Below are 112,437 nucleotides of genomic sequence, written 5' to 3' on the forward strand. Positions count from 1 at the left end.
AACGTCCGTCGTGAAAAGGGAAACAACCCAGACCGTCAGCTAAGGTCCCAAAGTTATGGTTAAGTGGGAAACGATGTGGGAAGGCTTAGACAGCTAGGAGGTTGGCTTAGAAGCAGCCACCCTTTAAAGAAAGCGTAATAGCTCACTAGTCGAGTCGGCCTGCGCGGAAGATGTAACGGGGCTCAAACCATACACCGAAGCTACGGGTATCATCTTCGGATGATGCGGTAGAGGAGCGTTCTGTAAGCCTGTGAAGGTGAGTTGAGAAGCTTGCTGGAGGTATCAGAAGTGCGAATGCTGACATGAGTAACGACAATGGGTGTGAAAAACACCCACGCCGAAAGACCAAGGTTTCCTGCGCAACGTTAATCGACGCAGGGTTAGTCGGTCCCTAAGGCGAGGCTGAAAAGCGTAGTCGATGGAAAACAGGTTAATATTCCTGTACTTCTGGTTATTGCGATGGAGGGACGGAGAAGGCTAGGCCAGCTTGGCGTTGGTTGTCCAAGTTTAAGGTGGTAGGCTGAGATCTTAGGTAAATCCGGGATCTTAAGGCCGAGAGCTGATGACGAGTGTTCTTTTAGAACACGAAGTGGTTGATGCCATGCTTCCAAGAAAAGCTTCTAAGCTTCAGGTAACCAGGAACCGTACCCCAAACCGACACAGGTGGTTGGGTAGAGAATACCAAGGCGCTTGAGAGAACTCGGGTGAAGGAACTAGGCAAAATGGCACCGTAACTTCGGGAGAAGGTGCGCCGGTGAGGGTGAAGGACTTGCTCCGTAAGCTCATGCCGGTCGAAGATACCAGGCCGCTGCGACTGTTTATTAAAAACACAGCACTCTGCAAACACGAAAGTGGACGTATAGGGTGTGACGCCTGCCCGGTGCCGGAAGGTTAATTGATGGGGTTAGCTAACGCGAAGCTCTTGATCGAAGCCCCGGTAAACGGCGGCCGTAACTATAACGGTCCTAAGGTAGCGAAATTCCTTGTCGGGTAAGTTCCGACCTGCACGAATGGCGTAACGATGGCGGCGCTGTCTCCACCCGAGACTCAGTGAAATTGAAATCGCTGTGAAGATGCAGTGTATCCGCGGCTAGACGGAAAGACCCCGTGAACCTTTACTATAGCTTTGCACTGGACTTTGAATTTGCTTGTGTAGGATAGGTGGGAGGCTTTGAAGCGTGGACGCCAGTTCGCGTGGAGCCAACCTTGAAATACCACCCTGGCAACTTTGAGGTTCTAACTCAGGTCCGTTATCCGGATCGAGGACAGTGTATGGTGGGTAGTTTGACTGGGGCGGTCTCCTCCTAAAGAGTAACGGAGGAGTACGAAGGTGCGCTCAGACCGGTCGGAAATCGGTCGTAGAGTATAAAGGCAAAAGCGCGCTTGACTGCGAGACAGACACGTCGAGCAGGTACGAAAGTAGGTCTTAGTGATCCGGTGGTTCTGTATGGAAGGGCCATCGCTCAACGGATAAAAGGTACTCCGGGGATAACAGGCTGATACCGCCCAAGAGTTCATATCGACGGCGGTGTTTGGCACCTCGATGTCGGCTCATCACATCCTGGGGCTGAAGCCGGTCCCAAGGGTATGGCTGTTCGCCATTTAAAGTGGTACGCGAGCTGGGTTTAGAACGTCGTGAGACAGTTCGGTCCCTATCTGCCGTGGACGTTTGAGATTTGAGAGGGGCTGCTCCTAGTACGAGAGGACCGGAGTGGACGAACCTCTGGTGTTCCGGTTGTCACGCCAGTGGCATTGCCGGGTAGCTATGTTCGGAATAGATAACCGCTGAAAGCATCTAAGCGGGAAACTAGCCTCAAGATGAGATCTCACTGGAACCTTGAGTTCCCTGAAGGGCCGTCGAAGACTACGACGTTGATAGGTTGGGTGTGTAAGCGCTGTGAGGCGTTGAGCTAACCAATACTAATTGCCCGTGAGGCTTGACCATATAACACCCAAGCAATTTGCTTGCTTCGAAGCTGAAAAGCGAAAGAGCACCAGATTGCGGTGTGTGAAGACGAAACGAACCGAAAGTTCGATGTTCACAAACACCGAAAGCTGTCACATACCCAATTTGCTGAAGCGAGGCCATCTGGCCACGACTCAGTACCCGAATTTCTTGACGACCATAGAGCGTTGGAACCACCTGATCCCATCCCGAACTCAGCAGTGAAACGATGCATCGCCGATGGTAGTGTGGGGTTTCCCCATGTGAGAGTAGGTCATCGTCAAGATTAAATTCCGAAACCCCAATTGCGAAAGCAGTTGGGGTTTTGTTTTGCCCGCAGGAAAGTCACCGAAAGAGTTTTTAACAAGACAATGGACAGCCGCCACCCAGCACGACGCAACCTGACAGGACGAAGTGAGCCAGCAGCGAGGGAATTAACAGGTGAGTGTCTTTCTCGCAGGCATTAAAAAGCCGGCTTGTGGCCGGCTTCTCGGGGACTGGCTTGGTTCATTTTTGGTAAACCGCGCCAGCCTTCAAAACGTACACCCGGATCTTGCGTCCGGCTGTGGGACTTGGTCAGAGGTTGGTCTGCCGCGTCGGGCGCTATCAGAACCGCAGGGCGGGTCGATGCGCAAATGTGGGGCGAAGGATACTGATTTTTACCGCAGATTCCCAGCCCGAAGTGCGGATTAGAGCTGTCAAAGCATCAGAAATAGCGTTGTGCACTGACGATCATTAGAGAAACGGCACCACCGGCCGACGCTTGCTCAGTGTCGACCACCAGAACACCCAGCCCAGAATATGAATCCGCTGCTCGTCCAGTTGCGCTGCACGGAAGATCTCGTCCGGGTACTCGGCACTGTTGTGGCTACGCAGGCGTAAGCCATTGCCCGGCATGCGATGCAAATACTTGATGCGCAACATCCCGTCGTGTTCGATCGCATAGATCTCGCCATCGACGACCTGAGTCAGTCCTCGATCAATGGCAACGATGGATCCGTCTTCGATTCGCTCGGCCATGCTGTTGCCGATCATGCGTGCACAGATAGCGTCAGAGTGTTTTATTTCAAGTTGATCCAGCTGCGCGCGAAGCAGGCGGATGGATTGATCCGTATCTTCGATGACGTGTGTTTTGCCGGTATCGGTGAGAGGTTTCTCATTGAAAAACACCAGGTCGATGTCGTTGGGATCAATGACCGTATAGACGCCGCGCACAGATTGGGCGTCGAAGGTGTCGCCATTGCTGGCAGGGGCATGGAGGCGCGGCGACTCCTTGTGGCCCTCTCCAGTTTTCAGCCATTCGCTGTTCACGGACAGCAGGCGTGAGACCTCTTCCATGCGATACGCCGGAACGCCCCGGGTGTACCAGTTGTGGACATTTTGGGCTTCCGTGCCCCAGAACTTTGCGAATCCCGTGGTGGAGATGTTCGCTGCTTCCAGGAGTGCCTTGAATCTTGGACCGCTCGTGTTCTTTCTCATAAACACGGAGTCTACGGCCGTGCCAGAGCGGTTTGAATAAACCGAGCGTTCAAAAGCAGGCTGAATTTTACGACGGGATGTAAGACGTTCTTGTGGGAAATTAAACAGGTCACAACAATATCAAGAGAGCGATAAACAGCCTGTTTAAGCGGCTGGCTCACGTCGATAAAAAAACCCCGGATATCCGGGGTTTTCTTCAAGCATCACGCGAGTCGAAGCGTCTTAGCCTTTGTAGGCTGCAACCGACTTTGTGATTGCTTCGCGGGCGGCGTCTGCACCGGCCCAGCCTTCGATCTTGACCCATTTGCCTTTTTCGAGATCTTTGTAGTTCGCGAAGAAGTGCTCGATCTGCTGGATCAGCAGAGGCGGCAGGTCGGTGTATTCCTTAACGTCCACGTACAGCTGGGACAGCTTGTCGTGTGGCACTGCGATGACTTTGGCATCGCCGCCGCCGTCGTCGGTCATGTTCAGGATGCCAACCGGACGTGCACGGATAACCGAGCCTGGCGCAACCGGGTAAGGGGTTACAACCAGCACGTCGAGGGGATCACCGTCGTCAGCCAGGGTGTTCGGGATGTAACCGTAGTTGGCCGGGTAGAACATTGGGGTGGCCATGAAACGGTCAACGAACAGGCAATCGCTGTCTTTGTCGATTTCGTATTTGATCGGCGCGTGGTTGGCCGGAATCTCGATCGCGACGTAGATGTCGTTCGGCAGGTCTTTGCCAGCCGGAATCTTGCTGTAGCTCATTGGGCGTTGCCCCCGTAGTTGACCAAAAACACTTGGCCGGATTGACCAAAAAGTGGCGGCGATTATAGGCATATTCTGCCGTCGACGCCATTCACCGAAAGTCCTGAAGGTCGTGCAGACCTTAGTCGTGAGCCTGATAGACCGGGTCGCTGGCCTGAAGTTGCCGCAACCTGCTCAATGGATCCTGACGATAGAAAAGTCGCAACTGCTCATAGACCTGTGGATAAGTCTCATGGAGCAGATCGGGTGCGCTGAAGAAGTACTCACTGGTGACGGCAAAGAACTCTGCCGGATTCTCAGCCGCGTAAGGATCGATCGCGGTCTCGGCGTCGGGATTACGCTCTAGCTGACCATCAAGATCATCGTAAGCGGCCTGCATCACCTCGGCCCAGTCGCTGACGCGCATGTCCGCGTGCAGCGGTGGCAGGCCATTGGCGTCGCCATTGAGCATGTCGAGTTTGTGCGCCAGCTCGTGGATCACCAGGTTATAACCTTCCCAGCCACCACTGGCCATCACCCCAGGCCAGGCGAGAATAATCGGCCCCTGCTGCCAGGCTTCGCCGCTGTGTTCGCCATCCCATTCGTGCTCGACGCCGCTGGCATCGCGGTGTCGTTGCGGGCTGACAAAGTCATCGGGATAAAGGACGATTTCGTGGAAGCCTTGATACCAATTCAGATCACCAAGATTGAGCAGCGGCAATTGCGCCTGCGCGGCAAGCAGCAGGCGTTGTTCCTGATGCAGTTCGACGCCGGGCAGGGCGGTCAGGTGTTTTTCTTCGAGGAACAGAACGCAGGCTTCGCGCAGCCACTGATCTTCGGCAGCAGTAATGCCGTCAAGAAAACTCAGGTGGTGGCGCACCCGTTGCCACATGTCGTCGGCAATCGGGTGCTTGGCGAGGATGCGTCGACGCCGCCAGGCGCTTAGCGACCACATCGCTTAGTGCGATTGGGCTTTGGTGCCGCCGAAACGGCTGCGCACCACGCCGATGATCATCGGAATGAGAGACAGCAAGATGATCGCAACAACCAGCAACGACAGGTTCTTCTTGATGAACGGAACGTTGCCGAAGAAGTAGCCCAGCGTCACGAGGCCGCCCACCCAGAGGATCGTGCCCAGAACACTGAAACCGAAGAAGCGCGGATACGGCATACGCGCAACGCCTGCCACGAACGGAGCGAAGGTACGGATGATCGGCAGAAAGCGCGCCAGTGTTACGGTTTTGCCGCCGTGCTTGTCGTAGAAATCATGGGTCTTTTGCAGATAGTCACGACGGAAGATTTTCGATTTCGGATTGCTGAACAGCTTCTCGCCGGCCGTTCGTCCGATCACGTAATTGGTACTGTCGCCGAGAATCGCCGCGAGCATCAGCAAACCGCCCAGCAGTACTGGATCCATGCCGCCGCCGGCCGCTACAGCGCCGGCGATGAATAGCAGTGAATCACCCGGCAGGAATGGCATCACCACCAGACCGGTTTCGCAGAAAATCACCAGAAACAGGATGGCGTAGATCCACGGCCCGTAGTTGTTAACCAGCAAATCGAGATAAACGTCGAGATGCAGGATCAGGTCGAGCGGGTTGAAATCCATGGAGGCACCTGTATGGCGGCCCGACTCGGCAGGCCTGTGCGGATAACTTCGTGTAAGCCTACAGCGAGGTGTAGTTTTTCTTACAAGCTGGGAAGCTCGAGATTATACGGCCTGAAACATCAAAAGCGCGTTGGTTTTGTAGCGAGGGATGTCGGTGTGTGAGTAATTGTCAGGAAGTGGATCGCAGCCCCGTAGGAGCTGCCGAAGGCTGCGATCTTTTGACTTCAGAGCTCGTCGCTGATCGGCAACACGTAGTTCTTGAACTCAGTGTCTTCCTTGAACCCAATCGATTCGTAGGTTTTCTGCGCCACTTCGTTGTTGCTGCTGGTGGACACGCGCATGCGCACAGCCTGGGTTTCCTTGGCCATCTTCTTCGCAGTGCGGATCAGGTTGTCGGCGACCAGTTGTCGGCGGGCGTCTTCGGCGACGTAGATGTCGTTGAGGATCCATACGCGCTTCAGTGACAGCGACGAGAAGCTCGGATAGAGCTGACAGAAACCCATGAGTTTCTTGTCGTCATCATCGGCCAGCGCCAGATAAATCACCGATTCCTTGCGGCGCAGGCGTTTTTCGAGGAAGGCGCGGGACGAGTCGGGATAAGGCAGGGAGCCGTAAAACTCGCGGTATTTGACGAACAACGGCGTGAGCAAATCGAGGTGTTCAAGGGTCGCTTGGATAATCCGCATGTCAGGTCTCGTCCTTCAAGTGGCTGTCTTCACGTGTTGTGACGGCGACGGTAAACCCTGGCGGCCGTGCATCGATCCTGCCTCAAACAGGATCAGAAACGCAATGCAGAAACGGTTCAGTTTGGCGGCGGATCCAGTAGGAAGTTTCCTTTCATGTCCTTATCAGCGTCCGACGCCAGCGTCTGAACTTGTGCTTCATCCTTCAGGTTGACCCCCGACAGCTGCCGCCGGCACGCCTCGCGCATCAGGTACAGCAAGCGATGCGCCGCCATGCCGTAGCTCAAACCCTCCAGCCGGACATTGGAAATGCAGTTGCGATAGGCATCGGTCAGACCAACTTTTGGGTTGTAGGTGAAATACAGCCCCAAGCTGTCCGGCGAACTGAGCCCCGGGCGCTCACCAATCAGCATCACCACCATTTTCGCGCCGAGCAATTGCCCGATTTCATCGCCGATGGCGACGCGGCCCTGTTCCACCAAGACCACCGGGGCGATTGACCAGCCATCGCCGCCCATTTGTTCTTCCAGCCGGGTGAGAAACGGCAGTGTGTGGCGATGCACTGCCAGTGCCGACAAGCCATCTGCGACGACAATGACCAGATCGACCCCGCCGGGGTGCGCGGCCAAGTAGTCGCGAAGACTTTGCGCCGAGTCATCGCTGAGTTTGCGTCCCAGATCCGGGCGTTGCAGGTAGCTGTTGCGATCCAGCGCCGCACTGTGAAGCAGCAAACTCTCACGCCCTCGTTCACTTAATTGCGCACTGAGCCCCGCGTGATCAAACGGCAAATGCACCGCATCCCGCGCCTGAGCGTGAGCAAACTGAAAATCCAGTTGCGCGCTGGTCGGCAGACTGGTGCCGGTGCGGCCAAGGGCAATCCGCGCCGGGGTCAGGCGGCGCAGTTGCAGCCAAGGGTTTTGCGGATCGACGGGCGGTTTATCCATGCGACTCATCCCAGTTGCGCCAGCGCTTGGCGGAAGGCCGGCGGCAGGTTGTTACCGAAGCGAACCTTGCCGTCCGCCTGCGTGAAGATGCCCATGTTGGCCAGCCATTGTTCAAATTCCGGGGCTGGTTTCAGGCCTAGTGTCTGGCGAGCGTAGAGCGCGTCATGAAACGAAGTGGTCTGGTAATTGAGCATGATGTCGTCGGAGCCGGGGATGCCCATGATGAAATTGATCCCGGCGACACCGAGCAGAGTCAGCAGGGTGTCCATGTCGTCCTGGTCGGCTTCGGCGTGGTTGGTGTAGCAGATGTCGCAACCCATCGGCACGCCGAGGAGCTTGCCGCAGAAGTGGTCTTCGAGGCCGGCGCGGATGATCTGTTTGCCGTTGTAGAGGTATTCCGGGCCGATAAATCCTACGACGGTGTTCACCAGAAACGGTTTGAAATGCCGTGCCACGGCATAGGCTCGGGTTTCGCAGGTCTGTTGATCGACACCGTGGTGAGCGTTGGCCGACAGCGCGCTGCCTTGACCGGTTTCGAAATACATCAGGTTTTGCCCGAGGGTGCCGCGATTAAGGCTCAGGCCGGCGTCATAACCCTCCTGCAAGACATTCAGGTTGATACCGAAACTGGCGTTGGCCGCTTCGGTGCCGGCAATCGACTGGAACACCAGATCCAGCGGCACGCCCCGGTTGATCGCCTCGATCGAGGTGGTGACGTGGGTGAGCACGCAGGCTTGAGTCGGAATGTCGTAGCGCTGGATGATCGCATCGAGCATTTCCAGCATCGCGCAAATCGAGGCAATGCTGTCGGTGGCCGGGTTGATGCCGATCATCGCGTCGCCATTGCCGTAGAGCAGACCGTCGAGAATGCTCGCGGCGATGCCGGACGGTTCGTCGGTCGGGTGGTTCGGTTGCAGACGCGTGGACAGGCGCCCGCGCAGGCCGAGAGTGCCGCGAAATTTCGTCACCACGCGGATCTTCTGCGCGACCAATACCAAATCCTGCACGCGCATGATTTTCGACACGGCGGCGACCATTTCCGGCGTCAGGCCGGGGGCGAGGTTGCGCAGGCTGGTTTCATCGGCGGCGTCGCTGAGCAGCCAGTCGCGGAAGCCGCCGACGGTGAGGTGGCTGACCACGGCGAAGGCCTGTTTGTCGTGGGTGTCGATGATCAGTCGGGTGACTTCATCGGATTCGTAGGGGATCAGCGCTTCTTGCAGGAAATGCGTGAGCGGGATGTCGGCCAGCGCCATTTGTGCTGCTACGCGTTCGCCATCATTGAGCGCGGCGACACCGGCGAGGAAATCCCCGGAGCGCGCCGGGCTGGCCTTGGCCATGACGTCCTTGAGGCTGTCGAAGCGATAGGTCTGGGCGCCGACGGAATGGGCGAATGCGGCCACGATATCCTCCTGTAATCGATAATCCCCTGTAGGAGCTGCCGCAGGCTGCGATCTTTTGATCTGGCTTTTAAAAGATCAAAAGATCGCAGCCTGCGGCAGCTCCTACAGGGTTCCAGCACAGTGCCTGAATGGGCGCTGTGCACTTTTATATGTCAGCTAGATACCTTCGAGCATAGCGTCTGTCGGGGCATCGGCGCGTTGCTTGGCGGTCAACTGGAAATACAGATAGCCAGCGGCCATAAAGCCAAGGAACACACAGCCGATCAGCGTGTTGAACCACGCCATCGCTACCAGACACACCACCGCCAGAAACAGTGCAATCGCCGGCACCACCGGATAACCCGGCGCGCGGAAGGTGCGTTCCAGGTTCGGCTCGGTTTTGCGCAGTTTGAACAGGCTGAGCATGCTGATGATGTACATCACGATCGCGCCGAACACCGACATGGTGATCATCGCGGCGGTCAGGGTCATGCCTTGCAGGTTAACCAAACCATCGCTGTAGATTGCCGCAATGCCGATCACGCCACCGGCCAGAATCGCCCGGTGCGGGGTCTGGAAGCGCGAGAGTTTGGCCAGCCCTTTAGGCAGATAACCGGCGCGGGCAAGAGCGAAGAACTGCCGCGAGTAACCGAGGATGATCCCGTGGAAACTCGCCACCAGCCCGAACAGGCCGATCCACACCAGCATGTGCATCCGCGTCGAGTTATTGCCAACTACGGCTTTCATCGCCTGCGGCAGCGGATCGTTGATATTCGACAGCTGACGCCAGTCGCCAACGCCGCCAGCCATGACCATCACGCCGATGGCCAGAAATACCAAGGTCAGAATGCCGCTGACGTAAGCCTTGGGAATCGTCCGTTTCGGGTCTTTCGCCTCTTCGGCGGCCATCGCCGCGCCTTCGATGGCGAGGAAGAACCAGATCGCGAACGGTATCGCCGCGAAGATCCCGGGGATCGAGGCCATGGTGAATTCGTTGGAACCCGACCAGCCATTCAATACAAAATTACTGAAGCTGAAGCCCGGCGCCACCACGCCCATGAATACTAAAAGCTCGGCAACGGCCAGCACTGTGACCACCAGTTCGAAGGTCGCGGCGATGCTGACGCCGAGTATATTCAGGGTCATGAACACGAAATACGCGCCGACCGCTGCAATCTTCGGATCAAGTTCCGGATATTGCACATTCAGGTAGGCGCCGATGGCCATGGCAATCGCCGGTGGCGCGAAGACAAACTCGATCAGCGTGGCGATGCCGGCGATCAGTCCGCCTTTCTCGCCGAACGCCCGACGGCTGTAGGCAAACGGCCCGCCGGCGTGTGGGATAGCGGTGGTCAATTCGGTGAAGCTGAAGATGAAGCAGGTGTACATGGTCGCGACCATCAACGCCGTGACCAGAAAACCCAGGGTGCCGGCGGTACCCCAGCCGTAACTCCAGCCGAAGTACTCGCCGGAAATCACCAGACCGACGGCAATGCCCCAGAGGTGCAGGGTGCCGAGTGTGGGTTTGAGCTGTGTGGTTGAAGTCATAAGTCCTCGCTGTCTTTTTATTGTTCGATTTTTTGGACTTTCGGGTGATGCGGTTGGGGTGGATGGGGCTGTTCACGCAGCGGCAGTTTTTCTGCAAATCCTGAATGACGGGTACGCAAGGGCCGTGCCAGAGCGGCCAAGGATGTTGTGGGTGTTGTTATTGAGGACGCCTTCGCTGGCAAGCCATGCTCCTACAGATCCTGCGTAACCCTGTAGGAGCAAAGCTTGCTCGCGAACGCCGTTACACGATCAAAAGTCAGGTTTAGAAGAAACCCAACGGATTGATGTCGTAGCTCACCAGCAGGTTTTTCGTTTGCTGATAGTGATCGAGCATCATCTTGTGCGTCTCACGCCCCACGCCGGATTTCTTGTACCCGCCAAACGCGGCATGCGCCGGATACAGGTGGTAGCAATTGGTCCACACACGACCGGCCTTGATCGCGCGGCCCATGCGGTAGGCGCGGTTTATGTCGCGAGTCCACAGACCGGCACCGAGGCCGAACTCGGTGTCGTTGGCGATCGCCAGCGCTTCTGCTTCGTCCTTGAACGTGGTGATGCTCACCACTGGCCCGAAGATTTCTTCCTGGAACACGCGCATCTTGTTGGTGCCCTTGAGCAGGGTCGGCTGGATGTAATAGCCGGTCGACAGATTGCCCTCGAGTTTTTCCACCTTGCCGCCGGTCAACAGCTCGGCGCCTTCGCCCTTGGCAATTTCCAGGTACGAAAGAATCTTGTCGAATTGTTGCTCGGAGGCCTGCGCGCCGACCATGGTGTCGGTGTCCAGTGGATCGCCACGTTTGATTTGCAGGACTTTCTTCATCACGACGGCCATGAACTCGTCGTAGATCGATTCCTGTACCAGTGCGCGCGATGGGCAGGTGCAGACTTCGCCCTGGTTGAAGAACGCCAGTACCAGACCTTCAGCGGCTTTCTCAATGAACGTCGGCTCGGCCTGCATGATGTCTTCGAAGAAGATGTTCGGCGATTTGCCGCCCAGTTCCACGGTCGACGGAATGATGTTCTCGGCCGCGCATTTCATGATGTGCGAGCCAACCGGGGTCGAGCCGGTGAAGGCAATCTTGGCGATGCGTTTGCTGGTGGCCAGTGCTTCGCCGGCCTCTTTGCCATAGCCCTGAACAATGTTCAGTACGCCCGGCGGCAGCAGATCGCCGATCAGTTCCAGTAACACGGTGATGCCCAGCGGTGTTTGCTCGGCAGGCTTGAGTACCACGCAGTTACCGGCGGCCAGCGCTGGTGCGAGTTTCCACGCGGCCATCAGGATCGGGAAGTTCCACGGGATGATCTGCCCGACCACGCCCAGCGGTTCATGAATGTGATACGCCACGGTGTTGCCGTCGATTTCGGCAGCGCTGCCTTCCTGGGCGCGCAGGCAGCCAGCGAAGTAGCGGAAATGGTCGGCGGCCAGCGGGATGTCGGCGTTGAGGGTTTCGCGGATGGCTTTGCCGTTGTCCCAGGTTTCGGTGATCGCCAGCAATTCGAGGTTCTGTTCGATGCGGTCGGCGATTTTCAGCAGGATCAGCGAGCGTGCCTGCACGGAAGTGGAGCCCCACGCATCGGCAGCGGCGTGAGCGGCGTCCAGTGCCTTGTCGATGTCTTCGGCAGTGGAGCGCGGGAATTCGGCAATCGGTTGGCCATTCACTGGTGAGGTGTTGGTGAAGTACTGACCTTTGACAGGCGCGACGAACTCGCCGCCGATGTAGTTACCGTACTTGCTCTTGAACGAGACTTTGGCGCCTTCAGTACCGGGGTGAGCGTAACGCATGATGATGTTCTCCTTGGCTTTGTACTTATTAGAGAAACGCGCAAGTGCGCTTGCTATTAGCGTAGAGCAAGGGTCGGGCCACCGCCGTGCGGAGCCGTGGAATCAAGGGGTTGGCAGGTTTTTGTCGGACGAGCGGAATGGCGCTGTGACGCTATCGGTACAGGTGGGGTGACAGTTTGTACCGCTTTTGGCACAGCCTGTGACCGGGCAGTCTTGCCAGCATTGCAATGGTGCTTGAGCTGGAGGATGCTCAGCCAACAGCAACCCTTGTAGGAGCTGCCGAAGGCTGCGATCTTTTGATTTTTTGCAGATCAAGATCAAAAGATCGCAGCCTTCGGCAGCTCCTACACGGGGAATATGGAGAACAATAAGAAATGCACGACAACCATTTGAGTCGCCATGCCCAGCAGGTTCTCACCGTCAGTCAGGGCAAACCGCACCTGCACGGGCCCGGTGCTGATCCGTCGATCGCCCGCTCGTGGCTGCGCTGTCTTGAGGACTATCACCTCGACCCGGCGCTAAGCATCGCGCCGACCGTGCTTGAACACGGGCGCGTCCTCGAAAGCCGCGAACGTCTGCAGCAAGTCCTGCAAATCGCCGGCAATGAAATGAGCAGTCTCCATCAACAGCTTTCGGGCGCAGGCCACGCGGTGTTGCTGACCGACGCGCGCGGGGTGATCCTCAATTGCGTCACCGCACCCGCTGAACGGAAAATTTTCGAACGTGCCGGCCTCTGGCTCGGTGCCGACTGGAGCGAAGCCTGCGAAGGCACCAATGGCATCGGCACTTGCCTGGTCGAACGTCAGGCGCTGACCATTCATCAGGACGAACACTTTCGCGGTCGCCACACCGGCCTGACCTGTTCGGCGAGCCCGGTGTTTGATCCGCATGGCGAACTGCTGGCGGTGCTCGACGTGTCCTCGGCCCGTCACGATGTCTCGCGGCAGAGCCAGTTCCACACCATGGCGCTGGTCAACCTGTCGGCGAAGATGATCGAGAGTTGCTACTTCCTGCGTTGTTTCGATAACCAATGGTTGCTGCGTTTCCACTTGCAGGCCGAGTCGGTCGGGCTGTTCAGCGAAGGTTTGCTGGCGTTTGACGGCGAAGGGCGGATCAGCGCGGTTAATCAGAGTGCGCTGAACCTGCTCGGGCATATTCGCGGCGGGCTATTGGGGAAACCGGTCGAGGCGTTTTTCGATTGTTCGCTGGATGAGTTGCTTGGCCGCGCCAGCGCGAATGCCAGCGCCAGTTGGCCGCTGCGCACCCGTGACGGGCGCCATCTGTTTGCTGTGTTGCGCGGTGAATCGCGTAAACCCGCGCCGCCCATGCCGCTGGCAAAAATCATCGAAGCGCCGCGCCTGTCCGGGATCTGTCTGGGTGACGCCGCGCTGCAAGCGGACTTTCGCAAAGCACTGCGCGTGTTCGAGCGGGATGTGCCGCTGCTGATCAATGGCGAAACCGGCTCGGGTAAAGAAGCCTTTGCCAAAGCTGTACATCAAGCCAGTCAGCGCTCGGACAAAGCTTTTGTCGCGCTCAACTGTGCGGCGATTCCTGAAAGTCTGATTGAAAGCGAGCTGTTCGGTTATCGCGGCGGCAGCTTTACCGGCGCAAGAAAGGATGGCATGCGCGGCAAGTTGCAGCAGGCCGATGGCGGCACGTTGTTCCTCGATGAGATTGGCGATATGCCGCTGGCTTTGCAGACGCGATTGTTGCGGGTGCTGGAGGATCGGCAGGTGGTGCCGATCGGTGGCGAACCGGAATCGGTCAACGTGCGCATCATCAGCGCGACGCACCGCAATTTGTTGGCGCGGGTTGAGGACGGCAGCTTTCGCGAGGATTTGTATTACCGCTTGAACGGGCTGGAAGTGGTGCTGCCGGCGCTGCGTGAACGCAGTGATAAATCGCAGCTGCTGGATTTTCTGCTGGCCGAAGAGGCGGGCGGCGAAACGATCCTGATCGAAGAGCCGGCGCGACAGGCGTTGCTGGCGTTCAACTGGCCGGGGAATGTGCGGCAGTTGCGTAATGTGTTGCGCACGTTGGCGGCGTTGTGTGATGAGGGGCGGATCGGGGTGGACGATTTGCCGGCGATGATTCGGCAGGTGCGCCCACCAGTGGTGGAGTCCGCTCTGTCCGAGCAACCACTTGAAGATGCCGAACGATTGGCGTTGCTCAGTACACTGGAGCGCACGCGCTGGCATATGACCCACACCGCCGAGCAACTCGGCGTGAGTCGCAACACCCTCTACAGAAAGCTGCGCAAACACGGCATCGTCCGAACTGCATAAATCCCCCTGTAGGAGCTGCCGAAGGCTGCGATCTTTTGATCTTGTTATTTTCAAGATCAAAAGATCGCAGCCTCGTTGCACTCGTCAGCTCCTACAGGTGGGGTAGTGATCGTGGTGGTGGGTGATGGTGATCACCTAAAGAGTGCGATTTCCCCCTCCCTACGCTAACCTGCGGCCATGTTTTACGAGGTCGACTATGCACATTCATATTCTGGGTATCTGTGGGACTTTCATGGGCTCGATGGCGGTTCTGGCCAAAGAGCTGGGCCATCACGTGACCGGCTCCGACGCCAACGTCTATCCGCCGATGAGCACGCAGCTTGAAGCCCAAGGCATTCAACTGACGCAAGGTTACGACCCGGCGCAACTCGATCCGGCACCGGATCTGGTGGTTATCGGCAATGCCATGTCGCGCGGCAATCCGGCGGTGGAATATGTGCTGAACAAAGGGCTGCCGTACGTTTCCGGCCCGCAGTGGCTGGCTGATCACGTGCTGCAAGGTCGCTGGGTGCTGGCGGTTGCCGGCACGCATGGCAAAACCACCACCAGCAGCATGCTCGCCTGGGTGCTGGAACACGCCGGCATGAGCCCGGGTTTCCTCATCGGTGGCGTGCCGCAGAATTTCTCGGTATCGGCGCGACTGGGCGGCACGCCGTTCTTCGTGATCGAAGCCGACGAGTACGACAGCGCGTTCTTCGACAAACGCTCGAAATTCGTTCACTACCGTCCGCGCACCGCGATCCTCAATAACCTTGAGTTCGATCACGCCGACATCTTCCCGGATCTGCCGGCGATCGAGCGGCAATTCCATCACTTGGTGCGCACCATTCCGAGTGAAGGCCTGGTCATCCATCCGACCACCGAGCCTGCCTTGCAGCGGGTGATCGACATGGGTTGCTGGACGCCGGTGCAGACCACCGGTGCTGGCGGGCAGTGGCAGGTCAAACTGTTGAGCGAAGACGGTTCGGCATTTGAGGTGATGTTTGAAGGCGTGTCGCAAGGCACTGTCGAGTGGGAACTGACCGGCCAGCACAACGTTGCCAACGCCTTGGCGGCTTTGGCAGCGGCGCGGCATGTTGGCGTGGTGCCATCGATGGGCATCGCCGGTTTGAGCGCGTTCAAAAACGTCAAACGTCGTATGGAGAAAGTCGCCGAAGTGCGCGGCATCACCATTTACGACGACTTCGCTCACCACCCGACCGCCATCGCCACGACCCTCGACGGCCTGCGCAAACGCATCGGCGATGCTCCACTGATCGCGATCATCGAACCGCGCTCCAACTCGATGAAGCTCGGCGCCCACCGTGACGGCTTGCCGGCCAGCGTGGTCGATGCCGACCAAGTGATCTGGTACGCCCCGGCCAACCTCGGCTGGGATCTGGCTGGCACCGCCGCGTTGTGCACCGTGCCGTCGATTGTCAGCGATTCGCTGGAAGGCATCATCGAGCGCGTGAAGAGTCAGGCCCAGCCCGGCACGCACGTGGTGATCATGAGCAACGGCGGCTTCGGCGGCCTGCACGGCAAACTCGCCGAGGCGCTGCAATGAACACTTTTTCGCAGGGCAACGGCCCGGAGCGCATCACGCTGGCGATGACCGGCGCCTCGGGCGCGCAGTACGGTTTGCGCCTGCTCGATTGTCTGGTGCGCGAAGATCGCGAAGTGCACTTTTTGATCTCCAAGGCTGCGCAACTGGTCATGGCCACCGAGACTGATGTCACGCTGCCGCCGAAACCGCAGATGATGCAGGCGTTCCTCACCGAATACACAGGGGCGGCCGCCGGGCAGATTCGCGTGTACGGCAAGGAAGACTGGATGTCGCCGGTGGCTTCGGGCTCTGGCGCACCGGCAGCGATGGTCGTGGTGCCGTGCTCGACGGGCACGTTGTCGGCGATTGCCACGGGCGCCTGCAACAATTTGATCGAACGCGCTGCGGATGTGACGTTGAAGGAGCGTCGCCAGTTGATTCTGGTGCCGCGTGAAGCGCCGTATTCGAGCATTCATCTGGAGCACATGCTCAAACTGTCGAACATGGGCGTAACCATTCTGCCGGCGTCGCCGGGTTTTTATCACCAGCCGCAGACGATTGATGATTTGATCGATTTCGTTGTGGCGCGGATTCTCAATCTGCTCGGTATTCCGCAGGACATGCTGCCGCGTTGGGGTGAGCATCATTTGAGCAGCGATGAATAAGCTGCTGCTGATCGGGCTGGTGGTGTTGCTGACCGGGTGCGCCACGGCGCGCACCTTGGATGCGGCGAAACCGGGCGCGCCGGTGGTGTACTCCGGGACGCGGCTGGATTTGTACGCGATGAATGGCGGATGCTGCGCGATGGATCGGTTCGGGGCTGAAGCGCCGAGCTATCCGGGAGTGGATCTGCCGGGGAGTGCGTTGCTCGATACGTTGTTGTTGCCGTTGTCATTGCTGACGGTGATCGGCGTGAGTTTTCAGGCGACTGGCGGGTTGTAAACGTCAAAAGATCGCAGCCTGCGGCAGCTCCTACAGGGGGTTCGACTTGAACTTGTAGGAGCTGCCGAAGGCTGCGATCTTTTGCTTTATTTGCCTAACTTGCGCAAATCATCCGACTCAATCACCCGAACCCCGTCCTGTTCTTCCAGCGCCAATCGCCACATCGCCCGCGCCAGTTGGCACGCCTCGATGCCGCGATATTTACCCGGAATCAGCTTCGACAACGGCCCGGCCAATTGCTCGGCCAGACGCGGCTCCGTGCGTTCGCCCAACAACAGCGAAGGCCGGCAAATGGTCAGTTGCGGCCAGTCCTGCGCGCGCAGTGCCTGCTCCATTTCGCCTTTGACCCGGTTATAGAAAACCGACGATTTCGGATCCGCGCCAATCGCGCTGATCACGATCAGATGCCGCGCGCCCATCTCCCGCGCGCGCTTGGCAAACGCCACGACCATGTCCAGATCGACCGCGCGAAACGCCGCTTCGGAACCGGCCTGCTTGATCGTCGTACCGAGGCAGCAATAGGCGATATCGACGCGGCCGCTGAGCTGCGGCAGAAACGCCTGTGGATCGCCGACCGGGTTTTCCAGGTGCGGATGTTCCGCCAATGGCCGACGCGACGGGGCGAGCACGCGTGAAATCGTTGGCTCGTTGAGCAAACGGTCGAGTAGATGTTCCCCGGTCAAACCGGTGGCTCCGGCAAGCAATACGTGCTGAGGCGTCAAGTACATAGTGTCTCTCCCTTGATACTGTTCAGCTTAGTTGCTCTTTGTCGCTCCGTCGTTCAATGCAGCACTTTGCAAAGCTTTTCTTGCTTGTTGTTTGCGCAGCGTTTGCCAGTGCGACAGCACGGTTTTCGGCGCCCAGATCTGCGGCTCCGAGGCTTCGAAATTGTCCGCCAGTTCACGTTCGGCGACGGTGGCCTTGGCCAGTTTGAAGGCTTGCTCCAGATCATCGGTCTGGTTCAGCGCCTGGGCGAACAGTGCATCGCCGAAGTAGGTGAAATTGGCCTCTTCCGAGCAACCGAAGGACACCCGATCGGCGCGCGAGGCGGTCATGATCAGCGTGCGTTCGTCTTTCAGCGCCGGGATGAAACCGCCGGAGTAGCACGAGGAAATCACGATGATTTTGTCGCGGTTTTTCAGCGGCGCGAGCACAGCGGCGAGTTCGTCAGCGGGCAAGTCGGCCAGTTCCATGCGCGGCTGGTCGAGCACCAGTTCATGTTCGGCGGTGCCGTGGCTGGTCAGGTAGATAAACAGCAAATCTTCCGGGCCAGTACGTTCAGCGAGGGTTTGCGCGGCACGACGCAGGTTTTCGCGGGTGGCCATCGGTCGGTCGGCGAGGTGGTCGCGATGGTTGACCAGACGGATCTGGCCATAAGCACCGAAGCGCGTGCGGAGCATATTGGCGACGAAGTCCGATTCGCGCAGGAACACGCTTTGTTTGCCGTCGCCGCCAAGAGTCAGTGTGTACAACTCGACTGCCGGGGTTGACGCCGGGATGGCGGCCAACGCTTCATCGAGCAAACGGCCCTGAGCGAGCAAACCGAGTTCGAGGGTGTCGGGCAACAGCTTGCCATCGGCGTCACGCACGCGCTGGCCGTTGATCCAGGTGCCGCTCATGACGCTGCCATCGGTCAGCACCAGAGTGCCGCGCCCTGCGTAGCTGTCGTTGTCGAAACCACCGATGTAGAAACTGCCATCAGACAGATTCAAACGGCCCGGCCCGCTGAAGCGCCAATCGCTGAACGAGCCGATGTAATGGCTGCCGTCGGCGCCGATCAGTTCGCCCTTGCCGGTCAGCGCGCCTTCTTTGAACTGGCCGAGCCAGACATCGCCGTCAGCGTTTTCGTAGCGGCCCTTGCCGTGCAATTGATTGTTCTTGAAGCCGCCGACGTAGATGTCGCCGTCAGCGCTGTTGAACGTGCCGTTGCCTTCCAGCTGACCGTTGACGAAATGCCCGCTGAACGTGTTGCCGCTGGAGTCGCCGCGCTGGCCTTCGCCGTTGGGTTTGCCGTGGGCGAACTGGCCTTGATAGGAGCTGCCGTCGTCCATTTCCAGACGACCGAGTCCGGAATACTGGTCAGCCTTGAACTCGCCACGGTAGGTCATGGCGTTTTCTTTCAGAGTGCCTTCACCGTCGCGTCGGCCCTGTTTGAAACCACCGGTGTAGCTGCTGGCGTTGGTGGTCAGGCTGCCCTGACCGTCGAACAGCCCTTGCTGAAACTGGCCGCGATAGACCTCGCCATTGCTGCCGTGCCATTCGCCCTGACCATGCCACTGACCTTTGTCGAATTGCCCGGCGTACCAACTGCCATTGGGATAATCGACGCGCCCCTGACCTTGCAGCAAGCCATCGACCAGTTCGCCACGATAGCGTCCGCCGTCCGGCAGACGCGCATCCGGGGGCAACAGCGATTCGCCGTCGCCGCACGCGGTGAGCATCAGGGTCAAGGCAATGGGTGCGAGGGAAGCGAGTGAGCGCATAGCGGGATCCGGGCAATTAGGCGACCGAGTATGCCGCAGCTATGCGTCGCATATATAGAGACGTGACGCGAAACAGCGTGCGCTGCTTCGCATCCGGAACGCTTAGACGAAGCAGAGCGACAGTGGCTCAGCGATATAGGCCGGTTTGTCCGAGCCTTCTATCTCCAGCGTTGCGGTGGCTTTGAGCAGCCACTGGCCGGGTTTTTTCTCGGTCACTTCGCCCAGATCGACCTTGAGACGAACTTTCGAATTGACCTTCACTGGCTGGATGAAACGCACGCTGTCCAGACCGTAGTTGACGACCATCTTCACGCCTTGCGGCAGGATGAGGATGTCTTCCATCAATTTCGGGATCAGCGACAACGACAGGAAACCGTGGGCAATGGTGCTGCCAAATGGCGTTTGCGCGGCTTTGACCGGGTCGACGTGAATGAACTGAAAATCCCCGGTGGCTTCGGCGAACAGGTTGATGCGCTCCTGATCGATGGTGAGCCATTCGGAACGTCCGAGTTCCTTGCCGACATAATCTTTGAGCTCTGCAACTGGAACGTAGGGCATTGAGACTCTCCTTGGGTTCATCGGTTTTATAGTTTTTCAGGTGGGGGATTTGACCGCCCTGCGAACCACTGTAGATCAACATGGCAATTTGCTCCGGTCAACTGACCATGCTTTTGGCGAATGCCGACCCATAGCGCAGGCGTGCTTATAATGCCGGCGATGAACGGGAGAGAGACGGGGAGAGAAGTCGGATGTTGTTACGTGGCCTGACCATGCTGGTGCTGTTTCAATTGCTCGGCACGGCACTCAATCATTTGCTGTTGCCGGTGCTGCCGGGGCCGATTATCGGCCTGCTGCTGTTGCTGATCTTCCTGATCATTCGCGGTGAAGTCGGCGAACCGCTGAACCTCGCGGCCGGCAGTCTGCTGCGTTATCTGCCGTTGCTGCTGGTGCCGCCAGCGGTGGGGGTGATGGTATATGCGAGCGACATTGCCGCTGATTTTTGGGCAATCGCCGGTGCGCTGGTGTTGTCGCTGGTCTTGTCGATGGCCTTCGCCGGCGTGCTGATGCAGCGCATGGTCAAGCGTCACGCGCCGCCGTCGGAGGAGTCCTGATGCTCTTCGATTGGCAAGGTGCCTGGGCCTCCGTAATCCATCATCCATTGTTCGGCATCGGCATCACCCTCGGCGCCTATCAACTGGTGCTGGCGGCGTTCGAGAAAACCCGCTGGATCTTTCTGCAACCGGTGCTGGTCTCCATGCTGTTGGTGATCGGCGTATTGGTCGGCTGCGGGCTGACCTACGCCGAGTACCGCAAGAGCACCGAGATCCTCAGCATTCTGCTCGGCCCGGCGACCGTGGCACTGGCGGTGCCGCTGTATCTCAACCTGCGGCGCATTCGCCAATTGTTCTGGCCGATTTTTACTACGCTGGTGATAGGCGGGGTGGTCGCTACGGGGATGGGCGTGCTGTTGGGCTGGTGGTTCGGCGCTGAGCACATGATCTTGATGACCATGGCGCCGAAGTCGGTGACCTCGCCGATCGCCATGCTGGTCGCCGAACAGATCGGCGGCGTCGCGGCGCTGGCGGCGGTGTTTGTGTTGATCACCGGGGTGATCGGCGCGATTTTCGGCCCGGCGCTGTTGACCCGTCTGGGCGTACACAGCCCCGAAGCGCGCGGCATGGCGCTGGGCATGACCGCCCACGCGGTCGGCACCTCGGTGGCGTTGCAGGAAAGTGATGAGTGCGGCGCGTTTGCGGCGCTGGCGATGAGTCTGATGGGCGTGGCTACGGCGGTGTTCCTGCCGTTGGCGGTGTCGATGGTGGTGTAAGGAAATGTCTATGAGTCTGCCGCTTTTTCCGCTGAACACAGTGCTGTTTCCCGGCTGCAACCTCGACTTGCAGATCTTCGAGGCGCGCTACCTCGACATGATCGGCCGCTGCATGAAGCAGGGCGTCGGTTTCGGCGTGGTGTGCATTCTGCAGGGCAGCGAAGTCGGGCTGGCGCCGGAGGGCTATGCGCTGGTCGGTTGCGAGGCGCGCATTACCGATTTCCAGCAGCAGGACAACGGTTTGCTGGGGATTCGCGTGCAGGGCGGGCGGCGTTTCAACGTGTTGCGCACCGAAGTGCAACGCGATCAGCTGATCCTCGCCGACGTCGAATGGCTCGACGATGAACCCGAGCAACCGCTGCAGGACGAGGACGCCGATCTGGTCGCGCTGCTCAAAGCGCTGGCCGAACACCCGATGGTCGAAGCGCTGAACATGGGCACTGACGCGCTCGGTCAGCAGTCGTTGGCCAATCAATTGGCGTATCTGCTGCCGTTCGCCGAAGAAGACAAGATCGATCTGCTGCAACTCGATGATCCGCAGCAGCGACTGGATGCGATCCAGGCGCTGCTTGATGAGTTGCAGGGCGAGTTGTTTGCCTGACCCATCGCAAAAGATCGCAGCCTGCGGCAGCTCCTACACGGTTTGATTCCACATGCGCGCGATGTATCGGGCGTGAAATGAAATCCCATGTAGGAGCTGCCGAAGGCTGCGATCTTTTGATCTTCAATACGCGTAACGCAACATCGTGTTCGGCAAATGCCTAAACACAAACAAACTGAACAACACCAGCAGCGCCGGCAAAATCAGCCACCAGACCTTGAACGGCATGGCATTAAGCGGCTCTTTGCGCTGGCTCAACCACAACCCCGCCGCACACACGCACGCCGCGAGCATCGCGCCGGCGAGAATGTCCGCCGGCCAATGCGCCCCCAGATACACCCGCGACAAGGCAATCGACAGAGCCGGAATGCAACCGACAAAGAGCCAGGTCAGGCGCATGCGTGGCGGTTGGCCGCGACCAGCCAACACCGCGAGTACCAGAAACAGCGCGAACGACCCCGACGCGTGGCCGCTCGGCATGCTGTAACTGGTCAGCGGATCACTCAGTACTTCCGGACGCACCCGCGCGAAAAACATCTTGGTGCCGGTATTGAGCATCGCTGTGCAGAGCAACACGCCGCCGGCAAAGATTGCCTGGCGCCATTGCCGGCACAGCAGCAACAGACCGGTGAGCAGGGCGCTGAACATCAGCATGTTGCGGAATTCGCCGATCAGGGTGAACGTCACCGCGATCTCATCGAGCAGCGGCTGGCGGTGTTCCTGCACCAGCGTCATCACGCCTTGGTCGAGCGCCGTCAGGTACGGGTAACCAATGAACAGGCCAATCAGAATCAACAGGCTCATGCTGCTGATCCAGATCGTCGCGCGGCGATGGCGGCGCAGGCTGCTGTTGACGCTGAGGCCGACCATGACCGCAATGCTCGCGGCGACAATCCCGGCCTGTAGCCAGAAACCTTCCGGCAGCGGCAGACGAATCGCCGCGCCAGTGGCCCAGCCTGGCAGCAGATAGGCGACGCTCCAGCCGGCGGCGGCCAGCAGACTGACGGCGGCAAAACGCGGGAACGGCATGTCGCACATGCCGGCGACCATTGGCAGCATTGGTCGCAACGGGCCGATAAAACGACCGACCAGCAAACTGGCGATGCCGTAACGCTGGAAATAGCTTTCTGCGCCGGCCATCCATTCCGGGTGATGGCGCAAGCCCGGTAGACGGCGGATGTTCTGGTGGAAGTGGCGACCGAGGAAATACGAAATCGCATCGCCGAGAATCCCGCCGAGGAAACCCAGCAGCAAGGTTTCGCTCAACGACAGCGCACCGCTGCCGGCCAACACGGCCACGGCAAACAACAACACCGTGCCGGGCACGATCAATCCGGCAATCGCCAGGCATTCCACGCAGGCAACAATGAACACCGCTACGGCCAGCCACTGCGGATTGGCCGCCAGCCAACCGGTCACGCTATCGAGCCATGGGCCCATACCAAAAAACTCCAAACCATTGATGATCCCCTGTAGGAACTGCCGAAGGCTGCGATCTTTTGATCCTGATCCTTGAAACAAGATCAAAAGATCGCAGCCTTCGGCAGCTCCTACAGGGGTTTGTGTTTACAGCAAAAAATAATCCCGGCCTTCGACCTGACCGCGGCGCAGCGGGTTCCGCGTGCACCATTGCGCATAAGCGGCGTCGACAAAGCGGTACATCAGGTGTTCGTCACGGCCATGGGGGATGCCCAGTCGCGTGGTTTGAATAATCTGCGAGGGCGCCGGGCCGGTGTCTTCGACCAGAATCAATTCATGATCGAAACGCTTGGCGTCCCACATCGGCACCTTCAACCCCAGCGCCTTGCACAGCAAAGTCTGCCCGGCACAGAGCTTCTGCGACGGTCGCGCACGCCCTTGAGCGTCAGGATTGTTCAGCAGCATCTGCGCCAGACTCGCCGGCCCGCTGACTTCATCGACCCACGGATAGGCCGATTTGATCAGCACCGCATTGCCCGGCCCTTGCGCACTGAAGTTCAGCGAATCGCCACCACGGGCGTAATACATATAGATGTGTCCGCCATCCAGAAACAAAGCCTTACGCTTTTCCGTGTAACCGAGCGAGGCATGGCTGCCTTTTTCCGCGCAGTAATAGGCTTCGGTTTCGATGATCCGCGCGCTCAGCCACAGACCGCCAACGCGATGGCGAATGACTTTGCCGAGCAGATCCTTGGCGAGGACTTGTGCGTCACGGTCGAAAAAAGCGTCGGCAAGCCCCGCAGGCTGGCGCTCGGCGCTGGCGCGAACAGTCAGGTTGGACATGGCAAGCGATGTTTATCCGGGCTGATGAGGTCGTGATGATAACAATTCAATGCTTAATTACGGCTGAACGTCGGCAAATTGCAGTCCATTTCGACCATCCGCCTGTCACCGCTGTTAGTCCCGGGACGCGACAGCTATAATCTGCCGCTTTCCTCTTTGCCAAGACCCCAGCAGACCATGACTGAGTCCGTTCTTGACTACATGACCCGATTGGGTCGCGCCGCCCGCGAAGCTTCCCGGGTCATCGGCCGTGCCAGCACCGCGCAGAAAAACCGCGCCCTGCAGGCTGCTGCCAATGCCTTGGATGCCGCTCGCGCCGAGCTTGCTGCAGCCAATGAGCAGGATCTGGCCGCCGGTCGCGCCAATGGTCTGGAACCGGCACTGCTGGAACGTCTGGAACTGACCCCGGCGCGCATCGACGGCATGATCGTCGGTCTGCGTCAGGTGGCAGCGCTGCCGGATCCGGTCGGCGCGATCCGTGACATGAGTTTCCGTCCGTCGGGCATTCAAGTCGGCAAGATGCGCGTGCCGCTGGGCGTGATCGGGATCATCTACGAGTCCCGGCCGAACGTGACCATCGATGCCGCCAGTCTGTGCCTGAAGTCCGGGAATGCGACGATTCTGCGTGGTGGCTCCGAAGCGATTCACTCCAACCGGGCGATTGCCGCGTGCATTCAGCGCGGTCTGGCCGAGGCCGAACTGCCCGCCGCCGTGGTGCAAGTGGTCGAAACCACCGACCGTGCCGCCGTTGGCGCGATGATCACCATGCCTGAGTACGTCGACGTGATCGTGCCGCGCGGTGGCCGTGGCCTGATCGAACGCATCAGCCGCGATGCCCGTGTGCCGGTGATCAAACACCTGGACGGCATCTGCCATGTTTACGTGAGTGCCCACGCCGATCTGGCGAAAGCCCAGCGCATTGCCTTCAACGCCAAGACTTATCGTTACGGTATTTGCGGTGCGATGGAGACGTTGCTGGTCGATCACACTGTTGCCAAGGATTTCCTGCCGGCGATGGCCGCCCAGTTCCGCGAAAAAGGCGTCGAACTGCGTGGCTGCGAGCGCACCCGGGCAATCATCGAAGCGGTCGCGGCCAGCGAAGAAGACTGGAACACTGAATATCTGGCGCCGATTTTGTCGATCCGCGTGGTCGACGGGCTGGATCAGGCAATTGAACACATCAACCATTACGGCTCGCATCACACCGACTCGATCGTCAGCGAAAACCTCGCTGACACCCGCCGGTTTGTGGCGGAAGTCGACTCGGCGTCGGTGATGATCAACACCCCGACGTGCTTCGCCGATGGATTTGAATACGGATTGGGTGCCGAGATCGGCATTTCTACTGATAAGCTGCACGCCCGCGGCCCGGTGGGCCTCGAAGGACTGACCTGCGAGAAGTACATCGTGGTCGGTGATGGCCAGTTGCGCGGCCAGGCGACGGTCTGAGTTGACCGACCTCGACCTGACCACGGTGCCCGCCGGCAGCGACGTTCGACCTCAACGCATTGGCGTTCTGGGTGGTACGTTCGACCCGGTGCACATCGGCCATTTGCGCGGTGGGCTGGAAGTTGCTGAAGCGCTGGCGCTCGACGAGTTGCGCTTGATGCCGAACGCGCGGCCACCGCATCGCGGCATGCCGCAGGTGTCGGCGCAGGATCGGCTGGCGATGGTTGAATGCGCAGTGGCCGGCGTGCCGCCACTGGTGGTGGACGCCCGTGAGTTACAGCGGGACAAGCCGTCCTGGACTATTGATACCCTGGAGTTGATGCGCGCCGAAATGGCCGCCGAGACCCAGGTTTTTCTGCTTTTGGGCTGGGACGCATTTTGCGGCCTGCCCACTTGGCATCGCTGGGAAGAGTTGCTCCAGCATTGCCACATCCTGGTGCTACAGCGCCCGGACGCCGACAGCGAACCGCCGGATGCCTTGCGCAACCTGCTGGCAGCGCGTTCGGTGAGCGACCCGCTGGCCCTGAAAGGGCCGAGCGGACAGATTGCATTCGTCTGGCAGACACCGCTCGCGGTTTCCGCCACCCAGATCCGTCAACTGCTGGCCAGCGGTAAGTCGGTACGTTTCCTGGTGCCCGACGCGGTCCTGGCCTACATCGATGCGCACGGTCTATACCGTGCGTCGAACTGAACAAGGCGTGCTTCACTGATACGAATCACCGTGTCCCCAAGCCGCCGAATACACGAGCAAAACGAGTTTTATATGACTGACAAAGACGTAAGCAAAGTTAAGCGCAAAGGCACGTTCAAGAGCGCACCGCTGCCGGTCGAAGTAAAAACCGGCCCAGAGCTGGCTGGCGAAGAGCTGGTCAAAGTCGCTGTCGCTGCCCTTGAAGACGTCAAGGCGCAAGACATCCAGATCCTGGATGTTCGCGACAAGCAAAGCATCACCGACTTCATGATCATCGCCACCGGTACCTCCAACCGCCAGATCGGCGCGATGCTGGACAAGGTTCGCGAAGCGGTCAAAGCCCAGGGCGTCAAGCCATTGGGTGAAGAAGGCAAGGGCGACAGCGACTGGGTTCTGCTGGATATGGACGACGTGATCGTGCACATGATGACCGCCTCGGCGCGTCAGTTCTACGACCTGGAGCGTCTGTGGGCCGGCGCCGAGCAAAGCCGTGCGGCGGATGCCAAGCACCACAGCCCGGAAAACACCCACGAGCATTTCACCAAGCTCAACAAAGACCAGCTGTAAGGGATTGCTGTGCGACTGCGCCTGATCGCCGTCGGTTCACGCATGCCCAAATGGGTGGAAGAAGGCTGGCATGAATATGCCAAGCGTCTTCCTTCCGAGCTGGCGCTGGAACTGGTGGAAATTCCGCTCAACACCCGTGGCAAGAATGCCGACGTGGCCCGCTTCATCCGTCAGGAAGGCGAAGCCATGCTGGCCAAGGTCGGGCCGAATGAGCGAATTGTGACCCTCGAAGTCCATGGCAAGCCCTGGAGCACCGAGCAGCTTGCGGTCGAACTCGATCGTTGGCGGCTGGATTCGCGCACGGTCAATTTCATGGTCGGTGGCCCGGAAGGGCTGGCGCCGGAAGTCTGTGCCCGCGCTGATCAACGCTGGTCGTTGTCGCCGCTGACGTTGCCGCACCCGCTGGTGCGGATTCTGATCGGCGAACAGTTGTACCGTGCCTGGACCGTGCTGTCCGGTCACCCTTACCACAAGTAATCCTGCCCTCATGTCTCAGCCGATCCGCATCAAGGACCACGAAAAGGACGCACGCCTGGTGCGTAGCCGCGTCGTGTTCGGGGCCGTGGCGATTGTGCTGTTGATTGGCGTGTTGATCGCGCGGCTGTATTACTTGCAGGTGATCCAGTACGACTATCACTCGACGCTCTCGGAAAACAACCGCGTCCATGTGCAGCCCATTCCGCCTACGCGCGGGTTGATTTTCGACCGCAACGGCGTGGTGGTGGCGGACAACCGTCCGAGCTTCAGCCTGAGCATGACCCGCGAGCGTTCCGGCGACTGGCAGCAGGTGCTCGACGTCATCGTCGAAGTGCTTGAGCTGACGCCGGAAGACCGGGTGATTTTCGAGAAGCGCATGCGTCAGGGGCGCCGGCCGTTCGAGCCAGTGCCGATCCTGTTCGAGCTGAGCGAAGAACAGATCGCCCGTATCGCGGTGAATCAGTTCCGTCTGCCCGGCGTCGAAGTGGTGGCGCAATTGGTCCGTCACTATCCGCAGGGCGCGCATTTTGCGCACTCGGTGGGTTACATGGGGCGGATCAACGAGAAAGAGCTGAAGAGCCTCGATCCGGTCAACTACAGCGGCACCCACCACATCGGCAAAACCGGCATCGAGCGTTTCTACGAGCCGGAATTGCACGGTCAGGTCGGTTACGAAGAAGTGGAAACCAACGCCCGTGGCCGCGTGTTGCGCGTGCTCAAGCGTACCGATCCGATTCCCGGCAAAGACATCGTTCTGAGCCTGGACATCAAACTGCAGGAAGCCGCCGAAGCTGCACTGGGCGGTCGTCGTGGCGCGGTGGTTGCGCTCGATCCGAAGACCGGCGAAGTGCTGGCGATGGTCAGTCAGCCGAGCTTCGACCCGAACCTGTTCGTCACCGGCATCAGCTTCAAGGCTTACGCCGAGTTGCGCGATTCCATCGACCGGCCGCTGTTCAACCGTGTACTGCGTGGTCTGTACCCGCCGGGCTCGACGATCAAGCCTGCGGTGGCGATTGCCGGCCTCGATTCCGGTGTGATTACGGCGTCGAGCCGAGTGTTCGATCCGGGCTACTACATGCTGCCCAACTACGATCACAAATACCGTAACTGGAACCGCACCGGTGACGGCTTCGTCGACCTCGACACGGCGATCATGCGTTCCAACGACACCTATTTCTATGACCTGGCGCACAAGCTCGGCATCGATCGGTTGTCGGCTTACATGAACAAGTTCGGCATTGGCCAGAAGGTCTCGCTGGACATGTTCGAAGAATCCCCCGGCCTGATGCCATCGCGCGAATGGAAGCGAGCGACGCGCAAGCAGGCCTGGTTCCCGGGCGAAACCCTGATTCTCGGGATCGGCCAGGGCTACATGCAATCGACCCCGCTGCAATTGGCGCAGGCCACCGCGCTGGTCGCCAACAAAGGTATCTGGAATCGTCCGCACCTGGCCAAGTCCCTCGAAGGGCAGAAGCCAGTGGACGAGAACCCGATGCCGGACATTGTTCTGCGCGATCCGTCGGACTGGAACAAGGTCAACCACGGCATGCAGCAAGTGATGCACGGCGCGCGGGGGACTGCGCGTAAAGCTGCGATCGGCGCGCAATACCGCATTGCCGGCAAGTCCGGTACCGCGCAAGTTGTGGCGATCAAGCAGGGTGAGAAGTACGACCGCTCCAAGGTTCAGGAGCGCCACCGCGACCACGCCTTGTTCGTCGGTTTCGCCCCGGCTGACGATCCGCGAATCGTTGTTTCGGTGATGGTGGAGAACGGTGAGTCCGGTTCCGGCGTTGCCGCGCCCGTAGTGCGTCAGGTCATGGACGCCTGGCTGCTCGATCCCGAAGGTCGATTGAAGGCCGAATACGCCAGCCCAATCAGTGCGGAGGCTACGGCCCGTGATGAATAATTTTGATCGCATGCTCTCTAGCGAGGATGTGATGCGTCGTCGTGCGACGTTGCTGCAACGTCTGCACATCGATGGCCCGTTGTTGATTCTGTTGCTGATCCTCGCCGCCGGCAGCCTGTTCGTGCTGTATTCAGCGAGTGGCAAGAGCTGGGATCTGCTGGCCAAACAAGCCACGTCGTTCGGTATCGGTCTGGTCTCGATGATCGTCATCGCCCAGCTCGAACCGAGGTTCATGGCGCGTTGGGTGCCGCTCGGTTATGTGGTCGGGGTGGTGCTGCTAATGGTCGTGGACATCATGGGCCACAACGCCATGGGCGCGACGCGCTGGATCAACATTCCCGGGGTGATCCGCTTCCAGCCCTCGGAGTTCATGAAGATCCTGATGCCGGCGACCATTGCCTGGTACCTGTCCAAACGCACCTTGCCGCCGCAACTCAAGCACGTCGGTATCAGTTTGATGCTGATCGGTGTGCCGTTTGTGCTGATCGTCCGTCAGCCTGACCTGGGGACTTCGCTGCTGATTCTCGCCGGCGGCGCTTTCGTATTGTTTATGGGTGGCTTGCGCTGGCGCTGGATTCTCAGCGTGCTGGCGGCGGCGATTCCAGTGTCGGTGGCGATGTGGTTTTTCATCATGCACGACTACCAGAAGCAGCGGATCCTGACGTTCCTCGATCCGGAAAGCGATCCGTTGGGCACCGGCTGGAACATCATTCAGTCGAAAGCAGCCATCGGTTCCGGTGGCGTGTTCGGCAAAGGCTGGCTGCTCGGTACTCAGTCTCACTTGGATTTTCTGCCGGAAAGCCACACCGACTTCATCATTGCCGTACTGGGCGAAGAGTTCGGCCTGGTGGGCATCTGCGCGTTGTTGCTGATCTATTTATTGCTGATTGGCCGGGGGCTGGTGATCACCGCTCAGGCGCAAACGCTGTTCGGTAAATTGCTTGCCGGTTCGTTGACCATGACGTTTTTTGTTTACGTTTTCGTCAACATCGGTATGGTCAGTGGCCTGTTGCCGGTTGTAGGGGTGCCGTTGCCGTTCATTAGCTACGGAGGAACTTCGCTGGTGACGCTGCTGTCAGCGTTTGGGGTTTTGATGTCGATCCATACCCATCGCAAGTGGATCGCACAGGTTTGAATAAGGTGAAGAGTTCAATGCAAGTAATGCGTGGCTGGGCGACTCGATGCGCGCCGTGGGTTGGCCTGGTTGGCCTCCTTGGGAGCGTGCAGGAAGCGCTGGCCGGCGAATACGAAGGCTCACCTCAGGTGGCCGAGTTCGTCGGTGAAATGACCCGCGATTATGGTTTCGCCGGTGAACAACTGATGGGTGTGTTCCGCGAGGCGCAGCGCAAACAGTCGATTCTCGACGCCATCTCCCGACCTGCCGAGCGGGTCAAACAGTGGAAAGAATATCGCCCGATGTTCATCACCGACGCGCGCATCGCCCGTGGTGTGGACTTCTGGCGTCAGCACGAGGCTACGCTGGCCCGTGCCGAGCAGGAATACGGCGTGCCGGCACAAGTCATCGTGTCGATCATCGGCGTCGAGACCTTTTTCGGACGTAATACCGGTAATTTCCGGGTGATCGATGCCTTGTCGACGCTCGGTTTCGACTATCCTCCCCGTGCCGAATTTTTCCGCAAGGAACTGCGTGAATTCCTGCTGCTGGCGCGTGAGGAACAGGTCGATCCATTGACCCTCAAAGGTTCCTACGCCGGGGCGATGGGTCTGCCGCAGTTCATGCCGAGCAGCTTCCGCGCCTACGCGGTGGATTTTGACGGTGACGGCCACATCAATATCTGGAACAACCCGGACGATGCGATCGGCAGCGTTGCCAGCTATTTCAAGCGTCACGGCTGGGTCGCGGGTGAGCCCGTGGTCAGCCGCGCCGATGTCCGTGGCGAGCAGGTCGATGAAGGCCTGACCACCGGCATCGAGCCGACAAAAACGGTCGGAGAGTTGCGGGCGCTGGGCTGGTCAAGTCATGATGCGCTGCGCGATGATATGCCGGTTACTGCATTTCGCCTCGAAGGCGAGAGCGGCCCTGAATACTGGATGGGCCTGAAGAATTTCTACGCGATCACGCGTTATAACCGCAGCGTGATGTACGCCATGGCCGTACATCAACTGTCTGAACAGCTGGTACAAGCACGGGGCGTCAAGTAATGCAGGCATTGCCTAACAATAAACCCCTGAAGCTGGTGGCCTTCGCTGCGTTGGCAGTACTGGTCGCCAGTTGCACGACCAGCCGTTCGCCGACGCCGAAAACAACCTCATCCACTGCTGTGCGTGCGCAGCCGGGTCTGGACATCAACCGTGCGCACAAAGACGGCGCACCGTGGTGGGACGTCGATGTCTCGCGTATTCCCGATGCCACACCGACCCTGCACACCGGCCCGTACAAGGCCAACCCGTACACGGTACTGGGCAAAACCTACTTCCCGTTGCAGGAATCCAAGACCTACGTCGCGTCCGGCACGGCGTCCTGGTACGGCACCAAGTTTCACGGTCAGAACACCGCCAACGGCGAGGTCTACGACCTGTACGGCATGAGTGCCGCCCACAAGACATTGCCGCTGCCAAGTTACGTTCGGGTGACCAACCTGGACAATAACCGCACGGTGATTCTGCGCGTCAATGACCGTGGGCCGTTCTATTCCGATCGCATCATCGACTTGTCCTACGCCGCCGCGAAAAAACTCGGTTACGCCGAAACCGGCACTGCGCGCGTCAAGGTCGAAGGCATCGATCCGCAGCAATACTGGGCCGCCAAGGGCCGTCCGGCACCGCTGATGCTCAACGAGCCGCAGGTCGCGCAGAACAGCGCGCCGGTGATCACGGCCTCGGCCGGCACCGTCGAGCAATGGACGCCGCCACCGCAGCAACATGCCTCCGACACCGTCCCCGTGCCGATGAGTGCAAAAAAAAACGCTTCTGCAACAGCAACTGGCCAGTATCTGCAGGTGGGCGCGTTCGCCAACCCGGACGCTGCAGAACTCCTGAGGTCGAAGCTCAGCGGGATGGTGAGCGCTCCGGTGTTTATCAGCTCGATCGTGCGCAATCAGCAGACCCTGCATCGGGTTCGCCTGGGGCCGATCGGCTCGCCGGGTGAAATTGCCCAGGTGCAGAACAGCGTGCGCCTGGCCAACCTTGGTTCGCCAAGTGTGGTCACTGAATAAGTAGCAACGTAGAACTTGATTGACGGTTCACCAGCGATTGGGGGGTGAACCAGGTTGTTGGCTCGTCGAAGAACAAAAGCCCGGCAAGGGTGACTGGAGTGAGCAACTGAACCCGCGATGGCCCGTTAGAAAGCCATCTGATTAAATTTTGTCCGCAAGGGCAGTTTCCATTAGCGATTTCGAGAGACGGATGAACATCACCACCTTTGCCAAACGCCTGTGTCTGCTAGTCCCGCTGCTCCTCTCGCCAGCCGCCTTCGCGGCCGAGATGATGCCGTCGCCACCACAACTGGCCGCCAAAGCCTACGTTCTGATGGACGCCAGCAGCGGCAACGTGCTGGTAGAGAACAATGGTGACCAGCGTCTGCCACCGGCCAGCCTGACCAAACTGATGACCGCGTACATCGCGACCCTGGAAATCCGTCGCGGCCAGATCGGTGAAAACGATCCGGTGACCGTCAGCGAAAACGCCTGGCGCACCGGCGGTTCGCGGATGTTCATCAAGGTTGGCTCGCAGGTGACTGTCAGCGACCTGCTGCACGGCATCATCATCCAGTCCGGCAACGACGCTAGCGTCGCGTTGTCCGAGCACATCGCCGGCAGCGAAGACGCATTCGCCGACCTGATGAACAAGACGGTCACCGATCTGGGCATGACCAATACCCACTTCATGAACCCGACCGGTCTGCCAAACCCTGAGCACTATTCGTCGGCTCACGACATGGCGATTCTGGCCCGCGCGATCATCCACGAAGACCCGGCTCACTACGCGATCTACTCGCAGAAAGAGTTCTTCTGGAACGGCATCAAGCAGCCTAACCGCAACCTGCTGCTGTGGCGCGACAAGACCGTTGACGGTCTGAAAACCGGTCACACCGACGAAGCCGGCTACTGCATGGTGTCCTCGGCTGTACGTGACGGCCAGCGTCTGATCGCCGTGGTGTTCGGCACCAACAGTGAAGTGGCCCGCGCCGCTGAAACCCAGAAACTGCTGACTTACGGTTTCCGCTTCTTCGAAACCCAGACCTTCTATCAGAAGGGCACCGAACTGGCTCAAGCCCCGGTGTGGAAAGGCACCACCAATCAAGTCAAGGCCGGCCTGGCTGAAGACCTGACCATGACCCTGCCAAAAGGCCAGCTGAAGAAGCTCGCTGCGAGCATGACCATGAACCCGCAACTGATCGCGCCAATCGCCAAGGGCGACGTGATCGGTAAAGTCGAAGTCAAACTGGAAGACAAGGTCGTGCACAGCGCTGACCTGATCGCTCTGGATGGCGTCGAGGAGGGTGGTATCTTCCGCCGCATGTGGGATAGCATCCGTCTATTCTTCTTCGGCTTGTTCAACTGATTTGTGTTGACCTGCATGGCCCCGCCCCGATCCGGTGCGGGGCCATGCGCGTTAACACGGCTTGCGCTCTAGAGGCCGTTACGCCATGACCGATACCGAAGTAAAGGCGCCAAAGATCGAATTCCCTGTAACGGATTATCCCGTTAAGGTGATCAGCGATACCGGTGTGGGCAACAAAGACAAGATCATCGACATCGTCAAAAAACACGCGACCATCAATGATGAGCGCATCGACGAGCGTCAAAGCACCAACGGCAAATACACCACCATCCAGTTGCACATCGTGGCGACCGATCAGGATCAGCTGTACAACATCAACAGCGAACTGCGGGCAACCGGTTTCGTGCACATGGTGCTGTGATGTCCGGCACGCTGGGCTTTCGTGAGCTCGGCCAGATGGCGTACGAGCCGGTCTGGCATGCCATGCAACGCTTTACCAATGAACGCGGCAGTGATGCCGCCGACGAAATCTGGCTCGTCGAACACCCGCCGGTGTTCACTCAGGGCCAGGCTGGCAAGGCCGAACACTTGTTGCTGCCGGGTGATATCCCGGTGGTGCAGGTCGATCGCGGCGGGCAAGTGACTTATCATGGCCCCGGCCAATTGGTCGCTTATCTGTTGCTGGATGTACGCAAGCTGGGTTTCGGCGTGCGTGATCTGGTCAGCCGCATGGAGCTTTGCCTGATCGAACTGCTGGCCAGCTACGGGGTAACCGCAGCGGCCAAGCCAGATGCTCCCGGCGTCTACGTCGACGGAGCGAAAATCGCTTCTCTGGGTTTGCGGATTCGCCACGGTTGTTCCTTTCATGGCCTGGCCCTGAACGTGGATATGAACCTGGAACCGTTTCGACGGATTAATCCCTGCGGCTATGCCGGGCTGGCGATGACCCAGCTGAGCGACCACGCAGGATCGATTGAATTTGCCGAGGTAAGTGCCCGGCTGCGCGCGCAGCTCGTCAAACACCTCGACTATGCTGAGCAGACGACCCTGACGGGCGGAATCGACTGATATGACTACTGATGCAGTGCAAACCATGATCCCGACGCTCGACGTGACCGAGCGCCCGGCCCCGCGTCCCAAGGTAGAAGCGGGCGTCAAGCTGCGCGGCGCCGAAAAGGTTGCACGCATCCCGGTAAAGATCATTCCGACCACCGAACTGCCGAAGAAACCTGACTGGATTCGTGTGCGCATCCCGGTTTCGCCGGAAGTCGACCGGATCAAGAGCCTGCTGCGCAAACACAAGCTGCACAGCGTTTGCGAAGAAGCGTCCTGCCCGAACCTCGGCGAGTGTTTCTCCGGCGGCACCGCGACCTTCATGATCATGGGCGACATCTGCACCCGTCGCTGCCCGTTCTGCGACGTCGGCCACGGTCGTCCGAAGCCACTGGACATCAACGAGCCGGAAAGCCTGGCCATCGCCATCGCCGACCTCAAGCTCAAGTACGTGGTGATCACCTCGGTTGACCGCGACGACCTGCGTGACGGCGGTGCCCAGCACTTTGCCGACTGCATCCGCGAAATCCGCAAGCTGTCGCCGAACGTGCAACTCGAGACTCTGGTCCCGGATTATCGTGGCCGCATGGACGTCGCGCTGGAAATCACCGCCGCCGAGCCGCCAGATGTGTTCAACCACAACCTGGAAACCGTGCCGCGCCTGTACAAGGCTGCGCGTCCGGGTTCGGATTACCAGTGGTCGCTGACCCTGCTGCAACGCTTCAAGCAGATGATGCCGCACATCCCGACCAAATCCGGCCTGATGCTGGGTCTGGGCGAGACCGACGAAGAAGTCATCGAAGTCATGAAGCGCATGCGCGAACACGACATCGACATGCTGACCCTCGGCCAGTACCTGCAACCGTCGCGCAGCCACCTGCCGGTGCAGCGTTTCGTGCACCCGGACACCTTCGCCTGGTTCGCCGAAGAAGGTTACAAGATGGGCTTCAAAAACGTTGCCTCGGGCCCGCTGGTACGTTCGTCGTATCACGCCGACGAGCAAGCGAAGCTGGTCAAGGCTGAGTTGATGGGTTCCTGATTCAGCACTGAATAAAATGCCCGCCGTGGCTTTAAGTCCGGCGGGCTTTTTTTTGCCTGCTTTCCTGACTACTGTGTGCGCATGACTTCACACTGGGAGCCCCATGGATGACCGTTCGACCGACCCACAGCCTATTTCCGCATAAACCCGTGCCGGCGCTGCCGTCAGAGGGCGTGATCGGCGTTATCGCGCCTGCCGGGCCGGGTGCGCTGGACACCGACAAGGCTGTGCAGTGGATGCGCGCTCGCGGTTATGCGCTGAAGGTGTTTCCCGGCGTCTATGAAAAGGATGGCTATCTGGCTGGCAGCGATGAGGTGCGGCTTAACGATCTGCACGCAGCGTTCGCAGATGCCGAGGTCGATGCAATCATTTGCCTGCGCGGCGGCTACGGTACGCCGCGCCTGCTGGATCGGATCGACTACGACCTGCTCAGCCGTAACGCCAAACCCTTTGTCGGTTACAGCGACATCACCGCGCTGCACCTCGCGATCAGTCGTTACGCCGGGTTTGTGACCTTTCACGGGCCGCTGCTCAACGCTGACCTGCTTGGTGACAAAGAACCACCGACCGTGACGTCATTCTTCGCCATGCTGCGCGGTCAGTTGAAAGCGGGGAGTGTGCTCAGCCACCCGGTGGCTTACCCCTTGACCACCGTTGAGCCCGGCGTTGCCCATGGGCGTTTGCTCGGTGGCAATCTGGCGATGATCGCTTCGACATTGGGCACGCCTTACGAAATTGATGTCGAAGGGGTGATTCTGCTGATCGAAGACATCAACGAGCCGCTGTATCGCATCGATCGATTGCTGACGCAGATGCGCCTGGCCGGGAAGCTGGCCAGGTTGCGCGGGGTGTTGGTCGGGGATGTCGCGGGGGTGGATATTGATGCGTTGAACCGTTTGCTCAAGCAGACGTTCGAGCCGTTACGGATTCCGGTGTTGTCGGGGTGGCGCAGCGGGCATTGTGATCCGAACCTGACGCTGCCGATGGGCGCGCTGGTGCGGCTGGATGCCGGGAAGAAGGAATTGATGCTGGAGCAGGATGTGGTGACCCGATAAAGCAAAAGATCGCAGCCTACGGCAGCTCCTACAGGGCACGCATTCCAATGTAGGAGCTGCCGAAGGCTGCGATCTTTTGATCTTGCTTTACTGGGTACGCAAGCTCTCAAGCAGCTTATGCGTCGGATACCCATCCGCCGGCCAGCCAAACGATTGCTGCGCACTGCGGATCGCCTTACGCGTGTTAGCGCCGATAATCCCGTCCGCCGTGCCCGCATCAAAGTTGCGCGCGCTCAACAGGTTCTGCAGTTCAATGCGCTCGCTGCGGCTGAGCGGCATGTCATCTTTCGGCCAGGTGCCGTTAATCAGACCACCGCCACTGAAGCGCTCAGACAACAAACCGACCGCCAACGCATACGACGAAGAGTTGTTGTATTTGAGGATCGCGCGGAAGTTATCCAGCACCAGGAACGCCGGGCCACGATAACCGGCCGGCAGCAGCAGTGCGGCGGACAATTGCTCGGAGCCCGCCGGAGCCTGACCGCCATTCGGCAGAATCACACCCAGTTGGCGCCATTCAGCGACGGTTTTACGCATCGCACCGTCAGCCAGTGTGTAGTTGAAACCGTTCGGCAGTTGCACCTCGAAACCCCACGGCTGACCCCGCTGCCAGCCGGAGCTTTGCAGGTAGTGCGCGGTCGAGGCCAGCGCATCGGCCGGGCTGCCCCAGATGTCGCGGCGACCATCACCGTCAAAATCCACGGCGTGCGTGTTGTAGGTGGTCGGAATGAACTGGGTCTGACCCATCGCGCCAGCCCAGGAGCCAAGCATCTTCTCCGGCGTGATGTCGCCCTGTTGCAGGATCTGCAGCGCGGCAATCAATTGCGCATGGGCAAAGCCAGGACGGCGACCTTCGTAGGCGAGGGTGGCCAGCGAATTGATCACTGACTTTGTGCCCTGGAACTGGCCGAAGTTACTCTCCATGCCCCACACCGACACCAGTGCCTGACGGTCGACGCCGTAACGCTGTTCGATGCTTTGCAGAATGTCGGCGTACTGATTGATCAGCGCCTGACCTTTACGTACGCGCAACGGCGACAGCGCGCCATCGAGGTATTCCCACACCGGGCGGGAGAACTCAGGCTGGCTGCGGTCAGCGCGGATGATGCTTGCGTCGAAGCTGACGTTGGCAAATGCGCGATCAAACAGCTCAGGGCTGATGCCGGCGGCCAAGGCATCCTTACGGAAGCCTGCTTGCCATTCGGCAAAGGTCTGGGTCGGCTGAAGATCGAGAGGGTCGGCGGACGGCACTACCGGCGGGATGATCGCTGGGGCCGTGGCGACAGGGGCAGCTTGAAGAGGTTGCGCATCGGCGGCGGTGGGTTTTTCCGCGCAGGCGACAAGCAGGATGAAGCTGGAGGCAGCGATCAATTGGCGAACAGGCCAACGATGGGAAAGACTTAGGGGCATGCACAGTTCCAGGGGAAACGAGTCAAGTGCAGACCTTAACATGAGCGGGGGGTACTGCGCTTTAAGCAGCCAGAAAGTAAGAAGCCTCCCAGCTGTCAGACTGGAAGGCTTCGCGGCGGTAGCTGCCTTTACCCTTGGTTGGTCGTTCCTGGCGACTGCGGAACAGGGGCTGGGCGACGATGGATTTGGCCTTGTTGGGGCCATGCTTTGCTGGCTTTTTGCTCATGAGGGTTCTCTCATTGGGGTGGGTTTTGCGGAGGAAATAATCTGCCGATGTTGGGCGTCTGTCTATAGGGCAAATGTGGGCGCGCATTGTAGGAAACAAGAGCAAAAGATCGCAGCGTGCCGCAGTTCCTACAAGGATCGGTGTAGGAGCTGCCGAAGGCTGCGATCTTTTGCTCTTATTCAGCAGGCAGTGTCAGACGCTGGCCAGCCATCAACAATGCCAATCGGCTCAGGCTCATCCACGGCGAACCCGCCGCCTGGCCCTTGATCTGCGCATCAATGCGCTGAGCTTCCAGCAGCAACTGCGCCCAGCGTTGCGCCGTGTAGCGTTGCAGGGCTTTGCTCATCAGCGGTTTGCGCTTATCCCAGACCGGCGGTTTCGCCTGGCTGAAGCACTTGTCCAGCGGCGTGCCCTGGCTGTACTGCAGCGAGATATTGGCCAGCAGGCGCAATTCCCGCGCCAGTGCCCAGAGAATCACCGGCGGCTCGACACCTTCACCGCGCAAGCCTTCGAGCATGCGCAGCGCATGTGCCGGTTCGCCGTTGAGCACAGCGTCGGTCAGGCCGAACACGTCAAACCGCGCACTGTCGGCCACAGCGGCCTGCACGGTTTCAACGGTGATCTGTCCGCCTTCCGCCATCAGCTTGAGCTTTTCGATTTCCTGCGCGGCGGCGAGCAAGTTGCCCTCGACACGCGCGGCAATCAATTCGACCGCGTCCTGACTGGCCGACAACCCGGCCTGCGACAGACGCTGACGAATCCAGCTCGGCAACTGACTGGCATCCACCGGCCAGATCTGAATGAACTGGGTCTGCTGGCCTTCGACCAGCGCCTTGCCCCACTTGGTTTTCTGCGCGCTGCCATCGAGCTTGGGCAAGCTGATCAGCAGCACCGTGTCTTCAGCGGGGCGCGAGCAATATTCGATGAAAGCGGCAGCGCCTTTGTCACCGGGTTTGCCCGACGGCAGACGCAGTTCCAGCAGGCGTTTTTCCGCGAACAACGACATGCTGGCACCGGCCTGCAGCAACGTACCCCAATCGAAATTGGCGTCGGCGGCAAAGACCTGGCGTTCGTCGAAACCTTGCTCGCGGGCAGCACGGCGGATGGCGTCGGCAGCTTCCTGACACAGCAGCGGGTCATCGCCGCTGATGATGTAGACCGGCGCGAGGGCGCCTTGCAGGTGTTTACCGAGTTGGGCGGGGGCGAGCTTCATAAGAAAGGTCGAACGGGGCGCCTGAGCGCCCCGAACATCTTACTGCTGCGGTACTTCGAGCGGCGACTGACGCGGGGTTTCCGCTTCAGCTTTCTGCGCCGCTTCCAGGGCCTGGGCTTCTGCCTTGGCGCGGGCATCGGCGGTCGCCTGCAGTTGATCCAGTTGCGCCGGAGTCAGCTGTTGCAGGCGCAGCATCATGCGCTGTACCAGTTCGCGACGGGTTTCGCGACGGGCGTCGTTGGCTTCCTGATCGGAACCGACGAGGTTGTTGCCGTCGTGAATGAACACCTTCTGCACTTCAAGCTTGTCGCTCAGCAGGTTCAGGTTGTTGGCGCCGAGAATGTCGTAGCTGAGCACGGTGCTCACCTGATATTCGCCGGTGGTGCCGTTACCCGAGTAGCTGAGGATGCGCTGGTTTTCCTGCTCGTTGGACAGGAACAGCTTGTACGGCGCGCCGGAAACAACCTTCACGCCGCTGGATTCCAGCACTTGGCGCAGTTGGGTCACGGTCTCGCCGTAAGCGTTACGGGCGCTCAGATCGAGTTCCTTGATCGCCAGTTCGTTGGTGCCGGTGCCGCGCAGCTGGAAACCGCAGGCGCTCAACAGAACGGCGAGGCCCATCACCAGCAGATTGCGTTTGATCATTGTGTTGCTCCCCTTGAAACCAGGTGGGCCGACCGTGCGGCCCGAAAGGTTTTACTTGGCGTCAGGCGAACCTGACGCCCGATCCAATTAGCTGGCGACGATGTTGACCAGTTTCCCCGGCACAACGATCACTTTACGAATAGTCAGACCGTCGACGAAACGCAGAACGTTTTCGTTGCCACGGGCTGCCGCTTCAACTTCTTCACGGGTGGCGCTGGCCGGCATTTCGATCTGGCCGCGCAGCTTGCCGTTGACCTGGATCACCAGGGTCAGGCTGTCCTGCACCAGCGCGCTTTCGTCCACGGCTGGCCAACCGGCGTCGATCACTGCATCGGCGTGACCCAGTTGATTCCACAGTTCGTGGCTGATGTGCGGGGTGATTGGCGCCAGCAACAGCGTTACGGCTTCCAGACCTTCGTGAACCAGAGCGCGATCCTGTTCGGTGCCTTGGGCGGCTTTTTCCAGCACGTTCATCAGCGTCATCACCTGAGCGATGGCGGTGTTGAATTTGTGGTTCTGGCCGACGTCGTGGCTGGCTTGTTTGATGGCCACATGGATCGAACGGCGAACGGCTTTCTGCTCGTCATTCAGGCTGGCGATGTCGAGCTTGCCCGGCAGGCCCTGACCAACGTGGGCTTGCGCCAGACGCCAGACGCGCTTGAGGAAACGGTGCGAACCTTCGACGCCGGAGTCCGACCATTCGGCGCTCATGTCAGGCGGCGAGGCGAACATCATGAACAGACGGCAAGTGTCAGCGCCGAACTGATCGATCATCGACTGTGGGTCGACGCCGTTGTTTTTCGACTTGGCCATTTTCTCGGTGCCACCGATTTCCACCGGCAGACCGTCGGATTTCAACTTGGCGCTGATGACCTTGGCTTTGCTGTCACGCTCGAGTTCTACGTCCGCCGGGTTGAACCAGGTGTAAGCACCGTTGGCTTCGCGACGATAGTAGGTTTCGGCGATCACCATGCCTTGGGTCAGCAGGTTCTTGAACGGCTCATTGGAACTCACCAGACCTTCGTCGCGCATCAGCTTGTGGAAGAAGCGCGCGTAGAGCAGGTGAAGAATCGCGTGTTCGATACCGCCGATGTACTGATCGACCGGCAGCCAGTGATCAGCTGCGGATTTCTCCACCAGACCGCCTTCAAAGTGCGGCGAGGCGTAACGGGCGTAGTACCACGACGACTCGACGAAGGTGTCCATGGTGTCGGTTTCACGCTTGGCAGGCTGGCCGCATTTCGGGCAGCTGCACTCGTAAAACTCTGGCATGCGCGCCAGCGGCGAACCAGCGCCGTCCGGCACCACGTCTTCCGGCAGAACGACAGGCAGTTGATCTTCCGGCACCGGCACGTCACCGCACGCATCGCAGTGGATGATCGGGATCGGGCAGCCCCAGTAGCGCTGACGGCTGATGCCCCAGTCGCGCAGGCGGAACTGAGTACGCGAGGCGCCCAGTTCTTTCTTGATCAGGGCGACTTCCATGGCGTCGAACGCGCCAGCGAAGTCGAGACCGTCGAACTCGCCGGAGTTGATCAGTGTGCCGTGCTCGCCGTAGGCGTCTTGCCACGGTGCCGGGTTGCTGTCGCCAGAGCTGGTACGCACGACCGATTTAACCGGCAGGTTGTACTTGTGAGCGAATTCGAAATCGCGCTCGTCGTGCGCTGGTACCGCCATCACAGCACCGTCGCCGTAGTGCATCAGCACATAGTTGGCGACCCACACCGGCAGTTTTTCGCCAGTCAGCGGGTGCTCGACGAACAGGCCGGTCGGCAGGCCTTTCTTCTCTTGCGTGGCGACGTCGGCTTCAGCGACGCTGCCGCCCTTGCATTCAGCGATGAACGCTTGCAGCTCAGGGTTGTTTTTCGCGGCCAGGGTGGCCAGTGGGTGCTCGGCAGCCACGGCGACATAGGTTGCGCCCATCAGGGTGTCCGGACGGGTAGTGAAGACTTTGAGGGTGCCGGCTTCGCCGATCGAATCGACGTTGTACGGGAACTGCACTTCCATGCCGCGGGATTTGCCGATCCAGTTGCGCTGCATGGTCTTGACCTGTTCAGGCCAGCCAGTCAGTTCGTCGAGGCTCTCCAGCAGCTCATCCGCGTAGGCGGTGATCTTGAAGTAGTACATCGGGATTTCGCGCTTTTCGATCAGCGCGCCGGAACGCCAGCCGCGACCGTCGATCACCTGCTCGTTAGCGAGAACGGTCTGGTCGATCGGATCCCAGTTCACTGTGCCGTTTTTACGGTAGATCACACCTTTTTCGAACAGGCGAGTGAACAGCCATTGTTCCCAACGGTAGTAATCCGGCTTGCAGGTGGTGACTTCGCGCGACCAGTCGACCGCCAGACCCAGGCTGCGCAGCTGGGTTTTCATGTAGGCGATGTTTTCGTAGGTCCACTTGGCCGGGGCTACGTTGTTCTTCATTGCGGCGTTTTCTGCCGGCATGCCGAAAGCGTCCCAACCCATCGGTTGCAGAACGTTCTTGCCGAGCATGCGCTGGTAGCGGGAGATCACGTCGCCGATGGTGTAGTTGCGCACGTGCCCCATGTGTAGCTTGCCGCTGGGGTAAGGGAACATCGACAGGCAGTAGAAAGTCTCCTTGCCTGGCTGTTCACTGACTTCAAAGGACTTTTGCTCATCCCAGAACGACTGGGCGGCGGCTTCAATTTCACGGGGCTGATATTGTTCGTGCATGGCTACTTTTGTACTGGATAGGGGTGGCCTAATCCTCTTCAACGCAGGTTCCGGGGTTGGCCCGGACGAGCTGGAAGTGGAATTACAGGAAGCGCCGTAGCATACATGACCGCGCTTGGCCTAGGGAAACCCTGATTACAGCTACATGTCCCGCAATACTTGCGTCGGGGCCGTTGGTCGCGGCGTACAGCCGGTTTGTGCAGCGAAGCTAAGCTCTAATTGGGGAGTGAGTCTTATCTTCAATGAGGTGAGGGATGGTGGAGCAACGGCAAAAAAACGTGAATAAACCCGAGTTGTACGAGAGGTTGATCGACCGTCTGGGTATGGCCCTGGACGCAGTAAAAACCGCTGACCGGCTGCGCGACGAGCGCCCCCTGGAACTGGAATTGCGTGGCTTGAGCCCCGCTGAGTTCAAACTGGTCAAGGCCTATCTGGATCGCAGTGAGCGTGAAACGCACGGCTGCCTGTCACAAGCAGTGAAGCAGCTCGATGCAGCACATTCGGCCAAGGTCATCTGGCTCAAGGACAAGGCGCCCGGCAGAGACACCGTCAAAGTACGGGCTATGCAGGCCAAGTAAGCGCATGGCAGGTCAAGAAACGGATCTTTTTCAACGGGATCCCACCTACTGGTTGTAACGCGTTATTAACACTCTTAGGCTTCGGGCATCTTTGGAGATGCCCGATGCCCTTTCGCTATTTCATCAAACAACTTCTATTGCCGCCCGGCATTCTTTTGCTGCTGTTGCTGGCTGCGTGGTGGCTGCGCCGCTCGCGACCGCGATTGGCTGGATTGTGTTTTGCCATTGGTTTTGGCGGGTTCTGGCTGATGAGCCTGCCGGTGGTAGTGCAATGGGGCGCCAAAGCGCTGGAGCGTGAGCCGCCGCTGGCGCGTGAGGAATGGGCGACGCTGGCGCAACGGGCTGACGCGATTGTGGTGTTGGGCTCCGGACGTGAGCGTGGCGATCTGGCCTGGGGTGAAGACCAGCCGACCGGCGTCGGGCTTGAACGTCAGCGTTATGCGGCGCGCCTGGCCAAGGCCTCGGGCTTGCCGATTTTGACTTCAGGCGGCCTGCATTACGGCACTCCTCCGGCCGAGGCGAAGTTGATGGCCGATTCACTGCGTGATGACTTCGGCGTCACCGTGCGTTGGCAGGAAGGGGAAAGCCGTACGACGTGGGAGAACGCCAAATTCAGCGCCGACATTCTATTGCCGCAAGGGATCAAACGCGTGGTTGTAGTGACGCAGGCGTGGCACATGCCGCGCTCGGTATGGAGTTTTGAACAGGCAGGATTTGAAGTGGTGCCGGCGCCGGTGGGCTTTTTGGGCACTGATAACGCGAGGCCGTTTGGTGGCTGGTTGCCGGAATTCAAATCGATCTGGCAGAGCGGGCAGTTGCTGAATGAAGCGGTGGGGCAGGTGGGGTATTCGCTGTTTTACCGTTGAAGATCAAAAGATCGCAGCCTGCGGCAGCTCCTACATGGGATTTGTGTTTTTCCCTGTAGGAGCTGCCGAAGGCTGCGATCTTTTGCTTTAAAGGGTTTTTGAGATCCGGCTAGCCATCAGTGCCCAGCCAAACAGCAGCAAACACAAAATCATCAGCGGCCACGAGCGGTATTGCAGATACGGCGTCAGGTTGTGCATCGGCACCACTTCGCCGTACAGCACACCCTGTTCAAACTGCGGAATCTGCTCGGTGATCTGCCCGAACGGGTTGATCAAACCGGTCACGCCATTGTTGGTCGCGCGGATCATCCAGCGACCCGCTTCCAGTGCGCGCATCTGCGCCATCTGCAAATGTTGCAGCGGGCCGATCGAGGTGCCGAACCAAGTGTCGTTGCTGATCGTCAGCAGCAAATCACTGCGCGCCGACAGGCCGGCAGCGAAGTCCGGGTACACCACTTCGTAGCAGATAAACGGCGCAATCTGATACCCCTTGGCTTGCAGCAGCGCCTGATCGGCCGGGCCACGGGCGAAGTCAGACATCGGCAAATCAAAGAACGCGATCAAGCCACGCAGGACGTCCTGCAACGGCACGTACTCGCCGAACGGCACCAGTTTCTGCTTCAGGTAAGTGCCATCGCCTTCGCCGACCACGGTGATGCCGTTGAAGAAGCGTTTTTCGTGACGAACCATCTCGCGGATCGGCACGCCGGTAATCAATGCGGATTTACGCTCGGCGGCGAAGTTGCCCATCATGCTCAGGTAGCCTTCGGCAGATTCCTTGAGCACCGGCACAGCGGTTTCCGGCCAGATCAGCAGATCCACCGGTTTCGAGCGGAAACTCAGATCACGGTACAACGCCAACTGTGCGTTGAGTTCAGCCGGATCCCATTTCATGCTTTGCGCGACGTTGCCCTGAATCGCAGCAACGCTCAAAGGCGCGCCCGACGGACTCGTCCAGGCATGACCCTTAAGCGCGAAACCCGCCACCCAAGGCCCGACCAACAGCACCAGACCGGCGACAACAAAAGCTTTGCGGCGGCTTTGCAGCAAACGCGGTGCGTTGTAGATCAGCGCAGCAGTCAGCGCCAGCACAAACCCTACAAGCCACATGCCACCGACCGGCGCGAGCCCCGCTAGCGGGCCGTCGAGCTGGCTGTAACCCGAGTACAACCACGGGAAACCGGTGAGGAACCAGCCACGAAACATTTCCTGACCAACCCACAGCGCAGCAAACGCGAGGGCATCGGCCAGCGGCGCTTCGTTGCGACGCAACCAGCGCGCCCAAATCCAGGCGGGCAGGGCGAAGAACCAGGCAATCGCGGCGGTAAACAGCAGCATCAGGAACCCGGCCAGCAGCACCGAAGCGCCGCCGAAATGGTGGATGCTGTAATAGATCCAGCTGGTGCCGGCGCCGAACAGGCCGAAACCGAAGCACCAGCCACGGCCCAGCGCCTGACGCGGGCTTAGCTCGCGCAGACCGGCGTAGAACAAGCCGACTGCGAGCAAGGCCAGCGGCCAGATGTTGAAAGGCGCCAGAGCGAAGGTGGTGATTGCACCGGCCGCCACGGCCAGCAGGTTACCGGGCCAGCCGGGGCGGGTTGTCCAGCGCATTTCAATCCTTAGAGGTATTACCGGGCGATTGGCGTGAGTCGCAGCAAATGAATCCGACGGCTGTCGGCGTTCAGGATGCGGAAACGATAGGCGCCGATTTCAGTGATTTCGTTGCGTTTTGGCAAGTGCCCGAACGCGCTCATCACCAGACCGCCGACGGTGTCGAACTCGTCGTCGGAGAATTCGCTGTCGAAGAACTCGTTGAAGTTCTCGATCGGCGTCAGGGCCTTGATCAGGAAATCACCACTTGGCAGCGGCTTGATGTAGCTGTCTTCTTCGACGTCGTGCTCGTCTTCGATGTCGCCGACGATCTGTTCCAGCACGTCTTCGATGGTCACCAGACCGGCCACGCCGCCGTATTCGTCGATGACGATGGCCATGTGGTTGTGGTTGGCGCGGAATTCACGCAGCAACACATTCAGACGCTTGGACTCCGGCACGAACGTGGCCGGGCGCAGCAGATCCTTGATGTTGAAGCTGTCGCCGTTTTCCTTGAGGATCAGCGGCAGCAGATCCTTGGCCAGCAGCACGCCCATCACGTCGTCATGGCTTTCGCCGATGACCGGATAGCGCGAGTGGGCCGAGTCGACCACGGCCGGGAGGAATTCACGGGGTGTCTGGGTCGCCTTGATGCTGATCATCTGCGAGCGCGGCACCATGATGTCGCGTACTTGCAGGTCAGCCACCTGAATGGCGCCTTCGACGATGGCCAGCGCTTCGCTGTCCAGCAGTTTGTTCTGATGTGCATCACGCAGCAGCTCGAGGAGCTCCTGACGGTTCTTCGGCTCGTGGGCAAAAGCCTGGGTGAGTTTACCCAGCCATGACTTCTGCCCGTTGCTCGATCGATCTTCGCTCATAGCGATTACTCTGAATCCTTTGTTGTAACGATAGGGAATGTTTCGGTTTCGTCGTCCGCGTACGGATCGGGATAGCCCAATTCGGCAAGCAACTCGCGTTCCAGTGCTTCCATTTCTTCGGCTTCGTCGTCATCTATATGGTCGTAACCAAGCAGATGCAAGCAGCCGTGAATGACCAGATGCGCCCAGTGGGCCTTTAGTTCCTTGCCTTGCTCGGCGGCTTCGCGCTCGACCACGGCCACGCAGATCACCAGATCGCCGAGCAACGGGATGTCGAGAAACTCGTCGGGCACGTCAGCAGGGAACGACAGGACGTTGGTCGCGTAATCCTTTTGGCGCCAGGTGTGGTTGAGCTCGCGGCCTTCTTCCTCGTCGACCAGACGAATGGTCATTTCCGAGTCAGCGGTGCGCTGGCGCAGGGCCAGTTCGCACCACAGACGGAAGTCGGCTTCACTCGGCGCGTTCGCTTCAGTCGCGATTTGCAGGTCTAGTTCAAGCATTTCGCGAGGTGTCCTTGGGTGCTTCGTCACGGTTTTCGAAGCGCTCGTAGGCTTCGACAATCCGCTGTACCAAAGGATGGCGCACGACGTCTTTCGGCTGGAAGTGGGTGAAACTGATGCCCGGCACGTCTTTGAGCACTTCGATCACATGGTGCAGACCCGATTTGGTGCCTTTCGGCAGGTCGACCTGGGTGATGTCACCGGTGATGACCGCTGTAGAACCAAAGCCAATCCGCGTGAGGAACATTTTCATCTGTTCAACGGTGGTGTTCTGGCTCTCGTCGAGAATGATGAAGCTGTTGTTCAGCGTACGACCGCGCATGTAGGCCAGCGGCGCAACTTCGATCACCTGGCGTTCGATCAGCTTGGCGACGTATTCGAAGCCGAGCATCTCGTAGAGCGCGTCGTAGAGCGGGCGCAAATACGGGTCGATCTTCTGCGACAGGTCGCCGGGCAGGAAGCCGAGTTTTTCACCCGCTTCAACCGCCGGACGCACCAGCAGGATGCGGCGGATCTGCTCACGTTCCAGTGCATCGACAGCGCAAGCCACGGCCAGATAGGTCTTGCCGGTACCGGCTGGGCCAATGCCGAAGTTGATGTCGTTACCGAGGATTTCCTTCACGTAGCGCAGCTGATTCAAGCCGCGCGGGCGAATCATGCCTTTCTTGGTGCGCAGGGCAACGGAAGCTTCGGCGGGGGCGTGGTTGTCTAGCTCGACCACGGCCGATTCCTGCAGGAACAGGTGCACCGTATCTGGCGACAGCTCTGAACCTTTGGTTTCCCGGTACAGGCGACGAATCAGATTTTCCGCAGACGTGGTGTGTTTGGGGTCGCCGATCAGCTCGAACTGGTTTCCGCGGTTGCGGATCTCGATCGTCAGGCGCTGTTCGATCAAGCGCAAATGCTCGTCGAATTGCCCGCACAGATTGGCGAAGCGGCGAGCCTCAAAGGGCTCGAGGATAAAACGATGTGGTTCTATGGGTGCGTTCAAGGTCGTATTTAGCCGCCCTGGGGCAATTAAGATGAAATCAAGGATAACGCCAGAGGCTTGGGTGCGAAAGCTCTTAAATATTCCAACACCAAACACCGGCCTGTAGGAGCAAAGCTTGCTCGCGATGAACGGTCGCGCGGTCTGTCAGACAGATCGCGGCGCGGCCATCGCGGGCAAGCCTTGCTCCTACGGTTTTGTGTTGATTATTGGATCAACGAGCCGCGCAGCGAGTGCGGTTGGGCCGCGTCGATGTGCACATCAGCAAACTGGCCGATCAGGGTTGGATTGTCGCAGCGGAAGTTGACGATACGATTATTCTCGGTGCGCCCTTGCAGCTCGCCCGGGTCTTTCTTCGAATAATCGGTCACCAGAATCCGTTGCGTCGAGCCGACCATTTGTCGGCTGATCTCGAAACCTTGCTGATTCAGGCGATGTTGCAGCGCGTTCAAGCGCTCCTTTTTCAACTCTTCCGGCGTATCGTCAGCCAGATCGGCGGCCGGGGTGCCCGGGCGTTGGCTGTAAACGAACGAGTAGGAAAAGTCGAAACCGACGTCGGCAATCAGCTTCATGGTCTGTTCGAAATCTTTCTCGGTCTCGCCGGGGAAACCAACGATGAAGTCCGAGCTGATGCAGATCCCCGGCACCGCCGCACGCAATTTGCGCAGCTTGGATTTGTACTCCAGCGCGGTGTGGTTGCGCTTCATCGCCGCGAGAATCCGGTCGGAGCCCGATTGCACCGGCAAGTGCAGATGCTTCACCAATTCCGGCACGTCGGCGTGGGCCTGAATCAGGCTGTCGGAGAATTCCAGCGGGTGCGAAGTGGTGTAGCGAATGCGGTCGATGCCATCAATCGCGGCGACGACGCGAATCAGTTCAGCAAGATCAGCCAGACGACCGTCATGGGTCGTACCGCGATAACCGTTAACGTTCTGCCCCAGCAGCGTCACTTCACGCACGCCGTTTTCAGCGAGGTGAATCACTTCGGCGATCACGTCATCGAACGGCCGGCTGACTTCTTCGCCACGGGTGTACGGCACCACGCAGAACGTGCAGTACTTGCTGCAGCCTTCCATCACCGACACATAAGCACTCGGGCCATCGATGCGCGGCTCGGGCAAGTGGTCGAATTTCTCGATTTCCGGAAACGACACGTCGACCTGCGGCAGCTTGGTGATGCGCGCGGCGTCGATCATCTCCGGCAGGCGGTGCAGGGTCTGTGGGCCGAAGACCACATCAACGTACGGCGCGCGATCGCGGATCGCCGCGCCTTCCTGGCTGGCCACGCAACCGCCGACGGCGATCACCATGTCCGGGTTGGCCAGTTTCAGTTCGCGCCAGCGGCCGAGCTGCGAGTACACGCGATCTTGCGCGCGCTCGCGGATCGAGCAGGTGTTGAGCAGAATCACGTCGGCGTCTTCCGCACGCGCGGTGACTTCCAGGGCCTGATGTTCACCCAGCAGATCGACCATGCGCGAGCTGTCGTACTCGTTCATCTGGCAACCGTGGGTTTCGATGTAAAGCTTCTTGGCCATGGATTAGTGTCGTCACGTGATTCAAAGAACCCGGCATTATAGGGAACAAGCCCTCAGGTTCCTACCGCTGTGCGTCCGGAGGCTATGCTATAGTTTGCGCCCTCATTTTTATCCCCGATGTTATCCCCCCGCCATGACCAAACGCGAAGCTCCAATCTATAAGGTGATTTTCCTCAACCAGGGCCAGGTGTTCGAAATGTACGCCAAGCAGATCTATCAAAGTGATCTGTGGGGTTTTCTGGAAGTGGAAGAGTTCGTCTTTGGCGAGCGCACGCAAGTGGTCGTCGACCCGAGCGAAGAAAAGCTCAAGGCGCAGTTCGAAGGCGTGGTACGCAGCTTTGTGCCGATGCATTCGATTGTGCGCATCGACGAAGTGGAACGTCTGGGCACCCCGAAAATCAGCGAAGCCCGCGGCGCGGTCGGCAACGTGATGCCGTTCCCGATGCCGATGCCTGAGAAGTAAGCCGTAAGATCGAGTCGCCTCATTCGCGAGCAGGCTCGCTCCCACAGTAGATCTCCAGTGTTCAGAAGATCCCTGTGGGAGCGAGCCTGCTCGCGAAGAGGCCAGAAAAATCTATAGAGAAATCAGGGAAGAGGTGAGAAAGGCGTACGCCCATCGGCGCTTTGCAATTCCATCAGGTATTTACGGAAAATTTGCCCAAGCACCTGCGTGGCCGTCTCAAGGTCTTCGCGGGACATTTTTTCGGACACTTCGTCAGCCGTATCCAGCGCATCTTCCGCGCCGTTGACCGCGGCCATCTTCAAAACGATATACGCCTGAATGTTGTTGGCCTGCACGCCTTCACCGTGGAAGAACATCGTGCCGAGTTTGAACTGCGCCTGAGCGTGGCCTTGCAACGAGGCTTTTTCGAAGTAGCTCAGGGCTTGATTGAGGTCGCGCGGCGCATTTTTGCCGTCGTAGTAGAACTCACCCAACTCGTATTGCGCTTGCGCATCCCCTTCGTCCGCCGCTTTCTGGCAGGCGGCCAGTGCCTGCGTGACGTCTTGCGGCTGAGTATTGAGGGTGCAACGACCCATCGCCGGGATCAACAACGAGTTGCCGCCTGCTTGTGCATGCGCGAGCAGGGGCTGAAGGAGCAACAGGCAGCCCAAGGCAAGGGTGCGGCCGGTGCGGTTCATGGGAATCGACTTACCTCTGAAGGGCACGCGGACCCATCGAGGGATCCAATAAGCGCGCATTATGAAATAAGCAGGGCCAACCTTACAAAGTCTTTACTCGTTTTTCTGCTGCGCGGGGAATATATCGCCCACTTTAGGGGAGATTTTTAGCAGGAGCATCGGAAAAACAGCGCGGATGTAGGTGAATGCTGACGCTGGCGATAGCCAACGTCAGCGGTACGGCGATTATTTCAGTGCGGCGAAGGCGCGTTCGGCAGCGTCCAGCGTCAGTTGCAACTCGGCTTCGCCGTGAGCGATCGAGGTGAAACCGGCTTCGAAGGCACTCGGTGCGAGGTACACGCCACCTTCCAGCATCAGGTGGAAGAAGCGACCGAACAGGGCAGCGTCGCTGGCCATCACGTCTTCAAAAGTGACGATGTCGTCGGCGCCGCTGAAGTACAGACCGAACATGCCGCCGGCCTGGGTGGTCACGAACGGAATACCCGCAGCATCGGCACGCTGTTGCAGACCGTCGAGCAGACGCGTGGTGTAGTCGTTCAACTCGGCGTGGAAACCCGGACGGCTGATCAAACGCAGGGTGGTCAAACCGGCGGCCATGGCCAGCGGGTTACCCGACAGCGTGCCGGCCTGATACACCGGGCCCAGCGGCGCGATGCGTTCCATGATTTCGCGCTTACCGCCGAAGCAACCGACCGGCATGCCGCCACCGATGATCTTGCCGAAAGTAGTCAGGTCAGGGTTTACGCCGTAGTAAGCCTGAGCACCGCCGAGGGCAACGCGGAAACCGGTCATCACTTCGTCGAAAATCAGCACCACGCCATGTTTGTCGCACAGCGAACGCAAGCCTTCGAGGAAGCCCGGCGCTGGCGGCACGCAGTTCATGTTGCCGGCTACCGGCTCAACGATGATGCATGCCACTTCGTCGCCCACTTCCGCCAACATCTTTTCAACCGCGTCGATGTCGTTGAACGGCAGGGTCAGGGTGTGTTTGGCGAACGCCGCCGGCACGCCGGCCGAGCTCGGTACGCCTTGGGTCAGTGCACCAGAACCAGCCTTGACCAGCAGGCTGTCGGAGTGACCGTGGTAGCAGCCTTCGAACTTGATGATGCTGTCGCGGCCGGTGTAACCACGGGCCAGACGGATTGCGCTCATGGTCGCTTCGGTGCCGGAGCTGACCATGCGCACCATGTCCATCGATGGCACCAGCGAGCAGACCAGGTCGGCCATCTCGGTTTCCATCGCGGTCGGCGCGCCGTACGACAAGCCGTGTTGCAGCTGATTGCGCACCGCGTCGAGCACGTCCGGGTGGCTATGGCCGAGGATCATCGGGCCCCACGAACCGACGTAATCGACATAACGCTTGTCGTCTTCGTCAGTGACGTAAGCGCCTTCAGCGTGTTTGAAGAACAGCGGGGTGCCGCCAACGCTCTTGAACGCACGAACGGGCGAATTCACGCCACCGGGAATGTGTTTCTGGGCGTTGGCAAACAGGGTTTCGGAACGAGACATGATCGGGCTCTCAATCTTCAGGATTTGAACAATTCGTTGAATGCGCGGGCGCGGCGGGTCACTTCGGCGGTGCTCTCGGCACCGAACAAACCGTGAACCACGGCGAGCAGGTCGACCCCGTGGGCCACCAGCGGCGCTGCTTTGTCGAGGCTGATGCCGCCAATCGCGCAGATCGGCAGGTGCAGCGTGCGTTTGGCTTCGTCGAGCAGATCGAGGCTGCAGGTCGGCGCGCCGGGTTTGGTATTGGAATTGAAGAAGCGGCCGAAGGCGACGTAACTCGCACCTTCTTTGGCGGCTTGTTCGGCCAGCGCGATTTGCGCGTGGCAGGTCGAGCCGATGATCGCTTTTGAACCGAGCAGGGCGCGGGTCGGCGACAGCGGGCCGTCGGTTTGTCCGAGGTGCACGCCGACGTTGAGGCGCGCGGCCAGTTCGGCGTCATCGTTGATGATCAGTTGCGTTTTGTAGCGCTCGCACAGATCGCGCAACGCTTCGGCCTCGCGCAGACGGCGGGCCTCGTCGTTGCTCTTGTCGCGGTATTGCAGCAGGGTGACGCCGCCTTCCAGCGCCGCCTCCACATAAGAGAGAAACTTGCCGGCCAGCAATTCGCTGTCGGTAATGGCATACAGGCCACGTAGTTTCATCGGGCAGACCTCACGACGTTACGAGCAGAAATCCAGCGGCAGGCGACGCGGGACGAACTGGCCTTTGCCCAGTTGTTCGGCATCGCGCAGGGTGCGCCAGGTGTAATCGAGTGCACTGCGCACAGCGCTGGCGAGGTGTTCGCCTTGCGCCAGTCGGCCGGCCAATGCGCTGGCCAATGTGCAACCGGAACCGTGATAGCTGCCCGGCAGACGCTGGCAGATAAAGGTTTCACGCAGACCGTCGCGGCTGTACACGCGGTTATGGATTTCAGTTTCGTCGCCATGGCCGCCGGTGATCAGCAGGTTTTTGACGAACGGCAGGAGTTTTTCAGCGCACTCGTCCGCGGTGCCTTCGGGCAGTTCGGCGAGGATGCGCGCTTCAGGAAGGTTAGGCGTGGCAATGATCGACAGCGGCAGCAGACGCTCGCGCATCGCATAGCCGACCTCGTCCTTGCCCAGGCGTCCGCCGCCACCGGCGCGCAGCACCGGGTCGCAGACCACCGGCAAGTGCGGGTGCGCCGAGAGCAGTTCGACAACGGTGTCGACCATCTCCAGCGAACCGAGCATGCCCAGTTTCACTGCAGCGACTTCGGAGTCGTTGAGCACGGCATTGGCCTGGGCCAACACCCACTCACGGTCGAGGACGCGGAAGTCAGTGACGTTGACGGTGTCTTGCACGGTCAGGGCGGTGACGGCCGGAGCCGCATGGCAACCCTGCGCGAGCAGGGCTTCGATATCTGCCTGCAAGCCGGCGCCACCACTTGGGTCGTGGCCGGAGAGACAGAGGACAACGGGGCGGGAGCTGTAGATATTCATGGTGCGCGAGCTTACCACCAAAGCTGATTTACGGGTGTGGCTGGCGGAGCAAGATCAAAAGATCGCAGCCTTCGGCAGCTCTACAGGAAAATCCAGATCAATGTAGGAGCTGCCGCAGGCTGCGATCTTTTGATCTACCTGACCAACCCAACAGCTCTAGTCCGCTGCTTTGCTCTGAAACGCCCGTTCTAGAGCCTTTGTAGGAAAAATTTCGATGGTGCTCAATGGCCAGCAGCGGCTATGCTAGTCTGGATCCAAACCAATAACAGGTAATACCGGTTTTACGTCTACTCAAGGAATGGGGGGGCTTCCTGACATAACCGGACGAGCCACGCTGGGGCTTCAATGCGCTATTTGCTGATGTTGCTGTTTTGCTTGCCCCTCATGGCGAGCGCCGTCGAATTCGACGAATTCACCCAGAACCTGCCTTTGGGCCGGTCGCTGCAAGTGTTCGAAGACCCAAGTGGTCAGGCGAGCATTGCCGACGTCCGCGCGCAGGCCGCTGCCGGCAATTTCAAAGCCCATGACAAAGCCACGCTCAATGCCGGTTATTCGCGCTCGGCGTTCTGGCTGAAAATCGATCTGCATTACCGCCCGAGCAACCCCGCCGCCCAGCGCACCTGGTTGCTAGAGCTGGCTTATCCGCCGCTCGACCATCTTGATCTGTACTTGCCCGACGCCAATGGCGACTATCAGCTGATCCGTCAGACTGGCGACGCCTTGCCGTTTGCCAGCCGCGAAATCCGTCAGAACAACTACCTGTTCGATCTCGCCTTCGAACCCGACCAACAACAAACCGTGTACCTGCGACTGGCCAGCCAAGGCTCGATCCAGGCACCGGTAACGTTGTGGTCGAGCACTGCGTACCTCGAAGACCAACCCGTGCGCCTGTATGTGCTGGGCATCATTTATGGCGTGCTGCTGGGGATGGTGGTTTACAACCTGTTCATCTATCTCAGCGTGCGCGACACCAGCTACCTCTATTACATCTTCTACATTGCCTCGTTTGGCCTCTATCAGCTGTCGGTCAACGGCGCGGCGGTCGAGTACTTCTGGCCGAACAATCCGTGGTGGGCTAACGCCGCGACACCGTTCTTCATCGGATGCGCCGGCCTGTTCGGCAGCCAGTTCGCCCGAAGTTTCCTGCAGACCAAAACCCACAGCCGTGGACTCGATTGCGTCTTGATCGGCCTGATCGCGTTCGGTGCGCTGGTCATCGGACTGTCCTTGATGACCAGTTACGCGCTGGCTCTGCGCCTGGCGACGACGCTGGCGCTGACCTTCACCGTGGTGATTTTTGCCGCCGGGATTCTGGCCTGGTGGCGCGGTTTGCGCGTGGCGCGGTATTTCATCATTGCCTGGTCGGCATTTCTGCTCGGCGGTATCGTCAACACGCTGATGGTGCTGGGCCTGCTGCCAAACGTGTTCCTGACCATGTACGCCAGCCAGATCGGTTCGGCCATCGAAGTGGCGCTGCTGTCGCTGGCGCTGGCCGACCGCATCAACGCGATGCGCGAGCAACAGGCGCAGACCCTGTACGACGCCGGGCAGAAACTAGAAGTGCTCAACCAGCAACTGGCCCACAGCAACAAGCTCAAAGATGAATTTTTGGCGACTCTGACCCACGAACTGCGCACGCCGATGAACGGGGTGATCGGTTCGCTGGAATTGATGCAGACCGTCGAGATGGATCCGGAGTTGGAGCAATATCAGCAAACCGCCGCCGGTTCCGCGCGGGACATGATGCGCATGGTCAACGGCATCCTCACCCTCACCGAATTGCAGGCCGGCAAGCTCAAGGCCTCGCCGGGCAGTTTCAGTTTGCGTGGCGTGGTCGAATCGTTGCGCGCGCAGTTCGACGGCAATGCGGCGAGCAAGTCGCTGGACTTCAAGGTCGACGTGCTGCCAACCCTGCCTGATCGTCTGCACGGCGACAGCGCCAAACTCGCGCAATGCCTGGAATGCCTGCTGGATAACGCGATCAAGTTCACCCGCGTGGGCGGGCTGGCGTTGCGGGTCACCGGCAAACCGTCGACGGGCAATCGTCTGGCGCTGTCGTTCGCGGTGATCGACACCGGCATCGGTTTCACCGATCTGGGCGAGGCGACGATGTATCAGCGTTTCTTCCAGCTCGACGGTTCGATGACTCGCGAATACGGTGGCCTCGGCGTCGGTCTGGCGATCTGCCGACAATTGGTGGAACTGCTCGGCGGCAAACTCACGCACCGTTCCGAGCCGGGCAGCGGCAGCCGTTTTCAGCTGGATGTCGAGTTTGAATTGCCGGTGGTTGAGCCTGCGCCGAATCCTGCGCCTGGCGGTGATTGCATTCGCGCGCCGCAGGACTGCACGGTGTTGCTGGTCGACGACAACAGCGTCAACCAACTGGTGATGCGCGGCATGCTGCTCAAGCTCGGTTTCCGCGTGCGCACCGCCGACAGCGGCGCGACGGCGCTGGACTGCCTGCGGCGAGAAACCTTCGACGCGGTGCTGATCGATTGTCAGTTGCCCAGCCACGAAGGCGCGTCATTGTGCTGCCAGATTCACGCGCTGCCGGGCTGCGCGAGTTTGCCGGTGTTCATGCTCGCATTGAGTGCCGATCGAGAGGTCTGCGCCACGGGCGTCGCGGTCGATTACCTGAACAAACCAGTGAAATTCGAGGATTTGCAGTCGGCGCTGGAGCGTCGAGTGTTGAGCTGCTGACAGGGTAAAAGCGCCGCGAATTCGGCGTCTATGACACTTTGATCGACAGGGGGGCGGTGCTTAACTGAGCTTTCTGGAGAGCCAAGGAGCCCGTCATGAACCTGCATCAGTTCGCCGAAACCCACGAAGTCACCAACCAGCCGCCGTCGCTGGACGGCACCAACCTGTACCGCATCGACCTGCCGTTGCAGGAGTGGTTGCGCAGGTTCGGCGCCGGTTGGGCCGAGTCGCGGATCGATGCCTACGGCGCGCTGGCCGGCGGGCCGCTGATGGAAGCCGGATTCCTCGCTAACCAAAACAAACCCATATTTGTCAGCCACGATCGTTACGGCCATCGCATCGATCTGGTGGAATTTCATCCGGCCTATCACGAGTTGATGCGTACGGCGATCGAGCATGGTTTGCACTCGATGCCGTGGACGCATCCGCAGGACGGCGCCCACGTCGCCCGCGCCGCGATGAGTTACCTGCACAGCCAGGCCGAGGCCGGCAGCGGTTGCCCGCTGACCATGACTTTTGCCAGCGTGCCAGCGCTGCGTCTGCAACCGAATCTGGCTGAGCAATGGCTGCCGAAAGTCCTCGCCACGGAATACGACCCGCGTAACGTCGGCACGGCGCACAAGGCCGGCGTGACCATCGGCATGGCCATGACCGAGAAACAGGGCGGCACCGACGTGCGCGCCAACACCACCAAGGCTTACCCGGTCGGCGCCAGTGGCCCGGGCGAGGCGTATGAGTTGGTCGGACACAAATGGTTTTGCTCGGCACCGATGTGCGATGCATTCCTCACGCTGGCGCAGACCGACAAGGGTTTGAGCTGCTTCCTGCTGCCGCGCCATCGCCCGGACGACACACGCAATCAGTTCTACATTCAGCGCCTGAAAAACAAACTCGGCAACCAGTCCAACGCCTCCAGCGAAGTGGAGTTTCGTGGCGCGCTGGCATGGATGGTCGGCGAAGAAGGGCGCGGCGTACCGACCATTATCGAGATGGTCGCGATGACCCGTTTCGATTGCATGGTCGGTTCAAGCTCGTTGATGCGTCAGGCGCTGACCCAGGCCAGCCATCACTGCGCGCACCGCAAGGTCGGCGGCAAACTGCTCAGCGAGCAGCCATTGATGCAAAACGTGCTGGCCGATCTGGCCTTGGAAAGCGAAGCCGCGCTGGCGCTGAGCTTGCGCATGGGCAAGGCGCTGGATCATCTCGACGATCGCCACGAAGCGCAATTTGCGCGGCTGGTGACAGCGGTGGGCAAATATTGGATCTGTAAACGTGCGCCGGGGATGATCAACGAAGCGGCGGAATGCATGGGCGGCGCCGGGTATGTTGAAGAGAGCATCCTGCCGCGTTTGTACCGCGAGGCGCCGGTGAACTCTACGTGGGAAGGTTCGGGGAATGTGCAATGCCTCGACGTGCTGCGGGCGTTGTCGAAAGAACCGGGTGTGCTGGATGTGTTGTTCAGCGAGCTCGGTGATGGCCACGGCGACAAACGCTTGGCCGCGCATATTCAACAGTTGCAGGCGCAGTTCAAGGACACCAGTGACATTCAGTATCGGGCGCGGCAACTGACTGAAGACATCGCGCTCGGTTTGCAGGCCAAGCTATTGCTGGAGGCCGGGAACTCAGCCGTCAGCGATGCCTTCATCGCCAGCCGGCTGAGCGGTGGTGGCCGCGCCTACGGCGCCTTGCCACGCGGCCTCGACATCGAGTCCCTCGTCGCCCGCTCAACCCCACAAATCCTCTGACCCCCCACAAATCCCCTGTAGGAGCTGCCGAAGGCTGCGATCTTTTGATCTCATAAACAGCAAGATCAAAAAATCGCAGCCTTCGGCAGCTCCTACAAGGATTGGGGTGGCCCATATATTGTGCGGTTGCCAACATGCCACTGTTCCCGTGACGCCACGATGCAGGCAAGATGATGCTCTGCAAGTCAGAACACAGGAAGCTGATCGTGACCGAAGCGTTTATTGTTGTTCAAACCGCCGAACAAGCCGTGGATCGTCTGGCCGAGCTGCATGAGCGGGCCACCACTGCGCTGAACTCGGCGCTCAAGCGTTACCTGAAAGATCGCGTCGAACCCGACGCTGCGCAGCGTGCTCTGTTTCGTTATCCCGAACTGCGTCTGACCTACCATTGCCAGGGCGAAGTGCCGCAGACCACCCGCGCGTACGCCAAGGTGCAATTGCCCGGCACTTACAGCGTCACCGTCACCCACCCGGCGGCGTTCCGCAAATACCTGCTCGAACAACTGGTGCCGTTGATGCACGATTTCACGGTGACCGTGGAAGTCGGCGTCAGTCAGCAAAACATTCCGTATCCATACGTGGTCGAGCAGGGCGATGAACTCGCCGGTTCCGGCGTTACCGCTGCCGTGCTGGCGCGGGTGTTCCCGAGTACCGACCTGTCCGCCGCCACCGATGGCATCGCCGACGGTCTCTACGATTGGGAAAACACCGATCCGCTGCCGCTGGCGCTGTTCGATGCGGCGCGCGTGGATTTCTCCCTGCGTCGTCTGGTGCATTACACCGGCAGCGACTGGCGCCATGTGCAGCCGTGGATCCTGCTGACCAACTATCACCGCTACGTCGACCAGTTCATCGTCCATGGTCTGGAGCAATTGCGCAGCGATCCGCGTTTCGTGCGCATGGTCTTGCCGGGCAACGTGATCATCGAAAAGAGCATGGATCACGGCGAAGCCTCGGCAATCGCCGCCGGTGTGGTTTGGCACCGTTACCAGATGCCGGCCTATCACCTGATCGCCAACGATGGCCACGGCGTGACGCTGGTGAACATCGGTGTCGGCCCGTCCAACGCCAAGAACATCACCGACCACTTGGCCGTGCTGCGTCCGCATTGCTGGCTGATGATCGGTCACTGCGGCGGGCTGCGTCAGTCGCAGACCATTGGCGACTACGTGCTGGCCCACGCTTATATGCGTCGCGATGGCATTCTCGACCGCGTCGTGCCGCCGAATATTCCGATCCCGGCGCTGGCCGAAGTGCAAATGGCCCTGCAACAGGCAGCGGCCAACGTCACCGGCGAGAAGGGCGACGATCTGAAAAAACGCCTGCGCACCGGCACCGTGCTGACCTACGACGACCGTAACTGGGAATTGCGTTGGGCGCAGGAACGACCGTTGATCAACCTGTCCCGCGCCGTCGCGGTGGACATGGAAAGCGGCACGATTGCCGCGCAGGGTTACCGCTTGCGCGTACCGTACGGCACGTTGCTATGCGTATCGGACAAACCGCTGCACAGTGAAATCAAGCTGCCGGGTTCGGCCAACGCGTTCTATGAGCGCGCGGTCAGCCAGCACTTGAAGATCGGCATCGAAGCGGTCGATCTGCTGCGCACCGAACTCAACTCGCTGCACTCGCGCAAACTGCGCAGCTTCGACGAACCGCCGTTCCGTTAACGGTTAGTCGTGGTCATTTGGCGGTCGGGGCACTAGCATTGTCAGCCCTGATCGCTAAATGTTTGCTCTCCCTATGTCTCGTCCCCCGCGTCCACCTTCCCGCCGCCCTGGCGCGAAGCCTCAGTCGTCTTCGCCGCGCCGTGTTGCCAAGGCGCCACCGGCCGAGCCGAAACTGATCCTGTTCAACAAACCTTTCGATGTGCTGACGCAATTCAGCGACGGCGAAGGGCGGGCGACGCTCAAGGATTACATTGATGTGCCCGGCATTTATCCGGCCGGACGTCTGGATCGCGACAGTGAAGGATTGCTGCTACTGACCAACGACGGGCAGTTGCAGGCGCGCATCGCTGATCCGAAACATAAACTGGCGAAGACATATTGGGTGCAGGTCGAAGGCGTGCCGAGCGCCGAACAGTTGCAGCGTCTGCGTGACGGCGTTGAGTTGAATGACGGCATGACCTTGCCCGCTGAAGCGCGGCAGCTGGATGAGCCCGAGTTGTGGCCGCGTAACCCGCCGGTACGCTTTCGCGCGTCCATACCGACGTCGTGGCTGGAACTGGTGATTCGCGAAGGGCGCAACCGTCAGGTGCGGCGCATGACCGCGGCGGTCGGGCTGCCGACGTTGCGCTTGGTGCGGGTGAAGATTGGTGACTGGACGATCGAAGGGCTCGATCAGGGCCAGTGGAAAGAAGTGCCGGCGCGCTTATAGAGCGCCGGATTCAATCAGGCCGATCACCACACTTTTAATGATGAACGCGGCCACACCCAGGCCCAGCACGAAGAACAAAATGAACGAGCCAAAGCGCCCGGCCTTGGACTTCTTCGCCAGATCCCAGACGATAAAACCCATGAAAATGATCAGGATGCTGACCAGACCGGTCATCATCCACTCTTCAAATACGGCTGGATCCATTGGGGTTCTCCGGCATGGGCGCGGCTAAAAGGGCGCGGCGAGTATACGCCAAGGGCGGATGGCGGGGCATTGACCTGCGTCGGTGTGCCGCGGTCATTGGTCTGCAACACCAATCCTGCCAGTGCTGCGCACTGGAACGGGGATAAATCCCCTCGCCACAAAAGCGATCTGTAGGAGCTGCCGAAGGCTGCGATCTTTTGATCTGGCTTTGAAAGATCAAAAGATCGCAGCCTCGTTTCACTCGTCAGCTCCTACAGGGGGCGATTTCAGTTGCGCAGGTGGGTGAGGGGCAGTTCGGTGCTGTTTAGGACTTGGTTCAGCACAAAACTCGAGCGCACGCTGGTCACGCCTTCAATGCGTGTGAGGTGCCCCAGCAACAACTTCTGATAGTGATCCATATCCGGCACCACCACTTTCAACTGGTAATCCGCATCCACACCCGTCACCAAGCTGCACTCCAACACCTGCGGCAATGTGCGAATCGCCGCTTCGAAATTCTCGAAACGCTCCGGCGTATGCCGATCCATGCCGATCAGCACATAGGCAGTCAAACTCAGCCCAAGCATCTTGCGATCGAGCAACGCGACCTGACGCGAGATATAGCCGTCGTCTTCCAGTTGCTTGACCCGGCGCGAGCAAGGCGAGGGTGACAGACCGATGCGCTCGGCCAGCTCCTGGTTGGAGATGCGGGCGTCGCGCTGCAATTCCGCCAAAATGCTCAGGTCGTAACGGTCGAGTTTGCTCATCAATCTGTCCTTGGTTGTAACTATTGCGGCGGATTATCTATCCAGGGTTAAAAATTGCGCAAGTGGTGTTTATTTCAGCAATCTTCGCAATCCTCTGTCGTGGCCTCAGGCCTATTCTTATTACCAGAATCACTGCTCGGTAACACAGTCCACGCGGCCCGCCCTATAAGGCCTGCCGCGGCCGCCACCCCCACCGGGGTTGTGCCGGCCCCCGAGCTGCACACTGTCCAGAAGACGGCGTGAGGTGAGCCGACGTCATAAGCGTCGAGCCAGGACGAAGTTCTCTAAAGGGAGGCCGACGGGTCTCCCTTTTTTCTTGCCTGCGATTTCATCTTGCCGCGCTCAATAAATAAGTTGCGCGACTGATAACCTGTTGCAGAACCGGATGTTCCCGACCCGGTCTTAGTTACAGGCCGCCTTTAATTACAGGCCTCAGTGAGGAAAAGCATGAAGTCGCGCATCTGGCGTCTGGCCGGTGTTGGTGTGTTGTGTGTGAGTGTCAGTGTGCAAGCGCTGGCCGATGATCCAGAGAGCCGCAGCCCGAATGGCGGGCAGCACGGGCAGGGGCATCAAGGCAATAACCAAGGGCATGGCGGCGAAAATCAGCCGCGTCCACAGAATAATCCACAGCAAAACCAGGCGCGTCCACAAAATCAGCCGCCGCAGAATCAACCGCGCCCGCAGAAAAACGAAGTCATTCGTGGCGACAACAGCCGCCAGTTCGAACACAACGGCCAGCCGCACAATAACAATGGTCAATGGCAAAACCATGACCAGAACCGGCCGGGCTACAACCCCAACCCGGTGCGCCAGCCGCCACCGCCGCCGCAAATGCCGGCCAACAGTTTGCCGATCCAGTCGCGGCCCGACACCGTGCGCCAGACTCAGGAACCGCGTCAGGGTTACTACCGCGACGAGCGTCCGCAAAATGGTTACAACAATAATAACCAGCATTGGCAGACTAACAACCGCCCCAATGACTATCGGCCCAACGACAATCGCTGGCCGGGACGTCCCGACGGACATGGCAACGGTTGGGGGCCGGGCCCGCAATATCGGCCGGGGCATGTGATCGACCGTTTCCCGGATCGTGACTATCGCGTGCCGTATCGCGGACAGGATTACTTCTATTCCGGTGGCTACTGGTATCGCCCGCAAGGCCCGCGCTACATCGTCGTGCAGCCGCCGCGCGGGATCCGCATTCAGTACTTGCCGGACTATTCGCGAGAAGTGTGGATCGGTGGTTCGCTACTGTTTCTCGCCGCCGGTTCCTACTACGCCTATCAAGAAGCGACGCAGGACTACGTAGTCGTCGAGCCGCCGGTGCAGCAACAGCCGCAACCACAGCCGCAATCCCAGGGCTATGACGTCGAGGCCTATCCGGCCAACGGTCAGTCGCCAGAGCAAGTGCAGCAGGACGGTTATCAGTGCTATCAGTACGCGGTGCAGCAAAGCGGTTTCGACCCGCGCACCGCGACCTATCAGCCGGCGCCCGAAGTGGTTCAGGCGTACCGTCAGGCTCAGGGCAATTGCCTGAGCAGTCGCGGTTATCAGGTTCAGTAAAAGCAGCTGCGAGCTGCACGTTTCGAGCTACAAGCTTGAAGCTTGCGGCTCGCGACTTGTCGCTGCTTTTATCGGATCGGCGTGCACCAGCACTTCGGCGCGCGGGTAGGCTTGGTGGATGGCATCGGCGGCTTGATCGCTGATGCCGTGGGCCACTGACAGTGTCAACTCTCCCGGCAATTCCAGGTGCAACTGCACGAACCAGTGGTTGCCCGAGATCCGCGTGCGCAAGTCATGCGCGCCCAGCACCCCCGGCACACTGCACGCGAGTTCGAGCATGTGCTGACTGACGTCCGTCGGCAGCTCTTCATCCATCAACACCGAAAAACTTTCCCGGGCGATCTGGATCGCGCTCCACAGAATGTACGCAGCAATTCCCAGACCGAACCACGCATCCAGTTGATCAAAACCAAACCCGGCCAAAATCAGCGCAATCAGAATGCTGCCGTTGAGCAACATGTCCGAGCGATAGTGCAGCGAATCCGCGCGTACGGCATTAGAGCCAGTCTGCTTGATCACCCGATGCTGCAACACCAACAGCGCCGCCGTCAGCAGCAGCGAAAACACAATCACGCCGATGCTCAGCCATGGCGCGCCAAGCGGCTGCGGATCGTGCAGTCGTTCGTACGCCTGAAACGCGATCAACACCGCACTGCCACCGATGAACAGCGCCTGCGCCATGCCCGCCAGCGACTCTGCCTTGCCGTGGCCATAACGGTGATCGTCATCCGCCGGACGCAGTGCGTAATGCACCGCTAGCAGATTGAGCATCGAGGTGATGCCATCCAGCGCCGAGTCGGTGAGCCCGGCGAGCATGGCCACCGAACCGCTCAGCCACCAGGCAATGGCTTTGGCGACGATCAGCGTGCAGGCGACCGCCACCGAGGCGCGGGTCGCCAGCCGTAGCAGGCGAGCGTGTTCGGGGCTGGAGGTCATTGCGTTTCCTTTTTAAGCGGCAGGTTGCAGGCCGAACATCGCCAGTTGCTGCGTGCTGCCCTTGTGTTGAATCAGGCGCGGATCATCCAGAGGAAAGTCACGTCCCAATTCACTTTCGAGAATAGCCTGCAACTTGTGATTATCGACCTGACCGTCCGGGCCGATGGCTTGTTTGAGTTTGGCCGGATCGATCTGCGCGGTGTGGCCCGGTTCGAAATAAATCGCGCCAGTGGCGAAGTCGACGGCAAACGCGATCAGCCCGGGGATGATGTAGAAGAGCAGGCCCACGGCATCGAGCACGGCAATCGCCGGGTCGACTTTGCCGTCAATCTGACCGCGACGATCCGGATAGAAAATCGAACCGCACGCCGTGATTTGCGTGAGCAGGGTGGCGACCAGTACACCGCCGATCAGGCGAAAAGGTAAGCGCATGGGAAATCTCCTGATTGATCTAAGAACGAAGCGTCATCGTGTGAAGTTAAGACCCTGACGAATGCCTTGCAGTTCGCCGTTATACTCGGCCTGGCAGGGCGTGCCCACAGTAAATTGCGGCCTCGTCTCACCCCTACCGAAATACGTTGAGGATTGAAGTTGTTTTCTCCAGATCGACACCGCGTGAAGGCTAATGAATCCTATCGGGGTTCGGCCCTCCGGGCTAAAGCTGTGAGCGCGCCATGCTGCGTTGCGGGACTTGGCAAGGAAACGACCCTTACCTGCGTCCCGCGCCTTGCCTGGCACGCTCACAGCTTTAACGCGACTCGCAATTTACTGTGGGCACGCCCTGGGGAGCCAGCATGAATTCTTTGCCGATCGATGAAGTTTTACCCGCCCTGCGTGAAGCCTTGGCGACTCGCCATGAAGCCGTGCTCGAAGCACCGCCCGGCGCCGGTAAAACCACCCGCGTGCCGTTGGCCTTGCTCAATGAAGCGTGGCTGGCCGGGCAGACCATTCTGATGCTCGAACCGCGCCGCCTCGCCGCGCGTGCAGCCGCAGAACGGCTGGCCAGCGAGTTGGGCGAGAAGGTCGGGGAAACCGTCGGTTATCGCATTCGACTCGACAGCAAGGTTGGCCCCAACACACGCATCGAAGTGGTCACCGAAGGCATTCTCACCCGGCGCTTGCAGGATGATCCGGCGCTCGAAGGCGTCGGCCTGCTGATCTTCGACGAATTCCACGAACGCAGCCTTGATGCCGATCTGGCGCTGGCCCTAAGTCTGAACGGTCGTGAGCTGTTTCGAGCTGAACAGCCGCTGAAGATTCTGCTGATGTCGGCCACCCTCGAAGGCGAGCGCCTGGCCGGGTTGCTCGATGACGCGCCGATCCTGCGCAGCGAAGGCCGCATGTACCCGGTGACGATGCGCTGGGGGCGGCCGTTTCAGCCTGGCGAATACATTGATCAGCGTGTTACGCAAACCGTGCTCGAAGCGCTGCACGATGAAACCGGCAGCGTCTTGGTGTTTCTGCCGGGGCAGGCGGAAATCCGTCGCGTCCATCAACAATTGGTCGAGGCGATGGGTGAGCGCAGCGATGTGTTGCTCTGCCCGCTGCACGGCGAACTCGACCTCAATGCGCAACGCGCGGCGATCGATCCGGCGCCGCCCGGCCAGCGCAAAGTGGTGCTGGCGACCAACATTGCCGAAACGAGTCTGACCATCAACGGCGTGCGCGTGGTGATCGATGCCGGACTGGCGCGGGTGCCGCGTTTCGATCCGGGCAGCGGCATGACGCGCCTCGACACTCAGCGGATTTCCAAGGCCAGCGCCACTCAGCGTGCGGGCCGGGCAGGGCGTCTGGAACCGGGTGTTTGTTATCGCTTGTGGTCGCAGGATCAACACGAACAGCTCGCCGCTTACGGCAGCGCGGAAATTCTTTCGGCGGATCTCGCCAGCCTCGCGCTGCAACTGGGACGTTGGGGCGTGACGCCGGGCGAACTGGTGTGGCTCGACGTTCCGCCAGCGGCGGCTTATGCACAGGCGCAGGATTTGCTGCAACGGCTCGGCGCGCTGGAAGGTGAGGTGCTGACGACCCACGGTCAGGCCATGGCTGAGTTACCGGCGCATCCGCGCATCGGTCATTTGTTGTTGCGCGGTCAGGCGTTGGGTTTGGCCAACATGGCGTGCGATGTGGCTGCGTTGCTCGGCGAGCGCGATATCTTGCGTGGCGCCGGGGCGGATTTGCACAGTCGTCTGGTGTTGCTGTCCGGCGAAGAACGCGCCGCCCGTGGTGCTCAGGGCGGTGTGCAGCGTGCCCGGCAATTGGCGCGGCAATATCGCGGTTATCTGCGCGGCAAAGCGAGCGAGCCGGTCAGCGATCCTGATCATCCGCGCTGGCTCGGTGCGTTGCTGGCGCTGGCCTATCCCGATCGCGTCGCGCAACAGCGGCGTGCCGGTGGCGCCGAATATCGTCTGGCCAACGGTCGTGCGGCGCTGTTCGCCGAAGCCGACAGCCTGATGAAAGAACCGTGGATCGTCATCGCCGACCTCGGCAGTCGTCAGGGCCAGCGCGAAGAGCGGATTTATCTGGCAGCGGATTTCGATCCGGCGCTGTTCGATTCCGTGCTCGCCGAACAAGTGCGCAATGTCGATCAACTCGACTGGGACGAGCGCGAAGGTGTGCTGCGCGCCGAGCGTCAGCGCAAGGTCGGCGAGCTGATTCTCAGCCGTGAACCGCTGACCGGTCTCGACGAAAATGCACGCAGTCAGGCGCTGGTGAATCTGGTGCGACGCAAAGGTCTGGAGCTGCTGCCGTGGACTCCGGAACTGCGTCAGTGGCAGGCGCGAGTGGCGCTGTTGCGGCAACTTGATCTGACTAATCAGAACGACAGTCTGTGGCCAGACGTCAGCGATGCAACCTTGCTCAACACCCTCGAAGATTGGCTGATGCCTTATCTGGGCAAGGTCTCGCGGCTCAGCCATTTTGCCAATCTGGATCTGTCGAGCATCGTGCGTAATCTGCTGCCATGGCCGCTGCCGCAAAAGCTCGATGAGCTGGCGCCGCATCATCTGAGCGTGCCGTCGGGGTCGTCGATTCGGCTGGATTACAGCGAGTCTCCGCCGATTCTTGCAGTGCGTTTGCAGGAACTGTTCGGGCTGGCGGATACGCCACGGATTGCTGGCGGGCGCCAGGTGGTCAAGTTGCATCTGCTGTCGCCAGCACGACGTCCGGTGCAGGTGACGCAGGATCTCGCCAACTTCTGGCGCAGCACCTATGCCGAGGTGAAGAAGGATTTGAAGGGACGGTATCCGAAGCATTACTGGCCGGATGATCCGTTGGTGGCGGAGGCGACTGCGCGGATCAAGCCGCGCAAGTAAGAGCACTGGCGTGGCTTGATCGGTTTAACCGGTGATGTTGTGATTCAGGCCTCTCCGTAGAGGCCTTGGGAAACACTGCGTTTGTGCTTGATGCCATAGAAAATCCACATCAACCCGATCCATACGGGAATTGCATACACAGCAATCCTAAAGACGGAATCCATCAACATCACGCCCAATATGAAGACCAGAAATGCCAGGCAGATATAGTTGCCGTAGGGATACCACAACGCCCTGAACAGCGGTATCTGGCGGGTCTTGTTCAAATGTTGCCGAAATTTGAAATGCGACAGACTGATCATCACCCAATTGATCACCAGCGTTGCAACCACCAGTGATAGCAGCAGTTCCAGTGCATATTGCGGGATGATGTAGTTCATCAGTACCGCAAACAGAGTTACGGCCGCCGACGCGAGGATCGAGCGTACGGGAACACCGCGTTTGTCTATTCTGGCCAGGCTTTGCGGCGCATCACCTTGCTCTGCCAGGCCCAACAATATGCGGCTGTTGCAGTAAGTCCCGCTGTTATAGACGGATAGCGCAGCAGTCAGTACCACGAAGTTAAGGATGTGCGCCGCGGTAGCACTGTCGAGCATTGACGACACCATGACGAAAGGGCTGGCACTGTAAGTATCGCCAGACGCGTTTAGTGAAGTCAGAAGACTGTCCCAAGGCATCAGTGATAGCAAAACCACAAGTACGCCAATGTAAAAAATCAGAATGCGGTAGATCACCTGGTTGATTGCTTTGGGGATCACGGTGCGCGGGTTGTCGGCCTCGGCCGCAGTGAAGCCGAGCATTTCCAGGCCGCCAAAGGACAGCATGATCACCGCCATGGACATTGCCAGCCCGCCTACCCCGTAGGGGAAAAACCCACCTCGCTCCCACAAATTGCTTACTGCCGCTTGTGGCCCTCCAGTACCGCTGACTAGCAGATAACTGCCCATGGCAATCATGCCTATGACGGCCAGTACCTTGATGATGGCAAACCAGAATTCCGCTTCACCAAACATTTTCACATTGATCAGGTTGATGGCATTGATCAGCACAAAGAAGGCCGCAGCGGATACCCATGTCGGGATCTCTGGCCACCAGTAGTGCACGTACTTGCCGATGGCGGTCAGTTCCGACATGCCGACCAGGATGTATAGCATCCAGCAGTTCCAGCCCGACAGGAACCCGGCGAATCCGCCCCAGTACTTGTGAGCGAAATGGCTGAAGGAACCCGCTACCGGCTCTTCCACGATCATTTCCCCTAGCTGTCGCATGATCAGGAAGGCGATGAAGCCGCAAATCGCATAGCCGAGGATCATTGATGGGCCCGCCGACTTCAGTGCTCCTGCCGAACCCAAAAACAGTCCGGTTCCCACTGCCCCACCCAAGGCGATCAGTTGGATGTGTCGATTTTTCAGGCTGCGCTTCAGCACGCCTGAGCGCGCGTTGAATCCGCTCATTGGAATCGGCTCACGTAAGTTTTGATGAAAAGCGTTACAGAGAGTTTCGCGAGATTACTTTCGCGCTCGTGCCGAAGCGGTTGTTGGCACAGGAATGGTGGGCCGTTTTTTACTGTCATATTTCGTCTCGTCCTTGAAATTATTTTTCATCTATATCAATTGGTTGAGGGCTTTTTATGTCACCAATCGCAATGATTTCTTAATTGATCCTGATTAAAACTATTGGAAGAAACATATTTCTATCTGTTGAATTTGTAAATGGGGAGTGATATCTAATGCATCGCAGACGGAGATGCCGACGATTCCATGGATTTAAGGAGTGATGAAGGTGAAGGGCAGTAATGCAGAAGGAGTATTCGATTTTTCGGCCAGCGGATGCGCTGATCCGGGGCACTATTTTTCTAATGCTGCGCACGACATCCGTGAACGGTTGCTTAGTGACGGTGCCGTGATCATTCGCGCCGCTGATCGGTGCAAGGATCCTGGTGAGTTTGAAAAGGCCATTGTCGCTATGGGCTTTGAAACCCGCGATTACGTTGGCGGAAGCTCTCCACGCTCGACCATACAGGGCAAGGTTATGGAGGCGACTCGCACCCCTCCCGACTGGTCCGTCATCCTTCATCAAGAAATGGCCTACGTAAAACGCCCACCCGAGATCATTGCGTTCGTTTGCGTGGAACCGGCCGGAAAAGGCGGCGAATCTGTCATCGGCGACATGCGCAAGCTGGAGCAACTGGTTGATCAAGCGACCTTGAAGCAGCTAACGGATCGCGGACTTAAATTGCGCAGAACCTTACCCAGCGAGGCGCGGGTCGATCTCAAACCGGGCGTCAAAAAAAGCTGGCAAGAGACCTTCTCTAGCGCCAGGAAATCCGAAGCAGAGTTGCTTTGCCGATCGCGTGGGTGGGACTTCGAATGGAACGGCGAAGACCTCGTTCTCTGGCAGGACTGTATTTCCCCGATGCGTCAGCATCCCCTTAAAGACGCAAACATCTGGTGCAATCAAGCGCATTTCTGGGGCGCGGCAGCCATGATCGAATGGGCGCGTATCGATGGTCGAGAGCAGGACGCCAGCGAGCTGATAAACGCGCATCGTAAAACCCCGCTACTGCTGGAAGCCATGTGTTTTGGTAATGGCGAGCCGCTTGCGGAAGACCTCACCCTGGAGCTTTTTCACGCCGTCAGGGGGCTGGAACGAGATGTCGATTTGGCTGAGGGCGATATTTTACTGCTCGATAATTTTCAGTTTGCACATGGTCGGCGCGCCTTTTCGGGCAGCCGGACAATCAACGTGATCATCGCCGATTGGGCGGGTCAACAGTCACACGTAGTTCAGGGATGAAAAAATGACCATTCAGGAAAAGAATTTCACGTCGGATAGCACCTATGTGCTGACCCCCGGTGTCGATGTATGCCTAAAGGATCTGATCCGGTTTGCCCGACCCGGCAAGACAGTAGTCGCATCCCAAGCCACGCGACAAAGGGTTCAGGCATCGAGAGATGCCTTGGAAAACCTCGTTGCGCAGGGGGCGGTCATCTATGGCGTGAATACCGGCATGGGCGGCTTCGTTGACCACCTCGTGCCTATCGAGAAAGCCCACGAGCTTCAATCCAATCTGATTCAGGGCGTATCGACAAACGTCGGTGAGCGATTCCCGGACAGCGTCGCCCGGGCCACAATGTTTGCGCGAATTGTTTCATTATCACGCGGTAACTCGGCGATCTCTCTGGAGAACTTTGATCGGTACATCGCCATCTACAACGCAGGCCTTATCCCTGAAATTCCGAGTAAAGGTTCTCTTGGCACCAGTGGTGATCTGGGGCCATTGGCAGCGGTTGCGCGGATGTTAACCGGTGATGGTTACGCCTATCTTGATGGTGTGCGCATTCCGGCGACACAAGCGCTTGAGCAATTTGGCCTGGCACCGTTACACCTGAGCTACAAAGAAGGGTTGGCACTGATCAATGGCACGTCCTGCATGGTAGCGGTCGCGGCAATGAATGTGGTCGAGTCCCGAGAACTGCTTGAACAATACACCTCGATTTCCGCTTTCTCCTTCGAGGCGTTGCAGGCCCGGGTACGTCCTTTTCATCCTGACGTTCACAAGTTGAAACCGCACTTGGGGCAGCAAAAAATTGCCGAGGCCATTTGGGACGATCTTCAAGGCTCGGAGTTGGCGATTGATGACATTGAACTCTCGTCGCAACTGAGTGCGCTGCGAACTGACGAGGTACGTCAGGAGGCCATGCCCATTGAAGATGCCTACTCGATTCGCTGCACACCCCAGATTCTGGGGCCGGTGCTGGAAACCATCGAGTTCGTCGAGCGCATCGTCACCAACGAACTGAACTCATCCAACGACAATCCGTTGATCACTCCCGAGAATGGTGAGGTTTTTCACAACGGCCACTTTCATGGGCAGTACATTGCCTCGGCCATGGACTACCTGACGATCTCCATGATCACGATGTGCAACCTTTCTGATCGGCGCATAGATCGCTTCCTGACGAAGGCCAACAGCAATGGTCTGCCGTCTTTCCTCTGCGCTGAAAATGGCGGTCTGCGTTTCGGTCTTATGGGTGGGCAGTTCATGTCGGCCTCTCTGACGGCGGAAAACCGATCGCTCGCCACGCCGGTTTCGATCCAGACCCTGACCACCACCGCCGACTTCCAGGACGTGGTTTCGTTTGGTCTTATTGCCGCGCGTCGTGTGGCTGAAGTGTTGCAGAACACGCGGTATGTCATTGCCTTCGAACTGATATGCGCAGCCCAGGCAGCCGATATTCGCGGTTGCACAAAGTTAGGCCAGCAGGGCCGTGCCTGGCATGCCCGAGTGCGTGAACTGATCCCTTATCTGGATCGGGATATTGCGTTGACCGGGTATCTGGAAAGCATCGTTGCCCACATTCTTGGGGGGCACAGTCGATGAGTTCGTCAGGCAACAAGAGCGCAGTGGCAGGCGCTGAGTCGCTGGAAGCGGATTGCCGTAATGCCCGGCTGCACGCTAACGAAAATCTGCTGGGAGCATCGGGTCTGGCACTGCACCTGTGCATGTCGATGCCGTCACTGCTCAGCGAATACCCTGAGGTGACTTACAAGTCGCTTCGCACGGCCATCGGTGAACGTTGGAACGTTGATCCCGAGCGTGTGGTGGTCGGGGCAGGTTCTGATGAGTTGATTGATATTTCATTGCGTAGTTTGTTGCAGGCTGGCAGCCGGATCGTGGCACTGCAGCACAGCTTCAAAATGTACAAAATCAGATCCGAGCTTCTGGGGGCTGACTATAGTGAGATCTTTCCCGCCAGCGGAGAAGGTTACGACACTACACTCAATATTGCCCTTCAAAAGAATCCGGATGTGGTTGTGCTGGTAAACCCGTCGAACCCTTTGGGCGACTATCTCTCTCCATCCGCACTGCTAAAACTTGTTGCTGCCATTCCGGAAAGAACGACGGTCATCATTGATGAAGCGTATGCAGAGTTCGCCCCGGATCGCGAGAACTCGCCTGGCGTGCAGATCGTAAACGCTCGGAAAAACTCGATATGCCTGCGTACGTTTTCAAAGGCGTATGGCATTGCGGGGTTACGTTTGGGTTGGGCTTATGCCAGCGCTGATCTGGTTCCGGTTCTGCAGGCACGGCGCGCGCCATACAACGTCAGCTCATTCTCTGCCCTCGCCGGTGAGTATGCACTTTGGGATGCTGATCATCTGGAAAAGACAGCGACGCATTGCCTTGTGTGGGGGCAGGAGATTGTCAGTCTGTTCCAGGGCTATGGCGTTCAAGCCAGAAGTCGCTATGTCAACTTTGTATTCGTCGAGTTCAACAGCCCCCACGCCTGTAAGTCGTTACATGACTACCTGGCGCGTGAAGGATTTCTGACATCGCCATTGACTGATTATGGCCTTGATAACTGCCTCAGAATCTCGATAGGTAGCCAGGTGCAGATGACCCGTTTGTGCGATGTTCTCAGAAAAGAGCTGGACGCGGTTGAGCGCCAAAAAGGCCCGAGAGATGTGGATGCCCTCAACCATTCGCACAGGCTCCCAACCACACTGAGCGAGAACTGACTCGAGGTAAAAATGAGCGGAACACAGCCTTTATTTCATGAAAATCCGTATCTGAAGCAACTGGAATGTCGAGTCGATCTGCTTGAGCGCGACGATGCCGGTCTTCCTTTTGCACTCCTTGGCGAAACGGTTTTCTACCCGCAGGGAGGCGGCCAGCTCGGAGATCGAGGCGTGTTGCACATTCAGGGGACGAAGGCGGGTGAGACTTTAAAACGGCTGGAAGTTATCGCCACGAAAAAAAGGGATGATCAGATTCGGCATTACCTAAAGGTCGACGATGAAACATTCGCGCTGCTGAGCGAGCCTAAGAATGCACAGCAGGCGACAGCCACTCTCGACTGGTCATTACGCTATCATCAGATGCGTGTTCATTCGGCCATGCATTTGATCCACTGCATGCTTGAGCAAACGCTGGGGCGCTCCATTCAACACCCGGTGCGCTCGCCGCTGAGTGACGACGGAGGGGAAAATCAATACGAGTTTGTCGAAGAGTTCGACGAAGACAGTTTGAGGCAGGCGACTGATGCCCTGAACGAGTTTTGCTCTGCAAGTCATGAGATTCGTACGGAAGCGGATACCAGCCAAGGACAAGGATTTCGTTGGTGGAAATGCGAAAACTGGTCAATCCCTTGCGGGGGAGTTCATGTACGTAATACGCAAGAAATAGGCTTGGTGACTTCCAGTATGAAAATCAAGAAGAACACGACCAGAGTGGTCATCACTCTGTCGGCAGAGGCTGAAGAGCTTGGATAACAAACGAGCGTTTGGTGCGTTTCTCATGCAATTGCGGATTGATGCCGGGCATCTGAAGATTTCGACGTTTCTCGAAGAGGTCAACATCCCGTTTTCGGCCAATTACTACCGTGACGTAGAGGCCGGAAGAAAGTACCTGAGTATCGATGCTGCCGTCGAACTGCATGACCATTTGGATATCGACGCTTCCAGTAAGGTCAGCTTCGATTATTACTGGCATTACTTCAGAGACTTGTTGCCGGCCAATGTCCACGAGATATTGTTTGGCAAAGGGGTTGAGGTCACGGATCTTTCGTCCAGGCTGGAGCTTCGAGAGCATGATTCGAAGATACTGCGTCGGGCGCTGAGTTTGAGTCGGTATGAGCGTGAGTTCATCATAACCGAGGAAGTCGTCAAGGCATTCGAGGAGAACTTCGAGTTGCTGCCATTGATGACTTATCTCTATATGGTCGACAGTGCGTCCGTTGCGGAGATGCAGTTGGTTTGCCAACAGCTAGGCCTTGCCTACGACGAACGAACTGAAGCGTTTCTGAACCTCGTCTCGAAGGAACGAAGCACCACTGATGAGCCTTTTGTTCGTCACGCACCTACGCTGAGAATGCCAAGAACCGCTGATGCGTTGCGGCTAAAGGATATGTTCCTGCGTCATGAAGTGGAACGATCGCTGACCAAACCTGAAAAAAGTGAATATTTTGATGTTTCAGGTTCTTTTAAATACAGCTCGATGGTGACACTCAAAGACGCAGAAATAGAGCAAATTCAGGATCGTCTTGTCGATCTCTTCTCCTTGATCGAAGTGCACAACAAATCCGGCACCCAGCTAGAGGATAAGGATGCTCAACCTTATTTCTTCGGGATGATAGTTTCTGGCCGTCCTGAATACGATGGACGTGGAGCCCGAACCGCCAAAAAAAACAAAAAGTGAAAACAGAGAAGACGGGAGTCACCGCGTTCTCTGTTCGATGATCTGTGTCAGTCAACCGCTCACAGGAATGCGCGGGTTGGCGCAGTGATGGACCGATAAAAACAAATCTGGCCGTGATCAGTTAGCACAAGGATGAGACTAATGAATGCTTTGGTTGTTGAAAAACTTCGTCTGTTGTTTGGCGAACGCTTGAGGCTTGAAAAAAGCATCCGGAAACAATTCTGCCAAGCGCCGCCCGGTATTGAATTGAGCCCGCCTGACGCGGTAATCACCGTTCGAAGTGAAGAAGAAATCGTTCAGGTTGTGCGGCTTTGTCACGAACATGGCGTAGCGATGATTCCGGCCGGAGCCCGCTCATCGCTTGAAGGACAAATCAATGCGCCACGTGGTGGAGTGTGTGTCGACTGTTCTGAGATGAACGCGATTCTTAGCATAAACGCGATGGACATGACTGCGACCGTTCAGCCAGGAGTTACCCGCGAACAACTGAACAGTTACTTGCGCGACACTGGTCTGTTTTTTTCAGTTGATCCTGGCGCTAACGCGTCGATGGGCGGAATGGCTGCGACGCGAGCCTCGGGCACCAACTCCGTTCGTTACGGGACGATGGCAGCCAACGTCAAAGCTGCACGCTGGGTCATGGCTGATGGGGCAGTTGCGCAAATCGGCTGTAGAGCACCTAAATCTGCCATGGGCCTGGATTTGCTGGCTATCGCTGTAGGTTCAGAAGGAACCCTCGGTATCTTCAGTGAGCTGGAAGTCAGATTACACCCTGTGCCTGACACAATTGTCGCGGGAGTCTGCTCGTTTGACTCTGTCGACAACGCCGTACAGACAGTTGCCACTGCTCTCGGACAAGGCCTGTCAATTGCTCGGATCGAGTTGTTGGATGTTAACGCTGTCCGCGCGTGCAATGCCTATTCCCCTGCGCTGGATTTGCCGGAAGTGCCTCATCTTTTTCTTGAGTTTCACGGAGATAGATCGACGGTCGCCAGCAACGTTGAAATATTCACCGATTGTGCACATGAGTTCGGCGGTCAACTAAAGATCTCTCAACGTGTTGAAGAGCGAACGGCCCTGTGGAAAGCGAGGCATGACGCTTGGTGGGCATTTCACGCGTTCTATAACGGCCGCAAGGGGCTGGCCACTGATGTATGTGTGCCGTTGTCATCGCTTAGTGCCTGTATCAGCGCCACTGCTGCAGACATTATCGCTTCCGGGCTCGACGCGCCGCTGATTGGCCATGTCGGCGACGGTAATTTCCACTTGTTGATCATGCTTCAGGAAGGGCAGGACGAGAGTGTGGAGATTCAGGCGTTTCTAAGTCGACTGTCGAGTCGTGCATTGTCGTTCGGCGGGACGGTCAGCGGAGAGCACGGCGTCGGTCAGGGCAAAGTGAAATGGATGTCGGCCCAGCACGGTACGGCGCTGCCGATTATGCGGGCAATCAAAAAGGCCTTGGATCCGGCGAATATCCTCAACCCCGGCAAGATGTATCACCCGCTTACCGTTGATGCTCTGTAAGCGTCGATTTTTCATTTTTATGGATGGATGTGAAAGATATGCGACACATTTTGATAGTCGGAATTAACAAGGTATCCATCAAGTACGTTTGCGAGGCAATTCGCAGTGCGGGGTTTGAGCCAATACTGTCGGTGGACCCTGCAGGTTTTCATGGCGCAGCCAAAACAGTATTCGATGGGGTCACCTGCATTCCCGCATTTAGCGATACCGACGCGCTATCTGCTTACTTGCAGGCCAATAAAGAACTGGTGAGTGCGATCCACAGCATCACAACTTTTTTTGACGAACTCTTTCCAATGGTGTCGGCAGTCGCCAAAGCGTTTGGATTTAATGCACCGCCTGCTGAATTCGCCAAGCTCTCATCCAAGGAATTTGTCGGTGGCCTGATACCTGAACATGTTCCAGCAGAGACCTGTGTCTTGCTCAATGATGGAGACTTCGAGATATCGTGGCTGACGCCTGGTATCAAAAATGATGTTGTGCTGAAACCCTCGGTCGGCTCCGGCGCGGTGGCGACGATGTTGCTTACCATCGGGGCAAATGAGGATCCTTCCAGCGTGATCAAGTCGGCGATTCTGGGGAGTGGAATTGATCAGCCTGAAAGCACTGCGTGGATCGTTCAGGCGCACTGTGAGGGTGATCTCGTCAGCATGGAAGGTTTCGCCCAAGACGGGCAGGTAGTTTTTCTTGGCTTGTCCAAGCGCAACCGTGTCGGTTTCACCGAAGTCGCCAATCAGTTTCCAGCCAACGAGATGATCGGTTTAACCGTTCGTTCGAAAATCGAGACGGCCGTGTGCGATCTGATCGCACGTGCAGAATTCGATAACGGTTTTTTCCATTGCGAGTTCATTGCTACACCGTCTACGGCTTACCTTATCGACGCCAATATGGGCCGTCTCGGCGGTGCGAGTATTGTCGAGCAAATTGCCTTGGCCTATGACCTGGCGCCTGCCACTGTTCTGCAACACGTTGCTCTGCTGCCGCTGGGACTACTCGAGACCACACTCCACTACAAACCTGTCGAGCAGTGTCGCCAAACTTTGAGTTACTGGTATTGCCTGGATCACGAGGCCATTGTGCATGACTGGGAAATTCCGCTCCTGTCTTCCATTCATACACCGATCGCCAATGTTGGCAGCCTGATCGTGCCTATCGGTACGTCTGATTACGCCTGGATCGGCATGCTCACCGGCTACGCAGACGTTGTCGTACGCGAGATAGGGCAAGTGCTTATTCATACGGATCGCGGCACTAGAAGGCCGGTCTTCCAATGATCTACTTCGTCCGGTTTCTATCGTCCGCCGCTTGGAGTTGTTTCTATCCGTTCATGGCCATTTGGCTCAACTCGGCTGTAGGTCTGAGTACCAGCGCAGCCGGCATCGTCGTCGGCTTCGCCATTGTTTCAAACCGGGTGGGTGCACTGGCCTTTCAAGGCGTGATGGACAAGATTGATCGCCGACGTGAAATTGCCCTCGCTTTACTGTGTGTGGCAGTGGCCGCGTGTTTAATGCTGGCGACGGCTGCGGCGGGAGTTACCCACGTACTGATCTGGATCGTTTTGGTGGTGGTGTTTGGCGTGGCCAATTCGATCGCGACGATTTCGCAGATCTCATACATTGTTCAGTACTTTCGCGAGGGCGAGCACGAGCGAGTGCTTTCCTATGAGAATGTCGCTGCGAACGCGGGCGCTGGAATAGCACCGTTCGTTGCATCGTTGATATTGGCAGGAACGGGTTATTGGTTTGTTGCTCTGCCATTACTGTTAGGTGTTCTGGCAACTGCGTCTACTACGCTGATTCCTCACCTGACAAGGTCAACAATCGCGGCATCAGACAGTCTCGCGTCTTCGGCGAGCATCTCCGACGCGTCGCCTAAAGTTGTTGCGTTCATGATCATCAACTTTTTGACCATGATCGGTTATGCGCAGTTTTATTATGTATTCCCAACCTATGCGACGGAGCGTTTCTCCAGTGAGTTGGTCGGTGTACTGTTTCTGGTGGCCAGCGGCATCATTATTTTCAGTCAGGTCTATATAACGTCGCTCTCGCAGCGGGTTTCACGGTTGTGGCGGGTCATCGTTTCAAACCTGCTGATCGGCGCGGGTTGCCTGCTATTAATGGTTTCGTCTCAAGTGCAGGCAATTCTGTTCCTCGTCGTGGTTTTTATCGTGATTGGCGAGATGATCTGCGGCCCGTTGTATCAGGCCCAAGCCGTAAAAATATGGAGAGGGCGCAGTTCTGTAGCGATGTCCGTGCAGACTTGTGTGTGGGGGGCTGCCGAGGCGACGGCTGCTGTACTCGGACTTCTGGCTGTCGCCAACGAGCTCAGCTTCTTGTCTTTCCTGCTGGGATTTGCTGCCTGCGTAATCGCCGCTGTTGGCGCGTGGATATCGATTGCCATGAAGCGCCCGTTGATCGGCATAGAAATCGAGCAGCGATCACCGCAGGTTTCCTGAAGGGTAGGGGAGTATTCAATTACCGGTCTTGGCCGTCAGTTGTTCGCGGCAATAATCCGCGAACAACTGTGCCGGTTTGGTCAGTTGCCCACGCTTGAGCCACGCGGCCACCAACCCCGAGCCGGTGACGTCCTCGGCGATCTCGACACACGCGACTTTCTTGCCGTCATAGGTGCATTCCGAATGCGGCCTCGTCACCAGAATCGAAAAGCCAAACCCCTGACCCACCATCCCGCGCACCATTTCAATCGATGGCGAGCTGAACTCGATGCGCGGCGTCAGCCCCAGCTCTTCGAACAGGCTGACGAAGTAAGTCCGGCTCGGTTGCACATCGAGCAAGATCATCGGATCAAGGCACAAATCCCGCAGCGACACCTGCTTGTACTCGGCAAAGCGATGATCCGCCGGCAGCAGCGCATATGGCCGTTGCGCCGGCATCAGCGGTTCGGTCTGAATGGTCGCATCGAGTTCGTGTTCATAAAGAATCACCAAGTCGAACGCTCCCGACGTCAGGCCTTGCACCAGTTCCTGCTGCTCACCATCACGAATGCGGATTTTCACTCCCGGATACAGCGCCGAAAACCCGGCGATCAATTGCGGTAGATACAACGGCGCGACGGTTTCAAAGCAGCCGATATCGATTTGTCCCGCGACAATGTCGTTGTCGGCCAGTGCGTTCTGTTCGAACTCCTTGGCCATTCGCAGCAGTTCTTGTGCCTTGCGGAAAAACCGCGCGCCGCTGGGCGTCAGTGACACGCCTTGGGCGTGATGACGGATCAGCAGTTGCACGCCGAAGCTGTCTTCCAGGCCTTTGATCGCGGTGGAGATCGCCGGTTGCGCGATGTACAGCTTGCGCGAGGCTTCGGCAACGCTGCCGCATTCGACGGTGGTGATGAAGTATTTCAACTGACGCAAATTGTAGGCGGCCACGGCAAACCTCAGGACGAGCGGACTCGACTTCAAAGCAATTTGTGCGCCGCCACGTCCATGGCGCGACGATGTTTTTATCCTTCAACCATAGCCACCTGCGCAGCGATTGGGGGAAGTCATTGCCCAGTGTTTTTATTGCCTGCGAAGATATTTTTACTATTTTTAGCCCGCGCGGGCCTGAGCGACCATCGATTCACAATAACGTCTCAGGAGCATCCGTCGTGTTCGAGCTTGCAGAGTGGCAGCGCCGTGCCGTTGCGTTGAATTTTCCCGATCAAGCCGTGATCGACGGCCAACATTGCGCCGCGCAGTCGGGGCAGACCTTCGCCGCAATCAATCCGGCGACCGGGCAGTGCCTGGCGAATGTCGCTGCATGTGACGAGGAAGATGTCGATGTGGCAGTGCGCAATGCGCGGCTAGTGTTTGAGGCGGGCACCTGGTCGCAACGCCCGCCCGCCGAGCGCAAGCAAGTGTTGCTGCGCTTGGCGGATTTGCTGATGAGCCATCGCGAAGAACTGGCCTTGCTCGATTCGCTGAACATGGGCAAACCGGTGATGGATGCCTACAACCTCGACGTGCCGGGCGCCGCCGGGGTGTTCCGTTGGTACGCCGAAGCCATCGACAAGCTCTACGATCAAATCGCGCCCAGTGCGCCGAATGTATTGGCGACGATTACTCGCGAAGCGCTCGGGGTGGTTGCGGCGGTGGTGCCGTGGAATTTCCCGTTGGACATGGCCGCGTGGAAACTAGCCCCGGCGTTGGCGGCGGGAAATTCGGTGATTTTAAAACCGGCGGAGCAGTCGCCGTTTTCGGCGTTGCGTCTGGCCGAGTTGGCGCTGGAAGCAGGGTTGCCGGCGGGTGTGCTCAACGTGTTGCCGGGTCTTGGCGAGCAGACGGGCAAGGCGTTGGGTTTGCACGCGGATGTCGATTGTCTGGTGTTCACCGGCTCGACCCAGGTCGGCAAATATTTCATGGAATATTCCGCGCAGTCGAACCTCAAGCAGGTGTGGCTGGAGTGCGGCGGCAAGAGCGCCAATCTGGTGTTCGCCGATTGCCAGGATCTCGATCTGGCGGCGGAAAAAGCCGCGTTCGGGATCTTCTTCAATCAGGGCGAAGTCTGCTCGGCCAACTCGCGGTTGCTGGTGGAGCGTTCGATTCATGATGAGTTTGTTGAACGGCTGAAAGCGCAGGCTGAACGCTGGTTGCCGGGCGATCCGCTGGATCCGCAGAGCAGTGCCGGGGCGATTGTCGATAGCAAGCAGACGGCGAGCATCATGGGTTTTATTCGCAGTGCCGAGCAGTCGGGGGCGACGCGGATTTGTGGCGGGCAGCAGCGGCGGTTTAACGGGTCGGACAATTTTATTGAGCCGACGATTTTTACCGGTGTGACGGCGGATATGCCGCTGTTTCGTGAAGAGGTGTTTGGCCCGGTGTTGGCGGTGGTGCCGTTTGACACTGAGGAAGAGGCGCTGCGCTTGGCCAATGACAGTGTTTACGGTCTGGCGGCTTCGTTGTGGACGGATGACCTCAACCGCGCACATCGCGTGGCGCGGCAGTTGCGCGCGGGTACGGTGTCGGTGAATGCCGTTGATGCGCTGGATGTGACGGTGCCGTTTGGCGGCGGTAAACAGTCGGGGTTCGGTCGCGATTTGTCGCTGCATTCCTTCGATAAGTACACCCAACTGAAAACCACCTGGTTTCAGTTGCGCTGATTGTTGCTGCCTTGAGAAAAGATCGCAGCCTTCGGCAGCTCCTACAGGTTTAGTGGTGTTCACACGATCCCTGTAGGAGCTGCCGAAGGCTGCGATCTTTTGCTTTTAAGGCGCTTGCACCACTCTGGTTCGCGCTGCTCTTTCACAGTGCGCACTACCCAGTTTTTTCATCATTTGCAGCCAACAATTTCCTGATTTTCCTCACCGCGCACATGGGCCACCATCGATCTTGCCCGCCAGCCGAATGTTGTCCGCCCAAGCGTCCGCGAGAGACCAACGGTGGCAACTGCACAACGGCCGGCGACCGTACTGCCCATGACAAAACTAAATCAACAGCGTCGGGAGTGCTCCATGATCAAGTCCTTGTGTCTCCGTCTCACTCACCCTCTGGCAATCACCGCCCTTGCCGCTACGGTCGCAACCAGCGCCCAGGCCGGCACCCTGTCCATCGGCCATACCACGTGGGTCGGCTACGGCACGCTCTATCTGGCTCAGGATCTGGGCTACTTCAAGGAAAACGGTTTGACCGTCGAATTGCCGGTGGTCGAAGAGGCGTCGATGTACATGGCCGCGCAGGCGTCCGGGCAATTGTCCGGCTCGGCGTCGACCATCGATGAAGTGCTCAAGTACCGTCCGCAGTTCTGCTTCAAAGCGGTCGCGGCGCTGGATGACAGCCATGGCGGCGACGGCGTACTGGTCGGCAAAGACGTGAAGAGCCTGCAAGAACTCAAGGGCAAATCCGTGGCGGTCAACGAAGGTTCGACTTCGCAGTTCTGGCTCTCGTACTTGCTGAAAAAGAACGGCATGAGCATGAGCGACATCACCGTGCAGAACATGACCGCTGACGATGCCGCCACCGCGTTCATCGCCGGTCGCGTACCCGCCGCCGTGACCTGGGAACCGCACCTGTCGATGGTGCGCGACAAGCAGCAGGGCAAAGTGCTGATCGACAGCAGCAGCACCCCCGGCGTGATCGTCGATGTGGTCGCGCTCAATTGCAGCGTCATCGAGAAGCAACCGGAAGACGTCAAAGCGCTGGTCGCCGGTTTGTACAAAGCCGTGCAATACACCAAGGATCATCCGGAGGACGCCTACAAAATCATGGCCAAAGGCGTCGGCGGCTACCTCTCCGATCCGAAGGAACTGGCCGCCGCTGCGCAAGGCGTGCGTTTCTACGATCAGGCGATGAGCGAGAAACTGCTCGGCTCACCGGGCAAACCGGGCGACAGCGCGCCGCTGATCAAACTGGCCAACGAAACCGCCAGCGAATTGCAGGGCAAGCCTTACAACGTCAGCAACGACGATCTGGTCGACAACCGTTTCGTCACCCCGCTCTAGGAGGCCTGCAATGTTCAAGCGCAATTCGTGGCTGAGCCGCAGCCTCACGCCGAAAACCGCATTGCCGGTGCAAGTGGTGTGGAGCGCCAGCGCTCTGGCCTGGGTGTTGTTGGTCGGTCTATGGGCCGGACTTTCTTATGGCGGCATCGTGCCGGGAATGTTTTTGCCGACACCGGGCGCGGTGGTTGAAGCCGCCGTGCGCCTGAGCCGCGACGGTACGCTCGGCACACACGTGTGGGCGAGTGTCGAAGTGGTGATGGTCGGCTTCATCGTATCGTCGTTGGTGGCGGTGCCGTTGGGGTTGCTGATGGGCAGCTTCCGCATCGTCCAGGCATTCCTTGAGCCGCTGGTGAACTTCATTCGTTACCTGCCGGTGACCTCGTTCGTGCCGCTGTTTATTTTGTGGATCGGCATCGGTCTGGAGCAGCGGGTTTCGGTGATTATTTTCGGCGTGTTCTTTCAGCAACTGGTGATGATCGCCGACGTATCGAAAGGCATTTCCAAGGATTTGATCAACGCGTCCTACACCTTGGGCTCCAGCCGCCGCGATGCGGTGTTGCATGTGATCGCCCCGGCCTCGGTGCCGGGTGTGCTCGACACTTTGCGCGTGACCATGGGTTGGGCCTGGACGTATCTGGTGGTGGCTGAACTGGTCGCCGCGTCCAGCGGTTTGGGTTACCTAAGCCTGAAAGCCATGCGCGGTTTTCAGGTGGACGTGATTTTCCTCGCCATCGCGATCATCGGCCTGCTCGGTCTGGTCACCGATCAACTGTTCCGTTTTCTCCGACTGAGGGTTGCCGCATGGGCTCAGTGACTGCTGCCAATCATCGTTTTATCGAACCCGTTGCCACCCCTGCGCAAGCCGCGCCGCGTTTGCAGGTGGACAAGGTCAGCCTGCGTTACAAGAAGCCCGACGGCGGCACATTTACCGCGCTGGAAGAGGTCTCGTTCGAAGTGCCGGATCAGCAGTTTGCGGTGCTGGTCGGGCCATCGGGTTGCGGTAAATCCAGCCTGCTGTATTTGACCGCAGGCCTGGCCGAACCGACCTCCGGCGAAATCTATGTTGGCGGCCAGCAAGTGCAGGGGCCGGGCGCCGATCGTGGGATGGTCTTTCAGAGTTACACGCTGTTCCCGTGGCTGACGGTGCGGCAGAACGTCGAGTTCGGCTTGAAACGTCGCGGCATGCCGGCGGCGCGGCGCAAGGAGATTGTTGATTACTACGTCAACGAAGTCGGTCTCGCCGGGTTCGCCGACAACTACGCCAAACAGCTGTCAGGCGGGATGATGCAGCGCGTGGCGATTGCCCGTGCACTGGCCAATGATCCGCAGATTCTGTTGATGGATGAACCGTTTGGTGCGCTGGACAGCCAGACGCGCTTGCAGATGCAGCAGTTGTTGCTGCGGGTCTGGGGCAACACTAAGAAGACTGTGTTGTTCGTCACCCATGACATCGATGAGGCGATTTTGCTGGGTGATCGGGTCTATGTGATGGGCGCGAAACCGGGGCGGATCAAACAGATTCTCGACGTGCCGATCGAACGCCCGCGTTCACTGGACATGGTGATGGAGCGCTCGTTTATCGACATGAAACGGCAGATCTTCGGGTTGCTGCATGACGACCTCGAAGAAGTGCACTGATCCCGTGTAGGAGCTGCCGCAGGCTGCGATCTTTTGATGTTGTTTTTTAAGATCAAAAGATCGCAGCCTGCGGCAGCTCCTACACGGGAATGTGGTGGTTATGGAGTGGCGGGGAGCAGGAAGCGGGCGATTACTGGCAGGTGATCGGAGATGCGCAACGTATCGTCCTGCCGCACCGTCGCTTCCACCCGTTTGATTTTCGGGCTGTAGAACAGGTAATCGACCGTGCGATCCGGGCCTCTGAGGCCGGGGTCGTTGGGGTAGTGGGTCAGCCACTGCGCGCGGTCGATGCCGCTGGCTTCGTTGTTGTTCGGGATCATCGGGTACTTGTCCCACAGCAGGTGCAGTTCGCTGTCGGCGGAGTAGGGCGTGCGTTGCTCGGCGGGCAGGCGCCGGTATTGCCCGAGTGGCAACAGATTGAAGTCGCCGCCGATGACCCACGGCAAACCCTGACTTTCGTACTTGTCGAGCACCTTGGTCATCGCTGTCACCTGCGCCTGCAAGGTGTTGTCCGGTTGGCTGGCGCGTTCCAGATGGGTATTGAACACCGTCAGTTGCCCGCCATCGCTGAGCGGCAGTTTGGTCGCGAGCAAGGCATCTTTCGGCTGAAACTGACGGCTGATGAAATTGGCCGGGGCCACCGGCAGTTGCAGGCGTTCGGCGTGTTCGATGCGGTAGCGGCTCAGGGTCGCCAGTTGCCGGCCAACGCTGCCAAAGATGTGCGGATCGGGGACGAAATCGGCCTTCCAGTCAAAGGCATGGGCGCTGCACGGGTACAGATCGGAGACGCGCTCCTGCAACAGCTTGAGCTGGTTCTGGTAGTCGCTGGCCTTGGCGCCGTCATCGAGTTCCTGCAACAGCACCACATCGGGTTGCTCGTCGCGGATTACCCGCGCCACTTCGTCGAGGCTGAAGGCCATGTCTTCCGTGGTCGGCGCTTCATCATTGCCTTGCGCCAGATCATTCCAGAACACGTAACGCTTGCCGGCCAGGTATTGCACGTTCCAGGTCATGACCTTCAAGGCCTGGCCCGGCACCAGCGTCGGCGGCGTTCCGGTGCAACTGACCGGCAAGGTTTCGCGGGCGTCGGGGCGCCAGGTCAGGCTGTAGATCAGCCCGCCGATCAGGACGAGGGCGAGCAGGGCAAGCGCAACGGTGTAGCGCAGTAGGCGGGTCATGGCTCGGCTTATAGCGTTACAGAAAGTGGCCCCGAGCATACCTGACGGCAGGCGCGAAGCCCAAGGGCTGCCGTGTCAGACCGCTCTGTCACTTTTGTCAGGCGATTCGCTGATCAGCATGAAAAGCCGGAACAAGACCACACTGGTGAACAGTTGCAGGAAGCTGTGAGCGCTGTCGATCAGCACGGCGATCGCCGGGTTCTGCGGCTCTGGATACACCGCCAGTGTCGCGCCTTTGAGCAGCCACAGCGGCGTCATCACACAGAGAATGCACAACAGAATCCGCCAGAAGTGCCCACGGGTCAGGCGCAGGCTTTCTTTCATCGCCTGCAACGGGCCGAGGCCGCGCAGCACCAGCAGGTACTCGCCGAACGCGAGCATCACCATCAACATCAGGCCCGGCAGGAAATACAGCGACAGGCCGAGCAGGATCAGCAAGGTGTTGAGTGCCGTGAGCAGGGCGAAACGCGGCCACAGGCGCGCCGACATCGCCAGCAGATCAAGGGTGCGCGGCGACTCGCCACGGGTGCGCGCGTCGAGAAACAAAATCAGGGCTGCGGTGTACAACGGATACACCAGCAGGCCGACGACCACGCTGACCGAGGAAAAACTGTCCGGATCGGTGTTGTGATCGACCACTTGTTGCAGCAGCGCTTCGAAGATCACCAACGGCAGGCACAGCTGCACGATGCTGGCCAAATGGCGTTTGAAGAAATACAGGGAGTCGCGCAGCACTTCGAAGGCATTCATCAGTCGGTATCGCAGGTCGAAAACAGTGGCTCACTTTAACCGATGCGGCGCGGGGCGACACAAACGTAAACATTCGGTAAAGGTCGTTGAAACATCCTGTCACTGTCTCCATTACAGGAGAGCACCTTGTCCGTCGTGGACGAGGGCAACGTTATCCCCGGCAATCTACGAGGTCGCCATGAACAGCGAAGAGCAAACCCTGATCGATGGACTGTTTTCCCGGCTGCAACAGGCCGAAACGGAGGCAGCCCCGCGCGACGCCCAGGCCGAGACGCGGATCAAGGAACACCTGACACGCCAACCGGCGGCAGGTTATTTCATGACCCAGGCGATTCTGGTGCAAGAGGCTGCGCTGAAGAGCCTCGATGAGCAGAACAAGCAACTGACCCAGCAAGTCCAGCGTTTGCAGGCTGAATTGCAATCGGCCAAGGCGCAGAGTGCTGCGCCTGCTTCGAGCGGTGGCGGTGGTTTTCTGTCGAGTATTTTCGGTGGCAGCTCGCGTCCGGCGCCGACCCAGAGTGCAGTCCCATCGTCGACTGGCGGCTGGCGCGAACCGGCACCGCAGCAGAATTATGCGGCGCCCGCGCCACAACAGAATGTCGGTGCACCACCACCAAACTACGCGCAACAAGCGGCCCCGGCGGCCGGCAGCAGCTTCCTCGGCGGCGCCATGAAAACCGCCGCCGGTGTGGCGGGTGGCGTGATGCTGGCGCAAGGCATCAGCAGCCTGTTCCACCACAACCAGCAGCCGGAAGAAATCGTTGAAGTGATCAAGGCAGAACCGGCGCAGGTGGCCGACCAGAGCAACAGTGGCTGGGGCGATGATCAGCGCATGGCCGGCAACGATCAGGGCGGATTCACCGACACCGATTACAGCAGCGACGACAGCTCATCGTTCTTCGATGACGACGATTCCTTCGTCTGACCAACGGTCAATCATCAAGCAACACAACCCCTGTGGCGAGGGAGCTTGCTCCCGCTGGACTGCGCAGCAGGCCTTCTTTTAAAAGAAAGGGCCGCTACGCGCCCCAGCGGGAGCAAGCTCCCTCGCCACAGTGCTTTTTGCTGGCATACTGAGCGCCTTTTTCGGGCCCCGCGCCTGATCCCGCTTCGTGCGCTTGCGCGCCCACAGGAACTCCGGTGAAAAAAATCGCAGTGTTCGCCGACGTGCAGAACCTCTACTACACCGTGCGTCAGGCCTATGGTTGCCATTTCAACTATGCCGCGCTGTGGGCCGATATCAGCAAGGACGGGCAGATCGTCGAGGCCTACGCCTACGCGATCGACCGTGGCGACAGCAAGCAGCAGCAGTTCCAGCAGATCCTGCGCAACCTCGGCTTCACCGTGAAGCTCAAGCCCTACATCCAGCGCAGCGACGGCTCGGCCAAAGGCGACTGGGACGTCGGCATCACCCTCGACATCATGGACGCCGCCGACCACGTCGACGAAATCGTCCTGGCCTCGGGTGACGGTGATTTCGATATGCTGCTCGAACGCATCATCAGCAAACACGGCGTGCAAGCGGTCGCCTATGGTGTGCCCGGCCTGACCGCCAATTCGCTGATCCGCGCCGCCAGCCGTTACGTGCCGATCGAAGGCGCACTGTTGCTCAAGAATTGATTTGAACGGAGTTGAACCCGGTTTGGAACGCATTGCAGTCATCGACTTTGAAACCACTGGCCTCTCGCCGAACAGCAGCTGTCGCGCCACGGAAATCGCCGTGGTCATGCTGGAAAACGGCCGCATCGTCGAGCGTTACCAGAGCTTGATGAACGCCGGCGTACGCGTCCCCGCGTTCATCGAACAACTGACCGGCATCAGCAACGCCATGCTGCGCACCGCGCCGCCGGCCGAACAGGTGATGAACGAGGTCAACGAGTTTGTCGGCTGCACGCCGCTGGTGGCGCACAACGCCTCGTTCGACCAGAAGTTCTGGGACTTCGAACTGGGGCGAATCAAGCGCACGCGGTTGCAGAATTTTGCCTGCTCGTTGCTCTTGGCCCGTCGCTTGATGCCGGCAGCGCCGAATCACAAGCTCGGCACCCTCACCACCTTCGCGCGCCTGCCGCACACGGGCCAGGCTCACCGGGCCATGGCCGATGCCGAGATGGCGGCCAACCTGATGGCGCATCTGGCTGAAGAATTGCGCGGCAAGCACGGCGTGCGCGAGCTATCGCACGACCTGCTGTGCAAACTGCAGAAAGTCCCCGCCGCGAAAGTCAGCGAACACCTGCAGCGCTACCGCTGACCTGAATCAAGTACAAAACCCCTGTGGGAGCGAGCCTGCTCGCGAAAGCGGTGTATCAGACAACATCAATGTTGAATGAAAAACCGTATTCGCGAGCAGGCTCGCTCCCACTTTGATTCGGTGTTGCTTGCTCAAAAGTGTACCGGCGCGATTAACGGGTTTTGTAACTTATTTTTGCCCGCCAGCCTTTCTAGAATATCCAATCCCAAGACTCTGACTGTCGAGCTGCTCATGCCTGCCCTGCGCCGTTTTTCCCTACCGCTGATCGCCGCGTTTTTTGCGCTGTACGTGATTTGGGGATCGACCTATCTGGTGATCCGCATCGGCGTTGAATACTGGCCGCCGTTGATGCTTGGCGGTGTGCGCTTCGTGATTGCCGGCACATTGATGTACGCATTCCTGCGTTGGCGTGGGGCGCCGGCGCCGACCTGGGCGCAGTGGAAAGCGGCGGGGATCATCGGGATTTTGTTGCTCAGTTTCGGTAACGGCGCGGTGAGTGTGGCCGAACACACCGGTGTGGCTTCGGGCGTGGCGGCATTGGCGGTGGCGACGGTGCCGTTGTTCACGTTGCTGTTTGGTTATTTCTGGGGCGCACGCAATACGCGTCTGGAATGGGCCGGGGTCGCGTTGGGGATTATCGGCATCGCCATGCTCAACATGGGCTCCAACCTGCAATCGAGTCCGCTGGGCGCGGCGTTGCTGATTTTTGCGGCGGCGACCTGGGCGTTCGGTTCGGTGTGGAGCAGACATTTGCCGTTGCCGCAGGGCGCGATGGCCAGTGCGGTGGAGATGTTGGTCGGCGGCGTGGTGCTGCTGATCGGTAGCGCGATGACCGGTGAACGCCTGCAAGCCGTGCCGCCGATGGAAGGCTGGCTGGCGCTGGCGTACTTGATTTTCTTCGGCTCGATCATCGCCTTCAATTCTTATATGTACCTGCTCAAGCACGTGCGTCCGGCGGCGGCGACCAGTTATGCCTACGTCAACCCGGCGGTGGCGGTGTTGCTAGGGATCGTGTTTGTCGGCGAGACCATCGGCATCGAAGAAGCGCTGGCGATGCTGGTGATCATCAGCGCCGTGGTGTTGATTGGTCTGCCGCAGTGGCGTCGTCCGGTGCAGCCGCCAGTCGTGGCGCCGACAGCCGTTCCCACAGAAACGCGTACGAATTAGGGTAAACTGCGCGGCATTGCATGCCTGCGTTATTTTTTCCTACGGTACTTCCATGACTTTCGCCACCCTTGGCCTGATCGAACCCTTGCTGCGCTCCCTCGAGAAGCTCGGCTACCAGACCCCGACGCCGGTTCAGGCGCAAGCCATTCCGGCCGTGCTGGCCGGTCGTGACCTGATGGCAGCGGCCCAGACCGGCACCGGCAAAACCGCCGGTTTCGCCTTGCCACTGCTGCAGTTGCTGGCCATGGAAGGGCCGAAAGTCGCCGCCAACTCGGTGCGCGCCCTGATTCTGGTGCCGACCCGCGAGTTGGCCGAACAAGTTCACGAAGCCGTGCGCCAGTACGCCGAAAACCTGCCGCTGCGCACCTACGCGGTGTACGGCGGCGTCAGCATCAACCCGCAAATGATGAAGCTGCGCGGCGGTGTTGATCTGCTGGTGGCGACGCCGGGCCGTCTGCTCGACCTGTTCCGCCAGAAGGCGCTGAAATTCAATCAACTGCAAACCCTGGTGCTCGACGAAGCCGATCGCATGCTAGATCTGGGTTTCTCTGAAGAACTGTCGAACATTTACCGCGCACTGCCGAAGAAGCGTCAGACGCTGCTGTTTTCCGCGACCTTCTCCGACGACATCCGCCTGCTCGCCGGGCAGATGCTCGACGATCCGCTGACCGTTGAAGTCAGCCCGCGCAATGTCGCCGCCAACACCGTCAAGCAGTGGATCGTCACGGTCGACAAGAAGCGTAAGGCCGAACTGTTCGTGCACCTGATGCGCAAGAACAAGTGGAAGCAGGTGCTGGTGTTCGCCAAAACCCGCAACGGCGTCGATGCGCTGGTGGAAAAACTCCAGGGCCTGGGTGTGAATGCCGACGGTATCCACGGCGACAAACCGCAGGCGACCCGTCAGCGTGCACTGGATCGGTTCAAGCTCAGTGAAGTGCAGATTCTGGTCGCGACTGATGTGGCGGCGCGGGGGCTGGATATTGAAGATTTGCCATTGGTGATCAACTTCGATCTGCCGATCGTGGCTGAGGATTATATTCACCGTATTGGCCGGACTGGCCGTGCAGGCGCAACCGGTGAGGCGATCTCGCTGGTGTGTGCGGATGAAGTGAACATGTTGTCGGCGATTGAAATGCTCACGCGTCAGACCTTGAAGCGTCAGAACGAGCCGGATTTCGAACCTGAGCACCGCGTGCCGGACACCGATGCCAGCGGTCAGGTGATCAAGAAGCCGAAAAAACCGAAGAAGCCAAAAGCTTCCGGCGGTGGCGGCAAACGTAATTTGGGCAAGTGGGTCGACAGCGGCGAGACGCAGGCGCCGGAGCCTTCGGTCAAGCCTGTGCGTAAGGTGCCGGTGTTTAACACTGGGCCGCGTAAGCGTAAACCGTAACTCCTGTAGGAGCTGCGGCACGCTGCGATCTTTTGATCTTGCTTTTGAAGATCAAAAGATCGCAGCCTCGTTTCACTCGTCAGCTCCTACAGTGGTAGGGGGTGTTTGAGCCATTGCAGTATCCCCAACCCTGCCGCCCGCCCGCTGGCAAAACACCCTGTCAGCAAATAGCCCCCCGTAGGCGCTTCCCAATCGAGCATCTCCCCCGCGCAGAAAACCCCCGGCAACGCCTTGAGCATCAAACGCTCATCCATCGCTTCAAATGACACGCCGCCCGCACTGCTGATCGCTTCGTCCAACGGCCGCGTTTTCACCAGCGTCAGCGGCAACGCCTTGATCGCCCGCGCCAACAACGCCGGATCAGCGAACTTCGCCGCATCCGTCAGCTCCCGCAGCAACGCCGCTTTCACCCCATCAATTCCGACCTGACTGTGCAGATGCTTGGCCATCGAGCGCGAACCGCGTGGCTTGCTCAACGCCGCTTGTAATTTATCCACAGGCCGGCCGGGCAGCAGATCGATGTGGATAACCGCCGCGCCGTATTGATTGATCGCCTCACGAATCGGCGCCGACAACGCGTAAATCAGACTGCCTTCAATCCCGGTCGCGGTGATCACGCATTCACCCAAGCGCGGAATGTCGTCGTTCAAACCAATGGCGATATTTTTCAACGGCTCGCCGGCGAATTTGCTGACCATCAATTCGCTCCAGGCCTGCACCTCAAAGCCACAATTACTCGGCTGCAACGGTGCAAGTCCTACACCGCGTTGCTCCAGCGCCAGCATCCAGGCACCGTCGGAACCGAGGCGCGACCAACTGCCGCCGCCGAGGGCGAGCAGGGTGGCGTCGGGGTTGACGGTGATTTCGCCTTCTGGGCTGTCGATGCGCAGCGCACCGTGTTCATCCCAGCCGAGCCAGCGATGGCGGGTGTGGATAACCACGCCGCTGTCGCGCAGGCGTTTGAGCCAGGCGCGTAGCAGCGGGGCGGCTTTCATGTCGGTGGGGAACACGCGGCCGGAGCTGCCGATAAAGGTTTCGATACCCAGATCGTGAATCCATGTGCACAACGCGTCGGCGTCGAAGCCGCGCAGCAGCGGGGCGATTTGCGGTGCGCGTTCGGCGTAGCGCGAGAGGAACGCCGGGTAGGCTTCGGAGTGGGTGATGTTCATGCCGCCGACGCCGGCGAGCAGGAATTTGCGGCCCACCGAGGGCATGCCGTCGTAGAGATCGACGCGGATTCCGGCCTGGCTCAGCACTTCGGCGGCCATCAGGCCGGCAGGGCCACCGCCGATGATGGCGACGTGAGCGGGGGAGGAGGCGGAGTTCTGGGTCATGGCGTGCGCTGCGGTATGGCGGGATAAGGCGCGCATTCTAACAGCGCAGATCCCTTGTAGGAGCTGAGCTTGCTCGCGAAAGCGGTGTGTCAGCCACCGGCAATATTGAATGAGAGACCGCTTTCGCGAGCAAGCTTTGCTCCTACAAGGTTGTGGTGGTTAAAAAACAACCAGTGTTCTGTAGGCCTTGGGCGGTATGGGCTGTAGGCCCTTTCACGCAGGTTATCCACAGGCAGTTCCACAGCGATTGTGGGTAACGCAGCACAGCTCAATGACAACCGTGTGACTGCCAGACTCGTTGCGCGCTGTGATGGAGGATGCCGTGGCGGCGGGCGAGGGCGTGGCGATCCTTGCTGTAGCCGCCGCCAATCACGCCCATCACCGGAATGTCGCGACCCAGGCAATGGCGCATCACACTTTCATCACGGGCGGCGACGCCTGCGTCGGTCAGTTGCAGATAACCGAGGGCGTCGTCCTTGTGCACGTCGACACCGGCGTCGTACAGCACCAGATCCGGTTGATACAGCGGCAGCAAATAGTTGAGCGTGTCATCGACCACCTTCAAATAATCGGCATCGCCCATGTCTTTCGGCAGCGGTATGTCCCAGTCACTTTCCGCTTTGCGTGCAGGAAAATTCTTCTCGCAGTGCAGGGAAACGGTAATCGCCTCCGGCGTGTCGTGAAGAATCCGTGCCGTGCCGTCGCCCTGATGCACGTCGCAATCGAAAATCAGCACGCGATTCACCCGTCCACTTTGCAGCAGGTAATGGCTGATGATCGCCAGGTCATTGAAGATGCAGAACCCTGCCGGGTAATTGTAATGCGCGTGATGCGTGCCGCCAGCCAGATGACAAGCCAGACCATGTTCCAGGGCTTTTTCCGCCGCCAGAATCGAACCGCCAACCGCGCGCACCGTGCGTCGCGCCAAGGCGTCGTTCCACGGCAGGCCGAGACGCCGTTGGTCTTCGCGGGACAACTCGCCGCTCATGTAGCGTTCGATATACGCACGGTCATGGGCGAGGGCGAGGATGTCGTTGGGGCAGATCTCGGGGCGCAGCAGGTCGGCATCGCGGGTCAGCCCGCTGTCGACCAGGTGATCGCGCAGCAAACGGAACTTGTCCATCGGAAAGCGGTGATCCGCCGGAAACTCGGGGCTGTAGTCTTCGTGGTAGATCAGCGGCAGTGGCATGGCGTATTCATGTAGGAAATGTTGGAAAGAGTGAAGGATCCTACCAGCGATGTAGACTTGCGGCATGGAAACGGAGGGGCACGATGGAGCCGATACTGGAACTGCAAAGCGCACGCTTGTTGATGCGCCAGTGGCAGGACGAAGATTTGCCGGCATTTGCGGCGATGTGTGCCGATCCTCAGGTCATGCGTTATTTTCCGGCAGCGTTGAGCCGACTGGAAAGCGCCTCGCTGATCGGGCGGATTCGCGGGCATTTTGCCGAGCACGGTTTCGGCCTGTGGGCGCTGGAGCGCAAGGACAGCGGCGAATTTATCGGTTTCACCGGGCTCGGCGTGGTCGGTTTCGACGCGCCGTTTACTCCGGCGGTGGAAATCGGCTGGCGTCTGGCCAAGGAACATTGGGGGCTGGGCTATGCCAGTGAAGCGGCGTGGACGGCTCTGCGCTGCGGCTTTGACCGGATGGCCTTGAAAGAAATCGTCTCGTTCACCGCGCAAATCAATCTGCCGTCGGAGAAAGTCATGCAGGCGATTGGCATGCATCACGCCCCTGACGATGATTTCGATCACCCCAAGCTCGCCGTCGATCACCCGCTGCGCCGGCACGTGCTGTACCGCATCACGCGGGAGCAGTGGCTGGAAACCTTGCATGGATAAGCAGACACAGACGTTTACAATGGCGCGATAGTGGCTCGCGCCAGAACCTGAATCGACCGTCGCAGCCAAGACTGCACGGCATTGCTTTGTGTGAGGAGAGTCTGAATGAGCCAAGTGTTGGAAGATCTGGTCGACCTGCTGACCCTGGAACCGATCGAAGAAAACCTCTTCCGTGGCCGCAGCCAGGACTTGGGTTTCCGTCAGTTGTTCGGTGGTCAGGTGCTCGGTCAGTCGTTGTCGGCGGCCAGTCAGACGGTTGAAGAAGCGCGCCACGTGCATTCGATGCACGGTTATTTCCTGCGTCCGGGCGACGCCAAGTTGCCGGTGGTGTATTCGGTTGATCGCGTGCGTGACGGCGGCAGTTTCAGTACGCGCCGGGTGACTGCGATCCAGAAGGGCCATCCGATTTTCACCTGCAGCGCGTCGTTTCAGTACGACGAAGAAGGTTTTCAACACCAGAGCCAGATGCCGGTTGTGGTCGGCCCGGAAAACCTGCCGTCGGAACTGGAATTGTTCCAGCAACGCGCGCAACTGATCCCCGAGCATATGCGTGAAAAACTGCTGTGCCCGAAACCGATCGAAGTGCGCCCGGTCACCGAAAAAGATCCCTACAACCCGCAACCGGCCGATCCGGTTAAGTACGTGTGGTTCCGTGCTGACGGTGCGTTGGCCGATATTCCGGCGCTGCACAAATACTTGCTGGCCTACGCGTCCGACTTCGGTCTGCTGACCACTTCGATGCTGCCCCACGGCAAATCGGTCTGGCAGAAAGACATGCAGGTCGCCAGCCTCGATCACGCGCTGTGGTTCCACAATGATCTGCGCGCCGATGACTGGTTGCTCTACGCAATGGACAGTCCGTGGGCCGGTAATTCCCGTGGGTTCTCCCGTGGCAGCGTGTACAACCGCGCCGGCCAACTGGTCGCTTCGGTGACGCAGGAAGGCTTGATTCGCCATCGCAAGGATTGGGCATGAGCCTGAAAGAGGTGAAGCACTGGGTGTTCGACATGGACGGCACGCTGACCGTGGCCGTGCATGATTTTGCGGCGATTCGCGTGGCGCTGGCGATTCCGCCGGAGGACGACATCCTCACGCATCTTGCGGCGTTGCCGGCGGATGAAGCGGCGGCGAAACATGCGTGGTTGTTGGAGCATGAGCGCGATCTGGCGCTGGGTTCGACCCCGGCCACCGGCGCGGTTGAGCTGGTGCGTGATCTGCATGCGCGCGGTTATCGCCTCGGTATTCTGACCCGCAATGCGCGGGAGCTGGCGCATGTGACGCTGGAGGCGATTGGCCTGGCTGACTGCTTTGCCGTCGAAGACGTTTTGGGCCGCGACGAAGCGCCGCCTAAGCCGCACCCGGGTGGGTTGCTGAAACTGGCAGACGCCTGGGACGTGCCGGCCAGCGAGATGGTAATGGTCGGTGATTATCGCTTTGATCTGGATTGCGGAAGAGCGGCAGGGGCGCGGACGGTGTTGGTGAATTTGCCGGATAACCCGTGGCCGGAGTTGACCGATTGGCATGCGCGCGATTGTGTTGAGTTGCGGCGGATGCTCTTGGCTTGAAATCCTCAGTGCCTGAGCGGGCCTCTTCGCGAGCAGGCTCGCTCCCACATTAGATCTTCAGTGCACAGAGATTTTGTGCCATGCATAAATCCAATGTGGGAGCGAGCCTGCTCGCGAAGGCGGCAGATCATTCAATATACGACTTAATCGAACAGGGCTTTCTGCCCCTCCGGCGACGTCAGCATCCCATCGCCGTTGTGCCCAACCCCCGGCACTTCAACCAGCCGCTGATTGACCCCTTCCGGATGTCGGCGCAGCAGATAGCCGAAGTAAGATTTCCCACGCTCAAGACGGTACGCACCCTGCGCTTCCGCCGCGCAACTCTTGTCCAGCGCCGGGTGCTGCGGATCAATATCCTGCTGGCCCAGCATATAAATCACCTCGCGTTTGACGTAACCACTCTCAAGCTGCAACGGAGTCTGTCCACCGGCGTACACCGGCATGTCTGCCAGCCCATATTTCCAGCGATTGAAACCCGGACACTTGGCGTGATCGAACGCCGCCGGCCGCTGTTCATTGAAATACGCATACGACGACGGATTCGCCACCACATAACGCAAACGAATGCCGTTGGCCTTCAGCGCCGGTTGATCCTTGGCCAGCAGGGCATAGCGCTGCACCACCTGGCCGCCGCCGGAGTGGCCGAAAATCACGATCTGCTTCACGTCGGGAAACTGTTTGCGATCGGTGATCCGCGCGACGATTTCATCCAGTGCCGCGTACGAACTCAACGGATTCGGCCCTGTGGATAAGCCGCCGCCCATCCATTCATTGCCTTGCCAACGCAGCAACGTGGCGGGCAACGAGTACAGGGCGACATCGCTTTCATTGAGAAACTGCGGGGCGATCACCAGCGTGTGTGCGGTCTGTCCGGCCAGTTCGGCCGCGCTTTCGGCGCTTTTGCGATAGGTCTCGGCATTGCGCAAACGGCCATGAATGACGATCAGCACACGCTCGATTTTTTCCGGCGCCGGGCCAATGCCCACCGCCATTTCCCCGGCCTTGAGTTGCAAGCGACCGGGGCTGATCGCATCGACACCTGCGGCGTGCGCGGTGCTGCCAACGATCAGTAACGCCAAAAGCCATTTATGCATTTACAGGTTTTTCGCCGCGAAGGTGTCGCACTGGCCGACCTGGCCCTGCGCGAATCCGGTTTTAAACCAGCGCACCCTTTGCGCCGACGTGCCGTGGGTAAACGAGTCCGGCACCACACGGCCCTGACCCTGCTGTTGCAGGCGATCATCACCGATGGCGTTGGCCGCGTTCAAGGCTTCTTCGATGTCGCCCGGTTCCAGCCAGTTCAGACGTTTCTGCGCGTTGTAAGCCCAGACACCGGCGAGGCAATCGGCCTGCAATTCCTGACGCACCAGCAAACCGCCGTCGCCTTCCATCTGCCGACCTTGCTGGCGGGCTGTCTGAATTTTCGCCGAGACGCCGAGAAGCGTCTGCACATGGTGTCCGACTTCGTGCGCAATCACGTAGGCCTGAGCGAAATCGCCGGCCGCCTTGAAGCGTTGCGACATTTCCTGGAAGAACGCCATGTCCAGATAGACCTTCTGGTCGGCCGGGCAATAGAACGGGCCGGTGGCGGAGGTGGCCAGACCGCACGCCGAATTGACCCGGTTGCTGAACAGCACCAGAGTCGGATCCTTATATTGACGACCGGCCTGCTGGAAGATCGAACCCCAGGTGTCTTCGGTATCACCGAGGATCGAGCGGACGAATTCAGCCTGCTCATCGTTGGCCGGCGGCGCCTGACGGGTTTGCGAGGTCGGTGCGGTCTGCGGGCTCGATTGCCCGGCGAGCTGGCCGAGGATCTGCAACGGATCCTGCCCGGTAATCCAGCCGATCCCGACGATCAGCAGAATCGCCCCGAGGCTCAGGCCTTTGCCGCCACCAAAGCGCATGCCGCCACCGCCACCGCCTGCATCATCACCCCGGGCGTCGACGACGTTGTCACTGCGTCGGCCTTTTTTCCATAGCATGTGGGAATCCTCTGTTGTACGTGGTGATGAGTGTTGCTGGTGCACGACGGTGGCGCCAGTCCGGTCGTCAGACCATCGTGATCGACGCCGGTTCTAAAGCAGATGCCGATATTGCCAAGCTTACAACTGCGCGGCGTTGAAGGTATCGCACGCTTCGACGCGGCCGTTATCGAATCCTGCGCTGAACCAGGCACTGCGCTGTTGTGATGTGCCGTGGCTGAAGGTCTCGGGACGTACTGTCTGGTTTCGCGCACGTTGCAGCGCATCATCGCCGAGCACGCTGGCAGCGTTCAGTGCTTCGTCGATGTCGCCCGGTTCCAGCCACGCATGGCGCTGTTGCGCATGGTGAGCCCAGACCCCGGCCAGACAATCGGCCTGCAGTTCGGCGCGCACCTCCAGTCCTGAATCGCCGGTCACAGGCTGCCTGGCGGACAACGCGTGTTCAAACGGTGCGGACATACCCAGGGCAATTTGCACGTGGTGGCCGACTTCGTGGGCGAGGATGTAAGCCTGAGCGAAGTCACCGACCACCGAAAAGCGCTCGGCCATCTGTTCGAAGAACGCCGGATCCATGTAGATGTTTTGGTTGGTGGGGCAATAAAAGGGGCCGCTTGACGCACTGGCAAAGCCGCAGCCCGACGCGATGCCATCGCTGAACAGGGTCAATGTGGGCGCCGGGTAGTGTTGCCCGGTACTGGCAAATACCTGTTCCCAGGTGTCTTCGGTGTCGCCGAGTATCGATTCGATGAATTTGAGTTGGGGGTCGTCGACCGGCGCGATTTCCTGACTGATGTAGTCCTCAGCGGCAGACGTCTGTGGTGCGGTGTCGTAGCTCGAATAGAGCACCACGCCTGTCAGCGCGGCGGCGGCCAGCCCGGCGCCGAGTTTTTTCCCTGTCAGTGTGCGGGCGTCCTTGCCCTCTCGCGTGTCGTTGACGTTGTCGCTGCGTCTTGCCTTGTTCCATAGCATGGTGCGGTCTCTCATAGGTTGATGGGGCGTTTTCGCCTCGCCTATGAATAACCGCACAGCTCAGGTTGTGCAGGGCAGATGTGTAAGAGCGCGTAAGACCGATCTTGCTACTGACGTTTTAAACCGGGCAAACGCTGTTTTCCTACTCACTGATCAAACGCGTCCCACACCGGCGCGAAGTCCGGACTGACCTGACGCTCGCGCTTCGACAGACTGGCAATCAGCGCCCGGTCTTCATCATCGAGATGAACCTCAAGTGCCGCGAGATTGGCCAGTTGATTGGTTTTGCTGCTCGCCTTGGGAATCGCCGCAACGTTGTCTTGATCAAGCAGCCATTTCAGCGCGACCTGCGTCGGCAGCACGCCATGCTTGGCGGCGATCTGCTGGATCTCGGCAATGTGTGAAACCTTGTTACGCGCCAGCGGTGTGTAGGCTGTCAGCGCCAGATTGTGTTGGCGAGCGTAGTCGAGCAGGGCGTTTTGTCCGAGCAGGACGTGGTACTCGACCTGAATGGCTGACAGATCGATGCCGTATTCCTCGACGACTGTGCGCAGCAGCGGCAGCGGAAAATTCGCCACGCCGATATTGCGCGCCAGGCCTTGCTCCTTGAACGAAGCCAAGGTTTCGAGGGTGCGCGGCAAGTCCCAATCGGTGGTGGGCCAGTGCAGCATGAACAGGTCGACGTAATCGCTGCGCAAAGCTTTGAGGCTGCGATCCAGGGAGTGGCGCATGGCGTCGGGTTGCAACTGATCCCACCAGACCTTGGTGGTGACGTGAATCTGCTCGCGCGGTGTCGGCGTATTCGACAAGGCTTGTCCGACCGCGTCCTCATTGTTGTAGGCCGCAGCCGTGTCGATGTGTCGATAACCGAGTTCCAGCGCTTGCTCCACGGCCTGGGTGCATTCTTCGCCGAGCATCGGCCACGTGCCGAGACCGAGTTTCGGCATGTTCAAACCCTGGGCATTAACGATGTGCTGCATGGTCGATCTCCTGTTCGAAAGCAGTGATGCCGGCGATGTGGCGAGCGGCGATGTAGCCGAACGTCAGCGCCGGGCCGAGGTTGATTCCGCCCGCCGGGTAGTGGCCGCCCATGATGCTGGCCATGTCGCCGCCCGCTGCGTAGAGCCCGGCGATAGGGTGTTGGTTGGCGTCGAGCACTTGAGCGTGAGGGTTGACCTTGAGCCCGGCAAAAGTTCCGAAGCATCCCGGTTGTACTTTCACGGCGTAGAACGGGCCGGTTTCTATTGGGGCAACGCAGGGGTTGGGAAGGTTCGCCGGATCGCCCTGTTTGCGGTTGTAGGGCGTTGCGCCGCGCCCGAATTGCGGGTCTTCGCCGTTGTGAGCATGGCGGTTGTAGTCGTCGAGGGTTTGGCGCAAACCGCTCGAGTCGATGGCGCAAGCGTTGGCTAATTCCTCAACGGTGTTACCGGTTTTCAGATAACCACTGCGGATAAATTCTGACAACGGAACCGGAAACGGCCGTGACATGCCGAGGCCATAGCGGCGCTGAAAGGCGTGGGTGCAGATCAGCCATGAGGCGACTTCTTCACCTGGCGGCGCCGCATTGACCATCGCGCTGACGTAGTCGAAATAGCCGTTGGCTTCGTTGACGAAACGCTGGCCGTTGCTCAGTACGCCGATGATGCCGGGTTTGCCGCGCTCGATGATGTGTGGGAAATGGCCGATGCTGCCGTCGGAATGAGGCACTTGTGAGACGGGTGCCCACGCGACGGGGGACGCAACGTCGGTGTTGACCCGCGCGCCGACGCTTTCGCCCAGCCGCAAGCCATCACCATTCACGGCCAGCGGCGGCAGCGCCCAATGTTCGTGGCCGGTGGGTGTGCGTGGGAACAGGGCTTTGCGCCGTTCGATGTCGTTGGCGAAACCACCTGCTGCGAGTACGACGGCTTTGCGTGCGTGGATGCGGATCGGGCCTTTTTTGCTGTTGATCACTGCACCGCAAACGCGGTTTTCGTCACGCAGCAACTCAGTCACCGGCGCCGATTCCCACAGCAACACGCCGAGGTCTTCAGCCGATTTCGCCAGTCGCGCGACCAGTGCCACGCCGTTGACGAGTTGCAGTGCGCGGCCATGCGTCGCGAGGTCAAACAGGTGCCGGGTGAAACGTCGCGTCACGTGCCATGCGGCTTTCAATGAGCGGGTCAGATTGAGGAATGCCGAGAGATCCGCGCCCGCCATGATCGGCATGCCCATGAAGGACGTTTCGCGCATGGTCGTACGAAGTCGCTTGAGCAAGCGTCCGACCTTGCGCCCGTTGTAGGGCGCGGCAATCACTGAGCGCCCGCCGGTGCCCGCGCCCGGGGTGTCGCCATGGATGTCGGCAATCGCGTTGCCGTCGGCGAATTGCAGTGCGGTGTGTCGCTCGAAAAACGCCACCATATTTGGCCCGGCTTCGAGGAAGGCATCGATCATCGCCGGGTCAAAATGCTCGCCCAGTTCATGGCGCAAATAGGTGCGCGGTTGTTCGACGTCTTCGATGATGCCGGCACGACGGGCCAGCGGATTGCACGGCACCCACGCCCAGCCACCCGACCATGCGGTGGCGCCGCCGAATACCGAATCCTTTTCGACGACGATGACCTTCAGGCCATGCCACGCAGCAGTGACGGCTGCCGACAATCCGGCGGCGCCGGAGCCGACGATCAAAACGTCGCAGTCGATAGCGGGAAGTTCGGCAGGCATCAAACAAGGCTCCAGCGCAGAATTATTTTTGGAATTTGATTCCAGAAAATAACCATTGCTGCCGTCGGCCTACAAGCCTCGTTACGACAAACCGGGCGGTTATCGAACAGCCGGTTCCAGATTTCGCTTTACCGCTGATGTCTTCTAGAATCGGCGAAATTTCATTTGGATTTCCCCATGGCCGGCAGTCAGATTGAACGGGTTTTCAGCGTGCTGGAAAGCCTTACCAGTGATCCGCGCGGGCTGCCGATGCAGACGCTTGCCGAGCAATTGGACATTCCGAAAAGCGCGACTCACCGCTTGCTCGCCGAGCTGATTCGCCTCGGCTACGTGCGGCAGAATCCCGAGACCTTGCGCTATCACCTGTCGACAAAACTCGTCGCGATGGGTTTTCAATACCTGTCGAGCAGTGGCGCCGATATTGTTCAGCCCGTGCTGGATCGGCTGGCGCAGGAAACCGGCGAACTGGTGCGTCTCGGTGTGATCGATGGCGAGCGACAGACCTGGATTGCCAAGGCGCAGGGTGCACGTACCGGTCTGCGTTATGACCCGGACATGGGCCGCGATGCGCCGTTGTTTTACACCGCGTCGGGGCATGCGTGGCTGGCGTGCATGAGCGATGCCGAGGCGTTGTCACTGGTTGAGCGACAGGCGGCGGAGGTGCCGGTGGGTATCGGGCCGAATGCGCCGCGCTCTAATATTGAGTTGTTGGAGCGCCTGCGTCTGGCCCGTGAGCAAGGGTATGCGTGGGTCGAGGAAAGCTCGGCGGTCGGTACGTCGGCAATTGCGGCGGTGGTGAAACATCCGGCGGATGGTCGGGTGATTGGTGTGCTCAGCATTGCCGGTCCGAGTGCGCGGATGCCGGGGGCGCGGTTGCATGAGTTGGCGCCGTTGTTGCTCAAATTTGCTGAAGAATTATCCGCCGCCAGCCTGGCTTCTGAATTGTTTATCTAACTCTCCACAAATCCCCTGTAGGAGCTGCCGAAGGCTGCGATCTTTTGACTTTGTTTTTTAAGATCAAAAGATCGCAGCCTTCGGCAGCTCCTACAGGGGATTTTGTTGTCTGTGAAATTGTGCGGTGTTCGCACTGTTTTGAGGTTGATGGGTGTTTGATTCTGGAACTCGGTTCTAAATTGTTGCTGGAGTGTTTTTCCGACAACAATCACAAAAGGATCGCGCCTTGAATTCGCCCCTTCGAATCGCCCTGATCGGCGCTGGCAATATGGGTCAACAACATTACCGGCACCTGCAAACCCTCAGCGACGCCACTTTGTGCGCGGTGGCGGATCCCGGGCCGCAAGCCGCCACTCTCGCGGCTGAGTGGGGTGTCAGACATTTCGCCGAACACCGTCAGATGCTTGATCAGATCAAGCCAGACGCAGTCATCGTCGCCAATCCTAATAACCAACACGTCAGCACGGCGCTCCATTGTCTGGCGGCGGGTGTACCGGTGCTGCTGGAAAAACCGGTCGGCGTGCATCTGGATGAAGTGCGCGAACTGGTCGCGGCGGTTAAACGCAGCGGTGTGCCGGTATTGGTCGGCCATCATCGACGCCACAATCCGCTGATCGTCCGTGCCCATGAGCTGGTGCAAAGCGGCGCGCTCGGGCGTTTGACCACGGTCACCGCGTTGTTTCAGGTACGTAAACCGGACAGCTATTTCGAGATCCCGTGGCGCCGTGAAGCAGGGGCGGGGATGTTGCTGACCAACCTGATTCACGACCTCGATTTGTTGCGTCACCTGTGCGGTGAAGTGCGCTCGGTGCAAGCGTTCACCGACAACTCGGTGCGCGGTTTCGCCAACGAGGACAGCGCGGCGGTGTTGCTGCAATTTGCCGGCGGCACATTGGGCACGTTGAGCGGCTCCGATGCGGTGGCGGCACCGTGGAGTTGGGAGCTGGCTTCGGGTGAAAACCCTGCCTATCCGCGTCAGGCGGATCAACCGTGTTATCTACTGGCCGGTACCGCCGGGGCGTTGAGCATTCCGCAGCTCAAACGCTGGCATTACGCCGCTGATCAGGTGGATGCCGGTTGGCATGAACCGTTGTTGAGTGTGGAAGAGTCCTACAGCGGTGAGGAAGCTTTACGCTTGCAGTTAGAGCATTTCGTCCGCGTGGCTCGGCGCGAAGTCGAGCCGTTGGTCAGTGCTGCTGATGCCGCACGCACCCTCGCGCTGATCGAAGCCATTCGCGAAGCCGCCTCCACCGGCCGCGCTTGCGCCCCTGCACTGATCGAGGCTTGAACATGAGCGAACGTATTCTCTCCCTGGCCAGCCTGACCGTGTTCGAGCTGTCGCCACCGCAAATGGTCGAAGTCGCTGCTCGCGCCGGATACAGCCATGTCGGATTGCGTCTGGAACCGGCAACGCCCGAGGAATATCACTTCCCACTGGTAGCCGATAACGATTTGCGGCGTAGGACGATGGAGCGATTGCGCGACACTGGCATCCGCGTGCTCGACGTGGAAATCCTGCGTCTGAAACCGCAGACCGTTGTTGCCGATTTCGAGAAGCTTCTTACGGTCGGCGCGGAGTTTGGTGCGACTGAATTGCTCGTCGCCGGTAACGATCCTGACGAGCAGCGACTCACGGATAACTTTGCCGCGTTGTGCGATTTGACGGCGCCGCTCGGGTTGCATCCGCATCTGGAGTTCATGCCCTGGACGGATGCGCGCAACCTTGAGCAAGCGCTGCGGATTGTGGAAAACGCTAGTCGGGAAAATGCTGCGGTGTTGGTCGATGCCTTCCACTTTGATCGTTCGGCGTCAAAGCTTGAGGATCTTGCGAAGGTGCCATCGTCGCGACTGCGTTATGCGCAGTTATGTGATGTCGCAGGGCCGCGACCGTCAGACATGGCCGAGATCTTGCGTCAGGCGCGCAACGAGCGGCGGTTTCCCGGCGAGGGTGATTGCGATTTGCTCGAGTTGCTGAAAGCGCTGCCGGCTAATATCCCACTGAGCCTGGAAATTCCTACGGTTAAACTGCTGGAGCAGGGCGTGAGTGGATTGCATCGGGCGCAGATGGCGATTGATAGAACGCGGGAATTGTTGGCGCGGCTTTAAGCGGTGCTGCGCACCTGTTCGCGAGCAAGCTTTGCTCCAACGGGGTTTACGCAAACCGTGTGGGAGCAAGGCTTGCCCGCGAAGCTTTTGATCTTTTTTGGCAACACAAGGAAACCCAATGACCGTCAGCACTCCGCTCTCCGGTGTCAACCAACCCTTCAAAGGGATCCTGCTGATTGTCGTGGCGACGTTCCTGTTCTCCAGCCACGACGCGCTGTCGAAATACCTCTCCGGTTTCTATCCGATCGTGATGGTGGTGTGGGCGCGTTATCTGGTGCACACCCTACTGATGGCGGGGATTTTTCTGCCGCAATCCGGGTTGCGCGTCCTACGTACCAAGAAGCCGTTGTGGCAGTTGGTTCGAGCACTTTGCCTACTCGGCACCAGCCTGTTTTTCACCACGGCGCTGTTGTACATCCCGTTGGCGGAAGCCACTGCGGTCAACTTCCTTGCGCCGGTTTTGGTCACGGCGTTGTCGGTGCCGCTGCTCAAAGAACGAGTGACACGCGGCCAATGGATCGCCGTCATTTGCGGCTTTATCGGCGTGCTGATCATCGTCCACCCGGGCGGTGAACTGTTCACACCAGCGGTGCTGTTGCCGTTCTGCTCGGCGCTGTTTTTCTGCTTCTATCAATTGCTCACCCGCAAGCTCGCGGAGATCGACAGCCCGACCACCAGCAACTTCTTCGCCGGGTTGTGCAACACGTTGGTGATGAGTGCGCTGGTGCCGTTCTTCTGGCAGGTGCCGACGCTGACCCACGCCGGATTGATGCTGGCGCTGGGCAGTTGCGGGATGACTGCGCATTTGTTCCTGACCCAAGCGTTCCGCCATGCCGCGCCGGCGCTGCTGGCGCCGTTCGGGTATTGCCAGATCGTGTTTGCGGGGTTGTTGGGCTGGCTGCTGTTCAATCACACGCCGAGTGTGTTGACGATCATCGGTATCGCGGTGATCTGTTGCAGCGGACTGGCAGCAGCGTGGCAACAAAGCCGAAAACACAAACCCCTGTAGGAGCTGACGAGTGGAACGAGGCTGCGATCTTTTGATCTTCAACATCAAGATCAAAAGATCGCAGCGTGCCGCAGCTCCTACAGGAATTTATTCGGTGATGGTAGGGATCTTGCGCGGGGCCATGAAGTACATCCACGTCAGCGCAAGGAAATACATCGCCGGAATCAGGGTGAACAACACGGTGTAGTTGTTGTTGGTCACGGTGAGGATATGGCCGACGATCTGGGTCATGAACATCCCGCCGATCGCCGCGCACATGCCGCCGAAACCGAACACCGTGCTCATCATGTGCTTGGGCGTGTAGTCCATCACCAGGCTCCAGATGTTCGCCGTCCACGCCTGATGCGCGCCGATCGCCAGAGAAATCGCCGCCACTGCGACCCACAGATTGGCCGAGCCAGCCGCCATGACCACGCCGATGATGCAGCAGGCGAACAGCAACATCGACAGCAGCCGCGCCTTGATCGAGTTCATGCCGCGACCGATCAGGAACGAAGACAGAATGCCGCCGCCGACGCTGCCGAAGTCAGCCGTCACGTAGATGATGATCAGCGGAATACCCATCTGGGTGACGTTGATGCCCAGGTTGTATTGCTGATTGAGAAACGGCGGCAGCCAGTACAGGTAGAACCAGAACACCGGCGCGGTCAGCGCATAAGCGATGGCGAAGGCCCAGGTGCCGCGCATGCGCAGGATTCTCGAGAACGGCACGCGGGCCTGTTCCGGTTCAACTTCCTGCTGGATGTAGTCCAGTTCGGATTGCTTGACGCTCGGGTGATCTTCCGGGTTGAAATACTTCAAACCCCAGAACAGCAACCAGATGCCGCCCAGCGCCGACATGCACAGGAACGCGGCTTGCCAGCCCCAGACGTGGAGAACCAGCGGCAGCAACATTGGCGTGAACATCGCGCCGACGTTGGTGCCGGCGTTGAAGATGCCAGTGGCGACTGCACGTTCGCCAGCGGGGAACCACAGGCGTGTGGTTTTCACGCAGGCCGGGTAGTTCGCCGCTTCCGTCAGGCCGAGGATGAACCGGCAGACCATGAAACCGACGGCCGATGTCGCCAGACCGTGGGCACCGGTGGCCAGGCTCCACAGCAGCACGGCGCAGAAGAACACGCGTTTGACGCCGACCCGGTCGATCAACCGTCCTTGCAGGACGAAACCGATCGCGTAGCCGACCTGAAACCAGAAGTTGATGTTGGCGTAATCCATCGCCGTCCAGCTCATTTCCTTGGCGAGGATTGGCTGCATGACGCCGAGGGCGGCGCGGTCGATGTAGTTCAGGGTGGTGGCGAAAAACACCAGCGCCAGCATGCCCCAACGGGTCTTGCCGACGGCCATGGCGCCGCGGATCTTGTCGCCGATGCCACCTGAGGCAGTGCTCATGGCCGGGGCCATGCGGGAAGTCTGTGAAGGAATCATGTGTTCCACCCGTTTTTGGATTTGTTATTTGGTGTGCTTTTTTCTGTGCACGCTGCGACCGGTGGTTCAGATCCGGACTCAATGTGCGGTCGATGTTGGGCAGTGGACGAAAAATCGTCAATTCGCCAAACCGCCATTGTGTTCGATAATCGCACGCAAAACTAACCGGGTAGTACACTTTAAATTGCTGCCACGTTCGATGCAGCCAATAATTTCCCCACTATAAAAACCCATCCCATGTAGGAGCTGCCGAAGGCTGCGATCTGTTGATTTTGCTCTCCACGAATAAAGATCAAACGATCGCAGCCTTCGGCAGCTCCTACAGTAAAGATCAAGCGGCGCAGTCCGGGAGTTGAAGCATGCAGCGTTCCATTGCCACCGTTTCCTTGAGCGGCACCCTGCCGGAAAAACTCGAAGCCATTGCCGCCGCCGGGTTCGACGGGGTGGAGATATTCGAAAACGACCTCCTGTACTACGACGGCAGTCCACGGGAAATTAAACAGATGTGCGCCGACCTCGGTATCGCCATCACACTATTTCAGCCGTTCCGCGATTTCGAAGGCTGCCGCCGCGATCGCCTGGCGCGCAATCTTGAGCGCGCCGAACGCAAGTTCGACCTGATGCAGGAACTCGGCACCGACCTGGTGCTGGTCTGCAGCAACGCCTCGGCGGACAGCGTCGGCGATCAACAAATTCTAGTCGATGACCTGCGCTTGCTGGCCGAACACGCCGGCGCGCGCGGCTTGCGCATTGGTTACGAAGCGCTGGCCTGGGGCCGTCACGTCAATACTTATCAACAGGTCTGGGACATCGTGCGTCAGGCCGATCATCCGAGTCTCGGCGTGCTGCTCGACAGCTTTCACACCTTGTCGCTGAAGGGCGATCCGCGCGCCATTGCCGACATTCCCGGCGACAAAATCTTCTTCGTGCAAATGGCCGACGCGCCGATTCTGCAGATGGACGTGCTGGAGTGGAGCCGGCATTTCCGCTGCTTCCCGGGGCAGGGCGAATTCGATCTGCCGGGCTTCCTCGCGCCGATCATCCAGAGCGGTTACACCGGGCCGCTGTCGCTGGAAATCTTCAATGACGGCTTCCGCGCCGCGCCGCCACGGGCCAATGCCGCTGACGGTTTGCGTTCGCTGCTGTACCTGGAGGAGAAGACTCGCCAGCGTCTGGAACAGGACGCGACGCCTGTGGCCAACCGCGAAATCCTCTTCGAAACGCCGCAGGCCAGCGAATACAACGGCATCGAGTTCCTCGAGTTTGCCGTCGATGAAAGCCTCGGTGCCAAGCTGTCGAACTGGCTGGAGCGCTTGGGTTTCGTCAAGGCCGGGCAGCATCGTTCCAAGAGCGTGAGCCTGTTGCGTCAGGGCGACATCAACCTGATTCTCAACTCCGAGCCTTACTCTTTCGCCCACAGCTTTTTCGAAGCCCACGGCCCGTCGTTGTGCGCCACCGCCGTGCGGGTCAAGGACAGCGCCAGTGCGTTGGCCCGCGCCGTGGCTTACAAAGGTCAGCCCTATCGCGGACTGGTCGGCCCCAACGAACTGGAGCTGGCGGCTGTGCGCGCGCCGGATGGCAGCCTGATTTATCTGGTCGATGAACAGGCCGACGTCTACGGCACCGATTTCAATCTGCTGGCCGACGCGCCGGCTCGTGGCGGGCTCAAGCGCATCGACCACATGGCCATGGCGCTGCCGGCCGACAGCCTCGACAGTTGGGTGCTGTTCTACAAGAGCCTGCTGGATTTCGAAGCGGATGATGAAGTGGTGCTGCCCGATCCGTACGGTCTGGTGAAGAGCCGCGCACTGCGCAGTCGCGACAGCTCGATCCGCTTGCCGCTGAATATTTCAGAGAACCGCAACACCGCGATCTCCCATGCGCTGTCGAGTTACCGCGGCTCCGGTGTGCATCACATCGCCTTCGATTGTGACGACATCTTCGCCGAAGTCAGTCGCGCCAAAGAGGCCGGTGTGCCGCTGTTGGATATTCCGCTCAACTATTACGACGACCTCGCCGCACGCTTCGATTTTGACGATGAATTCCTCAGCGAGCTGGCGTATTACAACGTGCTTTATGACCGTGATGCGCAGGGCGGTGAGCTGTTTCACGTCTACACCGAGCCGTTCGAAGGGCGCTTCTTCTTCGAGATCATCCAGCGCAAAAACGGTTATGCCGGTTACGGCGCAGCGAATGTCGCGGTGCGTTTGGCGGCGATGGCCAAATCACGCAGCGGCGCCGTTCGCCAGGCGAAGTTGTAGGAAATTCGTAAACGCGGGATTAAACACGGCTCGCGCGGCTTCCTTCACTGTGCGGCGCGGCCCATAATCGCCGCCTGTGCAGTGATGGCCGTGAGCCCGCAATGACGATAAATTCAGAACTTTCCGCAGCTACTGTCGTGCCCGTCGTAGAGCCGCGCAAGAGTCGCAAAAACAACCCGGAAAAGACCCGCGAGAACATCCTGCAGGAGGCGATCGTCGAGTTCGTCCAGCAAGGTTTGTCCGGTGCTCGCGTCGACGCGATCGCCGAGCGCATCCACACCTCCAAACGCATGATCTATTACTACTTCGGCAGTAAGGAGCAGTTGTACGTCGAGGTGCTGGAGAAGCTTTACGGCGATATTCGCAACACCGAAAACCGTCTGCACCTGGCCGAGTTGTCGCCAGAGGTGGCGATTCGACGATTGGTCGAATTCACCTTCGATCACCACGATCGCAACGTCGATTTCGTGCGCATCGTCAGCATCGAAAATATCCACAACGCTGAATTCGTGAAGCGTTCCGATGCGATCAAGGCGATGAACAACACCATCCTCGATTCGCTCGGCGAGATTCTGCGTCGCGGTGCTGATGAAGGTGTGTTCCGTGCGGGGCTGGATGCGCTGGATGTGCATTTGTTGATCAGTTCGTTCTGCTTCTACCGCGTGTCGAATCGGCACACGTTTGGCGAGATCTTCCAGATCGACCTGCCGGATGAAAGCATCAAGCAGCGTCATCGCGAGATGATCTGCGAATCGGTGCTGCGCTACCTGCAAGCCTGACAATCAAAAGATCGCAGCCTTCGGCAGCTCCTACACCGATCCCTGTAGGAGCTGCCGCAGGCTGCGATCTTTTGATCTTCAACCATTCATGCTTTGAAAATGCGCGAGCATCCGCTGCGCATCCGGCACCACGCCGCTGAACAATTCAAACGCCTTCACTGCCTGAAACACCGCCATGTTGCCGCCATCCAGCGTCCGGCATCCCAATGCGCGAGCAGTGCGCAGCAGCTCGGTTTCCAGCGGGAAATAGACAATCTCCGCCACCCACAATTCCTTGCGCAGCAACTCGACTGGCACCGGCATGCCCGGCAGTTTGGCCATACCCATCGGCGTGGTGTTGACCAGACCATCAGCCAGATTCAGCGTACTTGGCAAATCCCGACCCGCCACCGCGCGACCGGAGCCGAAATGCTGATTCAGATTGTTTGCCAGACTTTCCGCACGCTCACTGTCGACGTCGAAAATGCTCAACTGCCGGACACCTTCGCTCAACAACGCGTGGGCCACTGCCGCGCCCGCACCACCTGCGCCCATCTGGACGACACGTTCGCGGGCAGCGTCCTGCAAACCACGGCGAAAACCCTCGGCGAAACCCAGACAATCAGTGTTGTGACCGACGCGCTTGCCGTCCCTCAGCACCACGGTATTCACCGCGCCGATGCCTCGGGCTTCCGGCGACAACTCATCGAGCAGTGGAATAATCGCCTGCTTGCACGGAAAAGTAATGTTCAGCCCGGTGTAGTTCATCCGTTCAGCCGCCAGCAGCAGATCGGGCAGGGCGGTGCTGTCCATTTGCAATTGATCGAGATCGATCAATCGATACAGATAACGCATGCCCTGCGCATCGCCTTCGTGCTCATGCAGCGCCGGTGTGCGCGAAGCCTGAATACCGGCACCGATCAACCCGGCGAGAATTACGTTGGAGTGCGACACGCGATTCACCCCTTCAGCCGCTGACTGAAATGTTCCAGCGCCAGGCGATAGCCATGACTGCCAAACCCGGCCATCACCGCCGTGGCAATCGCCGAGACAAACGAGTGATGACGAAACGGTTCGCGGGCGTGGACGTTGGACAGATGCACTTCAATCACCGGCAATTCACTGGCCACCAGCGCATCGCGAATCGCCACCGAAGTGTGCGTCCACGCTGCCGGGTTGATCACGATCCCGGCGCAACGACCGCGAGCCGCGTGAATCCAGTCGAGCAGTTCGCCTTCGTGATTGGTCTGGCGAAACTCCACGGCCAGGCCGAATTCTTCAGCCGCGCGACCGCACAGTGCCGAAATATCCGCCAGGGTTTCGTGACCATAAGTCGCCGGCTCGCGGGTGCCAAGCAGGTTCAGGTTCGGGCCGTTGAGCACCAGAACGATAGGGGGCATGAGGGGTAACTCCACTTATTGTTTTTGGCTTTGGCCAGAGGTTTCGGCCTGTGGAGATAAAATGTACTAGATGGTTACCATGGTCAATTGAACAAAAATGCACGTGGCGTTTTATGTTCGGTGATCGCACAGATCAAAAGATCGCAGCCTTCGGCAGCTCCTACATAGGAATGCATTTCCCTGTAGGAGCTGCCGCAGGCTGCGATCTTTTCGAGCACCCACAAAAAAGCCGTCAATCACGACGGCTTTTTTGTATCTGGCATTCGCACTCAGCGCCGGGTCAGTAACACACCCGATTCCATGTGGTGCGTCCACGGGAACTGGTCGAACAACGCGCACTGGGTGATGCGGTGCGTGTCGTGCAACTGGGCGATGTTGGCCGCCAGGGTTTCCGGGTTGCAGGAGATGTAGAGGATGTTGTCGAAACGCCGGGTCAGTTCGCAGGTGTCCGGATCCATGCCGGCGCGTGGCGGGTCGACGAAGACGCTGCCGAACTCGTAGCTCTTCAGGTCGATGCCTTGCAGGCGACGGAACGGGCGCACTTCGTTGAGCGCTTCGGTCAGTTCTTCGGCGGACAAACGCACAAGGGTGACGTTATCCACAGCGTTTTCGCTGAGGTTGCTCAGTGCCGCGTTGACCGAGGTCTTGCTGATTTCGGTGGCCAGCACTTTGCGCACGCGGGTGGCGAGCGGCAGGGTGAAGTTGCCGTTGCCGCAGTACAACTCCAGCAGATCGTCAGTGCGATCACCGAGTGCTTCGTATGCCCAGTTGAGCATCTTCTGGTTCACGGTGCCGTTCGGCTGGGTGAACGCGCCTTCCGGTTGGCGATAGCTGAAGGTGCGACCGCCGACTTCGAGTTTCTCGACCACGTAATCGAGGCCAAGCACTTCGCGTTTGCCTTTCGAGCGACCGATGATGCTGACGCCGAGATCCGCCGCCAGTTTGGTCGCCGCCGCGTGCCAGTGCTCGTCCAGCGGACGGTGATAGCACAGGGTAATCATCGCGTCGCCGGACAGCGTGGTCAGAAACTCGACCTGAAACAACTTGTGGCTCAGC

The 112,437-nt window shown here is 59.2% G+C and carries 102 protein-coding genes and 2 rRNA genes (2 of these 104 only partly in view); 57 read left to right on the plus strand and 47 right to left on the minus strand.

Annotated elements, in window-relative coordinates; genetic code table 11:
- Positions 1-1,945, plus strand: a 23S ribosomal RNA gene (locus ACP3TY_RS00565) (it extends 949 nt beyond the left edge of the window).
- Positions 1,946-2,115: 170 nt separating this feature from the next.
- Positions 2,116-2,231, plus strand: a 5S ribosomal RNA gene (gene rrf, locus ACP3TY_RS00570).
- 449 nt (positions 2,232-2,680) lie between these two features.
- Here rrf and ACP3TY_RS00575 read toward each other — a convergent pair.
- From ACP3TY_RS00575 to exaC, 9 genes are all read right to left on the minus strand, one after another.
- Positions 2,681-3,424, minus strand: a complete 744-nt coding sequence (locus ACP3TY_RS00575; RefSeq protein ID WP_053124215.1) for a S24 family peptidase — start codon at positions 3,422-3,424, stop codon at positions 2,681-2,683.
- A 222-nt stretch (positions 3,425-3,646) separates the two neighbouring features.
- Positions 3,647-4,174 (minus strand): inorganic diphosphatase, encoded by a 528-nt coding sequence (gene ppa / locus ACP3TY_RS00580; RefSeq protein ID WP_003205933.1) that lies wholly within the window; start codon positions 4,172-4,174, stop codon positions 3,647-3,649.
- A gap of 121 nt (positions 4,175-4,295) precedes the next feature.
- Positions 4,296-5,108: a zinc-dependent peptidase gene (locus tag ACP3TY_RS00585; RefSeq protein ID WP_053124213.1), complete on the minus strand. Its 813-nt coding sequence runs from the start codon at positions 5,106-5,108 to the stop codon at positions 4,296-4,298.
- A 3-nt stretch (positions 5,109-5,111) separates the two neighbouring features.
- Entirely contained in the window at positions 5,112-5,762 is a 651-nt protein-coding gene (locus ACP3TY_RS00590; protein ID WP_426619054.1) for a DedA family protein, read from the minus strand.
- Positions 5,763-5,986: 224 nt separating this feature from the next.
- The gene (locus ACP3TY_RS00595; protein WP_003228592.1) at positions 5,987-6,448 is read right to left on the minus strand and encodes a GNAT family N-acetyltransferase; all 462 of its coding nucleotides are present in this window, start codon (positions 6,446-6,448) and stop codon (positions 5,987-5,989) included.
- Between the two features lie 116 nt (positions 6,449-6,564).
- Positions 6,565-7,398 (minus strand): ethanolamine ammonia-lyase subunit EutC, encoded by an 834-nt coding sequence (gene eutC, locus ACP3TY_RS00600; RefSeq protein ID WP_426619055.1) that lies wholly within the window; start codon positions 7,396-7,398, stop codon positions 6,565-6,567.
- Complete coding sequence (locus ACP3TY_RS00605; protein WP_053124208.1) at positions 7,395-8,789, minus strand: ethanolamine ammonia-lyase subunit EutB; 1,395 nt, start codon at positions 8,787-8,789, stop codon at positions 7,395-7,397. The genes eutC and ACP3TY_RS00605 overlap by 4 nt, the downstream gene beginning before the upstream one ends.
- 156 nt (positions 8,790-8,945) lie before the next feature.
- The gene (gene eat, locus ACP3TY_RS00610; RefSeq protein ID WP_426619056.1) at positions 8,946-10,316 is read right to left on the minus strand and encodes an ethanolamine permease; all 1,371 of its coding nucleotides are present in this window, start codon (positions 10,314-10,316) and stop codon (positions 8,946-8,948) included.
- 262 nt (positions 10,317-10,578) lie between these two features.
- Positions 10,579-12,099: an acetaldehyde dehydrogenase ExaC gene (gene exaC, locus ACP3TY_RS00615; protein ID WP_008083670.1), complete on the minus strand. Its 1,521-nt coding sequence runs from the start codon at positions 12,097-12,099 to the stop codon at positions 10,579-10,581.
- A gap of 374 nt (positions 12,100-12,473) precedes the next feature.
- On the opposite strand from exaC, the gene ACP3TY_RS00620 reads away from it, so the two are divergent.
- The 4 genes from ACP3TY_RS00620 (at position 12,474) to ACP3TY_RS00635 (ending at position 16,851) form a co-directional block, all read left to right on the plus strand.
- Positions 12,474-14,384 carry a sigma-54-dependent Fis family transcriptional regulator gene (locus tag ACP3TY_RS00620; RefSeq protein WP_426619057.1) on the plus strand — a complete coding sequence of 637 codons (1,911 nt, stop codon included), beginning with the start codon at positions 12,474-12,476 and terminating at the stop codon, positions 14,382-14,384.
- Positions 14,385-14,580: 196 nt separating this feature from the next.
- The gene (mpl, locus tag ACP3TY_RS00625) at positions 14,581-15,930 is read left to right on the plus strand and encodes a UDP-N-acetylmuramate:L-alanyl-gamma-D-glutamyl-meso-diaminopimelate ligase (protein WP_426619058.1); all 1,350 of its coding nucleotides are present in this window, start codon (positions 14,581-14,583) and stop codon (positions 15,928-15,930) included.
- Entirely contained in the window at positions 15,927-16,574 is a 648-nt protein-coding gene (ubiX, locus tag ACP3TY_RS00630) for a flavin prenyltransferase UbiX (RefSeq protein WP_053124202.1), read from the plus strand. Before mpl ends, ubiX begins: the two co-directional genes overlap by 4 nt.
- Positions 16,567-16,851 (plus strand): YceK/YidQ family lipoprotein, encoded by a 285-nt coding sequence (locus ACP3TY_RS00635; RefSeq protein WP_053124200.1) that lies wholly within the window; start codon positions 16,567-16,569, stop codon positions 16,849-16,851. Before ubiX ends, ACP3TY_RS00635 begins: the two co-directional genes overlap by 8 nt.
- An 86-nt stretch (positions 16,852-16,937) precedes the next feature.
- On the opposite strand, the gene ACP3TY_RS00640 is transcribed toward ACP3TY_RS00635, so the two are convergent.
- The 3 genes from ACP3TY_RS00640 to ACP3TY_RS00650 form a co-directional block, all read right to left on the minus strand.
- Positions 16,938-17,579 (minus strand): oxidoreductase, encoded by a 642-nt coding sequence (locus tag ACP3TY_RS00640; protein ID WP_053124198.1) that lies wholly within the window; start codon positions 17,577-17,579, stop codon positions 16,938-16,940.
- A gap of 27 nt (positions 17,580-17,606) precedes the next feature.
- On the minus strand, positions 17,607-19,334 hold the full coding sequence (locus tag ACP3TY_RS00645) for a C13 family peptidase (protein WP_053124196.1): 1,728 nt from the start codon (positions 19,332-19,334) through the stop codon (positions 17,607-17,609).
- Positions 19,335-19,436: 102 nt separating this feature from the next.
- Positions 19,437-19,892, minus strand: a complete 456-nt coding sequence (locus tag ACP3TY_RS00650) for a MaoC family dehydratase (RefSeq protein ID WP_282358506.1) — start codon at positions 19,890-19,892, stop codon at positions 19,437-19,439.
- Positions 19,893-20,083: 191 nt separating this feature from the next.
- Between ACP3TY_RS00650 and ACP3TY_RS00655 the strand changes: the two genes are divergently transcribed.
- From ACP3TY_RS00655 to ACP3TY_RS00665, 3 genes are read left to right on the plus strand one after another with little or no spacing between them, the layout of a single operon-like run.
- Positions 20,084-20,446 carry a CidA/LrgA family protein gene (locus ACP3TY_RS00655; RefSeq protein ID WP_212545739.1) on the plus strand — a complete coding sequence of 121 codons (363 nt, stop codon included), beginning with the start codon at positions 20,084-20,086 and terminating at the stop codon, positions 20,444-20,446.
- The gene (locus ACP3TY_RS00660; RefSeq protein ID WP_053124192.1) at positions 20,446-21,162 is read left to right on the plus strand and encodes an LrgB family protein; all 717 of its coding nucleotides are present in this window, start codon (positions 20,446-20,448) and stop codon (positions 21,160-21,162) included. The genes ACP3TY_RS00655 and ACP3TY_RS00660 overlap by 1 nt, the downstream gene beginning before the upstream one ends.
- A 10-nt stretch (positions 21,163-21,172) precedes the next feature.
- On the plus strand, positions 21,173-21,763 hold the full coding sequence (locus ACP3TY_RS00665; protein ID WP_426619059.1) for an LON peptidase substrate-binding domain-containing protein: 591 nt from the start codon (positions 21,173-21,175) through the stop codon (positions 21,761-21,763).
- A 123-nt stretch (positions 21,764-21,886) separates the two neighbouring features.
- On the opposite strand, the gene ACP3TY_RS00670 is transcribed toward ACP3TY_RS00665, so the two are convergent.
- The gene (locus tag ACP3TY_RS00670; protein ID WP_426619060.1) at positions 21,887-23,203 is read right to left on the minus strand and encodes a bifunctional DedA family/phosphatase PAP2 family protein; all 1,317 of its coding nucleotides are present in this window, start codon (positions 23,201-23,203) and stop codon (positions 21,887-21,889) included.
- Between the two features lie 126 nt (positions 23,204-23,329).
- Positions 23,330-24,025: a DNA-3-methyladenine glycosylase gene (locus tag ACP3TY_RS00675; protein ID WP_282356979.1), complete on the minus strand. Its 696-nt coding sequence runs from the start codon at positions 24,023-24,025 to the stop codon at positions 23,330-23,332.
- A 177-nt stretch (positions 24,026-24,202) separates the two neighbouring features.
- Here ACP3TY_RS00675 and ACP3TY_RS00680 point away from each other — a divergent pair, with 177 nt between their 5' ends.
- From ACP3TY_RS00680 to ACP3TY_RS00740, 13 genes are all read left to right on the plus strand, one after another.
- Positions 24,203-25,474 (plus strand): glutamate-5-semialdehyde dehydrogenase, encoded by a 1,272-nt coding sequence (locus ACP3TY_RS00680; protein ID WP_426619061.1) that lies wholly within the window; start codon positions 24,203-24,205, stop codon positions 25,472-25,474.
- A complete protein-coding gene (gene nadD / locus ACP3TY_RS00685) occupies positions 25,443-26,165 on the plus strand; it encodes a nicotinate-nucleotide adenylyltransferase (RefSeq protein ID WP_426619062.1) in 723 nt (240 codons plus the stop codon). The genes ACP3TY_RS00680 and nadD overlap by 32 nt, the downstream gene beginning before the upstream one ends.
- Positions 26,166-26,237: 72 nt before the next feature.
- Positions 26,238-26,732 (plus strand): ribosome silencing factor, encoded by a 495-nt coding sequence (rsfS, locus tag ACP3TY_RS00690; RefSeq protein ID WP_053124176.1) that lies wholly within the window; start codon positions 26,238-26,240, stop codon positions 26,730-26,732.
- 9 nt (positions 26,733-26,741) lie between these two features.
- Positions 26,742-27,209, plus strand: coding sequence for a 23S rRNA (pseudouridine(1915)-N(3))-methyltransferase RlmH (gene rlmH / locus ACP3TY_RS00695; protein WP_003185785.1), 468 nt, complete (start codon positions 26,742-26,744; stop codon positions 27,207-27,209).
- Between the two features lie 10 nt (positions 27,210-27,219).
- Positions 27,220-29,115: a penicillin-binding protein 2 gene (gene mrdA / locus ACP3TY_RS00700; RefSeq protein WP_053124174.1), complete on the plus strand. Its 1,896-nt coding sequence runs from the start codon at positions 27,220-27,222 to the stop codon at positions 29,113-29,115.
- Positions 29,116-29,146: 31 nt separating this feature from the next.
- Entirely contained in the window at positions 29,147-30,250 is a 1,104-nt protein-coding gene (gene rodA, locus ACP3TY_RS00705; protein WP_053124173.1) for a rod shape-determining protein RodA, read from the plus strand.
- Positions 30,251-30,267: 17 nt separating this feature from the next.
- Positions 30,268-31,278: a lytic murein transglycosylase B gene (gene mltB, locus ACP3TY_RS00710; protein ID WP_401244341.1), complete on the plus strand. Its 1,011-nt coding sequence runs from the start codon at positions 30,268-30,270 to the stop codon at positions 31,276-31,278.
- Positions 31,278-32,291: a septal ring lytic transglycosylase RlpA family protein gene (locus ACP3TY_RS00715; RefSeq protein WP_159814959.1), complete on the plus strand. Its 1,014-nt coding sequence runs from the start codon at positions 31,278-31,280 to the stop codon at positions 32,289-32,291. Before mltB ends, ACP3TY_RS00715 begins: the two co-directional genes overlap by 1 nt.
- Before the next feature lie 190 nt (positions 32,292-32,481).
- Positions 32,482-33,639 carry a D-alanyl-D-alanine carboxypeptidase family protein gene (locus ACP3TY_RS00720; protein WP_053124166.1) on the plus strand — a complete coding sequence of 386 codons (1,158 nt, stop codon included), beginning with the start codon at positions 32,482-32,484 and terminating at the stop codon, positions 33,637-33,639.
- Positions 33,640-33,724: 85 nt separating this feature from the next.
- Positions 33,725-34,000, plus strand: coding sequence for a DUF493 domain-containing protein (locus tag ACP3TY_RS00725; protein ID WP_039761816.1), 276 nt, complete (start codon positions 33,725-33,727; stop codon positions 33,998-34,000).
- Positions 34,000-34,647, plus strand: a complete 648-nt coding sequence (gene lipB / locus ACP3TY_RS00730) for a lipoyl(octanoyl) transferase LipB (RefSeq protein ID WP_038361904.1) — start codon at positions 34,000-34,002, stop codon at positions 34,645-34,647. Before ACP3TY_RS00725 ends, lipB begins: the two co-directional genes overlap by 1 nt.
- Before the next feature lie 25 nt (positions 34,648-34,672).
- On the plus strand, positions 34,673-35,671 hold the full coding sequence (gene lipA / locus ACP3TY_RS00735) for a lipoyl synthase (RefSeq protein ID WP_426620418.1): 999 nt from the start codon (positions 34,673-34,675) through the stop codon (positions 35,669-35,671).
- Between the two features lie 107 nt (positions 35,672-35,778).
- Positions 35,779-36,726 carry a S66 peptidase family protein gene (locus ACP3TY_RS00740; protein ID WP_426619063.1) on the plus strand — a complete coding sequence of 316 codons (948 nt, stop codon included), beginning with the start codon at positions 35,779-35,781 and terminating at the stop codon, positions 36,724-36,726.
- 87 nt (positions 36,727-36,813) lie between these two features.
- Here ACP3TY_RS00740 and ACP3TY_RS00745 read toward each other — a convergent pair whose 3' ends face one another.
- The 5 genes from ACP3TY_RS00745 to leuS form a co-directional block, all read right to left on the minus strand.
- On the minus strand, positions 36,814-38,136 hold the full coding sequence (locus tag ACP3TY_RS00745) for a lytic murein transglycosylase (RefSeq protein ID WP_426619064.1): 1,323 nt from the start codon (positions 38,134-38,136) through the stop codon (positions 36,814-36,816).
- Between the two features lie 61 nt (positions 38,137-38,197).
- Positions 38,198-38,362 carry an alternative ribosome rescue factor ArfA gene (gene arfA / locus ACP3TY_RS00750; protein WP_053124158.1) on the minus strand — a complete coding sequence of 55 codons (165 nt, stop codon included), beginning with the start codon at positions 38,360-38,362 and terminating at the stop codon, positions 38,198-38,200.
- 175 nt (positions 38,363-38,537) lie between these two features.
- The gene (holA, locus tag ACP3TY_RS00755) at positions 38,538-39,575 is read right to left on the minus strand and encodes a DNA polymerase III subunit delta (protein ID WP_053124156.1); all 1,038 of its coding nucleotides are present in this window, start codon (positions 39,573-39,575) and stop codon (positions 38,538-38,540) included.
- Between the two features lie 39 nt (positions 39,576-39,614).
- Positions 39,615-40,220 (minus strand): LPS assembly lipoprotein LptE, encoded by a 606-nt coding sequence (lptE, locus tag ACP3TY_RS00760; RefSeq protein ID WP_053124154.1) that lies wholly within the window; start codon positions 40,218-40,220, stop codon positions 39,615-39,617.
- An 87-nt stretch (positions 40,221-40,307) separates the two neighbouring features.
- Entirely contained in the window at positions 40,308-42,914 is a 2,607-nt protein-coding gene (gene leuS / locus ACP3TY_RS00765; RefSeq protein WP_159814955.1) for a leucine--tRNA ligase, read from the minus strand.
- Between the two features lie 254 nt (positions 42,915-43,168).
- Between leuS and ACP3TY_RS00770 the strand changes: the two genes are divergently transcribed.
- Positions 43,169-43,492, plus strand: coding sequence for a hypothetical protein (locus ACP3TY_RS00770; protein WP_053124151.1), 324 nt, complete (start codon positions 43,169-43,171; stop codon positions 43,490-43,492).
- A 104-nt stretch (positions 43,493-43,596) separates the two neighbouring features.
- A complete protein-coding gene (locus ACP3TY_RS00775; RefSeq protein WP_426619065.1) occupies positions 43,597-44,358 on the plus strand; it encodes a YdcF family protein in 762 nt (253 codons plus the stop codon).
- An 87-nt stretch (positions 44,359-44,445) separates the two neighbouring features.
- On the opposite strand, the gene lnt is transcribed toward ACP3TY_RS00775, so the two are convergent.
- From lnt to miaB, 5 genes are all read right to left on the minus strand, one after another.
- The gene (gene lnt, locus ACP3TY_RS00780) at positions 44,446-45,969 is read right to left on the minus strand and encodes an apolipoprotein N-acyltransferase (protein ID WP_212545748.1); all 1,524 of its coding nucleotides are present in this window, start codon (positions 45,967-45,969) and stop codon (positions 44,446-44,448) included.
- A gap of 17 nt (positions 45,970-45,986) precedes the next feature.
- Entirely contained in the window at positions 45,987-46,826 is an 840-nt protein-coding gene (locus ACP3TY_RS00785; protein WP_007909641.1) for an HlyC/CorC family transporter, read from the minus strand.
- A gap of 5 nt (positions 46,827-46,831) precedes the next feature.
- Complete coding sequence (gene ybeY / locus ACP3TY_RS00790; RefSeq protein ID WP_426619066.1) at positions 46,832-47,326, minus strand: rRNA maturation RNase YbeY; 495 nt, start codon at positions 47,324-47,326, stop codon at positions 46,832-46,834.
- A complete protein-coding gene (locus ACP3TY_RS00795; RefSeq protein ID WP_038361873.1) occupies positions 47,319-48,317 on the minus strand; it encodes a PhoH family protein in 999 nt (332 codons plus the stop codon). Before ACP3TY_RS00795 ends, ybeY begins: the two co-directional genes overlap by 8 nt.
- A 203-nt stretch (positions 48,318-48,520) precedes the next feature.
- Positions 48,521-49,849, minus strand: coding sequence for a tRNA (N6-isopentenyl adenosine(37)-C2)-methylthiotransferase MiaB (gene miaB, locus ACP3TY_RS00800; protein ID WP_137216658.1), 1,329 nt, complete (start codon positions 49,847-49,849; stop codon positions 48,521-48,523).
- Positions 49,850-49,982: 133 nt separating this feature from the next.
- On the opposite strand from miaB, the gene ACP3TY_RS00805 reads away from it, so the two are divergent.
- On the plus strand, positions 49,983-50,312 hold the full coding sequence (locus tag ACP3TY_RS00805; protein ID WP_003185742.1) for a DUF1820 family protein: 330 nt from the start codon (positions 49,983-49,985) through the stop codon (positions 50,310-50,312).
- A 122-nt stretch (positions 50,313-50,434) separates the two neighbouring features.
- Here ACP3TY_RS00805 and ACP3TY_RS00810 read toward each other — a convergent pair whose 3' ends face one another.
- From ACP3TY_RS00810 to ACP3TY_RS00825, 4 genes are all read right to left on the minus strand, one after another.
- Positions 50,435-50,989, minus strand: a complete 555-nt coding sequence (locus ACP3TY_RS00810; RefSeq protein WP_003228518.1) for a tetratricopeptide repeat protein — start codon at positions 50,987-50,989, stop codon at positions 50,435-50,437.
- A gap of 225 nt (positions 50,990-51,214) precedes the next feature.
- A complete protein-coding gene (gene hemL / locus ACP3TY_RS00815) occupies positions 51,215-52,498 on the minus strand; it encodes a glutamate-1-semialdehyde 2,1-aminomutase (RefSeq protein WP_426619067.1) in 1,284 nt (427 codons plus the stop codon).
- 17 nt (positions 52,499-52,515) lie between these two features.
- The gene (thiE, locus tag ACP3TY_RS00820) at positions 52,516-53,139 is read right to left on the minus strand and encodes a thiamine phosphate synthase (RefSeq protein WP_426619068.1); all 624 of its coding nucleotides are present in this window, start codon (positions 53,137-53,139) and stop codon (positions 52,516-52,518) included.
- A gap of 18 nt (positions 53,140-53,157) precedes the next feature.
- Positions 53,158-53,955 (minus strand): hydroxymethylpyrimidine/phosphomethylpyrimidine kinase, encoded by a 798-nt coding sequence (locus ACP3TY_RS00825; protein WP_007909650.1) that lies wholly within the window; start codon positions 53,953-53,955, stop codon positions 53,158-53,160.
- A gap of 345 nt (positions 53,956-54,300) precedes the next feature.
- Here ACP3TY_RS00825 and ACP3TY_RS00830 point away from each other — a divergent pair, with 345 nt between their 5' ends.
- The 4 genes from ACP3TY_RS00830 to ACP3TY_RS00845 all read left to right on the plus strand — a co-directional run bounded on the left by ACP3TY_RS00830 (position 54,301) and on the right by ACP3TY_RS00845 (position 60,779).
- Positions 54,301-56,655, plus strand: coding sequence for a 7TM diverse intracellular signaling domain-containing protein (locus tag ACP3TY_RS00830; RefSeq protein WP_426619069.1), 2,355 nt, complete (start codon positions 54,301-54,303; stop codon positions 56,653-56,655).
- A 95-nt stretch (positions 56,656-56,750) separates the two neighbouring features.
- Positions 56,751-58,400 carry an acyl-CoA dehydrogenase family protein gene (locus tag ACP3TY_RS00835; RefSeq protein ID WP_426619070.1) on the plus strand — a complete coding sequence of 550 codons (1,650 nt, stop codon included), beginning with the start codon at positions 56,751-56,753 and terminating at the stop codon, positions 58,398-58,400.
- A 170-nt stretch (positions 58,401-58,570) separates the two neighbouring features.
- Positions 58,571-60,070, plus strand: coding sequence for an AMP nucleosidase (gene amn / locus ACP3TY_RS00840; protein ID WP_426619071.1), 1,500 nt, complete (start codon positions 58,571-58,573; stop codon positions 60,068-60,070).
- Positions 60,071-60,143: 73 nt separating this feature from the next.
- Positions 60,144-60,779 (plus strand): pseudouridine synthase, encoded by a 636-nt coding sequence (locus ACP3TY_RS00845; protein ID WP_053124132.1) that lies wholly within the window; start codon positions 60,144-60,146, stop codon positions 60,777-60,779.
- Here ACP3TY_RS00845 and ACP3TY_RS00850 read toward each other — a convergent pair.
- Positions 60,774-60,983 carry a DUF2788 domain-containing protein gene (locus ACP3TY_RS00850; protein ID WP_003228500.1) on the minus strand — a complete coding sequence of 70 codons (210 nt, stop codon included), beginning with the start codon at positions 60,981-60,983 and terminating at the stop codon, positions 60,774-60,776. The genes ACP3TY_RS00845 and ACP3TY_RS00850 overlap by 6 nt on opposite strands.
- A 266-nt stretch (positions 60,984-61,249) precedes the next feature.
- Positions 61,250-61,729, minus strand: a complete 480-nt coding sequence (locus ACP3TY_RS00855) for an Lrp/AsnC family transcriptional regulator (RefSeq protein WP_008081091.1) — start codon at positions 61,727-61,729, stop codon at positions 61,250-61,252.
- A 447-nt stretch (positions 61,730-62,176) separates the two neighbouring features.
- Between ACP3TY_RS00855 and ACP3TY_RS00860 the strand changes: the two genes are divergently transcribed.
- Positions 62,177-63,292 carry a DUF6515 family protein gene (locus ACP3TY_RS00860; RefSeq protein WP_426619072.1) on the plus strand — a complete coding sequence of 372 codons (1,116 nt, stop codon included), beginning with the start codon at positions 62,177-62,179 and terminating at the stop codon, positions 63,290-63,292.
- A 27-nt stretch (positions 63,293-63,319) separates the two neighbouring features.
- Here ACP3TY_RS00860 and ACP3TY_RS00865 read toward each other — a convergent pair whose 3' ends face one another.
- Together ACP3TY_RS00865 and ACP3TY_RS00870 are read right to left on the minus strand one after the other, a co-directional pair.
- Positions 63,320-64,228 carry a cation diffusion facilitator family transporter gene (locus ACP3TY_RS00865; protein ID WP_053124129.1) on the minus strand — a complete coding sequence of 303 codons (909 nt, stop codon included), beginning with the start codon at positions 64,226-64,228 and terminating at the stop codon, positions 63,320-63,322.
- A 12-nt stretch (positions 64,229-64,240) separates the two neighbouring features.
- On the minus strand, positions 64,241-64,660 hold the full coding sequence (locus tag ACP3TY_RS00870; protein WP_034153788.1) for a hypothetical protein: 420 nt from the start codon (positions 64,658-64,660) through the stop codon (positions 64,241-64,243).
- Positions 64,661-65,022: 362 nt separating this feature from the next.
- Between ACP3TY_RS00870 and hrpB the strand changes: the two genes are divergently transcribed.
- A complete protein-coding gene (hrpB, locus tag ACP3TY_RS00875) occupies positions 65,023-67,539 on the plus strand; it encodes an ATP-dependent helicase HrpB (protein ID WP_426619073.1) in 2,517 nt (838 codons plus the stop codon).
- Positions 67,540-67,583: 44 nt separating this feature from the next.
- Here hrpB and ACP3TY_RS00880 read toward each other — a convergent pair whose 3' ends face one another.
- On the minus strand, positions 67,584-68,993 hold the full coding sequence (locus ACP3TY_RS00880; RefSeq protein ID WP_400752507.1) for an amino acid permease: 1,410 nt from the start codon (positions 68,991-68,993) through the stop codon (positions 67,584-67,586).
- 322 nt (positions 68,994-69,315) lie between these two features.
- On the opposite strand from ACP3TY_RS00880, the gene ACP3TY_RS00885 reads away from it, so the two are divergent.
- From ACP3TY_RS00885 to ACP3TY_RS00920, 8 genes are all read left to right on the plus strand, one after another.
- On the plus strand, positions 69,316-70,335 hold the full coding sequence (locus ACP3TY_RS00885; protein ID WP_426619074.1) for a TauD/TfdA family dioxygenase: 1,020 nt from the start codon (positions 69,316-69,318) through the stop codon (positions 70,333-70,335).
- Positions 70,336-70,339: 4 nt separating this feature from the next.
- Positions 70,340-71,923 carry a phenylalanine aminomutase (D-beta-phenylalanine forming) gene (locus tag ACP3TY_RS00890; protein WP_159813675.1) on the plus strand — a complete coding sequence of 528 codons (1,584 nt, stop codon included), beginning with the start codon at positions 70,340-70,342 and terminating at the stop codon, positions 71,921-71,923.
- Positions 71,920-73,062, plus strand: coding sequence for a pyridoxal phosphate-dependent aminotransferase (locus ACP3TY_RS00895; RefSeq protein ID WP_426619075.1), 1,143 nt, complete (start codon positions 71,920-71,922; stop codon positions 73,060-73,062). The genes ACP3TY_RS00890 and ACP3TY_RS00895 overlap by 4 nt, the downstream gene beginning before the upstream one ends.
- Before the next feature lie 12 nt (positions 73,063-73,074).
- Complete coding sequence (locus tag ACP3TY_RS00900; RefSeq protein WP_159813671.1) at positions 73,075-73,815, plus strand: alanyl-tRNA editing protein; 741 nt, start codon at positions 73,075-73,077, stop codon at positions 73,813-73,815.
- Positions 73,808-74,740, plus strand: coding sequence for a hypothetical protein (locus tag ACP3TY_RS00905; RefSeq protein WP_426619076.1), 933 nt, complete (start codon positions 73,808-73,810; stop codon positions 74,738-74,740). Before ACP3TY_RS00900 ends, ACP3TY_RS00905 begins: the two co-directional genes overlap by 8 nt.
- Before the next feature lie 141 nt (positions 74,741-74,881).
- Positions 74,882-76,264 carry an FAD-binding oxidoreductase gene (locus tag ACP3TY_RS00910; protein ID WP_426619077.1) on the plus strand — a complete coding sequence of 461 codons (1,383 nt, stop codon included), beginning with the start codon at positions 74,882-74,884 and terminating at the stop codon, positions 76,262-76,264.
- A 38-nt stretch (positions 76,265-76,302) separates the two neighbouring features.
- Positions 76,303-77,538: an ATP-grasp domain-containing protein gene (locus tag ACP3TY_RS00915; RefSeq protein WP_426620419.1), complete on the plus strand. Its 1,236-nt coding sequence runs from the start codon at positions 76,303-76,305 to the stop codon at positions 77,536-77,538.
- Positions 77,535-78,719 (plus strand): MFS transporter, encoded by a 1,185-nt coding sequence (locus ACP3TY_RS00920; protein WP_426619078.1) that lies wholly within the window; start codon positions 77,535-77,537, stop codon positions 78,717-78,719. Before ACP3TY_RS00915 ends, ACP3TY_RS00920 begins: the two co-directional genes overlap by 4 nt.
- Positions 78,720-78,734: 15 nt before the next feature.
- On the opposite strand, the gene ACP3TY_RS00925 is transcribed toward ACP3TY_RS00920, so the two are convergent.
- Positions 78,735-79,649 (minus strand): LysR family transcriptional regulator, encoded by a 915-nt coding sequence (locus ACP3TY_RS00925; protein WP_159813661.1) that lies wholly within the window; start codon positions 79,647-79,649, stop codon positions 78,735-78,737.
- Between the two features lie 221 nt (positions 79,650-79,870).
- On the opposite strand from ACP3TY_RS00925, the gene ACP3TY_RS00930 reads away from it, so the two are divergent.
- The 4 genes from ACP3TY_RS00930 to ACP3TY_RS00945 all read left to right on the plus strand — a co-directional run bounded on the left by ACP3TY_RS00930 (position 79,871) and on the right by ACP3TY_RS00945 (position 84,337).
- The gene (locus ACP3TY_RS00930; protein ID WP_426619079.1) at positions 79,871-81,361 is read left to right on the plus strand and encodes an aldehyde dehydrogenase; all 1,491 of its coding nucleotides are present in this window, start codon (positions 79,871-79,873) and stop codon (positions 81,359-81,361) included.
- A gap of 351 nt (positions 81,362-81,712) precedes the next feature.
- Positions 81,713-82,699: an ABC transporter substrate-binding protein gene (locus ACP3TY_RS00935; protein ID WP_159813657.1), complete on the plus strand. Its 987-nt coding sequence runs from the start codon at positions 81,713-81,715 to the stop codon at positions 82,697-82,699.
- Between the two features lie 10 nt (positions 82,700-82,709).
- On the plus strand, positions 82,710-83,513 hold the full coding sequence (locus ACP3TY_RS00940; protein ID WP_008081110.1) for an ABC transporter permease: 804 nt from the start codon (positions 82,710-82,712) through the stop codon (positions 83,511-83,513).
- On the plus strand, positions 83,501-84,337 hold the full coding sequence (locus tag ACP3TY_RS00945; protein ID WP_158960125.1) for an ABC transporter ATP-binding protein: 837 nt from the start codon (positions 83,501-83,503) through the stop codon (positions 84,335-84,337). Before ACP3TY_RS00940 ends, ACP3TY_RS00945 begins: the two co-directional genes overlap by 13 nt.
- Positions 84,338-84,435: 98 nt before the next feature.
- Here ACP3TY_RS00945 and ACP3TY_RS00950 read toward each other — a convergent pair whose 3' ends face one another.
- Together ACP3TY_RS00950 and ACP3TY_RS00955 are read right to left on the minus strand one after the other, a co-directional pair.
- Complete coding sequence (locus tag ACP3TY_RS00950; protein WP_426619080.1) at positions 84,436-85,515, minus strand: endonuclease/exonuclease/phosphatase family protein; 1,080 nt, start codon at positions 85,513-85,515, stop codon at positions 84,436-84,438.
- A 75-nt stretch (positions 85,516-85,590) separates the two neighbouring features.
- Positions 85,591-86,265 carry a YciC family protein gene (locus ACP3TY_RS00955; protein ID WP_212545766.1) on the minus strand — a complete coding sequence of 225 codons (675 nt, stop codon included), beginning with the start codon at positions 86,263-86,265 and terminating at the stop codon, positions 85,591-85,593.
- A gap of 178 nt (positions 86,266-86,443) precedes the next feature.
- Between ACP3TY_RS00955 and ACP3TY_RS00960 the strand changes: the two genes are divergently transcribed.
- The 5 genes from ACP3TY_RS00960 (at position 86,444) to ACP3TY_RS00980 (ending at position 91,070) form a co-directional block, all read left to right on the plus strand.
- A complete protein-coding gene (locus ACP3TY_RS00960; protein WP_426619081.1) occupies positions 86,444-87,190 on the plus strand; it encodes a DUF2076 domain-containing protein in 747 nt (248 codons plus the stop codon).
- 215 nt (positions 87,191-87,405) lie between these two features.
- Positions 87,406-87,885 carry an NYN domain-containing protein gene (locus tag ACP3TY_RS00965; RefSeq protein ID WP_007949802.1) on the plus strand — a complete coding sequence of 160 codons (480 nt, stop codon included), beginning with the start codon at positions 87,406-87,408 and terminating at the stop codon, positions 87,883-87,885.
- A gap of 22 nt (positions 87,886-87,907) precedes the next feature.
- Positions 87,908-88,513 carry a 3'-5' exonuclease gene (locus ACP3TY_RS00970; RefSeq protein ID WP_053124223.1) on the plus strand — a complete coding sequence of 202 codons (606 nt, stop codon included), beginning with the start codon at positions 87,908-87,910 and terminating at the stop codon, positions 88,511-88,513.
- A gap of 231 nt (positions 88,514-88,744) precedes the next feature.
- Positions 88,745-89,680, plus strand: a complete 936-nt coding sequence (gene yedA, locus ACP3TY_RS00975) for a drug/metabolite exporter YedA (protein ID WP_282358369.1) — start codon at positions 88,745-88,747, stop codon at positions 89,678-89,680.
- Between the two features lie 52 nt (positions 89,681-89,732).
- On the plus strand, positions 89,733-91,070 hold the full coding sequence (locus ACP3TY_RS00980; protein ID WP_007909704.1) for a DEAD/DEAH box helicase: 1,338 nt from the start codon (positions 89,733-89,735) through the stop codon (positions 91,068-91,070).
- 86 nt (positions 91,071-91,156) lie between these two features.
- Here ACP3TY_RS00980 and ACP3TY_RS00985 read toward each other — a convergent pair whose 3' ends face one another.
- Both ACP3TY_RS00985 and ACP3TY_RS00990 read right to left on the minus strand, forming a co-directional pair.
- On the minus strand, positions 91,157-92,404 hold the full coding sequence (locus ACP3TY_RS00985; RefSeq protein ID WP_426619082.1) for a TIGR03862 family flavoprotein: 1,248 nt from the start codon (positions 92,402-92,404) through the stop codon (positions 91,157-91,159).
- 268 nt (positions 92,405-92,672) lie between these two features.
- Entirely contained in the window at positions 92,673-93,593 is a 921-nt protein-coding gene (locus ACP3TY_RS00990; RefSeq protein ID WP_426619083.1) for a histone deacetylase family protein, read from the minus strand.
- An 83-nt stretch (positions 93,594-93,676) separates the two neighbouring features.
- Between ACP3TY_RS00990 and ACP3TY_RS00995 the strand changes: the two genes are divergently transcribed.
- The 3 genes from ACP3TY_RS00995 to ACP3TY_RS01005 all read left to right on the plus strand — a co-directional run bounded on the left by ACP3TY_RS00995 (position 93,677) and on the right by ACP3TY_RS01005 (position 95,811).
- The gene (locus tag ACP3TY_RS00995; protein ID WP_053124084.1) at positions 93,677-94,246 is read left to right on the plus strand and encodes a GNAT family N-acetyltransferase; all 570 of its coding nucleotides are present in this window, start codon (positions 93,677-93,679) and stop codon (positions 94,244-94,246) included.
- Positions 94,247-94,351: 105 nt separating this feature from the next.
- Positions 94,352-95,221, plus strand: a complete 870-nt coding sequence (gene tesB / locus ACP3TY_RS01000) for an acyl-CoA thioesterase II (RefSeq protein WP_053124082.1) — start codon at positions 94,352-94,354, stop codon at positions 95,219-95,221.
- A complete protein-coding gene (locus ACP3TY_RS01005; protein WP_426619084.1) occupies positions 95,218-95,811 on the plus strand; it encodes an HAD family hydrolase in 594 nt (197 codons plus the stop codon). The genes tesB and ACP3TY_RS01005 overlap by 4 nt, the downstream gene beginning before the upstream one ends.
- A gap of 143 nt (positions 95,812-95,954) precedes the next feature.
- On the opposite strand, the gene ACP3TY_RS01010 is transcribed toward ACP3TY_RS01005, so the two are convergent.
- From ACP3TY_RS01010 to ACP3TY_RS01030, 5 genes are all read right to left on the minus strand, one after another.
- Positions 95,955-96,905 carry an alpha/beta hydrolase family protein gene (locus ACP3TY_RS01010; protein WP_426619085.1) on the minus strand — a complete coding sequence of 317 codons (951 nt, stop codon included), beginning with the start codon at positions 96,903-96,905 and terminating at the stop codon, positions 95,955-95,957.
- On the minus strand, positions 96,906-97,796 hold the full coding sequence (gene ypfJ / locus ACP3TY_RS01015) for a KPN_02809 family neutral zinc metallopeptidase (protein WP_426619086.1): 891 nt from the start codon (positions 97,794-97,796) through the stop codon (positions 96,906-96,908). It abuts the gene before it with no gap.
- 120 nt (positions 97,797-97,916) lie between these two features.
- Entirely contained in the window at positions 97,917-98,765 is an 849-nt protein-coding gene (gene ypfJ / locus ACP3TY_RS01020; RefSeq protein WP_426619087.1) for a KPN_02809 family neutral zinc metallopeptidase, read from the minus strand.
- 146 nt (positions 98,766-98,911) lie between these two features.
- Positions 98,912-99,745 (minus strand): aldo/keto reductase, encoded by an 834-nt coding sequence (locus tag ACP3TY_RS01025; RefSeq protein ID WP_426619088.1) that lies wholly within the window; start codon positions 99,743-99,745, stop codon positions 98,912-98,914.
- Positions 99,729-101,468, minus strand: a complete 1,740-nt coding sequence (locus ACP3TY_RS01030; protein ID WP_426619089.1) for an FAD-dependent oxidoreductase — start codon at positions 101,466-101,468, stop codon at positions 99,729-99,731. The genes ACP3TY_RS01025 and ACP3TY_RS01030 overlap by 17 nt, the downstream gene beginning before the upstream one ends.
- Positions 101,469-101,645: 177 nt before the next feature.
- Between ACP3TY_RS01030 and ACP3TY_RS01035 the strand changes: the two genes are divergently transcribed.
- The 4 genes from ACP3TY_RS01035 to ACP3TY_RS01050 all read left to right on the plus strand — a co-directional run bounded on the left by ACP3TY_RS01035 (position 101,646) and on the right by ACP3TY_RS01050 (position 105,537).
- Positions 101,646-102,422: an IclR family transcriptional regulator gene (locus ACP3TY_RS01035; RefSeq protein WP_426619090.1), complete on the plus strand. Its 777-nt coding sequence runs from the start codon at positions 101,646-101,648 to the stop codon at positions 102,420-102,422.
- Positions 102,423-102,648: 226 nt separating this feature from the next.
- Positions 102,649-103,710 (plus strand): Gfo/Idh/MocA family protein, encoded by a 1,062-nt coding sequence (locus tag ACP3TY_RS01040; RefSeq protein ID WP_426619091.1) that lies wholly within the window; start codon positions 102,649-102,651, stop codon positions 103,708-103,710.
- 2 nt (positions 103,711-103,712) lie between these two features.
- Entirely contained in the window at positions 103,713-104,528 is an 816-nt protein-coding gene (locus tag ACP3TY_RS01045; protein WP_426619092.1) for a sugar phosphate isomerase/epimerase family protein, read from the plus strand.
- 118 nt (positions 104,529-104,646) lie between these two features.
- Positions 104,647-105,537: a DMT family transporter gene (locus tag ACP3TY_RS01050; protein ID WP_159813620.1), complete on the plus strand. Its 891-nt coding sequence runs from the start codon at positions 104,647-104,649 to the stop codon at positions 105,535-105,537.
- A gap of 87 nt (positions 105,538-105,624) precedes the next feature.
- On the opposite strand, the gene ACP3TY_RS01055 is transcribed toward ACP3TY_RS01050, so the two are convergent.
- Positions 105,625-106,962, minus strand: a complete 1,338-nt coding sequence (locus ACP3TY_RS01055; RefSeq protein WP_426619093.1) for an MFS transporter — start codon at positions 106,960-106,962, stop codon at positions 105,625-105,627.
- Positions 106,963-107,321: 359 nt separating this feature from the next.
- On the opposite strand from ACP3TY_RS01055, the gene quiC reads away from it, so the two are divergent.
- Both quiC and ACP3TY_RS01065 read left to right on the plus strand, forming a co-directional pair.
- Complete coding sequence (quiC, locus tag ACP3TY_RS01060; protein ID WP_426619094.1) at positions 107,322-109,223, plus strand: 3-dehydroshikimate dehydratase QuiC; 1,902 nt, start codon at positions 107,322-107,324, stop codon at positions 109,221-109,223.
- Positions 109,224-109,324: 101 nt separating this feature from the next.
- Positions 109,325-110,002 carry a TetR family transcriptional regulator gene (locus ACP3TY_RS01065; RefSeq protein WP_426619095.1) on the plus strand — a complete coding sequence of 226 codons (678 nt, stop codon included), beginning with the start codon at positions 109,325-109,327 and terminating at the stop codon, positions 110,000-110,002.
- Positions 110,003-110,080: 78 nt separating this feature from the next.
- Here ACP3TY_RS01065 and ACP3TY_RS01070 read toward each other — a convergent pair whose 3' ends face one another.
- The 3 genes from ACP3TY_RS01070 to trmA form a co-directional block, all read right to left on the minus strand.
- The gene (locus ACP3TY_RS01070; protein WP_426619096.1) at positions 110,081-110,935 is read right to left on the minus strand and encodes a shikimate dehydrogenase; all 855 of its coding nucleotides are present in this window, start codon (positions 110,933-110,935) and stop codon (positions 110,081-110,083) included.
- A gap of 5 nt (positions 110,936-110,940) precedes the next feature.
- Positions 110,941-111,381: a type II 3-dehydroquinate dehydratase gene (aroQ, locus tag ACP3TY_RS01075; protein WP_008084592.1), complete on the minus strand. Its 441-nt coding sequence runs from the start codon at positions 111,379-111,381 to the stop codon at positions 110,941-110,943.
- A 269-nt stretch (positions 111,382-111,650) separates the two neighbouring features.
- A protein-coding gene (gene trmA, locus ACP3TY_RS01080) for a tRNA (uridine(54)-C5)-methyltransferase TrmA (protein WP_426619097.1) crosses the window boundary here: on the minus strand, positions 111,651-112,437 show its 3' portion. 293 nt of this gene lie beyond the right edge of the window; only the last 787 of its 1,080 coding nucleotides appear in the window; the start codon falls outside the window, past its right edge — the gene reads right to left on this strand; it ends in the stop codon at positions 111,651-111,653.

Source organism: Pseudomonas rustica (assembly GCF_049959085.1).
Taxonomy (GTDB): domain Bacteria; phylum Pseudomonadota; class Gammaproteobacteria; order Pseudomonadales; family Pseudomonadaceae; genus Aquipseudomonas; species Aquipseudomonas rustica.

What these genes read in the sequence shown, in the direction of transcription:
- ACP3TY_RS00575 (WP_053124215.1), bottom strand. Translation starts at nt 3,424, where the DNA reads ATGAGAAAGAACACGAGCGGTCCAAGATTCAAGGCACTCCTGGAAGCA.
- ppa (WP_003205933.1), bottom strand. Translation starts at nt 4,174, where the DNA reads ATGAGCTACAGCAAGATTCCGGCTGGCAAAGACCTGCCGAACGACATC.
- ACP3TY_RS00585 (WP_053124213.1), bottom strand. Translation starts at nt 5,108, where the DNA reads ATGTGGTCGCTAAGCGCCTGGCGGCGTCGACGCATCCTCGCCAAGCAC.
- ACP3TY_RS00590 (WP_426619054.1), bottom strand. Translation starts at nt 5,762, where the DNA reads ATGGATTTCAACCCGCTCGACCTGATCCTGCATCTCGACGTTTATCTC.
- ACP3TY_RS00595 (WP_003228592.1), bottom strand. Translation starts at nt 6,448, where the DNA reads ATGCGGATTATCCAAGCGACCCTTGAACACCTCGATTTGCTCACGCCG.
- eutC (WP_426619055.1), bottom strand. Translation starts at nt 7,398, where the DNA reads ATGAGTCGCATGGATAAACCGCCCGTCGATCCGCAAAACCCTTGGCTG.
- eat (WP_426619056.1), bottom strand. Translation starts at nt 10,316, where the DNA reads ATGACTTCAACCACACAGCTCAAACCCACACTCGGCACCCTGCACCTC.
- exaC (WP_008083670.1), bottom strand. Translation starts at nt 12,099, where the DNA reads ATGCGTTACGCTCACCCCGGTACTGAAGGCGCCAAAGTCTCGTTCAAG.
- ACP3TY_RS00620 (WP_426619057.1), top strand. Translation starts at nt 12,474, where the DNA reads ATGCACGACAACCATTTGAGTCGCCATGCCCAGCAGGTTCTCACCGTC.
- mpl (WP_426619058.1), top strand. Translation starts at nt 14,581, where the DNA reads ATGCACATTCATATTCTGGGTATCTGTGGGACTTTCATGGGCTCGATG.
- ubiX (WP_053124202.1), top strand. Translation starts at nt 15,927, where the DNA reads ATGAACACTTTTTCGCAGGGCAACGGCCCGGAGCGCATCACGCTGGCG.
- ACP3TY_RS00635 (WP_053124200.1), top strand. Translation starts at nt 16,567, where the DNA reads ATGAATAAGCTGCTGCTGATCGGGCTGGTGGTGTTGCTGACCGGGTGC.
- ACP3TY_RS00640 (WP_053124198.1), bottom strand. Translation starts at nt 17,579, where the DNA reads ATGTACTTGACGCCTCAGCACGTATTGCTTGCCGGAGCCACCGGTTTG.
- ACP3TY_RS00645 (WP_053124196.1), bottom strand. Translation starts at nt 19,334, where the DNA reads ATGCGCTCACTCGCTTCCCTCGCACCCATTGCCTTGACCCTGATGCTC.
- ACP3TY_RS00650 (WP_282358506.1), bottom strand. Translation starts at nt 19,892, where the DNA reads ATGCCCTACGTTCCAGTTGCAGAGCTCAAAGATTATGTCGGCAAGGAA.
- ACP3TY_RS00655 (WP_212545739.1), top strand. Translation starts at nt 20,084, where the DNA reads ATGTTGTTACGTGGCCTGACCATGCTGGTGCTGTTTCAATTGCTCGGC.
- ACP3TY_RS00660 (WP_053124192.1), top strand. Translation starts at nt 20,446, where the DNA reads ATGCTCTTCGATTGGCAAGGTGCCTGGGCCTCCGTAATCCATCATCCA.
- ACP3TY_RS00665 (WP_426619059.1), top strand. Translation starts at nt 21,173, where the DNA reads ATGAGTCTGCCGCTTTTTCCGCTGAACACAGTGCTGTTTCCCGGCTGC.
- ACP3TY_RS00670 (WP_426619060.1), bottom strand. Translation starts at nt 23,203, where the DNA reads ATGGGCCCATGGCTCGATAGCGTGACCGGTTGGCTGGCGGCCAATCCG.
- ACP3TY_RS00675 (WP_282356979.1), bottom strand. Translation starts at nt 24,025, where the DNA reads ATGTCCAACCTGACTGTTCGCGCCAGCGCCGAGCGCCAGCCTGCGGGG.
- ACP3TY_RS00680 (WP_426619061.1), top strand. Translation starts at nt 24,203, where the DNA reads ATGACTGAGTCCGTTCTTGACTACATGACCCGATTGGGTCGCGCCGCC.
- nadD (WP_426619062.1), top strand. Translation starts at nt 25,443, where the DNA reads ATGGCCAGTTGCGCGGCCAGGCGACGGTCTGAGTTGACCGACCTCGAC.
- rsfS (WP_053124176.1), top strand. Translation starts at nt 26,238, where the DNA reads ATGACTGACAAAGACGTAAGCAAAGTTAAGCGCAAAGGCACGTTCAAG.
- mrdA (WP_053124174.1), top strand. Translation starts at nt 27,220, where the DNA reads ATGTCTCAGCCGATCCGCATCAAGGACCACGAAAAGGACGCACGCCTG.
- rodA (WP_053124173.1), top strand. Translation starts at nt 29,147, where the DNA reads ATGCGTCGTCGTGCGACGTTGCTGCAACGTCTGCACATCGATGGCCCG.
- mltB (WP_401244341.1), top strand. Translation starts at nt 30,268, where the DNA reads ATGCAAGTAATGCGTGGCTGGGCGACTCGATGCGCGCCGTGGGTTGGC.
- ACP3TY_RS00715 (WP_159814959.1), top strand. Translation starts at nt 31,278, where the DNA reads ATGCAGGCATTGCCTAACAATAAACCCCTGAAGCTGGTGGCCTTCGCT.
- ACP3TY_RS00720 (WP_053124166.1), top strand. Translation starts at nt 32,482, where the DNA reads ATGAACATCACCACCTTTGCCAAACGCCTGTGTCTGCTAGTCCCGCTG.
- ACP3TY_RS00725 (WP_039761816.1), top strand. Translation starts at nt 33,725, where the DNA reads ATGACCGATACCGAAGTAAAGGCGCCAAAGATCGAATTCCCTGTAACG.
- lipB (WP_038361904.1), top strand. Translation starts at nt 34,000, where the DNA reads ATGTCCGGCACGCTGGGCTTTCGTGAGCTCGGCCAGATGGCGTACGAG.
- lipA (WP_426620418.1), top strand. Translation starts at nt 34,673, where the DNA reads ATGATCCCGACGCTCGACGTGACCGAGCGCCCGGCCCCGCGTCCCAAG.
- ACP3TY_RS00740 (WP_426619063.1), top strand. Translation starts at nt 35,779, where the DNA reads ATGACCGTTCGACCGACCCACAGCCTATTTCCGCATAAACCCGTGCCG.
- ACP3TY_RS00745 (WP_426619064.1), bottom strand. Translation starts at nt 38,136, where the DNA reads ATGCCCCTAAGTCTTTCCCATCGTTGGCCTGTTCGCCAATTGATCGCT.
- arfA (WP_053124158.1), bottom strand. Translation starts at nt 38,362, where the DNA reads ATGAGCAAAAAGCCAGCAAAGCATGGCCCCAACAAGGCCAAATCCATC.
- holA (WP_053124156.1), bottom strand. Translation starts at nt 39,575, where the DNA reads ATGAAGCTCGCCCCCGCCCAACTCGGTAAACACCTGCAAGGCGCCCTC.
- lptE (WP_053124154.1), bottom strand. Translation starts at nt 40,220, where the DNA reads ATGATCAAACGCAATCTGCTGGTGATGGGCCTCGCCGTTCTGTTGAGC.
- leuS (WP_159814955.1), bottom strand. Translation starts at nt 42,914, where the DNA reads ATGCACGAACAATATCAGCCCCGTGAAATTGAAGCCGCCGCCCAGTCG.
- ACP3TY_RS00770 (WP_053124151.1), top strand. Translation starts at nt 43,169, where the DNA reads ATGGTGGAGCAACGGCAAAAAAACGTGAATAAACCCGAGTTGTACGAG.
- ACP3TY_RS00775 (WP_426619065.1), top strand. Translation starts at nt 43,597, where the DNA reads ATGCCCTTTCGCTATTTCATCAAACAACTTCTATTGCCGCCCGGCATT.
- lnt (WP_212545748.1), bottom strand. Translation starts at nt 45,969, where the DNA reads ATGCGCTGGACAACCCGCCCCGGCTGGCCCGGTAACCTGCTGGCCGTG.
- ACP3TY_RS00785 (WP_007909641.1), bottom strand. Translation starts at nt 46,826, where the DNA reads ATGAGCGAAGATCGATCGAGCAACGGGCAGAAGTCATGGCTGGGTAAA.
- ybeY (WP_426619066.1), bottom strand. Translation starts at nt 47,326, where the DNA reads ATGCTTGAACTAGACCTGCAAATCGCGACTGAAGCGAACGCGCCGAGT.
- miaB (WP_137216658.1), bottom strand. Translation starts at nt 49,849, where the DNA reads ATGGCCAAGAAGCTTTACATCGAAACCCACGGTTGCCAGATGAACGAG.
- ACP3TY_RS00805 (WP_003185742.1), top strand. Translation starts at nt 49,983, where the DNA reads ATGACCAAACGCGAAGCTCCAATCTATAAGGTGATTTTCCTCAACCAG.
- ACP3TY_RS00810 (WP_003228518.1), bottom strand. Translation starts at nt 50,989, where the DNA reads ATGAACCGCACCGGCCGCACCCTTGCCTTGGGCTGCCTGTTGCTCCTT.
- hemL (WP_426619067.1), bottom strand. Translation starts at nt 52,498, where the DNA reads ATGTCTCGTTCCGAAACCCTGTTTGCCAACGCCCAGAAACACATTCCC.
- thiE (WP_426619068.1), bottom strand. Translation starts at nt 53,139, where the DNA reads ATGAAACTACGTGGCCTGTATGCCATTACCGACAGCGAATTGCTGGCC.
- ACP3TY_RS00825 (WP_007909650.1), bottom strand. Translation starts at nt 53,955, where the DNA reads ATGAATATCTACAGCTCCCGCCCCGTTGTCCTCTGTCTCTCCGGCCAC.
- ACP3TY_RS00830 (WP_426619069.1), top strand. Translation starts at nt 54,301, where the DNA reads ATGCGCTATTTGCTGATGTTGCTGTTTTGCTTGCCCCTCATGGCGAGC.
- ACP3TY_RS00835 (WP_426619070.1), top strand. Translation starts at nt 56,751, where the DNA reads ATGAACCTGCATCAGTTCGCCGAAACCCACGAAGTCACCAACCAGCCG.
- amn (WP_426619071.1), top strand. Translation starts at nt 58,571, where the DNA reads ATGATGCTCTGCAAGTCAGAACACAGGAAGCTGATCGTGACCGAAGCG.
- ACP3TY_RS00845 (WP_053124132.1), top strand. Translation starts at nt 60,144, where the DNA reads ATGTCTCGTCCCCCGCGTCCACCTTCCCGCCGCCCTGGCGCGAAGCCT.
- ACP3TY_RS00850 (WP_003228500.1), bottom strand. Translation starts at nt 60,983, where the DNA reads ATGGATCCAGCCGTATTTGAAGAGTGGATGATGACCGGTCTGGTCAGC.
- ACP3TY_RS00855 (WP_008081091.1), bottom strand. Translation starts at nt 61,729, where the DNA reads ATGAGCAAACTCGACCGTTACGACCTGAGCATTTTGGCGGAATTGCAG.
- ACP3TY_RS00860 (WP_426619072.1), top strand. Translation starts at nt 62,177, where the DNA reads ATGAAGTCGCGCATCTGGCGTCTGGCCGGTGTTGGTGTGTTGTGTGTG.
- ACP3TY_RS00865 (WP_053124129.1), bottom strand. Translation starts at nt 64,228, where the DNA reads ATGACCTCCAGCCCCGAACACGCTCGCCTGCTACGGCTGGCGACCCGC.
- ACP3TY_RS00870 (WP_034153788.1), bottom strand. Translation starts at nt 64,660, where the DNA reads ATGCGCTTACCTTTTCGCCTGATCGGCGGTGTACTGGTCGCCACCCTG.
- hrpB (WP_426619073.1), top strand. Translation starts at nt 65,023, where the DNA reads ATGAATTCTTTGCCGATCGATGAAGTTTTACCCGCCCTGCGTGAAGCC.
- ACP3TY_RS00880 (WP_400752507.1), bottom strand. Translation starts at nt 68,993, where the DNA reads ATGAGCGGATTCAACGCGCGCTCAGGCGTGCTGAAGCGCAGCCTGAAA.
- ACP3TY_RS00885 (WP_426619074.1), top strand. Translation starts at nt 69,316, where the DNA reads ATGAAGGTGAAGGGCAGTAATGCAGAAGGAGTATTCGATTTTTCGGCC.
- ACP3TY_RS00890 (WP_159813675.1), top strand. Translation starts at nt 70,340, where the DNA reads ATGACCATTCAGGAAAAGAATTTCACGTCGGATAGCACCTATGTGCTG.
- ACP3TY_RS00895 (WP_426619075.1), top strand. Translation starts at nt 71,920, where the DNA reads ATGAGTTCGTCAGGCAACAAGAGCGCAGTGGCAGGCGCTGAGTCGCTG.
- ACP3TY_RS00900 (WP_159813671.1), top strand. Translation starts at nt 73,075, where the DNA reads ATGAGCGGAACACAGCCTTTATTTCATGAAAATCCGTATCTGAAGCAA.
- ACP3TY_RS00910 (WP_426619077.1), top strand. Translation starts at nt 74,882, where the DNA reads ATGAATGCTTTGGTTGTTGAAAAACTTCGTCTGTTGTTTGGCGAACGC.
- ACP3TY_RS00915 (WP_426620419.1), top strand. Translation starts at nt 76,303, where the DNA reads ATGCGACACATTTTGATAGTCGGAATTAACAAGGTATCCATCAAGTAC.
- ACP3TY_RS00920 (WP_426619078.1), top strand. Translation starts at nt 77,535, where the DNA reads ATGATCTACTTCGTCCGGTTTCTATCGTCCGCCGCTTGGAGTTGTTTC.
- ACP3TY_RS00935 (WP_159813657.1), top strand. Translation starts at nt 81,713, where the DNA reads ATGATCAAGTCCTTGTGTCTCCGTCTCACTCACCCTCTGGCAATCACC.
- ACP3TY_RS00940 (WP_008081110.1), top strand. Translation starts at nt 82,710, where the DNA reads ATGTTCAAGCGCAATTCGTGGCTGAGCCGCAGCCTCACGCCGAAAACC.
- ACP3TY_RS00945 (WP_158960125.1), top strand. Translation starts at nt 83,501, where the DNA reads ATGGGCTCAGTGACTGCTGCCAATCATCGTTTTATCGAACCCGTTGCC.
- ACP3TY_RS00950 (WP_426619080.1), bottom strand. Translation starts at nt 85,515, where the DNA reads ATGACCCGCCTACTGCGCTACACCGTTGCGCTTGCCCTGCTCGCCCTC.
- ACP3TY_RS00955 (WP_212545766.1), bottom strand. Translation starts at nt 86,265, where the DNA reads ATGAATGCCTTCGAAGTGCTGCGCGACTCCCTGTATTTCTTCAAACGC.
- ACP3TY_RS00960 (WP_426619081.1), top strand. Translation starts at nt 86,444, where the DNA reads ATGAACAGCGAAGAGCAAACCCTGATCGATGGACTGTTTTCCCGGCTG.
- yedA (WP_282358369.1), top strand. Translation starts at nt 88,745, where the DNA reads ATGCCTGCCCTGCGCCGTTTTTCCCTACCGCTGATCGCCGCGTTTTTT.
- ACP3TY_RS00980 (WP_007909704.1), top strand. Translation starts at nt 89,733, where the DNA reads ATGACTTTCGCCACCCTTGGCCTGATCGAACCCTTGCTGCGCTCCCTC.
- ACP3TY_RS00985 (WP_426619082.1), bottom strand. Translation starts at nt 92,404, where the DNA reads ATGACCCAGAACTCCGCCTCCTCCCCCGCTCACGTCGCCATCATCGGC.
- ACP3TY_RS00990 (WP_426619083.1), bottom strand. Translation starts at nt 93,593, where the DNA reads ATGCCACTGCCGCTGATCTACCACGAAGACTACAGCCCCGAGTTTCCG.
- ACP3TY_RS00995 (WP_053124084.1), top strand. Translation starts at nt 93,677, where the DNA reads ATGGAGCCGATACTGGAACTGCAAAGCGCACGCTTGTTGATGCGCCAG.
- tesB (WP_053124082.1), top strand. Translation starts at nt 94,352, where the DNA reads ATGAGCCAAGTGTTGGAAGATCTGGTCGACCTGCTGACCCTGGAACCG.
- ACP3TY_RS01005 (WP_426619084.1), top strand. Translation starts at nt 95,218, where the DNA reads ATGAGCCTGAAAGAGGTGAAGCACTGGGTGTTCGACATGGACGGCACG.
- ACP3TY_RS01010 (WP_426619085.1), bottom strand. Translation starts at nt 96,905, where the DNA reads ATGCATAAATGGCTTTTGGCGTTACTGATCGTTGGCAGCACCGCGCAC.
- ypfJ (WP_426619086.1), bottom strand. Translation starts at nt 97,796, where the DNA reads ATGCTATGGAAAAAAGGCCGACGCAGTGACAACGTCGTCGACGCCCGG.
- ypfJ (WP_426619087.1), bottom strand. Translation starts at nt 98,765, where the DNA reads ATGCTATGGAACAAGGCAAGACGCAGCGACAACGTCAACGACACGCGA.
- ACP3TY_RS01025 (WP_426619088.1), bottom strand. Translation starts at nt 99,745, where the DNA reads ATGCAGCACATCGTTAATGCCCAGGGTTTGAACATGCCGAAACTCGGT.
- ACP3TY_RS01030 (WP_426619089.1), bottom strand. Translation starts at nt 101,468, where the DNA reads ATGCCTGCCGAACTTCCCGCTATCGACTGCGACGTTTTGATCGTCGGC.
- ACP3TY_RS01035 (WP_426619090.1), top strand. Translation starts at nt 101,646, where the DNA reads ATGGCCGGCAGTCAGATTGAACGGGTTTTCAGCGTGCTGGAAAGCCTT.
- ACP3TY_RS01045 (WP_426619092.1), top strand. Translation starts at nt 103,713, where the DNA reads ATGAGCGAACGTATTCTCTCCCTGGCCAGCCTGACCGTGTTCGAGCTG.
- ACP3TY_RS01050 (WP_159813620.1), top strand. Translation starts at nt 104,647, where the DNA reads ATGACCGTCAGCACTCCGCTCTCCGGTGTCAACCAACCCTTCAAAGGG.
- ACP3TY_RS01055 (WP_426619093.1), bottom strand. Translation starts at nt 106,962, where the DNA reads ATGATTCCTTCACAGACTTCCCGCATGGCCCCGGCCATGAGCACTGCC.
- quiC (WP_426619094.1), top strand. Translation starts at nt 107,322, where the DNA reads ATGCAGCGTTCCATTGCCACCGTTTCCTTGAGCGGCACCCTGCCGGAA.
- ACP3TY_RS01065 (WP_426619095.1), top strand. Translation starts at nt 109,325, where the DNA reads ATGACGATAAATTCAGAACTTTCCGCAGCTACTGTCGTGCCCGTCGTA.
- aroQ (WP_008084592.1), bottom strand. Translation starts at nt 111,381, where the DNA reads ATGCCCCCTATCGTTCTGGTGCTCAACGGCCCGAACCTGAACCTGCTT.